The sequence below is a fragment of the Novipirellula artificiosorum genome (assembly GCF_007860135.1).
In the GTDB taxonomy this organism is placed as follows: Bacteria; Planctomycetota; Planctomycetia; order Pirellulales; family Pirellulaceae; genus Novipirellula_A; species Novipirellula_A artificiosorum.
Genome location: NZ_SJPV01000006.1, coordinates 406646 through 506126 on the forward strand (window position 1 = coordinate 406646; position 99481 = coordinate 506126).

General features: G+C 56.1%; 63 protein-coding genes, 1 tRNA gene and 1 other RNA gene. 38 read left to right on the forward strand and 27 right to left on the reverse strand.

The window, feature by feature from the left end; translation table 11 throughout:
• Positions 1-47: 47 nt before the first annotated feature.
• Positions 48-1559, forward strand: coding sequence for an alpha-L-fucosidase (locus Poly41_RS18440; protein WP_146528179.1), 1512 nt, complete (start codon positions 48-50; stop codon positions 1557-1559).
• Between the two features lie 220 nt (positions 1560-1779).
• On the opposite strand, the gene Poly41_RS18445 is transcribed toward Poly41_RS18440, so the two are convergent.
• On the reverse strand, positions 1780-3465 hold the full coding sequence (locus Poly41_RS18445; RefSeq protein ID WP_146528180.1) for a WD40 repeat domain-containing protein: 1686 nt from the start codon (positions 3463-3465) through the stop codon (positions 1780-1782).
• A gap of 13 nt (positions 3466-3478) precedes the next feature.
• Positions 3479-3922: a hypothetical protein gene (locus tag Poly41_RS18450; RefSeq protein ID WP_146528181.1), complete on the reverse strand. Its 444-nt coding sequence runs from the start codon at positions 3920-3922 to the stop codon at positions 3479-3481.
• A 334-nt stretch (positions 3923-4256) separates the two neighbouring features.
• On the opposite strand from Poly41_RS18450, the gene Poly41_RS18455 reads away from it, so the two are divergent.
• The 4 genes from Poly41_RS18455 to Poly41_RS18470 all read left to right on the forward strand — a co-directional run bounded on the left by Poly41_RS18455 (position 4257) and on the right by Poly41_RS18470 (position 10259).
• Positions 4257-5831, forward strand: a complete 1575-nt coding sequence (locus tag Poly41_RS18455) for an arylsulfatase (protein ID WP_231615764.1) — start codon at positions 4257-4259, stop codon at positions 5829-5831.
• A gap of 612 nt (positions 5832-6443) precedes the next feature.
• The gene (locus Poly41_RS18460) at positions 6444-8306 is read left to right on the forward strand and encodes a Xaa-Pro dipeptidyl-peptidase (protein ID WP_146528182.1); all 1863 of its coding nucleotides are present in this window, start codon (positions 6444-6446) and stop codon (positions 8304-8306) included.
• 204 nt (positions 8307-8510) lie between these two features.
• A complete protein-coding gene (locus Poly41_RS18465; RefSeq protein ID WP_146528183.1) occupies positions 8511-9335 on the forward strand; it encodes a serine/threonine-protein kinase in 825 nt (274 codons plus the stop codon).
• 93 nt (positions 9336-9428) lie between these two features.
• On the forward strand, positions 9429-10259 hold the full coding sequence (locus Poly41_RS18470) for a PP2C family protein-serine/threonine phosphatase (RefSeq protein ID WP_146528184.1): 831 nt from the start codon (positions 9429-9431) through the stop codon (positions 10257-10259).
• Positions 10260-10836: 577 nt separating this feature from the next.
• On the opposite strand, the gene Poly41_RS18475 is transcribed toward Poly41_RS18470, so the two are convergent.
• The 4 genes from Poly41_RS18475 to Poly41_RS18490 form a co-directional block, all read right to left on the reverse strand.
• On the reverse strand, positions 10837-11079 hold the full coding sequence (locus Poly41_RS18475) for a hypothetical protein (protein WP_146528185.1): 243 nt from the start codon (positions 11077-11079) through the stop codon (positions 10837-10839).
• A 29-nt stretch (positions 11080-11108) separates the two neighbouring features.
• Positions 11109-11681 carry an RNA polymerase sigma factor gene (locus tag Poly41_RS18480; RefSeq protein WP_146528186.1) on the reverse strand — a complete coding sequence of 191 codons (573 nt, stop codon included), beginning with the start codon at positions 11679-11681 and terminating at the stop codon, positions 11109-11111.
• Positions 11682-11862: 181 nt separating this feature from the next.
• The gene (locus tag Poly41_RS18485) at positions 11863-12951 is read right to left on the reverse strand and encodes a protein arginine kinase (RefSeq protein ID WP_146528187.1); all 1089 of its coding nucleotides are present in this window, start codon (positions 12949-12951) and stop codon (positions 11863-11865) included.
• Entirely contained in the window at positions 12948-13535 is a 588-nt protein-coding gene (locus Poly41_RS18490) for a UvrB/UvrC motif-containing protein (RefSeq protein ID WP_231615765.1), read from the reverse strand. Before Poly41_RS18490 ends, Poly41_RS18485 begins: the two co-directional genes overlap by 4 nt.
• Positions 13536-13698: 163 nt before the next feature.
• Here Poly41_RS18490 and trpE point away from each other — a divergent pair, with 163 nt between their 5' ends.
• From trpE to Poly41_RS18520, 6 genes are all read left to right on the forward strand, one after another.
• Positions 13699-15201: an anthranilate synthase component I gene (gene trpE, locus Poly41_RS18495; RefSeq protein WP_146528188.1), complete on the forward strand. Its 1503-nt coding sequence runs from the start codon at positions 13699-13701 to the stop codon at positions 15199-15201.
• Between the two features lie 132 nt (positions 15202-15333).
• An RNA gene (rnpB, locus tag Poly41_RS18500) (RNase P RNA component class A) lies at positions 15334-15791 on the forward strand.
• A gap of 114 nt (positions 15792-15905) precedes the next feature.
• Entirely contained in the window at positions 15906-17183 is a 1278-nt protein-coding gene (locus Poly41_RS18505; RefSeq protein ID WP_146528189.1) for a glutamate-5-semialdehyde dehydrogenase, read from the forward strand.
• Between the two features lie 29 nt (positions 17184-17212).
• Positions 17213-18343 (forward strand): flagellar motor switch protein FliM, encoded by a 1131-nt coding sequence (gene fliM / locus Poly41_RS18510; protein WP_146528190.1) that lies wholly within the window; start codon positions 17213-17215, stop codon positions 18341-18343.
• Positions 18344-18366: 23 nt separating this feature from the next.
• Complete coding sequence (locus Poly41_RS18515; RefSeq protein ID WP_146528191.1) at positions 18367-19335, forward strand: phosphatidate cytidylyltransferase; 969 nt, start codon at positions 18367-18369, stop codon at positions 19333-19335.
• A gap of 12 nt (positions 19336-19347) precedes the next feature.
• Positions 19348-20031 (forward strand): lysophospholipid acyltransferase family protein, encoded by a 684-nt coding sequence (locus Poly41_RS18520; protein WP_146528192.1) that lies wholly within the window; start codon positions 19348-19350, stop codon positions 20029-20031.
• 5 nt (positions 20032-20036) lie between these two features.
• Here the strand turns inward: Poly41_RS18520 and Poly41_RS18525 are convergent, their stop codons facing one another.
• The gene (locus Poly41_RS18525) at positions 20037-22919 is read right to left on the reverse strand and encodes an ATP-binding protein (protein WP_231615766.1); all 2883 of its coding nucleotides are present in this window, start codon (positions 22917-22919) and stop codon (positions 20037-20039) included.
• An 83-nt stretch (positions 22920-23002) separates the two neighbouring features.
• Positions 23003-29938: a cadherin domain-containing protein gene (locus Poly41_RS18530; RefSeq protein WP_146528193.1), complete on the reverse strand. Its 6936-nt coding sequence runs from the start codon at positions 29936-29938 to the stop codon at positions 23003-23005.
• 262 nt (positions 29939-30200) lie between these two features.
• Here Poly41_RS18530 and Poly41_RS18535 point away from each other — a divergent pair, with 262 nt between their 5' ends.
• Genes Poly41_RS18535 through Poly41_RS18555 form a run of 5 tightly spaced genes read left to right on the forward strand, consistent with a single transcriptional unit; the run spans position 30201 to position 38576 of the window.
• Entirely contained in the window at positions 30201-32120 is a 1920-nt protein-coding gene (locus Poly41_RS18535) for a TolC family protein (protein ID WP_197231424.1), read from the forward strand.
• Positions 32117-34054, forward strand: coding sequence for a preprotein translocase subunit SecA (locus Poly41_RS18540; RefSeq protein ID WP_146528195.1), 1938 nt, complete (start codon positions 32117-32119; stop codon positions 34052-34054). The genes Poly41_RS18535 and Poly41_RS18540 overlap by 4 nt, the downstream gene beginning before the upstream one ends.
• Before the next feature lie 36 nt (positions 34055-34090).
• Positions 34091-34942: an efflux RND transporter periplasmic adaptor subunit gene (locus tag Poly41_RS18545; protein WP_231615767.1), complete on the forward strand. Its 852-nt coding sequence runs from the start codon at positions 34091-34093 to the stop codon at positions 34940-34942.
• An 8-nt stretch (positions 34943-34950) separates the two neighbouring features.
• Entirely contained in the window at positions 34951-36408 is a 1458-nt protein-coding gene (locus tag Poly41_RS18550; RefSeq protein ID WP_146528196.1) for an efflux RND transporter periplasmic adaptor subunit, read from the forward strand.
• Positions 36409-36410: 2 nt separating this feature from the next.
• The gene (locus Poly41_RS18555) at positions 36411-38576 is read left to right on the forward strand and encodes an efflux RND transporter periplasmic adaptor subunit (RefSeq protein WP_197231425.1); all 2166 of its coding nucleotides are present in this window, start codon (positions 36411-36413) and stop codon (positions 38574-38576) included.
• A gap of 110 nt (positions 38577-38686) precedes the next feature.
• Here the strand turns inward: Poly41_RS18555 and Poly41_RS18560 are convergent, their stop codons facing one another.
• The 3 genes from Poly41_RS18560 to Poly41_RS18570 all read right to left on the reverse strand — a co-directional run bounded on the left by Poly41_RS18560 (position 38687) and on the right by Poly41_RS18570 (position 43461).
• Positions 38687-40039 (reverse strand): Gfo/Idh/MocA family protein, encoded by a 1353-nt coding sequence (locus Poly41_RS18560; RefSeq protein WP_146528198.1) that lies wholly within the window; start codon positions 40037-40039, stop codon positions 38687-38689.
• Between the two features lie 168 nt (positions 40040-40207).
• Positions 40208-42283, reverse strand: a complete 2076-nt coding sequence (locus tag Poly41_RS18565; RefSeq protein ID WP_197231426.1) for a putative bifunctional diguanylate cyclase/phosphodiesterase — start codon at positions 42281-42283, stop codon at positions 40208-40210.
• Positions 42280-43461 carry a sensor histidine kinase gene (locus Poly41_RS18570; protein WP_146528200.1) on the reverse strand — a complete coding sequence of 394 codons (1182 nt, stop codon included), beginning with the start codon at positions 43459-43461 and terminating at the stop codon, positions 42280-42282. The genes Poly41_RS18565 and Poly41_RS18570 overlap by 4 nt, the downstream gene beginning before the upstream one ends.
• Positions 43462-44117: 656 nt before the next feature.
• On the opposite strand from Poly41_RS18570, the gene Poly41_RS18575 reads away from it, so the two are divergent.
• Complete coding sequence (locus Poly41_RS18575) at positions 44118-45467, forward strand: TolC family protein (RefSeq protein WP_197231427.1); 1350 nt, start codon at positions 44118-44120, stop codon at positions 45465-45467.
• A gap of 57 nt (positions 45468-45524) precedes the next feature.
• Here the strand turns inward: Poly41_RS18575 and Poly41_RS18580 are convergent, their stop codons facing one another.
• A complete protein-coding gene (locus Poly41_RS18580; RefSeq protein ID WP_146528202.1) occupies positions 45525-46847 on the reverse strand; it encodes a 3-keto-disaccharide hydrolase in 1323 nt (440 codons plus the stop codon).
• Positions 46848-47094: 247 nt separating this feature from the next.
• A complete protein-coding gene (gene trpD, locus Poly41_RS18585) occupies positions 47095-48102 on the reverse strand; it encodes an anthranilate phosphoribosyltransferase (RefSeq protein ID WP_146528203.1) in 1008 nt (335 codons plus the stop codon).
• Positions 48103-48239: 137 nt separating this feature from the next.
• On the opposite strand from trpD, the gene Poly41_RS18590 reads away from it, so the two are divergent.
• Positions 48240-49181 (forward strand): nucleoside hydrolase, encoded by a 942-nt coding sequence (locus tag Poly41_RS18590; RefSeq protein WP_146528204.1) that lies wholly within the window; start codon positions 48240-48242, stop codon positions 49179-49181.
• Positions 49182-49196: 15 nt separating this feature from the next.
• On the opposite strand, the gene Poly41_RS18595 is transcribed toward Poly41_RS18590, so the two are convergent.
• Together Poly41_RS18595 and Poly41_RS18600 are read right to left on the reverse strand one after the other, a co-directional pair.
• The gene (locus tag Poly41_RS18595) at positions 49197-50201 is read right to left on the reverse strand and encodes an NAD-dependent epimerase/dehydratase family protein (RefSeq protein ID WP_146528205.1); all 1005 of its coding nucleotides are present in this window, start codon (positions 50199-50201) and stop codon (positions 49197-49199) included.
• A gap of 35 nt (positions 50202-50236) precedes the next feature.
• On the reverse strand, positions 50237-51112 hold the full coding sequence (locus Poly41_RS18600) for a hypothetical protein (protein WP_146528206.1): 876 nt from the start codon (positions 51110-51112) through the stop codon (positions 50237-50239).
• Between the two features lie 281 nt (positions 51113-51393).
• On the opposite strand from Poly41_RS18600, the gene Poly41_RS18605 reads away from it, so the two are divergent.
• The 5 genes from Poly41_RS18605 to Poly41_RS18625 all read left to right on the forward strand — a co-directional run bounded on the left by Poly41_RS18605 (position 51394) and on the right by Poly41_RS18625 (position 56986).
• Positions 51394-52113, forward strand: a complete 720-nt coding sequence (locus Poly41_RS18605) for a PTS sugar transporter subunit IIA (RefSeq protein ID WP_146528207.1) — start codon at positions 51394-51396, stop codon at positions 52111-52113.
• Between the two features lie 53 nt (positions 52114-52166).
• Positions 52167-52997 carry a hypothetical protein gene (locus Poly41_RS18610; protein ID WP_146528208.1) on the forward strand — a complete coding sequence of 277 codons (831 nt, stop codon included), beginning with the start codon at positions 52167-52169 and terminating at the stop codon, positions 52995-52997.
• A gap of 306 nt (positions 52998-53303) precedes the next feature.
• Positions 53304-53768: a hypothetical protein gene (locus tag Poly41_RS34190; protein ID WP_197231428.1), complete on the forward strand. Its 465-nt coding sequence runs from the start codon at positions 53304-53306 to the stop codon at positions 53766-53768.
• Between the two features lie 444 nt (positions 53769-54212).
• Positions 54213-56363 carry a glycoside hydrolase family 5 protein gene (locus tag Poly41_RS18620; protein WP_146528210.1) on the forward strand — a complete coding sequence of 717 codons (2151 nt, stop codon included), beginning with the start codon at positions 54213-54215 and terminating at the stop codon, positions 56361-56363.
• Between the two features lie 239 nt (positions 56364-56602).
• Complete coding sequence (locus Poly41_RS18625) at positions 56603-56986, forward strand: hypothetical protein (RefSeq protein WP_146528211.1); 384 nt, start codon at positions 56603-56605, stop codon at positions 56984-56986.
• Here Poly41_RS18625 and Poly41_RS18630 read toward each other — a convergent pair.
• Positions 56983-58452, reverse strand: a complete 1470-nt coding sequence (locus Poly41_RS18630) for a hypothetical protein (protein ID WP_146528212.1) — start codon at positions 58450-58452, stop codon at positions 56983-56985. The two genes, Poly41_RS18625 and Poly41_RS18630, sit on opposite strands and share 4 nt — an antisense overlap.
• A gap of 383 nt (positions 58453-58835) precedes the next feature.
• Between Poly41_RS18630 and Poly41_RS18635 the strand changes: the two genes are divergently transcribed.
• From Poly41_RS18635 to Poly41_RS18650, 4 genes are all read left to right on the forward strand, one after another.
• Positions 58836-61697, forward strand: a complete 2862-nt coding sequence (locus Poly41_RS18635) for a coiled-coil domain-containing protein (protein ID WP_231615768.1) — start codon at positions 58836-58838, stop codon at positions 61695-61697.
• Between the two features lie 97 nt (positions 61698-61794).
• Complete coding sequence (locus Poly41_RS18640; protein ID WP_146528213.1) at positions 61795-62718, forward strand: hypothetical protein; 924 nt, start codon at positions 61795-61797, stop codon at positions 62716-62718.
• Between the two features lie 408 nt (positions 62719-63126).
• Positions 63127-63387 (forward strand): DUF4339 domain-containing protein, encoded by a 261-nt coding sequence (locus Poly41_RS18645; RefSeq protein WP_197231429.1) that lies wholly within the window; start codon positions 63127-63129, stop codon positions 63385-63387.
• Positions 63388-63468: 81 nt separating this feature from the next.
• Positions 63469-65196 carry a DUF4129 domain-containing protein gene (locus Poly41_RS18650; RefSeq protein ID WP_146528214.1) on the forward strand — a complete coding sequence of 576 codons (1728 nt, stop codon included), beginning with the start codon at positions 63469-63471 and terminating at the stop codon, positions 65194-65196.
• Between the two features lie 98 nt (positions 65197-65294).
• Here Poly41_RS18650 and Poly41_RS18655 read toward each other — a convergent pair whose 3' ends face one another.
• The 3 genes from Poly41_RS18655 to Poly41_RS18665 form a co-directional block, all read right to left on the reverse strand.
• The gene (locus Poly41_RS18655; RefSeq protein ID WP_261344904.1) at positions 65295-66065 is read right to left on the reverse strand and encodes a metallophosphoesterase; all 771 of its coding nucleotides are present in this window, start codon (positions 66063-66065) and stop codon (positions 65295-65297) included.
• Positions 66062-67702 carry a glucose-6-phosphate isomerase gene (gene pgi / locus Poly41_RS18660; RefSeq protein WP_146528216.1) on the reverse strand — a complete coding sequence of 547 codons (1641 nt, stop codon included), beginning with the start codon at positions 67700-67702 and terminating at the stop codon, positions 66062-66064. The genes Poly41_RS18655 and pgi overlap by 4 nt, the downstream gene beginning before the upstream one ends.
• Before the next feature lie 110 nt (positions 67703-67812).
• Positions 67813-68940: an EAL domain-containing protein gene (locus tag Poly41_RS18665; protein WP_146528217.1), complete on the reverse strand. Its 1128-nt coding sequence runs from the start codon at positions 68938-68940 to the stop codon at positions 67813-67815.
• A gap of 289 nt (positions 68941-69229) precedes the next feature.
• Between Poly41_RS18665 and Poly41_RS18670 the strand changes: the two genes are divergently transcribed.
• Entirely contained in the window at positions 69230-70555 is a 1326-nt protein-coding gene (locus Poly41_RS18670) for an ATP-binding protein (RefSeq protein ID WP_146528218.1), read from the forward strand.
• A gap of 89 nt (positions 70556-70644) precedes the next feature.
• Positions 70645-74001: a protein kinase domain-containing protein gene (locus Poly41_RS18675; protein ID WP_146528219.1), complete on the forward strand. Its 3357-nt coding sequence runs from the start codon at positions 70645-70647 to the stop codon at positions 73999-74001.
• A 19-nt stretch (positions 74002-74020) separates the two neighbouring features.
• On the opposite strand, the gene Poly41_RS18680 is transcribed toward Poly41_RS18675, so the two are convergent.
• The 4 genes from Poly41_RS18680 to Poly41_RS18695 all read right to left on the reverse strand — a co-directional run bounded on the left by Poly41_RS18680 (position 74021) and on the right by Poly41_RS18695 (position 78940).
• The gene (locus Poly41_RS18680; protein ID WP_146528220.1) at positions 74021-75202 is read right to left on the reverse strand and encodes a GspE/PulE family protein; all 1182 of its coding nucleotides are present in this window, start codon (positions 75200-75202) and stop codon (positions 74021-74023) included.
• 1051 nt (positions 75203-76253) lie between these two features.
• Complete coding sequence (gene mqnC, locus Poly41_RS18685) at positions 76254-77420, reverse strand: cyclic dehypoxanthinyl futalosine synthase (RefSeq protein ID WP_146528221.1); 1167 nt, start codon at positions 77418-77420, stop codon at positions 76254-76256.
• Between the two features lie 10 nt (positions 77421-77430).
• On the reverse strand, positions 77431-78243 hold the full coding sequence (locus tag Poly41_RS18690) for a menaquinone biosynthetic enzyme MqnA/MqnD family protein (protein WP_146528222.1): 813 nt from the start codon (positions 78241-78243) through the stop codon (positions 77431-77433).
• A gap of 7 nt (positions 78244-78250) precedes the next feature.
• Positions 78251-78940, reverse strand: coding sequence for an RluA family pseudouridine synthase (locus tag Poly41_RS18695; RefSeq protein WP_146528223.1), 690 nt, complete (start codon positions 78938-78940; stop codon positions 78251-78253).
• Between the two features lie 405 nt (positions 78941-79345).
• Here Poly41_RS18695 and Poly41_RS18700 point away from each other — a divergent pair, with 405 nt between their 5' ends.
• Positions 79346-80782, forward strand: coding sequence for a DUF6513 domain-containing protein (locus tag Poly41_RS18700; protein ID WP_146528224.1), 1437 nt, complete (start codon positions 79346-79348; stop codon positions 80780-80782).
• Here Poly41_RS18700 and Poly41_RS18705 read toward each other — a convergent pair.
• Positions 80779-81606 (reverse strand): DUF4184 family protein, encoded by an 828-nt coding sequence (locus tag Poly41_RS18705; protein ID WP_146528225.1) that lies wholly within the window; start codon positions 81604-81606, stop codon positions 80779-80781. The genes Poly41_RS18700 and Poly41_RS18705 overlap by 4 nt on opposite strands.
• Before the next feature lie 227 nt (positions 81607-81833).
• Between Poly41_RS18705 and Poly41_RS18710 the strand changes: the two genes are divergently transcribed.
• The 5 genes from Poly41_RS18710 (at position 81834) to Poly41_RS18735 (ending at position 86103) form a co-directional block, all read left to right on the forward strand.
• The gene (locus tag Poly41_RS18710) at positions 81834-83318 is read left to right on the forward strand and encodes an anthranilate synthase component I family protein (protein ID WP_146528226.1); all 1485 of its coding nucleotides are present in this window, start codon (positions 81834-81836) and stop codon (positions 83316-83318) included.
• Between the two features lie 77 nt (positions 83319-83395).
• Positions 83396-83468 (forward strand) — tRNA-Lys (locus tag Poly41_RS18715).
• A gap of 97 nt (positions 83469-83565) precedes the next feature.
• Entirely contained in the window at positions 83566-83775 is a 210-nt protein-coding gene (locus Poly41_RS18720; protein ID WP_146528227.1) for a hypothetical protein, read from the forward strand.
• Positions 83776-84541: 766 nt separating this feature from the next.
• Positions 84542-84745, forward strand: coding sequence for a hypothetical protein (locus Poly41_RS18730; RefSeq protein ID WP_146528229.1), 204 nt, complete (start codon positions 84542-84544; stop codon positions 84743-84745).
• A 152-nt stretch (positions 84746-84897) separates the two neighbouring features.
• A complete protein-coding gene (locus tag Poly41_RS18735) occupies positions 84898-86103 on the forward strand; it encodes a DUF1559 family PulG-like putative transporter (RefSeq protein ID WP_146528230.1) in 1206 nt (401 codons plus the stop codon).
• Between the two features lie 179 nt (positions 86104-86282).
• Here the strand turns inward: Poly41_RS18735 and Poly41_RS18740 are convergent, their stop codons facing one another.
• Complete coding sequence (locus Poly41_RS18740; RefSeq protein ID WP_146528231.1) at positions 86283-87599, reverse strand: HEAT repeat domain-containing protein; 1317 nt, start codon at positions 87597-87599, stop codon at positions 86283-86285.
• Between the two features lie 190 nt (positions 87600-87789).
• Positions 87790-89265 carry a hypothetical protein gene (locus tag Poly41_RS18745; protein WP_146528232.1) on the reverse strand — a complete coding sequence of 492 codons (1476 nt, stop codon included), beginning with the start codon at positions 89263-89265 and terminating at the stop codon, positions 87790-87792.
• 216 nt (positions 89266-89481) lie between these two features.
• Between Poly41_RS18745 and Poly41_RS18750 the strand changes: the two genes are divergently transcribed.
• Together Poly41_RS18750 and Poly41_RS18755 are read left to right on the forward strand one after the other, a co-directional pair.
• On the forward strand, positions 89482-90555 hold the full coding sequence (locus tag Poly41_RS18750) for a WD40 repeat domain-containing protein (protein WP_146528233.1): 1074 nt from the start codon (positions 89482-89484) through the stop codon (positions 90553-90555).
• A gap of 109 nt (positions 90556-90664) precedes the next feature.
• A complete protein-coding gene (locus tag Poly41_RS18755) occupies positions 90665-96406 on the forward strand; it encodes an SdrD B-like domain-containing protein (protein WP_390621451.1) in 5742 nt (1913 codons plus the stop codon).
• Here Poly41_RS18755 and Poly41_RS18760 read toward each other — a convergent pair whose 3' ends face one another.
• Positions 96407-97297: a serine/threonine-protein kinase gene (locus Poly41_RS18760; RefSeq protein WP_146528235.1), complete on the reverse strand. Its 891-nt coding sequence runs from the start codon at positions 97295-97297 to the stop codon at positions 96407-96409.
• Positions 97298-97595: 298 nt separating this feature from the next.
• Here Poly41_RS18760 and Poly41_RS18765 point away from each other — a divergent pair, with 298 nt between their 5' ends.
• On the forward strand, positions 97596-99062 hold the full coding sequence (locus Poly41_RS18765; RefSeq protein ID WP_146528236.1) for a Gfo/Idh/MocA family protein: 1467 nt from the start codon (positions 97596-97598) through the stop codon (positions 99060-99062).
• Positions 99063-99481: the final 419 nt, after the last annotated feature.

Consider the following 99481-nt stretch of genomic DNA (forward strand, 5'->3'; position numbering starts at 1 on the left):
CGGTCTACTTTCCCTAACCATCCTTTTTCCCTCCCAGGCTGTTTTCAATGCAACGCACAATCACTGCGACACTGGTCGCGCTGACCCTTTCCTTACTCACCCACTCAGCTGAGGCTGAAACATTCGCTCCGACATGGGACTCGCTTTCGAAACATCAAGCGGCGCCCGAGTGGTTTCAGGACGCGAAGGTGGGAATCTACTTTCACTGGGGGGTCTACACCGTTCCGGCCTACCAATCGGAATGGTATCCCTTTTTTATGCACCGACCCGGCGATGTTTTCGACCATCACGTGAAGACCTACGGGCACCCGAGCAAGTTTGGCTATCACGATTTCGTCCCCCTGTTCACGGCCGAACATTTTGACCCCGAGGATTGGGCCGAATTGTTCCGACGAGCGGGGGCCAAATTTGCCGGCCCCGTTGCCGAGCATCATGATGGCTTTGCAATGTGGGACAGCGAAGCGACACCTTGGAATGCCAAAGATCGAGGCCCCAAGCGGGACGTCACCGGCGAATTGTTTCGTTCGCTTCGTACTCGCGACATGAAGACCATTGCAACGTTTCATCATGCTCGAAATTTGCAGCGTTACCCCGTTATGCCAGAACCCAAAGAGGGCGTAGATCGGCACTTTGGTTCGAAGAGCCATTATTTGAATGTGGAGGGCTACCCAACGTCATCCGAGGATCCTGAACTGCGGCGTTTGTATGGCAACATGCCAGAGGCCGAATGGCTTGACGAGATTTGGTTCGCAAAACTGAAAGAGGTGATCGACCAATACAATCCAGACATCATTTGGTTTGATAGCTGGTTGAACGAGATTCCGGAGCCCTATCGCCAAAAATTCGCGGCTTATTATTTGAACCATGCGGAGAAAGAAGGTCGCGAAGTCGTGATCGTTCGCAAACAGGATGACTTACCGCTCAGCTTCACGGTGAACGATCATGAAAAATCGCGCGAACCCAAAGCACTTCCTGAAACATGGATGACCGATGACACCATCAGCAAAGGGAGTTGGTGCTACACCAACAACCTCACCATCAAGGGAGCGCCGCAAGTGGTCCATTCGATGATCGATACGGTTTCGAAGAATGGGATCATGCTGCTGAACGTTTCCCCCAAATCGGACGGCTCGATTCCAGACGACCAACGAGCGGTCTTGGCGGAACTCGGAGACTGGCTCCGCGCCAATGGCGAGGCGATCTATGCGACGCGAATCTGGCAAACCTATGGCGAGGGACCAACGCAAGAACCGGAGGGTGGTTTTAAGAGTCACGCCAAGTTCACGAACCTGCAATACAGCGAAAAGGATGTACGCTACACCCAATCAAAGGATGGCAAAAACGTCTACGCAATGATCCTGGGGTGGCCTGGTGCGGGGAAAACCGTCACGCTGAAATCATTTGGCAAGTTGAATCCAGGTGCCAGCACAGAGGTCGACGTGGTTTCCCTCGTTGAGGGTGGCGACTCGCTGCAGTGGTCACGCGATGACGACGGTTTGCACGTGGTGATGCCGGCCGCCGCTCCCAACGAAATCGCGATTGCGATCAAAATCCAATAACCTTTTTACACGAAGCACTCCGGCAATGCCTCTTTCGCACGCGTTGCCTTGCCGCTTGGCCAAGCGGCAAGGTTCATCGATTGCGTAAAAAACAGACTGCGCACGTTGGAGTCGTAGGCTTTAGCCGATTCAGCAAGGATCCAGCACGCAATCGGCTAAAGCCTACCACTCCAACGAATCATCCGGGCTAGTGGGTCGTCGGCCCGAACCCAGCCATGGGTTACTGGCCTCGTGAAGACGAAATACGTTCGTGCCTTACGGTTGTGTCAACGAACACCTGTTGGCCTTCGTTGACCAGAAAGTATCGCTTCACAATCGTTCCGGTGGTCATCTCCCATTCGATGATCGCCTGTCCCCGTCGCTGTCGCACAAACAACTGGCGGTCATCACGACCCAGCCAAACGGAATCGGCGTTTGGGTTGATATCCTTCGGCATCGTTCCGACGACCGAAATTTGCTCGCCGGAGACCAAATCCCAGAGGATCGCGTCGTGCCCAGGAGTGACCGTCAACAGCGTATTTGGCTGCGTCCCGAAGATCGCCAGGGTCGTCGGCAACAGGGGGCCGTTGGCCGTGGACGCCAGCATCCAATGCAGGGGTTGCCCACTCTTCAAATCCCATAGGATCGCGCCATCATCGTGTACCGTTACGAATCGTTTTGGACCGTCCCAGTAGAGAGGCATTGGGTCGTTTGGGCCAAACTTGGCCGGCAGAGATGCGTTGACATAAGAACCAACGATTGATGCCGAATCAAAATCCCAGACGGCCAAACCGTTTCGGTACGTGGCGATAAAGCGACCGTCGTCGGGAACCATCCAAAGATCAATCGGCGGCTCACCCTCGGGCGAGAGAAGTTCGCAAAGTGTTTCGCCCGATTCCAAATCAAACAGCACTGCCGTTTTCAGATCGCCCGCGTGAGCGACGAAGCGGGAACCCGATAATGAGAAATCGAGCAAAACACGCTCGTCACCGAAGCGACGTTGCAGACGTCCGTTGGTGGTGCTGATCACCACGATGCCGTCGGGGCCTTTTGAATTGTAGCTGACTCGGCACACCAAAAATCGTCCATTGGCACTAAACAGCGCCTCCTGGGAGCCATTGTAAGCCCCCAGGTCAGCCAAGAGTTCCCCGCGTTCGGTGTTCCACAACGTTCGCCGATAGCCATACACGAACAGACTCTGACTGTCGGGACTGAATACCACGGTTGGCTGATGGATCCCTGCGTGGTTGAGCTCGCCAATTGGAACCGTTCTCTCCGTTTTCAAGTCAAGCAAAAATACGTGGTAGGGATACCCGATCACGAGGTAGCGATCATTCGGGCTGAGCGTCAGGAATTCAATGTCCCAATTGCCACGCTCCTCGGGACTGATTTCGACGGTTTTCATACGAGTTTGTGTCTTGGTATTCCAAACGACGATCATTTCATCCGCAGTGTTTTGCAGGTCACTGGCCGCGTACGCAACGATCCGTTTGGATCCGTCGTGGGTGACCGTGGATGCTGTGGCGCCGGGTAGATTTGCATACGCCAAGTCGCCCACCAAATCGGCCTTAACCGATTGAATGATTCGTTCCCTTGTTTTGGGCCACCGTTGGCGACCCAAACCATTGCGACGCCGGTTTCGAATATTCGAAACGGGGACCGGATAGTCTGCAATTCGAATTTCACCACTGCCGCTGGGACTGGGGATGAGATGCTTGTCGGTAGGGATGCCAATCGTCTTAATCTTCTTCCGCGTGTCTGCATCCCATAAAGTGGCATAACCCTCGAGATACCGCGATTGAATGTTGGAGCGAGCCAGGATCCGCTTGCCATCGGGCGAATACTCGACCGTGGTTTGGCCCACCTTTCGATCCCCCCTTTTTACATCAAGTTCCCAGTAAGCGAGGTCACCTTGAACGTTTGCCATGACAAAGCCACTGTCACCTCCGAACAGAACCCGACTGCCATCCGGATTCTTCGTGGGTGATGAACCGCTGGCCGTCTGGAGTAAAGAATCCTTCGGTCCCGTTGTAGAGGCCTACCGGATGAGCGAGTACGAGAGGGTTTCCGTCGGAACGCACGCTGCGCAGGAAAAGAAGGCTTTTCGCGTTGGTTTTGATGGTAAAATCATAGCGTTGTCTGCTGGCGTTGATCGTTTCGAGGACTTGGTTCAACGGCCTATCGCTGTAAGGCATTGGCATGCTGGAATCCCAAACGGTTGCACCCGATACAGCATCCCAAACGGAGAACTGGTCTTCGTGCTGCTCGTGCCGAATCACACAGACGAGCCGACCGTCACGGCTAAACTCGGCGTCGACGCGAGGTGTCCCTTTTAAGAACTGCAATCGGTGCAGCACTTTTCCAGTCGACGGTTCTTGCAACATGAGTTCCACACCGTTACGACCCGGAAGCCGTTGACCGATGAGAAGTTATGAACCATCGGGGCTCAGCTTAAGAACGTCATTCCTGTGCGATCCCCAGGGCCTGAGGTCACTCAACCTTCGTCTTTTGGATCCATCCCGCGCGTCCCACAAAAAAGCCTCGCCATCGACGGATTGCGTCAACACAAACCGCCCACTGAATCCGGTTATACTGGCGTTCCCGCATCGTCCTCGATTCAGAGAGGGATGCAACGACAACCGAACCACCCGCCGACACCACACCGTATCGCCGAACCGATAGAACCGAGGGGAATTGATGTACATACCAGGCAAGCTCATGTTGGCAATGCCGCGAGCATCCGTTTTTTTTCATTGGGCACTGTGGAGGGCACTGCGGAAATCGATGCCATGGGGGATCGTGGCAGGTTGTCTTTTGGGTGGTTTCGTGGTGACGGGAGTTGCGGCAGAGAAACCCAACATCGTCTTCATCCTTGCCGATGATCTCGGCTACGGCGAACTGGGCTGCTACGGACAACAGAAGATCAAGACCCCAAACGTCGATCGACTTGCCGCCGAGGGAATACGGTTTACACAGCACTACACGGGCGCCCCTGTCTGCGCACCGGCACGCTGTACGCTGATGACGGGGCAAAATCTTGCCCACGCTGAAATCCGCGGAAACAAGGATTCAGGCAATGGTCGTATGTTCCCAGGACAATGGCCGATCACGGATGAGATTGTCACGATCGCCGAATCGCTGCAGCAGGCCGATTACGCGACGGGCGCTTTTGGCAAATGGGGGCTCGGCCCCTCGAACACATCGGGTTCCCCGATCAAACAAGGTTTCGATCGCTATTTTGGTTACAATTGCCAACGCAATGCCCACAGCTATTTCCCCCTGTTTCTCGACTCCAATGAACGTGAGCAGCAAATCAATCGTGGAATCGTTTACGGACACCAACAGAAAACGGACGGAGAGGTCGTTGCCGACGACTATCGGCTCGAAAGCTACGCGCCCGATGTAATCCTCGCTGAGGCTTTAACGTTTATCGACAAGAATCGGCAGAAGCCCTTTTTTCTGTACCTTCCCTTTGTCGAACCCCATGTTTCGATGCAGCCGCCGCAGGAATGGATTGATCGCTATCCGAGTGAATGGGATGACGAAAAGGGGCCCTATCGTGGGCAGAACGGCTACCTACCTCACCCGCGACCCCGCGCGGCCTACGCCGCGATGATCTCCGATCTGGATCAGCACGTCGGGTCGGTTCTCGAGAAGCTTGAGGAACACGGATTGACCGACAACACCCTCGTCGTTTTCACTTCCGACAACGGGACGACCCATGGAAGTCGGGATCCTCGGTTTCATGTCGGTGGCGTCGACGCAGAGTTTTTCAACTCCACCGCTGGACTTCGAGGTTGGAAAGGGAGCGTCTATGAAGGTGGGATCCGCGTGCCCTGCGTCGTGAAGTGGCCGAACCATGTCACTCCGGGCTCCGTCACCGACGTTGCGTCGTACTTCCCCGACTGGTTTCCAACATTGTGCAACCTTGCCGGTGCTCCGCTGCCCCGTCAGCAACATTTAGACGGTATGGATCTTGCTCCCGTCCTTGTCGGTAAGGAGCCGCCAAAGCGTGAGGAACTGATGATCTGGGACTTCCACAACTACGGTGGACTTGTCGCGATCCGCGATGGCAAGTGGAAGGCCGTCCGTCGCAACCTGCTTAAGGACCCCACGCCTTGGGAACTCTACGATATCGGACAGGATCGGGAGGAGTCCCGTGACCTCGCAGCCGACCATCCGGAGGTCATCAAGCGACTTGAAACGGCATACGTCAAGACAAGAACCGTTGAGCCCGATTTCTCGGTCCCGTTCTACGACAAGCTAACGACACCGTCGAATGCAACGGATTGATCGAGTATTCCGTCGCACCTTGTTTTTCGGGTAGGTAGTAGTGGATCCCGATTCGAGCATCGACAGACAAACACGAAAATCGACAATCGGCGCGTTGACGGCGGGCTGCGAATCGCGGAGCTCATGGAAAGCGTGTTACCGGACTCAGCGTAGAACTCGGACCCAGCGCACAACCCGAAAAATCTTGCCTAGCAGCTTCGCACGCTCCGTACGTCGTTGTGACTCCTGAACGGCCTGGAACTTTTTTGAATCGAGGTCCTCGTTGTTGAAGCCACACGAAAGGCAATAGCCACTTCCTCGGGATAATGCTTGCCCACATCGATTGCATTTTGCATTTGAATCTTGGCTCATGGTCACCTTTCTCTACCGTGTCGTCCGCCTAGGTCGGTTTCCGACGGGTTGGGGTTTGGGTTGCAAACGAATGAAGCGTTCGCAGGGTCAGGTCCATTTCCTGCAATCAGGGGGCGCCATTTCTGCGGCAACCCGTTGCCCTTTTGTCGATGCAAGGATCTTAGACGGTCAGCCTCCGCATTTCCGCAGGTTTGTCGTGACTCGCGCCTCGGTTTTGCCTATCATAGGGCCCCGCCATCCATTCTCAAGAAAAGAGGCACGATGTTTCACCTCCGATTCGATTCTTTGCTGGTAGTAACCCTCCTCGTTTTAGCGCACGCTTTTACGGGTGCCACAGGTTCACGCGCCGCGGAGCCTGCCGTGCCGGTGTTTAAAGATGGAGAAGCTCAGGTTGTCAAAGCATTTGAAGACGCCGATTATTGGATTCGCCATGATTTGTGGGTGGAAACGGAGTTCGATTCCGATGGGGATGGCAAGCGGGATCGCATGCATGTCAGCGTGACCCGTCCTCGTCAAACCGAGAGTGAAGGGCTGAAGCTACCGGTGGTTTATGTTTCGAGCCCCTACTTTGCCGGGACGGGTTCGAAGGGGCTGCAGTATTTCTGGAATCCGAGGCACGAACTTGGGGCGACGCCACCAGAACGTGAGCACTTTCCGGCGATCGAACGAACCGGTCTGCGACCGATCATCTCGAAGTCACACGAGAAGGACTGGGTGCCACGCGGATACATCGTTGTGCACTCCTCCTCCCCCGGGACAGGGCTCTCGCAAGGCTGTCCGACCGTGGGTGGGGACAACGAATCGCTTGCCCCCAAAGCGGTCATCGATTGGCTCTGTGGTCGAGCCCACGGGTTCACGACGCCCGATGGAGATCAGGAAGTCGTCGCTGATTGGTGCACCGGAAAGGTCGGCATGACGGGGACCTCCTACAATGGAACGATCCCCTTGGCTGCAGCAACGACTGGAGTCGAAGGTTTGGAAGCAATCATTCCAGTCGCTCCCAATACATCGTACTATCACTACTATCGGTCGAACGGTTTGATCCGACATCCGTTTGGCTTCCTGGGCGAAGACATCGATTACCTTTACGACTATATCCATAGCGGCAATCCAGATCGCTGTGACTACTGCGATGACACCGTTCGCGACAAGGAGATGGCCGAGGGGTTCGATCGAGAGCATGGGGATTACAACGACTTTTGGGCGGGGCGTGATTATCTCAACGATTTGGAGCCCCTGACCGCAGCGGTCTTGATGGCTCACGCGTTCAACGACTGGAATGTCGTTCCCGAGCACAGCGTCCGCATCTATCAAGCTCTCAAGGCCAAGGGCGTTCCCACACAAGTCTTCTTTCACCAGGGCGGACACGGGGGACCGCCACCGATGAAGATGATGAATCGTTGGTTTACGCGCTATTTGCACGGCATCGAGAACGACGTCGAGAAGGATCCGAAAGCTTGGATTGTTCGCGAGGATGCGGAACAGACCAAGCCCACGCCCTACGACGACTACCCAAATCCCGCTGCGGAACCGGTACAGTTTTACCTGACTGCGGGCGCTCCCGAGCAAGGGCGTCTGACGACCGCCGCGACGGCCAACCAGGGAACCGAATCGCTGGTCGATAACTTTTCGTTCAGTGGCGCGTCACTGGCTCAGGCGGAATGGACCGACCATCGATTGATCTACGTGACGCCACCGTTGACCAAGCCGGTTCACCTGTCAGGGACGCCTTCGATCTCGATCAAGCTCGCCAGCAACAAGGCGGCCGCTAACTTGTCGGTTTGGCTCGTCTCGTTGCCGTGGACCGACACCAAGAAAACGAAGATCACCGACAATGTGATCACGCGAGGTTGGGCTGACCCGCAGAACTATCGTTCACTCACGGAAAGTGAACCACTTGTGCCTGGACAGTTCTATGAGATGGCCTTTGACCTTCAACCCGACGATCAAGTCCTCCCCGCAGGACAACAAATTGGCCTCATGATTTTTTCGAGTGATCGAGACTTCACGCTACGGCCAACACCGGGAACGGAACTTACCGTCGACCTCGACGCAACCTCCCTCTCGCTGCCAATCGTGGGTGGCCAGCAGGCGTTCGCATCCGCGCTGTTAAAAGAAGAGTAGTGGTTGGTTTTTCCGATCAGGCAAAGGTGCGTGCGTGCATCCCAAAGAATAGGCTCCCTATGTACCGACCCGCAACGCGATTTGAGGAATTCTTGGTCACTCGAGGATTCACAAGAAGCAATTGCGAGTGATAATTGTGCGGGGGAGTCGCGGAAGGCTTCCGAGTTTCGACGGTTCGCTTTTTTCCATTGTTCGCGTTTTCCTATGCAGACCAAATCCAAGCCAGCAATACGGGTCGGTTCGCGGCTTGGTAAGTATCGAATCGAAAAACGACTGGGGGTCGGGGGTTTCGCAACCGTTTACTCCGCGTTTGATACGTTGCTGGGGATCAAGGTGGCCTTGAAGGTACCTTCGCCCGAATTGGTTTCCGAACAATTGCTTGAGGAGTTTCGCCGAGAGGCGAAGTTGACGATCCAGCTAGACCATCCCAACATCCTGGCGATCCGTGACGCGACGTTCGTCGATGATCATTTCGTGATCATCTCACCGTTGGCCGAACGGACGTTGCACGATCGGCTGCAGAAACGGATGGGCTTTGAGTTGGCGTTCGACATCCTGGCCCAATTACTCGACGGCGTGGCCTACGCCCACGACCAAGGCGTGATCCACTGTGACATCAAGCCCGAGAACGTTTTGATGTTTGATGACAACCAGATCCGATTGGCGGATTTCGGGATCGCCAAGGCGAGTCAAAGGACGATCAATGGGTCGGGCACCGGAACGATCGGCTACATGGCCCCGGAACAGGCAATGGGCAAGCCATCGGCTCGAAGCGACGTTTTTTCGATCGGTTTGCTCGCTTACCGGCTGTTTTCTGGGAAATGGCCCGAATATCCGTTTGAATGGCCCTTAGCCGGTGCAATCCAACTGCGCCGCCGGGCGCATAGCGACCTAATCGCTGTGATCCGAAAATCCCTCAACATCAACCCTCGAGGACGCTACCGCAATGCCGGACAAATGTATGCGGCCGTCGAACAAACTCGGCTGAAAGCGACCCGGTATGCTCGCCGACACCGGACAACAGGCTAGAATTAACTACCGACCCGGTGCGGTATTGTGACGCACTTACGGATTGCCCATTTGACGCTTCGACGGACGGGAACTTTACCCGTAATTCCTAACATGTTGACCACGATTTCCGGAACCGCGACCCCCGCAGCTGGACAGGACTTTTTCGTCGAAAGCGATATGCATGAGCCGAAATCGTTGTCGTTAACATCCGGCCAGGTTGTCGCGTTTGCGCGTCGCTGTCCCGGTAAAGTGGAACCGAATGACGATAGTGCGGTCGTCCTCCAAACCGCCTCCGGTGCGTTGGTGATGGCGGTTGCGGACGGCGTGGGTGGATGTCCCTTGGGCTACAAGGCGTCGGCAATTGCGGTTCACAGTATTGCCGAGTTTGTTTTGGCAGCCGACCCCGAATGCGATTTGCGGCCTGCGATTTTGGATGGCATCGAACGGGCCAATCGAGACATTTTGGATCTCGGTGTGGGGGCAGCGACCACTTTGTCCGTTGTCGAAATTGCGGATTCCAAAGCTCGGGCTTACACCGTGGGCGACTCGATGGCAATGATCATCGGCCAGCGGGGGACGTTGAAATGGAAATCGACTTCGCATTCGCCCGTTGGCTATGCGGTGGAATCAGGGATGCTCGACGAAGAAGCGGCGATGACGCATGACGAACGCCATGTCGTGTCCAACTTAGTCGGATCCAATACGATGCACATTGGAGTGGGCCCGACGCGTCCGTTGGCGGCCCGCGATCGCGTGATCTTGGCCAGCGATGGGCTGTTCGACAACTTGCACGTCGGCGAAGTGATCGGTTTGATCAAGAATGGCAAGCCGATGGATCGGATGAAGACGCTCGCGCAGTTGACCGACGAACGGATGGCAGGTCAGTACGCGGAACTACCAGGCAAGCCCGACGATTTGACGGTGCTGCTCTATAGCAGGTGAGTTGTCTTAGCGGGACAGCACCGCTTTGAACTCCACCCACCGGACCGCGAGAGCGGTCGAAGACGGTAGCCGGGGGTGAGAGCGAAGCGAACACCCCCGGAAACGAGATCATGGCCACGCGATTTCGACCGCGGAGCGGTCGCAGATTCCCGCATCTGCGATCCTTCCAGGATCGGTGTGTCGTGTTGAACCGCTGTCCGTGGGTGCGCGATCGCGACCCACGGCTACCCTCTTTGATCCCATGCGGGATCACCCCCGGATGCCATTTGGACCGAACCGGACCACGCGAGAGTGGTCACAGAAGGTAGCCCGCCGTTTGAACTCCACCCACCGGACCGCGAGAGCGGTCGAAGACAGTAGCCGGGGGTGAGAGCGAAGCGAACACCCCCGGAAACGAGATCATGGCCACGCGTTTTCGACCGCGGAGCGGTCGCAGATTCCCGCATCTGCGATCCTTCCAGGATCGGTGTGTCGTGTTGAACCGCTGTCCGTGGGTGCGCGATCGCGACCCACGGCTACCTTCTTTGATCCCATGCGGGATCACCCCCGGATGCGATATGGACCACGCCAAAGTGGTTCAGGCTTTAAAAAAGCGTGACGATGTGCCGCCGGGGCCGATGGGGACGGAGATGCGTTTGGCACATTTGGGGCAATTGCCGACGTAGGCAGTCAATTCTGCGTTGCGGTAGATCCGACCATAGGTCTTGCAGCAGAGGAATTGGATCCCCAAGAAGGGGCGACACCGATAGCTTGTCTTGGCCGAGGATAAATCCGCTTGATCACGCGGATCGCTGAAGGCATCGAACTGAGACGTCGACATCGGCAAATCTGGCTTCTGACGCAAAATGACTAAGAGGGAGACTCCTCGGACCGCTGGATCGCTTCGAGAGCGAGCTTCAATTGAGCTCGTGCTCGACTGATCCGGCTGCGAACCGTTCCGATCGAAATATCGAGAATTTCGGAGATCGTTTCATACGACCGTTCTTCCATTTCTCGCAAGACCAAGATGGAGCGGTGTTCGTCCGTCAGTTTTCCCATTGCGGAGCGAACCATCGCGATTCGTTCCTGTTGCAGCATCGGTTCATCCACTGCATCGGCGGACTCATCCGAGATTTCTATTCCGCTTTGCTCGCGAAATTGGTCGAGCGAAACCCGAGCCCGCTTCCGTCGCCGGCGCGTGAGTGCACTGTTGAACGCGATCCGGTAGAGCCAAGTAAAGAATTGACTATTTTGATGAAAGGTGTCCAGCTTGATGAACGCCCGTATAAATGCCTCCTGGACGACCTCCTCGGCTTCATCTGGCGAACCGGTGACCTGGACCATCGAGGCATACAAGCGGTCTTGGTTGATTTCCACCAACCGCGTAAACGCCGCCCGATCCCCATGGAGAGCTCGGTCAATCAGTTCAGGCTCTTCGCCCACGCCGCCCACTTTCGTGTTGTAGTGCCTTGGTTTGCAGTTTGGATCGAAAACGTCCCTCGGTCTACCGTTTGCGGTTGGACCCGCAGCTGGACGATCCGAAACGACCCAGCGACCGAAAACCTAGTCTAGCATCCTTTGCCGACCGAAAACGGCCTCTCCACCGGATGCTACGACACGAAAACTAGTTCAGTTCGCCGTCGCCCAATTCACCGTGTAGGTGCCGCTGCAGGTAGGACGCCCTTTGGACGTTCCGGTCGGAGGACCCTAAGACGCGTCCATGCAACTTCTGCAAGTGCGCGGGTTGAGTATGAATAAACAACTTATTGATGGTGGCAACTTGCACATCATCGATCAGCCCCAGATTGACCCCCATTCTTACCTTGGACAGGTAGTGCATCGTCTCTTCGCTGCTGATCTTCTTGGCCGTGTGCAAAATCCCCAAGGCTCGGCTTACGTCATCGTGCAGATCCTGTTGGTTCTGCTCGACCAAGAACGCTCGCGCCTTGCGTTCGTACTGGATGATCTGCGGCACCACTTCATCCCCGACCAGCGACAACAATGCCTGTTCGCTATGGCCGAGCGTGACCTGGTTGCTAACCTGATAGAAGTCACCCGAATACTGCGATCCCTCGCCGTAGAGCCCTCGCACGGTGACGTTGATCCGCTGCATGCTTCGAAAAACCTTGTCGATTTGCCGAGTGATCACCAAGGCTGGAAGGTGTAACATCACGCTGACCCTTAATCCCGTACCGACGTTGGTTGGACAAGCGGTCAGGTAGCCATACTTCTCATGAAACGCGTAGAGAATCGCGCCTTCAAGCCGGTCGTCAAGGGAATCGATCGTGGCCCATGCGGCTTGCAGATCCAATCCGCTTTGCATCACCTGGATCCTCAAGTGATCCTCTTCGTTGACCATCACGCTGTACTGCTCGCCTGGATCGACCGCGACCGCTCGCGATCCGTCTGCATCCGCGATCTCGCGCGAGATCAGTTGGCGCTCGACCAAGAATTGCCGGTCGACCTCTGACAGCTCTTCGATATCGATGTAGCGAATGTCCTTCCAATCCTCCATCGCTTCCATCCGTGCACGAACCGTACGTTCGATGCTGTCCCGGTCTTCGTCGCTGCATCGCCGGATGAAGGGGAAATCGGCCAAGTTGCGGGCCAAGCGAATTCGGCTGCTGATGACAATGTCCGATTCGGGGCCCGTTCCGCGCAACCACTCACCCGAGCTTTTGGCTAACGAGCTAAAATCCGTTTGTTGCTTCACGACCGATCCTCACCTTCTGGCCGATCGGCCTGTTTGCTGCGATTGTGTTGATCGGATGTGTCTTCGCTTTTCGCTTCCGGTTGACTCAGTTCCTTTTCCATCCGCTTCAATTCGTCACGGATCTCACTGGCACGCTCATAATCCTCAAGCTCGACGGCTTCTTCCATTTCACGACGCAGTTGGATCATCCTTGCCTGCGAGTCGGCCGAGGCTGCCAAACGCCGGGGGCGCTTTCCGACATGCTCAGTGGCGTCGTGAATGTTCGTCAGCAGAGGCACCAGATCCTCCTCAAAGAAGCTGTAATCGTAGGGGCAGCCAAGACGTCCGGTGTTGCGAAACTCGAAGAAGCTGATGCCACACACGGGGCACTCTTTTTGATCCAGCTCCGCTAATTCTTGCTTGGTTTGGCCAAGCTGTAATTGTTTCGCCAGCGCACCAGCGACCGAAGCGACCGGGCTGCTCGCTTCTTTTTGCAGGAAATTCCTCGCATGTTCTTCACACAGGTGCATGACCTTGGGCCCTGCGGGCTCGGTCAGCTCGGTGATATGAAAGGTCGCGGGTTTTTCACAATACTGGCATTTCATCGTGTCATTCCTAGCTGCCGCGACTGCCGCTAAAGTGTTGTTTTCGCAAATGTTTGACGCCAAGTGGATTCTATCGCCGCCCCAAGCGGTGTCAACGTAACGTGACGGCACTCAGCAGCGGCCGTGTGGTGCTTTTCTCATTCAAACCTGACGATTCCCTGCGATGATTACCCCCAGTCCGACGGAATTCAACGCTCTTGCGCTCGCTCACGACTTCGTTCCGGTCTATCGACGGTTGCTCAGCGATTCGTTGACGCCGGTGACCGCTTTTCGGTTGCTCGACGACGGCGGACCAGCCTGCTTGTTCGAAAGTGTGATTGGCGGTGAAAAGGTCGGTCGCTACAGCTTCCTGGCCGTCCAGCCAATCAAACGCTTCGCTGCGCGCGGCAACGCGGTGACCGTTTCCAGCACGAATCCCAAGGACGCGGATACGTTTCTCGCCGACGATCCACTCGAATCGTTTCGCAGTCATGTGCACTACCGCGTCGCACAGATCCCAGGCTTGCCACCTTTCGTTGGCGGTGCGATTGGCTACGCCGGCTACGACGTGGTTCGCTATGTGGAGAACCTACCCAACAGCCCCCTGGACGATCGGCAATTGCCCGACCTCGATTTCTCATTTTACCATACCTTGTGTGTTTTCGACCATGTCGAAAAAACGATCACGGTGGTGTCGCTTGCCGATTGTCGCGGTGTGGAAAGCATCGCGCATTCGGAGCAGGCTTTCCAAACGGCGGCCGAAACGATCGATTCGACCATCGCTCGGCTGTCACGCCCGGTTTCGCACCGTACCGACGAATTGACTTCTACGGCTGCCGCGGAACCACTGGTGGTCGAATCGAATTTCACCCGAGCGTCATTTGGCGAAGCGGTTTTGCAATGTGTCGAGTACATCCGTGCTGGCGATATCTTTCAAGTCGTCCCGAGTCAAAGGATGAGCGTCAAGACCGACGTTGATCCGTTTGAGATTTACCGTTCGCTCAGGGTGGTGAATCCGAGTCCGTTCATGTTCTTCGTCCGCACGCCCGATTGTGTGCTTGTGGGGTGCTCGCCGGAAATCATGTGCCGCGTCGCGGATCGAGTCGTGACCGTCCGTCCGCTGGCGGGAACGCGTCGTCGTGGCAAAACGGAAAAGGAAGACAAATTGCTCGAGAAAGAACTGTTGGCCGACCCCAAGGAACGAGCCGAGCATGTGATGCTTGTCGATTTGGGCCGAAATGACGTGGGTCGTGTGGCGAAGTTCGGCACCGTGGAATTGACTGAGGTCATGATCGTCGAACGCTACAGCCACGTGATGCACATTAGCAGCGAAGTTCAAGGGACCCTGCGTGAAGGACTCGATGCCTTCGATGCGTTGAAGGCATGTTTGCCGGCCGGGACCGTCTCGGGGGCACCCAAAGTTCGAGCGATGGAAATTATCGATGCGATCGAGCCCCACCGCCGTGGTCCCTACGGTGGGGCCGTCGGCTACGTGGACTATCGCGGCAACATGGACACCTGCATTGCGCTGCGGACCATGGTGGTCAAAGAGGGGGTTGTTTATGTCCAAGCCGGCTGTGGCGTGGTGGCCGACAGCGATCCTGACGCGGAATTTGACGAAACGATCAACAAGGCCAAGGCACTCATCTCGGCGATTGAAATGACGGTCGAGCGGGTGGCCAAGTAGCGGGTGGCCAAGTGAAGTCGGGTTACCGAGTCTTGCCCGGAGCAGACAGGCATTCTTTCGACTTTCTCGTTGGCGGTGCGACTCTCGAACCTTGTCGTTTTGCCTGCTGTCGATCATGCTCGATGGGTGTCGTGAGTGGGCAAGACGATCGCTGGCGGCGTTCCTTTCCAAGGGGCGACCGCTGGAGGAAAGTCCGGGCTCCGCAGGATAGGATGGTCGATAACGTCGACCGGCCGCGAGGCTAGGGAAAGTGCAACAGAAAGCAGACCGCCGAACGGTTCGACCGCGATCGGTCTTTTCGATCGATCGCAGCGAATGCGTGGTAAGGGTGAAACGGTGCGGTAAGAGCGCACCAGCGGTCGAGGTGACTCGATCGGCTCGGTAAACCCCATCCGGAGCTAGACCAAACAGAGTGCAGCGGAGGACGGGGCCTTTGGCCGCGAACCTCCGCGCCGTGCGATCCGTACGGCCATCGACATTCGGGTAGGTCGCGATGGAGGCGGCGAGCAATCGCCGTGCACAGACAAATGGTCGTCGGCCGGAGCGTCACGTTCCGGTTACAGAACCCGGCTTACTACCCCACTCACGGCACTTTTCTAATTGGGGGGCATAGAATCACCGTTGACCCCTCCGCTTCGTTTGCGGACAATCCGCCGTGCCAAGAAATTCACCAAGACGAAATCTGCCCCCAATCTCCGCAAACTATGCCTGTTACCGAAGCTTCTGCTGAAATCGCACGCTATTGCCGCCAAACCGCGGAAGCGGCCAAGCTTGCGTCGTATCGCTTGTCGTCGCTTGATGCCGAGGTCAAGAACCGCTGGCTGCGGCAATCTGCCACCGAATTGGTCGCGTCGCTGGACACGATCATTGCCGCGAACCAGCAGGATCTGGACGCAGCACCCGGGTATGGGCTCAGCGATGCCGCGATCGATCGGCTGAAATTGGATGCGGGTCGGGTTCAGTCCATTGCGACGGCACTCGAAGAAATTGCCATGCTTCCCGATCCGGTCGGCGAGGTCATCGACGGTCACACGCGGCCGGGTGGGCTGCAGATCCTAAAGCGTCGTGTGCCTCTCGGCGTCGTCTTTTTTATCTATGAGAGCCGGCCCAACGTGACCGCTGACGCAGCCGGGATCTGCGTAAAGAGTGGTAATGCGGTCATTCTACGGGGCGGCAAAGAAGCCATTCATAGCAGCCAAGCGATTGTGGACGTGCTCTCACGCTGTGCCGCGGATTGTGGGTTGCCGGAAAATGCGGTCCAGCTGGTTTCCACCACCGATCGAGTCGCAGTTGGTGAATTCTTGAAGTTGGGGGAACTGATCGATGTGACGATCCCACGCGGTGGAGAAGGTTTGATTCGTCGCGTTGCGGCCGAAGCCACGATGCCCGTGATCAAGCACTACGACGGGAATTGTCATGTTTATGTCGATGAACATGCCGACATCGAAATGGCGGTCGACATTATCGAGAATGCTAAATGCCAGCGGATGGGAGTCTGCAACGCTTGCGAATCCTTGTTGATTCATCAAGCGATTGCAAAAAACGCACTTCCGAAGATCGCGAAACGGCTGACCGAGCGAGGGATTGAGATTCGAGCGGACGAGCGAGCTCGGAAATGGATCGAGGGTGCCGTCGCGGCGACCGACGAGGACTGGTCGACCGAGTATTTGGGACCGAAGATCAGTGTCGCCGTGGTCGATTCACTCGACCAGGCAGCAGAGCACATCAACCGCTACGGTTCGCATCATACCGATGCGATTGTGACCGAGCAGTTGAAGGCATCGGAGACGTTCACGAGCTTAGTCGACAGCTCCGCTGTGATGGTGAACGCCAGCACTCGATTCAACGACGGGGGCGTCTTTGGACTCGGTGCCGAGATCGGTATTTCGACCGACAAATTTCACGCTCGTGGCCCGTGCGGTCTTCGCGAGTTGACCACCTACAAGTACATCGTCCGTGGAAACGGGCACTGCAGGAGCTAGTCAAGGATGCATAACCAAGGACGACGGACATGTCGGATGAATCGCTAAGTCAAAACCAAGTCGAAAGTCTGCTCAAGGCCATGGAATCGGTCGATGCGCCCGGGACGGCACCCGCTGGCGCTCGCACGGTCAATTCGCCCCGTAGCAAGGCCACGGCGGGGCAGAGCAAACCGTCGTACAACAAGATGTCGGGGGTGTTGCCGGCTGGGGTGCGTGTGACGGCGTATGATTTCAAACGTCCCGAACGCGTTGGCAAAGACCAAATGCGAGCGATGCATTCGCTGCACGAGACGCTGGCGCGAAACTTTGGCGCGGCGATGTCAGGATTGCTGCGAACGATGATTGAGGTCAAATTGCTCAGTGTCGATCAATTGACCTACAGCGAATTTGTGTTCAGCCTCGATAACCCGAGCTGTTTCAGTGTCTTGAAGCCGCAACCCCTCGAAGGCCATTGGATCCTCGACGTGGCGCCGACGTTGTCGTATGCGGTGATTGACCGCATGCTCGGCGGTGACCCCAAACCGGGCGATACGATTCGACGTCCGTTGACGGAGATCGAAACGCGCTTGGTTCGAAGAATCGTCGATTTATTTTTGACTCAACTCTCTCATTCCTGGGAAAACATCGTTGCCTTGGACTTGGAAGTCGACCGGATGGAGAGCAACCCACAATTGGTTCAAATCGTTCCGCCCAACGAGGTCGTTATTTTGGTCGGTTTCGAAGTGCTGCTGGGTAAGAATCGCGGCATGATGAATCTCTGTATTCCGTTCAATACCATCGAAGGGTTCAATTCCCAATTATCACGCAACGGATGGGTGGGGTACGGTAAAGGCAAGCCAACGGAGAAAACTCGCAGACGAATCTCCAACAACATCGATGCGGCGCCGGTCGATGTGGTGGTCACGTTGGCACGGTCAAGGATACGAACCGGAGACTTGTTAGAGTTGTCGGTCGGGGATGTCATTACGACCGAAAAGGAGGTCAATGCTCCGTTGGAGTTGTCGATCCAAAACATTCCGAAATTCAACGCCAAAGCGGGTGCTTTCAAAGGAAAGAAAGCCGTTCGCATCGAATCCATGCTGCAGCCGAAACATCCGGTCACCGACGACGATGAGAGCAACCCGAATCGAGTGGATGGCGTTGCGGATGCAGGAGAGTAACCTGAAGAAAGCGAACCACGACCATGCTGCTCAGTCCTGAAGTCCGCACGGCATTGCTTTGCGTGTTTGCGGCATTGTCGCTTTTCAGCTTGGCTGCGTTCGTGGTGCAGCGGATGAAACCGGAGCACGATCTCTCGGAGCTTCAAAGCCGAATCAGGACTTGGTGGGCGATCGTTGGGTTTTTCTCGCTCATGTTGTACTGGTCGGCGACGGCGACGATTGTGTTTTTTGCCTTCGTCAGCTTCTTGGCTTTGAAAGAGTTCTTGTCCATGACGCCGACACGACGGGCGGATCGACGTGTATTGTTCTATGCGTATCTGGCGATCCTTGGCCAGTACTATTTTGCTGCGGTCGAATGGTATGGCATGTTTATCATGTTCATTCCCGTGTTGATGTTCGTCTGGTTACCCACACGGATGCTATGGCTCGGGCAGACCGACGGGTTCCTGAAAGCCGCGGGAACCTTGCATTGGGCATTAATGATCACGGTGTTCAGCCTCTCACATGCAGCCTTTCTGTTGGTTCTGCATCCCGGTTCGTCACCCCGAGTGATCCCGCAGTTTCCGTCGTCAGCGGGGGAGGCCTATCCTGGTGCTGGGCTGCTCGTTTTTCTGGTGTTGGTGACGGAGCTCAATGATCTTTGCCAAGGCTGGTGGGGAAGGTCCTTTGGCAAACGCAAGATCGCACCGACGATCAGCTCCGGCAAGACCGACGCTGGGCTGATCGGTGGTGTTGCATCGACGTTTTTGATCGCTTGGTTGTTGGGACCGCGATTGACGATGATGGACGGCCCGCGTTCCGTGATGGCGGGATTGATTATCGCGGTGGCGGGAATTGCCGGTCATCTTTGTTTGTCTGCACTGAAACGCGACTTGAAGATCAAAGATTTTGGTGCCACGTTACCCGGTCACGGTGGCGTGCTCGATCGGGTCGATTCCTTGGTCTTTACCGCGCCGCTGTTTTTTCACTTTGTCTACTACACCTATGGCTGATCCCATCCACGAATGAACCACTTCTTGCGCCCGTTGTTTTTCGCCGTCGTCGTGCGACCGCTGATGATGATCGTGTTGGGGACGAATATCCGGCGACAAGAAGGATTGCCTCGCACAGGACCCGCGTTGATTGTGGCAAATCACAACAGCCACTTGGATGTGTTTGCCTTGATGAATATCTTGGGGCTGAAACAGCTCGCGTCGGTGCGGCCGGTTGCAGCAGCCGACTACTTCATGACGCGGCCCCTTCGTCGCTGGTTTGCGACGCGAATTGTCGGCATCATCCCGATCGATCGCACCAACACCAAACGGGATCCCAGTGGCAGACACCCGCTGGAGCCGATCTCGGAAGTGCTACGAGACGAAGGCATCGTGCTGCTGTTCCCCGAGGGGACCCGAGGAGAGCCGGAGCAACTCGAAGCGTTCCAATCGGGTGTCGCTCACTTGGCTCGCCGGCACCCAGATGTCCCGATCGTTCCGGTGTTCATGCACGGGCTTGGCAAGGCGCTGCCCAAGGGCGAAGCGATCTTGGTACCCTTTTTCTGTGATGTCTTCGTTGGCGAGCCGCTTGACGCTGGATTGCCAAAAAAGGAATTCATGCAGCAGCTTGGTGAGCGATTCGCCGAATTATCGGCCGAGTCACGGCCCGGCTACGAGCCGGAGAACCCTCGGACCGGTCCGGTTCCGCTGAAATGACTTTTTCAGTCGCAGGCTGGGTCCAGTTCTGGAACAACGATCCGGCTTCGTACGGATTCAATCTCTTGTAACGCAGCTTGGCATGGATCGGCCCCTTCGTTGCGGGCCGCTTCGACGAGCGAGGCAGCAGGTGAGGTGAACTCGCGGTAACCCACCGTTCCTCCTGCTCCTTTTAGCCAATGAGCGACTTCAGCAAGATCAGCGAAAGCATGCTCTTGCAGCAGTGATCGCATTTCAATGATCCGTGTGTCGAGTTTGATCACGAAATCGATGATGATCTCTCGGAAATCCCGATCTTCAACGGGTAGGGTTGAGTGAATCGCCCCCAACCCACGCGGGGCTGCATCAACGACTTGGTTCTCGAGAGCCTGCGTCACAGTGGGTTTGGGCTGCCCCGACGTGTCGGTTGCGGGGATGACAACCCTTGCATGCAGTTCACGGATCTGGGCAAGTAAACGGTCGGCTTGCTCACATTCCGACCGCTTTGCTGCCTGTTCGAGGGCACTGGCCGGCTCCGTGAACACGCCCAGCCCAACGGTTCCTCCAGCGCCTTTGAGCCAATGGGCTTCGCAACGAACCGTTTCGAAATCCTTGGATCCGATGGCCTGTTCGATCGCAGCAAGTCGGCTGTCAAGTCGCCCGACGAAGTCTGATGTGATCGCTCGAAAATCGGCGTCGTCCATGGGCAAGGTAGGGTGAATGGGGGTGGTTCCCCCATCCATTCGCGTAGCCGGTGGTGCAATTAGGGCAGGCGACAACTTTGCGTTCGATGGATGTTCCTCGAGATGGACCGAGTCGATGCAAGGATCGGCTTCACCAAGATGCGACGTCACGCAGACCAACAATTTGTCGATGTCGACCGGTTTGGTAAGGAAATCATCACAACCGGCAGCCAAGCATTTTTCGCGATCGCCTTTCATCGCATTGCCCGTCAAGGCGATGATGGGAGTCGTTAAACCCGCTTCACGCAATCGACGGGTCGCCGAGTAACCGTCCAACACCGGCATTTGCATGTCCATGAAAATCAGCGAATAGTCGCTTTCGCTGATCTTCTCGATCGCTTCCAGTCCGTTTCCGGCTGTTGAAACAATCGCTCCCGCGCGGGACAGGACCAGTTCGATGAGCCGCCGGTTGGCTTCGCCATCGTCGACGACCAAAATCGGCTGATGGGGTACCTGCGTCAGCCCCGAGTGATTCTCGGTCGCTTTTTGTTTTGCTTTTCGCTCGATCTCAACGGGAGAGATCATCTCGGTGGATGCATCGACCGAGAGGGGGATCCAAATGGAGAACGTACTTCCGATGCCCTCCTCGCTGGTGACCGTCAATTCCCCGCCCATTGCTTCGGTCAACCGACGGCTGATGGACAACCCCAATCCCGTGCCGCCGAATTTCCGCGTCGTGGTGCTGTCCGCTTGGACGAAGGACTCAAAAATTTTGCTCTGCTGTTCTTCGGTCATCCCAATTCCGGAGTCGATGACATCAATCTTGATTGCGTTTTGTCCTTCGGTGGTGTGAACCATCTCCGTGACGATCTTGACTTCGCCCGTATCCGTGAACTTGATCGCATTTCCTACCAGGTTGGTGATGACTTGTCGAAGTCGGGTTGGGTCTGTTTTCAAGGACCGTGGGAGGTCCGTCAGGAATTGCGTGTTGAGTTCGATCTGTTTTTCCTTGGCTCTTTCTCGAAGGACATCCGCAACACCCGTGATGATCGGATCCAAGGGGGCGTCGATCGATTCCACCTGCAATCGGCCTGCTTCGATTTTGGAGATGTCCAAGATGTCGTTGATCAGCTCCAACAAATGGGCTCCGCTGGTGTGAATCATATTCAAATGACTAATCGCTTCATCGCTGTTGGTCACCAATCCGCGGCGCAACACATCGGTAAAACCGAGTACCGCATTGAGTGGCGTGCGGATTTCATGGCTCATATTTGCCAAGAACGAGCTTTTGGCCTCATTGGCGCTTTTGGCTTCATCACGGGCCTTGGCCAATTCAAACTTGTTTTCTTCGATCAAGGTGATGTCGTCGAAGGTCACGAACGATCCCTGTTTCCCGATGGTGGTGCAGTTCATGCTGAACGTCAAACGCCGTCCGGTTTGGTCGTATTGGATGTTTCGATCTAATACCGTGTCGCCCGTTCGTCGTGATTCGTTCCAGGGCCGTTCCTCGGGCGCGTCCGCGGGAAAAATCCAATCAAAACTGTCAATGGACTTGCCCAGGATATCGGACTCCTGCATTTCCAGGTATTGAGCGAGTCTTCGGTTTGCAAAGATGACTCGCCCTCGGGCATCGAGCAAGAACAGTCCTACGGAGAAGGTGTTCAGCGTCTCGGCAACATGCGTTGGAACCGCTCCCGTAGGATCCAGACTGTCGAGCGACTTGCGGAGGAAGAATGAGAACTGAAGCAAGCATGCGGGAATCAAGACGATCAACAACCACGCAGGCGCCCAGTAATTGAGTCCTAGCGTACCACCGGTCGATTCGAACACGACTTGCATTTCACCCCATTGTTTGCCGAAGCGGAAGACAGGCACTTGCATGTGAGTCATGCGATCATCGGAGGAAACGTTCCATAGGACGCGGTGCGGTCCCGCGGATACCAACAATTGGCCATCCACCGACACCAGCCCGATGGATTGCACTTGGTCGTCGCGGTGCAGGATCGACTCGAGCGTCACCTTCAAGCTTTCCACTTGGCCAGTGGATGCCATCGCGGTACCGCTGATGGCCAATGACTCGCAGAGCTTGTTCCGCCCCCGCAAGATTTCCTCTTGCTCGTTTGGAAAGAAGCCCAAGCCACTCGCCATCAGCAGCGTGCCGGTCATGATACCAACGAGTCCGAATGACAATCGAACTCGGATCGGGATACGTTTGAAAATGTTCATGCTTGGGCGGGATGCTGGAGTGGCGGGATGCTGGAGGATTGGAATTCACGCTTTGGCGTGCGAACCGTTTGTTTTGCTGCTCGCTAGGATGGGTCATTCACTGGTTGCGAATCCATTTCGGTGATTTGCTCATTGACTTCCTTAGCCCGGCGATCCATCAATTCTTCGAGTGTTTCGTCGTCGCCGGCTTGTGATCGACCTTGCATGATCAGCAGCGGGTCGACCGCTCGCCATGCCGGCATGTGTGCGATCAACCCGGAGACGCAGAATAATCCGTTACGAATCGCCAAAGCGACGAATCCGACCGTGACACCGGATGCGGCTGCACCGGCTGTGCGGATGACGATCAAGTCACCTTGGACCATCGATTCAAGTTGCTGTTGTCGACCGTCAAGTTGATCCCACATTGCACCGGGTCGCGTTAGCAGTGCGTAGTCAACGGTCGACACGGGGACGTACACGCCGTTACTGATTTGCATGAGCAGGGCATCGGCGCCATCCGCCCGGTCCGATTGGCGGTAGGTTTGGTCGCTGATGGATCGGCTCGCATCAATGCTGAGCTCCATCTCTCCTTCCGTCATCAGAACGGCGACTTTGTCGTCGTCATCGTCGGTGGCAGTACCCAGGAACTCAGCAAGTGTTTGCTGGTTGGATTGGCTCGCGCTCGCTCCGCCTGTGCTCGATGATGTGGGTGTCGGCCGGGCGGTCACCGAACGGTCGTTGCCATCATTGTCCGCGGCTGAGTCGTTCGTTGTGTTTTCCGAAGACGCTTCGGAGGTGTCCTTCGATTCGGTAGCGTCGTCATTTTGAGCTGAATCGCCCTCCGATTCCGATGTCGCGTCCTGCGTTTGAGATGTCGAGGTGGGAGGCAGGGCAGGAATCGGCAGCACCGTGATCGTAACGATGCCAATGTTGCTATTCGATTCACCGTCAAAGGCATTCCACAAGAAAATGACTTCACCAACAAATCCATTGACTGCGGTGTAGGTGAAGGAACCGTCCGGAGACAAGGAAAGCGTGCCGTCTGAGGGCGCCGCGACCAGCATTGCTGTCAGAGTGTCTCCGTCAATGTCGTTCGCGATCTGCGAGAACGGACTTGCCGCAAACGTCAAGACTTGGCCAGCGATCACACTGGTTTGCAAGTTTGCTAAAGTTGGGGCATGGTTCTCCGAAATGACCTCGATCAAAACCGTTTCGGTCGCGGCGGTGTTCGTGCCGTCGCTGACGGATAAGGTCAGTGTGAATGAGGTGTCGTTTTCATAATCAATCGCGGCGGCATTGGCGACGGTGATCTGTCCGCTGCCAGAATCGATGGCGAAGGCACCGCCGGTGTTTCCGGCGGTAATCGTCCAGGCCGAGAATGTTGTCGCGGCGTCATCATCCGACGCCGTCACGGTTCCGACCACCGTGGTGTTGCCAGCGGTTTCACTAACCAAAAACGTCTGTGACGGATCGATCACGGGGGTGTTGTCGTTCTCGGCTTGGACGTTAACCAGGACGGTTTCGGTCGCCGCGGTGTTCGTGCCGTCGCTGACGGTGAGGGTCAGCGTGAACGTGGTGTCGTTTTCATAATCGATCGCCGCGGCATTGGCGACCGTGATCTGTCCGCTGCTGGAATCGATGGCGAAGGCACCGCCGGTGTTGCCAGCGGTAATCGTCCAGGCCGAGAACGTTGTCCCCGTGTCATCATCGGACGCCGTTACCGTTCCGACGACCGTGGTGTTGCCTGCCGTTTCGCTAACCGAAAACGTTTGCGACGGATCGATCACGGGGGTGTTGTCGTTCTCGGCTTGGACGTTAACCAGGACGGTTTCGGTCGCCGCGGTGTTCGTGCCGTCGCTGACGGTGAGGGTCAGCGTGAACGTGGTGTCGTTTTCATAATCGATCGCCGCGGCATTGGCGACCGTGATCTGCCCGCTGCTGGAATCGATGGCGAAGGCACCGCCGGTGTTTCCAGCGGTAATTGCCCAGGCCGAGAATGTTGTCGCCGCGTCATCATCCGACGCCGTCACGGTTCCGACGACCGTGGTGTTGCCTGCCGTTTCGCTAACCGAAAACGTTTGCGACGGATCGATCACAGGGGTGTTGTCGTTCTCGGCTTGGACGTTAACCAAGACGGTTTCGGTCGCGGAGGTATTCGCGCCGTCGCTGACGGTGAGGGTCAGCGTGAACGTGGTGTCGTTTTCATAATCGATCGCCGCGGCATTGGCGACCGTGATCTGTCCGCTGCTGGAATCGATGGCGAAGGCACCGCCAGTGTTTCCAGCGGTAATCGCCCAGGCCGAGAACGTTGTCCCCGCGTCATCATCGGACGCCGTCACGGTTCCGACGACCGTGGTGTTGCCTGCCGTTTCGCTAACCGAAAACGTTTGCGACGGATCGATCACAGGGGTGTTGTCGTTCTCGGCTTGGACGTTAACCAGGACGGTTTCGGTCGCCGAGGTGTTCCCGCCATCGCTGACGGTGAGCGTCAATGTGAACGTGGTGTCGTTTTCATAATCAATCGCGGCGGCGTTGGCGACCGTGATCTGTCCGCTGCTGGAATCGATGGCGAAGGCACCGCCGGTGTTTCCAGCGGTAATCGTCCAGGCCGAGAATGTTGTCGCGGCGTCATCATCGGACGCCGTTACCGTTCCGACGACCGTGGTGTTGCCGGCGTTTTCGCTAACCGAAAACGTTTGCGACGGATCGATCACGGGGGTGTTGTCATTCTCGGCTTGGACGTTGACCAAGACGGTTTCGGTCGCCGCGATATTCGCACCGTCGGTGACGGTCAAGGTCAGCGTGAACGTGGTGTCGTTTTCATAATCGATCGCCGCGGCGTTGGCGACCGTGATCTGTCCGCTGCCGGAATCGATGGCGAAGGCGCCGCCGGTGTTGCCAGCGGTAATCGTCCAGGCCGAGAATGTTGTCAAGGCGTCATCATCGGACGCCGTCACCGTTCCGACGACCGTGGTGTTGCCGGCGGTTTCGCTAACTGAGAACGTCTGCGACGGATCGATCACGGGGGTGTTGTCGTTCAGATCGTTGACGTTGATCGTCAACGCTTCGTCAAAAGCATTGCCAGCGGAGTCGGTCACGCGGACGGTGACGGAATAGGAACTCTTGGATTCGTAGTCCAAGAAACCATCCATCAGCACGAGTTGATCGCCTGACCCACCGATCGAAAACTTGGTCTGGTCTGCACCACTGACGATGGACCAAGTGAAGGTGTCGCCAGCGTCCGCGTCCGTTGCCAACAGCGTTCCTACACTCACGCCAAGTGTCGTGTCGGTATTTTCGTCTGGCGTCGTAGCCGCGAGCGCAATGTCGGTTGGAGTTGCATTCACTACTGTATAGAAGAGCTGCAATTCGGGCGGAGCCACTCCTTCGCGGCTGGAGTACGTGTAGCTTTCCGTACCGGTCTCGGAGCAGCCAACGATCAAGCCGTTGTTTGTCGTCGTGCCATCGTACCAATCCTGAACCAAGGCTGTGATATCCCAGCCATGTTGTCCGGTGCCGGTGGCGTTGAAGGTCGCGACGGCGGTTGAGTTATAGGTTCCCCCATTCCACGCCACACCGCTGGCACGGTCATTCCAACTCGGGAACCCGCTGGTACCGTTCTGGCCGCCTTCCACCCAAGACTCCGTGACCTCGTAAACGCTGACGTCAAAGGCGGATGCGCCTGCAGTGGCCTGCATCGTCAAGGTCGCACCGGTGATCGTTGCACCGACGGGAATGCTGCTCAAATCAAACCGAAGCAGCGCACGGCTGTCACCAATGTCGCCACCCGATTTGTCAACAATTAGCGTCGTCGAGGTACCGTAATTGAATCCGCTGTTGTCTTTATTAAGGTAAGTGTCAGCGACTGGATTGAGGGTGATGGACGGGGCCTCGAATATGTCATTGATGTCAATCGTGTAGGACTCGAAGTCCTCCGGATCACCAGGGATAGTCGCGTCATCGATATTGACCGTGACGTCCAAGTAGGGATTGGTTTCAAAATCGAGACTCACGCCCGATTGAAGTCGCAGCTCATTGCCGACGATCTCGAACATCCCTACGTCGACCCCCGTCAATGACAGCGTTCCGGTTCCCAACGCGTCGTCGGTGACTGAGATCGTTGCGACGGTTGTGTAAGAACTCGTGTCAGCGTCCTCATCCAATTGCGTCACCACCGGCGTGATGGCGACGGTTGGCGCCTCATTCACATCGCTCACGTCAACCGTGATCGTTTCGTTGTACGAGTTGTTGGCTGAGTCGGCGACTTGTACGCTGACGGTGTACGTGGACTTGGTTTCAAAGTCCAAAACGCCATCATCAAGCGTCAATTCGCCCGTCGCTGCGTTCAGCGTGAACAACGCACCGTCGCCACCAGCCAGCTTTGACCAAGTAAACGTCTCGCCTGAATCGGGATCGGTCGCCGACAGATTGCCGAATGAATGTCCGCCGGAAGTATCGGTGTTTTCATCAACCGACAACGAGTTGGGCGTGACATCGGTCGGCGCTGAGTTCGTTGGGAGTGAATAACTGATTACGAGTTGTGGCCCATTCGCTCCGCCTTCGGCGCTGGTAAATCGAAGTTCCGGGACAGGTGTTCCACCAAGTCCAGCACCCAAGTGTCCATCCAGAGCAATGCCGTAGTTCTGCGAGGGTGTATCAACCCACGTCTGAACGAGCGATTCTAAATCGGTGATTTCACGCCAGTCGTTGACCACTTCCGTTCCTGAACCAGAAAAGCCGTCTGGGTCGGCTTCGTCCCAGCCAGTACCAACCTCTGAGCTGAGCTGGCCGCCGGGTGTCGTCCAGCTGTTGGTTCCGTCGCGTGAGACCCATGTTGCCTGACCGACCGTCCAGTCTTCCAGCACCTGATGCGCCCTGACTTCGACACCGGAGGAAAACGTCGCTTTGTGATCCCAGTCCTCGAGATAGACTCGCAACGTTGCCGAGTCGATGGTCGCTCCAACTGGAATGCTGGAGAGATCGAATTGCATGATGGGAAGGTGATCATAACCGTTAGGCCCGGTGCTTGGATCGCTGCCCAGCACCAGGGTGGCTTGGCTGTCGTGGTTTGTACTCTGATTGACGTTGTCTAGCCAGGTATCGGCGGTTGCCGTTAGGGTGACGAGACCAGCTTCATACGCTCCGATATCGGGAGAATCGAAACGGGCGACGCCTCGTTGGTCCGTCGATGGCGCACCACTGGATGTCCCCGCGTTGTACGCTGGGCTCGTCGTGGTAATGGCATGCGTTTTGGCGAAGCCACCATTATTGGCCAGCGGGGCGAGCATCGCATCGATCGGTGAACCCAGCGTGCCGACTTGGTTCCCATTGACTCCATCAACCATATCGGATTGGCCGGTTCCGTCACCGATCAAGTTGTTGCCGCTGTCGATGAATTGGCCGTCCGCATCGTTGTTGGCGGAAGTGGCCGTGTTCTGGGCGATGATGGTGTTCTTTAGGTCGACTTGGTTCCCCGGTCCGAATGTGCGGATTCCCCCACCGGTATCGGCTTCATTGTCGGTGACGGTACCGTTGATGATTGCAACGTCGTCTCGGGTATAGAGTCCGCCACCGGAGGACTGAGCTGTATTGCCGCTGATCGTGACGTTGGTCATCGTCAGGAAACCAGCAGCAACATAGTTGTTGTAAATTCCGCCGCCGGAATCCGCGCCATTGTCGCTGATCGTGACACGTTCAATCGTAGCCTTGTTGGCGTTGTACAACCCGCCGCCGTTAATCGTTGATCCAACCCCACCGTTTTGCTCGATGACGACATCGGTTAGCGTGATCGTACCATCATTGTAGATACCGGCCCCGTTGGAGCCACCGTTATCGGTCACGATGACGTTTTGTAAAGTCAATTCAGCATCGCTGGTGGCAACACGAATGCCACCACCGTCTCCGCTGATTACACCGGCGGTCACCGTCAGATTCGTCATCGTCAAATGCGCACTGTGAACATCGAAGACCCGGTCATTGTACTGACCATCGATCGTTGTCAAATCGGCTCCGGCACCCTGGATCGTCACGTCGACACTGATATCCAAGTCACCAAGATTGCCACCATCTTCGCTTGCGCCCGTGCGCGTCAGTTCGTACGCACCTGCCGAAAGCACGATCGTGTCGCCCGCGGTGGCACTCAAGATCGCTTCTCTTAGCGACGTCAGCCCATCGCCTGCGTTGACAAGATCGGAAACGGTATCCACCGTGATGGTGCTTAGCTTGCCACGCCAATTTGCTTGGGCGGTTTCGCTGATCGCTGCCTGGGACTCAATCGCTCCCGTCGAGAATTCGAGTTCCCAGTCCCCGCCAAACGCGGCATGCCCGGTGTCATCGTCGCTCGCTGCTACATCGGCTCCCGACAGCGTCGCGAGGGACTCGATTAGCATCCGGCCATCCTCGGTCGCGGCCAAATCGCAACCATAAAGCAAGAGGTCGCTTTCGCTCTGCAGCGATGTTTGCCATGACGCGATCTGCCCGGCGTATCCATCGAGGTTCGATGCGCTAATCCATGTGCTCCCCAGTTTGATTGCACCGTCCTCGGCATGAGAAACCAGGTGCAACGATGAGATTCCCGTTCGGCTTTCGAGGATCTCGGTGATCTGGTCAATGCCGTCGCGTTGCTGATCCAGCACAAAAACGTCAAGGTCCCGGTCGGAGTCTCGGAAATCATCGAGCAGTTTTTGAAGATCGGAGATCGCTGAATCGACGATCACCAGTTCGCTGGCTTGGTGAATGGTTGCCTGCGCCGCCGACTCTGGGGCTGCTGCCGAGGGGTCCTGCGTCGCGACCGGTTGCAGTTCAGCGACCATCACGGCCGAATCGTCGGCATTCGTGGCCGCAACCACATCGATGGGAGCAGCGCTGAACAAAATCCGCGGCTCCAGTTCCGTTAACGCGGCGGAGCGTTCCCATTGCCCCGGTCCATGGCGGCGTTGGGCAGCACGACCGATCTTGGTCGCCGTTTCGTCGAGCGCCAACAGCGTGTGCTGCCAGAAATCGCTGATCAGGTTGCCGAAAGCCATAGACCGTGACATAGAAATGGTATTGGGAAAGAAGGCGCAGAATCATCCATGTGAACCCTAGCCGATGAATCGTCACCGAGCCGAAAGGGAAGGATGCGCAAGCTAGGTATTTTAGGTCGCGTGTTTTTTTTGGGGGGCACTGCGCAGGTTGTATCGAGTAAATGTTCACGTGTGATCAAGGATTTCCAAGAATGATTCTGTACATCCTGTCTCGGTTATGCCGATTGTCACTGTTAGGCGTGTCCCCGTTGCGGAACCGCGTAACCACGGATGCATGATTCAGGAACAAGTGCAACACTCTGGCAGGATCACGACCGAGACCCCCACACCGAGGCGTACCCGCGGTACGCGAGGCAGTGCTGCGCGGTCCTTGCGAAGACGCTTTGCAATTGCCGGAATCCTCTGTGGCGTCAGCGTCTTTTCGTTGTCCGCCACAAGCTCGACGGCTTTGGCTCAAGATGGATTGATCGAATCCGTCAGCGATTCACGCTTGAATGCGATCCATGCGAACACCCACAACCATTTTTGGACGTCACTTGACCAATACCGAGCTCGTGCTTGGCAGCTTCCCGACGACCGATTGAGGGATTCGGCGGAAGTGACCCTCGCTGTACCGCTCGAGCCGATGTGGTGGGAAATGCCACTTGCCGGGTCGCTGGGACTCGCCGATCAAACGCAGCCGGTCGACATTGATTGGCTCATTTCCTTAGCCATTTCGAACTCACCCCATGTTCAGGCGGTGCTGACCGAGCCTGAGATTCGGCGGACGGAAATCGTCATCGCCGATGCCGAGTTCGATCCCTTAGCCTTTGTTGAATCCAAGTTCGCCGACACGAATGACCCGGTGGGCAGTGCGTTGACCACCGGTGACAACTCAACGCGGTACGTTGATGAGACGCTCAGCGGCGTGGGGGGCATTCACAGCAAGATGCGTGCGGGGGGGCAGTTTGAATTGTCGCAACGGGCAGGATACCAAGCGAACAACTCGACCTTCTTGATCCCCAATCCTCAGGGGACCACGCGGTTAGAATTCAGTTTTACGCAGCCGTTGATGAAAGATCGCGGAAAGGCATTCAACCAAACACGGATGATGTTGGCACGGCTCGATGTGCAACAAGCCTCGAGCGAAGTGCGTCAGAGCTTGGAACGACACCTCGTTGACGTTGCCGATGCCTATTGGAGCTTGTACCAAGCACGCGCCGAATGGCTGCAACGGAACCAGCTGCTTTCGTCCGCACAGCAGCTCCATGATGTGCTGCGTTCACGCCAGGGGATCGATTCGCACCAACGTCAGGTGTTGAGGGCGAATGTGGCGGTTGCCAGTCGACGGTCTGATTTGGTGCGTGCCGAAACGCGGATCCGCAATGCTCAGTCGCGGTTGAGGATGTTGACAGCCAGCCCAATGCTGATGCATGCCCATCTGCAGGAACTCGCTCCCCAGGACCACCCGTTCGTGTTGCCGTTAGAATTATCGGTTCGACAATCGGTGATCACGGCGCTAGAACAACGCGCGGACATCAACGAAGCGATTCGCCGTGTTCAAGCGATGTCGCTCCGCGTGGGTGCCGCGAAGAACCAGGTCCTGCCGAGGCTCGACTTGATCCTCAGCAGCTATGTCGCCGGACTCGATGGAAACCGCAGTTCCCTGCAGGCGTTTGAAAACCAGTTCAATGGCGGGCAACCAAGCTATGCGGCGGGTTTCTTGTTTGAGTTGCCGATTGCCAATCGGGCCAGCCGAGCCAGGTTGACTCGCAACCGTCTCGAAATGACCCGCGCGATGTACGAATTCCAGCAGGCGACCGAGGTCGCGTTTACGGAAGTCGAAATTGCAGCACGAGAGACCAGTACGGCCTATCAGGAGATGTTGGTCAAGAAACAATCGATTGACGTTCAAACGCAAGAAGTGGAGTACCTGCAACAACGATGGGAGTTATTGCCGGACCCCGAGGAATCCAGTGTGGTCTTGATTGACGATCTGTTGGATGCCCAGCAGCGGCTTGCGGATGAAGAGAGATCCTACGTGGATGCGCAAGTTGCCTATGCCATGTCGTGGGTACAGCTTCGCAGGGCCATGGGGATCCTGCTGCGGGTCGACGAATTGCCGACGCACGAAATCGACATTCCTTGTGGCATCTGGCAACCATCCGAAGAGTCGGACGTCGTGATCGAGGCAGCGGAGATGGCGTTACCATGAGTTCTCGAGTCTTTCCTCGCGGCGAACGTGCCAAGCAGGCTCGGTGCATCAGCGGTCGGCTCCATCGCCCAGATTGGATTCCGTCGCAGTTGCAAAGGACGAGGCAGCTTTCCGAAGCGCTTCGAGATTCGAGCGATGCGGAACTTGCCGAACAAACCGATCGCTTGAGACGAAGCGTCACAGCGACAAGCGAGGATGAACTGATTCCCCTCGCAGCTGCCTCCGTCGTCGAGGCGGTCCGTCGTGTCATGAACCTCGACCTTTTTGATGTTCAACTGCACGCAGGGCTCATCGTCGCCTGCGATGCCGTAGCCGAAATGCAGACGGGCGAAGGAAAGACGCTCTCGGGCATCTTTCCCACCTACTACAAGGCCATTCGGGGACGAGGCGTCCATGTGGTCATGCCGAACGAGTATCTCGCCAGCCGTGACTATGAATATTTGACTCCTGTTTTCCACCGACTGGCGACCACCACGGGGTTAATCGGCGACGATCGGTCACGCTCCGAGAACCGACAAGCCTATCGGGCGGATGTGACCTACGGTCCGGCACATACATTCGGCTTCGATTTCCTTCGTGACCAGGTTCTTGCCGATCGCTCGTCTCGCCGGCTTGGCGATCGCGTCTTTGAGATGCTTGAGCGTCCCTCGGAAAGCGAATTGCCTGTGCAGCGGGGACTCTATGCTGCGATCATCGATGAAGTGGATCATGTGTTGATTGACGACGCGGTTTCGCCTTTGCTGCTTAGTGCGCATCAGGGCGATCGTGCAGTCGATGCATCGATTCATCTTCGCGCGATCGACGTGGCGAAGGCCATGAATCCAATAGCGGACTTTTACGTCGATCGGACAACGCGTCAGGTCCATCTTTCCGATGCCGGCTACCATTCCGCCTACCGACATACGGAGATGGCCATCCATCCGAGGCTGGTACGTCCGTGGCATGAGTATGTCGTGCTGGCATTGCGCACAGCGCATCTGTACCACCGTGACGTCGAATACGTGGTTCATCAGGGAAAAGTGAAGATTGTCGATTCAGCAACCGGGCGTATTTTCGAAGACCGGTCATGGTCCGATGGGTTGCATCAAGCCGTCGAAGCGGCTGAGGGGCTTCCCATCACACCCGAGCGATACGCGGTGGCCCGGATCACGCGGCAACGCTTTTTTCGAGAATACGAGTGTCTCGCGGGGATGACGGGAACCGTGGATGGCTGTCAACATGAGTTTGCGACGGTTTACGGAGTACCGGTGATGACAGTACCGCTGCGAGTGAGTAGCCAGCGTCAACGGTTGGCGGACGCCGTTACCCCAACGTCCGATGCGAAGTGGCAGCAGATCGCCGAGGAAACCGAGCGTCTGTCCAAAGCGGGGCGACCGGTGTTGATTGGGACCTCGACCATTAGCGAGAGCCATGAAATTGCGGAGCATCTGAGTCAGCGTGGTTTGTCGTTTCATTTACTCAATGGCGTCCAAGATGCAGATGAGGCGTCGATCGTAGCACTCGCGGGTCGCTCAGGTGCGATAACGGTTGCGACCAACTTAGCTGGCCGAGGTACCGACATTACCCTGGACTCCGAAGCGGAACAGGCGGGAGGGTTGCATGTCATTGTCAGCCAACGCAACCCCTTGTCGCGAGTGGAACGGCAACTGATCGGTCGCTGCGCGCGATGCGGGGATCCAGGATCCGCGCGGGTCTACCTTTCGGCTGAAGATCAACTGATCTGCGACCACGCGCCGTGGATCCGTCGGGCGATTGTTCGCGCCACCCGATTGTGTCGCACACCGTCCCCAAAAATCGAACGCTACCTCCGTCGCATTCAGGCGGATCGCCAGCGACACTTCGAAAACCAACGCTGGAAACTGCTTCAGTCGGACCAAGACCGTGAATTGATGCTTCGGCGTGGACAAGCCGCAATCGCTTGCGACCAACTCTAACTGATGAAGATGGTTTCATTGAAACAGAGCCTTACCATGATTTGTTCGAATCACCGCCTGACGGGCGCCGTCTTCGCATTGGTTACGATGGCCTCACTGGCTGGTCCCTTGATGGCCCAGCAACAGCTTGAAGGTTTTACGGAGCCGTATCGACGCATTGCCGTTCCTGCCAGCGAGATTGGGGTGATTTCTGAGATCGCCGTGGTCGAAGGCGACGAGGTGCTTCAGTCGCAACTGCTCGCTCGTCTCAATGACACGGTCCTGGTGGCTTCCTTGGAAGTCGCTCGTGCCTCAAAAGATGCGATGGGGACTCGACGCGGTGCGGAAGCGGAAGTCCGAGTTCGCGAAAAGCAACTTGCAAGCTACAGGGAGCTTCAAGAAAACGGAAACGCTTCGAGAAGGGAACTCGATCGCAGTGAGACGGAATACCAACAGGCGATCGCCCGTTTGCAAGCGATCGACGAAGAGTTGGAAGTGCGCCGGCTCGAGTATGAACGAGTGAAGGCACAGGTCCAGCGTCGTCGGATCGAATCGCCGATCAGTGGGGTCGTCGTGGAAGTCGCTAAAGAAGCGGGCGAGTTTGTTTCACCAACCGATCCCATTGTGTTACAAGTCGTTCAGCTGGATCAGTTGAAGGCAATTTTCTCGGTCCCTCTTTCGTTGATCCGCTACGTTCGCGAGGGAGCTGAGGTCACGCTACAGACAGGACGCGAGAACCGAGACACGCAAGGGATTGTGGAGTTTGTTTCCCCTGTTGCGGATGCCGAGAGTGGTTCGGTTCGAGTGAAGATTCGAATTCCAAACTTGCAGCGATCGATCCAAAGCGGTATTGCGGTCCGCTGGTTCCTCGACGCGCCCACCGTACGCATCAGCCAACGAACGGACTAAGCAACACGATGCGAAAACCACAAGGGTTTGATGAGGAGCGTCCGTCCCGGCTTGCGGCTGCGCCTCGTCGGACCGACACCGTGGATCTGGCTGCATCGATGGATGCAAAGCTGCGCGTGCTTTCGATCGTGATCGAGCTTCAATCGCATCTCGACGGCGCGTCGACGCTCGCCGACGCAGGACAACAGACCGCATTGGCCATCCGCGAGGCGGTCTCGGCATCCAACGTTTTGATTGCTTGGCGCCGCTTCGATGCCGTGGGCGTTCCCGCTCCGCTGCAATTGATCGGCCAATCCTCACCGCCTGGGGATCAAGATGCTGCGTTGGGTTTGCAAACTGTCTTGTCGGCGCTCGAGGAGGTTGCCTTGCGCGGCGACCCGCTTTGTTGGCCCTCGACCGATCCGGCGGCAAGGCATTGCTTGTTGGCCGTCAACCAATACGCCAAATCCATTGGGCTTTCGCAACTGGTCGGCGTTTGCTTGCGCCAGGGCGACAACCAAGTCCGCGGCGTCGTGTTGGTCGTCGATCCCAATGCTACCGAGTTAGCGTTCGCACAGACGTTGTTGCAAATCGTGCAAATTCCGCTCGCAAGTAAATTGGTTGCGATCCAACGCTCGACGCCGAAACCGTGGGAACGCTGGTTCCGCGGCTTGATGCGCTGGACGGAATCGTCGCGACGCAACGTGATCGCGGTGGTGGTCGTCGCCGTCGCCTTCTTGATGTGTGTTCCCGTTTCCTATCATGTGCGTTGTGATTGCGAGCTGCAGCCGACGCACCGCCGATACATCGCCTCTCCGTTCGATGCGCCTTTGGAAAAAGCACATGTCCGCCCCGGTGACCTCGTTGACCAGGGACAGTTGTTGGCGTCCATCGATTCACGCGAACTTGACCTTCAAATCGCGAGTGTCGAGGCGAAATGGAACCAATCCGAGCAGTTACGACACCAGAAGGTTGTGGCTCACGATTTTGCAGAGAGTCGAATCGCTGAACTGGAATCCAAACGGTTGAAGTTGGAAGCGGAACTGCTGCAATATCACCACGACCATTTGCGAGTGGTCAGCCCGATTGCAGGGGTGGTCGTGAGCGGCGACCATCAGCGATCCGAAGGCGTACCCTTGAAAAAGGGCGATGTGCTTTTTGAGATTGCACCACTCGGCGAAATGATTGCCGAGGTTTCGGTGGACGAGCAGGAGTTCAAAAATGTCACGGAATCGATGAGCGTCCGTATCGTCTTGTTTGCGATGCCCAATCGAACCCTCCAAGGCGACGTGGATCGAGTCCATCCGCAAGCGGAATTGAAAGGGCACCAAAATGTTTTCGTCGCCGAAACCGAGCTGATGGATCCTGATAATCTGCTTCGTCCAGGAATGCGTGGCTACGCCTGGGTCGATAGTGGTCGTCGCGCGTTGGGATGGATTTTGTTTCATCGCGCTTATGCTTCGGCTCGTGCGGCATTGGGGTGGTAACCGTGATCGACCGCGACCCCAGCACCCTTGATTTTTCGAACGCTACCCTACGGCTGGCGGATGACATCCGCGTCTGGCCCGTCCATGAACGCGGCAACCTCGTCTACCGAATCGAGATTCCCTCGCTTCATCGCTTCTTTCGAGTGGGATACAGCGAGTACGTCTTGATCTCGCTGCTTGACGGCAATACCACACTGCCTCAAGCATTGGGGCTGACGGCAGCGAAGCTTGGCCGTCAGACGCCGACCACCGCACAGTCGCAAGCAATTGTGCAATGGTTATTGCAGAATGAGCTTGCGGTGCTGGCGGATCAACCGAATCCATCTCGTCATGCAGCAAAAGCAAGCCCCAATGCGACCGCCTCCCGCTTTGGGTTCGGATCGCTGAACCCGTTTTGGATGAAGGTTCCCCTCTGTCGATCCGATCGATGGGTTCGAATCCTCGCTCCGTGGACGCAAGGCCTGTTTTCATTCCCATCGGTCATCCTATGGTTGTGCTTGGTGGTGGCGGGGTCATTCACGCTGCTTGTGAATTGGGATCGATTCACGCAGGATGCGGTGGAGATCTTCTCGCCGCTCAACGGATTGGCGTTGTTGCTGATAGGGATTGGGTTGAAGCTGATCCATGAATTGGCCCATGCACTGGCTTGCCATCGACAAGGTGCGGCGACGAGCGAATTTGGCGTTGTGTTCGTCCTATTTGCGCCACTCGCCTATGTCGATGTCACGACGTGCTGGCGAATCAATTCACGAGGTTCACGAATCATCGTGGCGTCGGCTGGCATGTATGTCGAGATTGCGATCGGGGCGCTCGCTGCCGTTATGTGGGGCCTTACCCACTCGGACCTGGCGGCATTCTTGCTGCATCGGTTGGTGCTCGCGGCAACAGTGTCGACGGTGTTGTTCAATGCAAACCCATTGATGCGTTTCGATGGCTACTACATTCTTTGCGATCTTGTCGATATCCCCAATCTTTATGCGGAATCGTCGTTGGCCGTCCGCCGCTTGCTCAGCCGACTTGCCTATGGCCACGCGTCGGATGGGTCCGGATTGACGGGATGGCGACGTCCGCTGGTTCTGCTTTACGGTTTAGCTGCTTTGGGGTGGCGGCTGCTGATCTGCGTTTCGCTGATGATTGCTGCTTCGGCGATGTTTGCAGGGGCGGGGGTCGCCCTGGCGGCGGTGGGCGTCTATCTCTGGTTTGCACAACCTGCCAAGCGTTTTCTAACCGCTGCGATTACGTTGCATCAAACGGACAAACCCATGTTTTGGCGAGCCAGCATCGTCGGGTCAACACTGCTCGCCATTGGTATTGCGACCGTCGGTTTCGTTCCCATTCCCACTGCGACCCGCGCACACGCGGTGGCCCAATACTTGCCCGAAACGGTCGTGCGAAGTCGAGCGGATGGTTTCATTGCAAACGTTCATGTTTCCAACCTCCAATCGGTCCGAGCCGGAGATCTGATGCTTGAACTGGTCAACCCAGAGATTCGGACTGAGCTTCTGCAATTGGAGCTTGAACGACAGCAGGTCGAGATCCGGTTGTCTCAAGCGACGGACCGGAAAGAGGAGAACACGAGAAGAGCCTTGCTTGAAGATCGTCGCGTGATTTCGCAACGGTTGGAGCAGATGCAAGAAAAATACGATGGCCTGCGTCTCGTCGCGGCGCGAAGTGGCAGGATCCTTTCGCGAGATTTGCGAGAAAGCGTGGGGACCTATGTTCGCGAAGGCGACGAATTGCTCGTCTTGGCTCGTGCCGACGAAAAGGAAGTGGTTGCGATGGTCGGACAAACGCAAATGGAACAGGCTCGGCCGACGATCGGCAGCACCTTAAGTGTTCATCTGGCCGACCGCAGCAAGCAGCCCGGGTTCCTGGACCAAGTCGATCCACGAGCGACGGACCGATTGATCTATCCATCGCTATCCGCTACCGAATCAGGCCCCTTGGCGGTCCGCGGGCAATCCGAAGATGCATCCGAAAACGATCTGCCCGTTCGGCTGTTGGAACCGCACTTCACCGCCAGAGTCACGCTACCGAAACGTTCCGCAGAGAGCATCCCGGCGGGAATGCGAGTTCAAGTCGACTTAGAGTATTGTACCGATACCCTCGCCATGCGACTCGCCAACCAAGTGCGTCGTCTGTGGTATCGCGTCCACGAAACACGCTAAAGCATTTTGCTTTTTGATGTGGCTGGGGCTTCCAGCCCCAGTAGGGATCTCACTGCGGCTGGAAGCCGCAGCCACGAAACGTACCGTCCACGGCATTCGGCAAAAAGGCTCTAGCTGAAACGATACTTACCAGGCATTGCGACCGGAGGAATTTGTAACTTGCCGAGGGTGTATTGCACTGGCCCTAAGTGCGTTTCCGATTTCATTGCCGTGTCCCAGTCAACAGCTTGACCGCTATAGCACGCTTCGCGACCGATGATGCCGGTCATCGTCGACTCGGCGACCGCTTGTGCTTCGTTGATGGGATTGCCTTCGCGGATGCTTTGGATCAGGTCCGCATGTTCCAACTGATAGGCATTCGGGCTTCGCTCGCTGCGGTTCCAATCGTCGCCGGTGTTTGGACCAATCCAATTCTTGCAATTGCTTTTTCCCTTGCTGCCAACGACCTGTTCTTCAACCATGTTCTTGCAGCCATTGATTTGTCGGCTTTGGCTGAACATCGAGACGCCATTGGGATACTCAAACTCGACCGCAAAGTGATCAAAAATGTGCCCATGCTCGTCTCCGGTTCGAACCTGCCGTCCCCCCAACCCCGACACCGCTCGGATCGGATGCGAACCAAGGACCCAGTTCATGATATCCAGATTGTGAACGTGTTGTTCGACAATGTGGTCACCCGACAGCCATGTGAAATAGTTCCAGTTACGAAGCTGCCATTCCATGTCGCTCCAACCCTGCTGGCGATTGATGACCCAGATTTGGCCACCGTTCCAATAGCACTTCCCGTAAACGATGTCGCCGATCGCACCTTCGTGAATCCTGGCGATCGTGTCACGGTAACTGCGGTCATGCCGACGCTGCGTTCCCGCGGCGATACCGAGTCCCTTTTCCTTTGCCAATTCGCCGGCTGCCATCACCATGCGGACACCGGGGGCATCGACTGCCGCTGGCTTTTCCATAAACACATGCTTGCCCGCTTCGATTGCTGCTTGCAAATGGAGGGGACGGAAATGGGGGGGCGTTGCCAGAATGACGTAATTGACATCTGCAACGGCAAGAAGTTGCTTGTACGCATCGAAGCCCGTGAAGCAGTGATCGGGTGCGATCTCAAAGCCAAGCTTGCCCATTTGAGTTTGGCATCGCTCGAGCCGGTCGCCAAACATATCTGCCAGGGCAACCACACGGATTCGTTTGTTCGCGGCTTTCGCGCCGTCGGCGACGTCTTCGGTGTGATACCCCTTATCGGGATAGATCACCTTCGCAGCGGCACCCACCGCGTCAATCACCGCACCGGTGCCGCGGCCACCGCAACCGATCAACCCAATCTTGATTTCGTCGTCGCCACCTGCGGCATGGACCTGTGGCACATCCGACAGCGCTGCGGCTGTCGCGAGACCCAGCGACGTGTTTCGAATAAAGGTTCGGCGGGAGGATGCCGATGGCATGCGATTGGGGTCGTTCATCGTTCGACGTGCTCTGGGGATGGAGGCGAGGGGCAGGATTTCCGGGTGAGATCGTAGCAGAGGGGCCAGAACTCACCCGCAACAACCCTCCGATCATAGTGCCTTTGTGCCGCATGTCTATCCGGGAATCCCCCGCCTCGTTCGGAATGCGACATTCGCAACCGTCTGCTAGATTGATGCGTTCTCAAGCTGCCGTTCGTAGCGTTCAAACCCAAAAGCGGGGTTGCAGCTAGGAGTTGGCTTGACTTCGAGAAGAAGATCCTCAAGCTCGTCGATCGATTTGGGTTTGCTATACAGATACCCCTGACCACAATCGCAATCTAACTCGCGAAGTTGTTGCAGTTGACGCGGGGTTTCGATGCCCTCGGCAATCACTTTGGTGTCCAGGTTATGGGCCAGCGTGATGATGGCATGAACGATCGATTCGTAGTCATCACCGGGTTGCATCGTCGCGACAAAGGATCGATCAATCTTGAGAACATCGATAGGAAAGCGGTGCAGACAACTGAGCGACGAGTGCCCGGTACCAAAATCGTCCATATGGATTTGGACACCAAGATTACTGATCCGGGTCAATCGCTCGGTAATGTCCTCGGGTGTCTCCATGATAAGCGATTCCGTGATCTCGAGGTTCAGCAGTTCGGCGGGAACCTCGTAGGTCTGAAGCACGTCGCCAAGCAGTTCGACAAAATCGTGATCTGCAATTTGGCGTTTGGAAACATTCACGCTCACCGAGATGGGCTTGACGCCTCGTCGCATCCCGCTGATTCGATGAATGGTTCGACAGGCTTCTTCAAGGATCCAACGTCCGATGGGAACGATCAGCCCCGTTTCTTCGGCGACCGGAATGAAATCGGCCGGACTGATCAATCCTTGGGTCGCATGGTCCCATCGCACCAACGACTCCAAGCCCACGATGTCACCGGTCACCATGTCGAAGATCGGTTGAAAATCAAGTCTCAAGCCGCCGTCTTTCAATACGGTACGCAAGGACTCTTCAAGGGCTAAGCGACGCGACATCGATTCATGCATAGCGTGGTCAAAAACGGCCAAGCAGTGCTTACCACTGAACTTGGCTCGATACATCGCCAAGTCGGCATTCCGCATCAGCTCTTCCGGAGTCGGTGCGGCTTCGCCGCAAAACGCAATGCCCAAGCTGGTTCCCAGCGTCAACTCATGTTCGCTGACGGTATAGGGTAAACACAATTTGTAGCGGATCTGTTCGGCAAATTCGATTGCAGCGTCTTGGTCTTTGTTGCCCACTAGAAAGATGACAAACTCGTCGCCACCGAGCCGAGCGACAAGGTTACTTGGTGAGTTAGGCGGCCGAGGGGAGGCTCCACGATGAACCGGGACGCGATCAAGTTCCGCAACGCAGTTTTGAAGTCGCTCAGCGACCTGAATCAACAGCTGATCGCCAACCGCATGCCCGAGGCTGTCATTGATGACTTTGAAGTTATCGAGATCCAAGAAGATCAACGCATCAGAAGCATTTGCCGATACCTGTGGGTTCTCAAAACGGTGCGACAGTACCCGCTTGAGGCAGGTCCGATTGGGCAGCTTTGTTAACGAGTCGTGGCTAGCAGCATGTTGCAGTTCGGTCTCGGCGGTCATGCGGTGTCGAACTTCGGTCTGCAATTGCTCATTTGCTTGGCGAAGGCGTTCCAATTGCAGCTCGCTCTGGGAAATGGCCCGCCGCTTATGCGTCATCGCCATCGCCAATTGGAAGACTTCTTCGTTGGAGAAGGGCTTCTTTAGCAGGAGAAGGTTGTCAACGAATCCGAGCCGTTTGAGCACGGTGGACCAGGAGTAGTCGGAAAAGGCTGGGCACAGAACGACTTGCAACAGCGGATCGATCTCCCACAGCCGTTGAATGGTTTCAAGGCCGTCCATTCCAGGTGGCATCCTCATGTCCACGAATGCCATTTCAAACGGGTCCTTGGCGGCCACGGCAGCGCTCGCCATGCCGATCGCCTGATCACCTTGCAAGGCGTGGCTCAGTTCGAATTGTCCATCGATCGTTGAGACGATGTTGGTGCGGCGTTGAACCAAGTCGTCGCCAAACCCAGGATTGAATTCGGCATTGGATTGGCCACCGATATCGCCAAACAACGCATCTTCGATCTCTTCAAGATCGGTTTTGGGCGGAGCGGAAGTTAAGATGGTTCGATAGGCATCGTGTACCGATTGTTGATCGTCAACGAGCAAGACCTTGCAGGCGGCGGCGGAATCGAGTGTTCTCATGAGGGTACCCATTCCTCCTTGACCACTCGCGGAAGCGATAGAGTAAATCGGGCGCCCTCGCCAACGCCTCCGCTGCTGACTCGAAGCGAACCGTTCATTTCCTCAGCGGCAATCGCGCAGAAATGCAGTCCTTGTCCGTGGCCGTCCGGCTTCGTTGTAAACCCACTTGAAAAGACTCGAGAGAGATCTTCACTTGCAATGCCGCAACCTTGATCAATCACGTCAATCGAAAGGTAGGATTCCACCGGCGTCGAGACCTCGATGCGGATTTGACGGCGTGAGGGATCCAAATCCTTGACCGCGTCTCGAGCGTTCGCGATCAGGTTTACAAGCACTTGCATGACCTTGCTTTGGTCGAGGACGATTGCGGGTGCCTGCTCGCAAACCGTCAGCGCCATCACACTCTCGCGATCGAGCGACGCGCGCAGCATTTCAACGGCGTCTTTGACCAATCGGGATACCGATACCGGTTCCGGTGTCACGACGTGCTGCCCGATCCGCTGCTGAGACTCCAAAAGCTCGTTAATATGCTGAAGACCACTTGTCATGGATTGAAGATGAGTCAGCCGTTCGCCGTGCTCTTGTTCGAGCGTATCCGACAGGGTGGTGAGGAAGCGCGGTAGCTGTTTTCCACGAGCATCGTGCAGCAGGAAGGTGTCGATATCGGATGCGTGGTGATCAAGAAGTTCGGCTGCCCGACGCAGCGACGTCACCTTCGAGGTTTCGACACGTTGTCTCATCGTCGCGTGTAAGACATTGACGTTGGTAATGACGTTGCCGATGTTGTGAATCACACTGGTCGCCGCATCGGCCATGCCAGCTTCTCGTGACATGACCGCCAAACGGTGCTGCGTCGAGTGCAGCTTTGACGCCATCTTGACCAGCTGATTGTCGAGCCGCTCGAAGTCATTCGCGCAGGGGGCTTGGGGACGATTTTCCGTTTCCTCCTCCCCGTTGCACAGCCGATCCATGTTTTCTCGTAGCTGCGACAGCGGGCGCAGCAGCCATCGGGTAAGAATCGAGTACAACGAAACAACCCCAACGATCGCCATCAGGGCATTCCACGCAATCGTAACAACCGAGAGCTGGCTCCTTAGAGCTTGAAACCCAAGCGCAGCGGCAACCATGCCGGTAAAGACTGCGATCAGTGCGAATAAGATCTTTCGATGAAGATTCATGACTAGTTGCCCCGCAATCCAGACGCTTCCCGCTTGGTGTGTTGGATGCGATTCTTCCTTTCGTTCGTCGGTGTCCCAAGAAACACTACGCCCAAAAATTGCGAGCACGTTATTGAATGTGTAGTTCGTGATGCTTGACCATGCTTAGGCGTGGTCGGTTTCCCTACAACCGTCAAAACCGTACCACCCAGCCAGACAGAATCCCGGTTAGGTACCCCAGATGGAACGAAACTCCCACAAGACGGCGAACTCGTAGGAATTCCCGGGCGACTCGCGTGGGGTCTGGTTTTTCATGTTGTGCGTTCTGTACCTCGTTCACCGCTGGGGTTGTTCTGCGTTTGCCAAGTCTGCCGATGGACAGGGATAAGCGGCTTGGAACGTATGTGAACGGCGTAGCACGCTCGTTTCGCGGCGTTCCTTGATCAAAACCAAGGTACCGATTTTTCCAACGGCAAACTCCTATGAACGCAAACCATCGCTTGAGCCACCGACGGTGTCACTCGTGGGTGATGAAGCTGCGAGGGATCATGCGGCCACTTCCTAGTGCCCTTCCCATCGCAAAAGCATGCAAAAGCGCACCGATCGCGGCGCGAAGGGCGACCCGTGTTGGCCGCTCGATCCTTGGCGTCGGCTTTGCACTCGGTATGGTGAACGCAGTGCCCGCCCAAATACCGTCTCCGGTCATCGTGGACCAACCTGCGATGGTGGAATCCGACTCTGCCTACTACTTGCCGCCACACGACCAGACGTTCGTGCAATCGTATGGGCCCGTGTTTCAGCAAGATAGCCAAGATGAGTCCGGGCTCAATTCGGCAGTCAGCAACGGTGGACTCACACTGCAGATGCTTCAGGCTCAAGCGGTTGTCGGCAACCCGTCGATTCAACGTGTCGAGGCTTTGGTGCAAGCGGCGCGGGGCCGCGCACTGCAGGTTGGCTTGAAAGCGAACCCGAATGTCGGTATCGATTTTCAGCAGCTTGGCAGTGATGGCCAGGCGGAACAATACGGCGTCTTTGTGGAGCAGGAGTTCATTCGACGCGAAAAACGCAGTCTAAGCCGGTCGGTCGTTCTGCAAGAAGTACGGCGATTGCAGCAGCAGTGGATGACGCAGCGGCAGCGCGTCATGACCGATGTGGAAATCGCGTTCATGCGCGTGCTTCGAGCCCAGCGGCAAATCGATGTGACGACCGATCTCGTGGAATTGAGCGAGAAGGCACTGAATGTTGCAAAACAACTGTTCGAAGCTAAGGAAGTCAGCCGTAGCGACGTGTTACAAGCTGAATTAGAAGTGCAGGCAGCGAACATTTTGCTGGTCAATGCAAAGAACCGGCACACGGCGGCATGGCGAACGCTTTCTGCGGTGGCGAACCAACCGTTGATGGTTGCGCAACCGATTGCTGGGGACTTGATGGCGGAAACCGAGGAGTTGGACTTTGATGCTTCGCTTGCGAGGCTGTATTCCAGCAGTCCAGAAATTCGATCGGCCCAGACAGAAATTGAACGCGCCCGCACGAACGTTTGCCGGCAAAAGGTTGAACCGCTTCCGAACCTCACCGTAGCGGGGTTGATCAACTGGCGGGACAACGGCGCCAGTGGCGATCCCGATGGCGGTTTGGTTGTGTCCATTCCCTTGCCGGTTCACGATCGCAATCAGGGCGCGATCTGTGAAGCGCAGCAGCAATGGATTGCCGCCCAGCGTGCCTTGGAACAACTCCGTTGGCAACTGCAACAGCGGTTGGTTCCCGTTTTCGAACGCTACCGAAATGCAAAAGAGCAGTCGGAACGCTACAAGAACCAAATCTTGCCGAAAGCGGCCGAAACACTGACGCTGACTCGCGAAACCTATGAGTTGGGCGAGGTTAACTTTATCAACCTGTTGACCGCCCAGCGGACCTACGCCCAAACGCAACTGGCCTACATCGAATCGCTCGAATCGCTGCGAATTGCCGAAGCGGAGATCAACGGGATGTTGTTGCTGGGCAGTCTCGAAGCCAACCCCGGATCCTGACACCTCGCAATCACGCGGAGGTGATGCGAGGTGGTGGGGGCTGCGATGGATCGATCCTTACTTCATTGGGCTCGGCAGTTGCTTGATCGAAACCTTCCGAAACTCGACAGGATCATTGTGTCCGGCGAATCCAAAGTAACCGCTCGCGCGGTCTTTTCCAGGGTGAGCTCGATCGGCCATGAAGTCCGTGACCTCCGAGAGATCGGTGTCCAAAATCACGTTCCCATTCAATTCCACCTTGATTCGACTTCCATCCACCGTGACTTCTTGGAAATTCCACTCTCCGGTTTCTCGCAAGTAGCCTCGATGAGCTGCTGCCATTCCGTAAGCCGAACCGTGATACTGTCGCGCGTCGAGCTTGGCAAACTTGGGGTGCTCCGAATCGAGCACTTGCAACTCGCACATGCCGTTGTAGGCTGTGTCACCTACGCCAGGCGATCGCAGTGCCAAACCGTTGTTGCCACCGGGAGGCAAGCGAAACTCAACTCTGGCGACAAAGTTGCTATACTCTTTGTCGAACAGCAGTAGGCCGCCGCGGCCGGGTTTGCAGCGGATCGCCCCCTCGACGACCTCATAATCATCCAGTGGACCTTTCCATCCGCTTAAATCGCTGCCATTGAAAATCGATTCGAATCCCTCGCTGCGATGCTGGCTCAAGTAGTCGTTCGCTTCTTCTGCCGAATACTCGCGAACGAATAGATTGCGCCAGCGAATCTCGCCCCCATGCGTTTGCAGTTCAATGGGGCCGGTCGCGAACAGAGGCGATTGGCGGTCCCAATAGTTCTCCATGATCGCGTGATCGACCACCATCTTGTCGTTCAACCAAACGCTTGTTCTGGCTCCCACCTGAATGATGCGGAACGAATTCCATTCTCCAAACGGCTTGTCCGCCAACACCGAGGGGTCTTTGCCGGGCGCCCCAGCGCTATTGTTCCAAAGCCCACCACTGCCTTTGTCTGCGCCGAGCTTTCGGGCGGACTCGTTCGTGGAATCCCAAATTTGGACTTGCGGGGTTCCCTTCAAGTAGATGCCGCTGTCGGCCAACTGAACGGTCTTGTATTCGATCAACAGTTCGTAGTCACCGAAGTCCTCGCTGGTGACGAGATAGGGCCCGGCGCCATCGTTGACCAATTCTCCGTTCTCCACGGTCCAATGGACCGTGGCCTGATCCGTCCAGTCGGTGATCTTGGACGTGGCATCCGACTCAGACATCTTCGCCAATTCGATCGGGCTAAAGTGCGGGCGTCCTTGCCAGCCGTCGAGCGTCTTCCCGTCGAAAAGGGGGCGAAACCCTTCGGGCGGGGCTTCGGCAGATGCGGGCATACAGGTCAGGCAAGCCATCAGACTTGTGAAGAGGATTGCATGGAAGTCGTGTTTCATCAGGTAGGCCTCAAAGGGGGGGGAAATCGCTCAGCTTTGGATGCCTATGTTAGCAGCAATCGGAGACGGAGGTTCAGGCCGTGGCGATCCGATTTGGAGAACCTACCCGAAAAGGGGGCTGACCCTCTGTTGGTCTGAGCGTATCGGTAGCGAATCCATTGGAAAACAACAAGTTTTTTAGCAATCGAAACGGCGGTCGACAAAGGGTCAGAGCCCTTTTCGGATAGGTCCTGAATCTTTTTAGCGTCTATTCTCTCAACGACGCCAATTTCTGATTGGCTGCACCTGAATCGATTGTGTGGGCTGCGATTTCGCATCCCGCTTTCAATTGGGTTGCCTTCCCCACCAAGACGAGGGCAGCGGCGGTTCCCGCGATCACCGTGTCTCGACAGGGCCCGGGTTCGCCTTCCAGGATGCGTCGGATGATTCCCGCACTCTCGGTCGGATCAGCGGCCGCCAAGGCATCACGCCCGGCAGGCAACAGCCCAAAATCCGCAGGAGTCCACTGATGTCGCTGCACTCCCAGCGGGCCCACATCGATCACGTTGGTTGGCCCTTGGAGTGAAACTTCGTCCTGGCCATCGAGAGCGTGAACGATAAACGAACGTGTCGTCCCAATTTGGCTGATCGCGTCGGCAACCATCGATTGGGTTTCGCTACTTGGGGTGCCCAATAATTGGTGAGTCGCGCCAGCGGGATTGCAGAGGGGACCGAGTAGGTTGAACAAAGTCTTCACACCGAGTCTTCGGCGGACGCCGACGACATGCTTCATCGCGGGATGCAGTTTCGCGGCGAAACAGAAACAAATGCCATTTTCTTCGAGCCGCTTGGCGACCGATGCTGCATCCGATTCGATCGGGACGCCGAGCACTTCAAGCACATCGGCTGAGCCGGTAAGGCTGGTCGCTTTCCGATTGCCATGTTTTGCGACCGCCACGCCCGCAGCAGCTGCCACAATGGCCACCGCCGTACTGATGTTGAATGTTCCGCTGCTGCTGCCACCGGTGCCACAGGTATCGAGCAGCACTTCATGAGAATGAGGGATTTGGGTCATATGACGGCGTAAGGCCCGAGCGGCCCCCACCAATTCGCTGACCGATTCGCCTTTCGCTTTCAATGCCAATAGCAACGCCGCAACCTCGTCCTCTTCCGCTTCCCCATCGAGCATCGAATCGATCAACTCGCTCGTTTGTTCTTCGGAAAGGTCTGTTCCCGAGGTGGCCTGGGCGATCGCAGTAACAAATCGTGATGACATGGGGGATTCTCAGGGCGATTTTGGTAATTCGGGACGTCCGTCTCGTGGACAAAATTCAAATGGAATCGACTAAATTGTAGTTCTCACAGGCTACTGCGGCCTCGTCATTGAAAAGTATTGCCATTACACTTAAGCCTATGACACGCAAGATCATTATCGATTGTGACCCAGGTATTGACGATGCTGCGGCGCTATGCATCGCGCTGTTCGACCCTCGGGTGGAAGTGTTGGCGATTACGGCGACAGCGGGTACGGTCGACTCGGATCAAGCGACTTGCAACGTAACGTCCATTTTGCAGCATCTTGACCCGTCGCGATACCCACGCATCGGCAAAGCGTCTGTTCCGGATGACGCAGCCGTGATTGACGACCGCCATCTGAACGGCCCTGACGGTCTTGGGGGGTGTCACTTCCAAGATTCGGCTCGCCAACACTTGCTGCCGAGCGGAAAGGTCATCGCGGAGCTGTTGAGACAACATCCGGGACAAGTCACGATCGTCTGTTTGGGTCCGCTGACGAATTTATCAAAGCTGTTCCAGCGCGACCCCGGCGTGGTGCCCTTGATCGATAAGATTGTGATCAGCGGTGGATCGGTTTCGCATCCTGGTAATGTGACCGCAGCTGCAGAGTTCAACATGTACTTCGACGCGTTGGCATCGCGCGACGTGCTGGCGTCGGCGACGACCAAGAGCATGGTACCGTTGGATGTGACCGATGCGCTGCGATTTGGCGTGGACCTGCTTGAGAGATTACCGTCCAAGAACACGCGTGCCGGTGATCTGTTGCATCGAATCTTTTCGTATGCCTTCCGAGCGGCTCATCAGCAGCTTGGCCGAGAATTGATACCGCTCCGCGACGCGGCCACCTTGATGGCGGTGATCGAACCCGACTTGTTTACTTGGCGAAATATGGCGGGGCGAGTCGAAACGAAAGGCGAGTTGACTCGAGGGGTGACCGTTTTTGATCAACGAATGCGACGCGAATGGCCATTGAATATGGAAGTCGCCGTTGGCGTCGATGAGGAGGCCGTCAAAGAGATGGTCCTACGCGGTCTGAAATACGCCGGCCAAGAAACCTAATCCAGGGCTGGCGCCCTAACCGGCGGAATGCTCACCGAAACGTTTGGCGAGTGACTTCAGTCCTTCGTCCATCGAAAGGCGTACGCGGTATCCCAGTCGCTGTTTTGCAGCCGTGATATCAAAATAGTGGTCTTTGGCCAATTGTGCCGCGACAAATCGAGTCATCGGCGGTTCACTCGTTCGGCCTGTGATCCGATATAGGCCCTCCAAGCATGCGCCAATCCGGTAGGCCGATGCATAGCGGATCCTGCGGTCCGGGCAAGGCACTCCGGCCAGCTCGCAAAGTTGGCTAATCCAATCCCAGCACGATACCGGTTCGTCTTGGGCGATAAAGTAGGCCCGTCCACCCGCCGTTTGCGGTGCCGATTGCAAGGCGTCGATGGCATCGAGGTGCGCGGCCGCGGCGTTGATCACGTGAACCGTATCGACGACGTTCGTCCCCTCCCCAACGATTCTCAGCCGCCCCCGCTTGGCACGATCGATGATCCGCGGAAGGAGGTGGGGATCGTCGTTCCCCCAAATCAAATGCGGACGAAGCGCAGCGGTGTGCAGTTGGCCCGGAACATGCGAATTGAGGATCGCTTGTTCCGCCAGAGCTTTGCTGTGTGGATAGTGACAGAGCCAGGTTTTGGGGTATTCCACTTGTTCATCCACCCCGCGTTGATCCTTACCATCGAAGGTCACGCTCGGGCTGCTGGTGAACACCAAGCTGCGAATTTCGGCGGACCGGCAAGCATCGATCACATGCTCGGTTGCCAAGGTGTTGATGGAATAAAAATGCTGCCAAGGCCCCCACACGCCTGCAACCGCAGCCGTGTGCACGACCGCGTCGATGTTGCGGATCTTCGCTAAGCAAAACGAACGATCCCGTAAATCACCCTGATGATGCTGCATGCCCAGTCGAAGGAGGTCGGGATACGTTTGCCGTGAAATGCCAACAACCTCGTCGCCGCGAGCGATCAATTGACGCACGATTTCACGACCGAGGAATCCGCCACAGCCGGTAACAAGGACGCGCATGACAAAGGACAAAAAAGTGGGAGGATGGCAGAGGTCTATTCGGCTATCGTCGGCATTTTGTCAATTTTGATCAAGACGACCAATTGCTGTTCCGTTTGGCTGGCCGAGTCGCCGGACATCATTTGCTTTCCGAGCCCGATCGCGGGTTGCGTCGCCGTCACGACAAACATGTCGCCTTCGCCGCCGACCCATTCGATATCCAGGGCGTCAAACGACCAAGTGTCGCGACGCGAATCAATGCGGATTGCGGAATCACTCGGGACCCACTTTTGGCGAGCTTGGCCATGTTGAATCTCGGGACGACATTTCAGTTCGATTTGCCCTGAGATCGACGTTTTTGATGGAGTGATCGCCAACAAACTATGTGGGTCCTCGAGGGTCTTACCGATTGTTTTTCCATCCAACTTCACTAACGTGACTTGGCTTCCCGAGATCGGATGGCGAAGAGGCAATTCATGTCGCTTGCCAAAACGCATCGGGATGCGCTTTGATCCACTGGACAAATCGGTAGCGACATCGGCTTCACTCAGAAAGACATCCACCACGTCGGCCGGACGCGACAAATGCGACAATCGAGACTGAAACTGTTCTTTGCGAATGACCTTTCCGACCCGCAATCCGTTGGCTAACAAATCACGGCGCCGTCCCGGATCAATCACCATCTCGTCGACCCATTGCCAGAGGGATGCGACTTCGTCGGGACCAAGTCGGTTGGACTCAATCGGATGAAATCCCACGTTCAGTACGATCGCCCGGGAGCTTTCGGTGGCGGCGAACAGGGTGTCGGGGTTCGGCTGCGTCTCGTCGCTACGGCTCGATCGATCGGTCCAAGAGGCGCAGCCCGCAGCGATCAGGGCCACGACGGCGGTAAGCATCAGCGAAGCTCGCGTCATGCGACCGATTCGATCCAAGGGATAGACTCCTTATCAGGTGCCGCGGTGCCGTAGCGCCGCCTCGATTTTCAGTGATTGCACCACAGAGTCGTTGGCGCGAGTGCACCTTACGAAGCCTTGCGATCGAACGTCAAGAGAATGTGTTGACCAAAACGTCAGAAACATCCGCTCGTGGCTGCTCCCTGCCAAGAAGGTTGTTTCGAGCTTTTTGCGACTTTCTTCTGCAGGGGTCGTTGCTTCGGCCCAGGGTGCCCGGTCACAATGCAGCTTTTCGCTTCAAGAACGTAGACGGCTGACCGATGGAAGACCTTGATGTTGCCCGAATTGCTGAATACTTGCATGTGACGCCGAATCAGGTGATCAAGATGGCCGATCGGGGGCGGCTGCCGGCTAGAAAGGTTGGCGGGACCTGGCATTTCAGCGAAGCCGAAATCCATCATTGGCTCGAGGAACGGATTGGAGCGAGTGATTCCTTGCAACTGGACAAGGTCCAGCAGGTGCTCGATCGCGTCTCGCCGGCCGCTGTCGATCGACCGATCGCTCAGTTATGCGAGGTGGATACGATCGCCGTTCCTTTGAACGCCCGGACTCGAGGCTCGGTGATCCGTTCGATGTCGGAATTGGCGACCAAATCGGGCCTGATGTGGGACGCGGCTGCGATGGGAGAGGCGGTGAACGCACGTGAACAGATGCACCCAACGGCGCTCGATTGTGGCGTCGCCCTGCTTCACCCCCGCCGACCTCAAACCTCGATCTTGGCCGATTCCGTGATCGCGTTGGGGATCTGTCCGGCGGCGATACCCTTTGCGGATCGCGGCCAATTGACGGACGTTTTCTTTCTGATTTGCTCTTTCGATGACGCCATTCACCTTCGTATCCTGGCCAAGTTGAGCCGCATGGTGGTCGAGCCTTCGTTCCTTGCCGCGCTTCGCCAGTGCCAAACCGCTGGTGAGGCTTGGGGCTGTTTGCAGGACTGTGAACAGCGGGTGGATGAGGCGATTGCGTCACACGGCTCCTAAGCAGAAAACGTTACGCTGGCGTCGGATGCTTCGTCTCGTTTCAAGGAGGATCGATGAAAGTCACGACAACTACCGCCGCCGATTCCTGTCGTACCTTGCTGTGGATTGGTAGCCGAAGGCCCCCCGAATTCCGTGCTGCCTACGCTCACTGCGAATCAGCGTCGGCCCAGATCGCACATCGGAAGTCGGTTGACGAGGCGACTCGCAAGGCGGCGACCGATGTGGACCGAATCGTCTTGGCGCGGACCGATCGTGCTGCATTTGATTGGAAGGCCGCCTTGTCGCTTCGTAGCCTCTTCCCGAATGCGAAAATTCTCTGTTTGTTGGGTCGACTTTGCGAAGGTGTTTGTCATACCGAACGATTTGCGATTGGCGAATGTAAACGGGATGCCGAGCTGCCGATTCTAAGTTGGCACCACTGGAAACCGTTCTTGCCGAGTTGGATTGGCACGACGGGGCCATCCTCAGAGGCCATGCCTCCAAAAGCCACGATCGCCGTCGTCGCGGCAACGTTATCGATCGCGGAACCGATGATGGAGTTGATGGAGGGCCACTCCGATCGATCCGATGGCAACGCAGTGGTATGGATGCGGAAGCCGACGCCGCATTTTGTGCGTCATGTCGATTGGACCCTCTGGGACGATTCGTACGCGTCGCCAACGTCGGTTGCAAACTGGAAAAGTCGAACCGAACAAATGAGTTTATCGTTCGGCGCGAAACATGCGTGGTTGGTCAATAGCCCGCGTCCCCACCAAGTTGCCGCCGCACGGCTAGCTGGCATTGAAACGGTCATTGGCAAGCCGTTTCAAATTGCTGCCTTGATAGAATGGCTCCGCCGCAGCGGATGTGAACCGAGTGTGGCTGATTGGAAACGGGTCGCCTAGCTCTTTGTCAAAACGAAGGATTTGGGTTGCCGATAGTGAATGTTGCTAAAGAGCCATGACCCGAATGATTGAGCTGTAACAAAGCGCTCGTTTAGGGGGGCCAAAAAAAATCCTCGGCCGCGAAGGGTTCGCGACCGAGGACTTTGTCTTTTCTTCTCGTGATCCGCTTTGTACGGTTACAAACGCGTCACACGATAGCTTGAATCTGCTTCGAAACGGAGCCGATTACCATTCGCAACCACAAGTGGGTTCTGCAACTTCGCAACCGCAAGTCGGTTCTGGCATGCAGCATTCGTCACAGGAAGCGTGACGCTTGAACAACTTGCCGAAGAAGCCTTTGACTTTGTCGCCGCACGAAGGACGGTCACAGCAAACGGGTTCGCAACCGCAGGTGGGCTCGATCATTTCGCAACCACAGGTGGGTTCGATGATTTCGCAACCGCAAGTTGGCTCAGGTGCACAGCATGCGTCGCATGCATTGTGACGATGGAACAATTTGCTCAGCAGTCCACATTTCGGAGCCGAGAAGCCGCTGTCGCAGCAAGGCTCGGCACCACAAGTGGGTTCGAAGCAAGGTGCTGGAGCTTCGCAGCCACAGGTGGGCTCGACGTCACAACACGAATCGCATCCGCGATTACACAATTTGTCAAACAGGCCAAACGCGCTGGCGTTGACCGAGCTGCTAGCGACGAAAGCGACAGCGAGCAGAGCAGGAATGAATACACGACGCATCGTGGTATCTCCAAGGATTTAGGTTTCAGGAAGGTCTAGCGTGCGCATTGAGCCGCAACACGTCCGAGCGGCCGGTAAGGGACCAACAAATCGGAGTTCAGTCGCCCCAATCGGACCACGTTGACACGGGAGGTGTTTGCGGTCGATCGGCGTATGGCGGCGCTTGCACTGCACCACACATTGGTGCTTACACATGTCTCTATCGTCGAGCCTAGGTTGCTAGCCTAGGACATCTGGAGAAGTTTCTTGTTGAAACCAACAAATGGGGTTGAAACAGACCGTTGTTGCGGATTGTTTCGAAAAGAACGGCTGGCACGCTGCGCTTGCACCGACCGAGCGGTCTGGACTTGGACGACGAACCCCCGTTGTCGCATCAACTCGAACTTGGAACGTGGCCCATCTGACCTGCTGTTGAAGCCGTGACGTGATAGAATGATCGCGTCCCATCACCCGCTTTCCCACCTTTTCCCCCTCCTGCCCACGATGACATTCCCACGCTTACTTCTGCTGCTACCGTTGTGGTTCCCTTTCACCGTCGCCTCGGCTCAAGACAAAGTCCCCTTTGTGCTCGATTGGGCAACCCATTCCCGATCGGCGATCGATCTGAGCCGCTTTCTCGATGCCCCGGCTGGTCGAGCTGGGTTTGTTCGTCCCAAGGGCGAGCATTTCGTCGATGGCGAAGGGACGCGGATTCGATTGTGGGGGGTGAATTTGGGTGGGCCTTCCTGTTTTCCAAGCCACGAGGATGCAGAAAAATTGGCAGAGAGCTTGGCTCGGCTTGGCATCAACTGCGTGCGATTTCATGGACTCGATTCGAATTGGGGCATCAGTTCGATCGACCGTAGTGGGGGTGACACGTCGCGGTTGGACGAAACGAGTCTCGAACGATTTGACTACCTGTTCGATCAGCTTCGTCGCCGCGGTATCTATGGCAATATCAACTTGAACGTCTTTCGCACTTACGGTGATGAAGACGGTTTGCCTGACCCTCAGGATCTCGGTCTGGCGAAGTGGGCAACTCATTTCTATCCGCGGATCATCGAGCTCGAAGAAAAATACGCTGTCGATCTGCTGACTCATGTGAACCGGTACACGGGCAAGTCGTACGCGAATGATCCCGCCGTCTTGGTGGTTGAAATCGTCAACGAGAACTCTCTGGTCGAAGGCTGGCTCAATGGAAAGCTTGTCGGTCACGATGACAACAGTGGTGATACGTGGAGTCCGCTGCCGACGGAATACGCCAAGGAATTGAACCGGCAATTCAACGCATGGCTGATTGAGAATCGCTCAGCCGAACAAAGGGAGAGATTTCGAAGCGATGCCGATTTGGCTGCCAATGCACCGCTGGTTCTGCTCGCACCGTCACAGTTTTCGTCGGCGACCGCAGAGCGATTTGCAACCGACCAAGAGTTTGTCGTCGACACGGAACGATCCTTTTTGCGCCGAATGAAAACGCTTATCAAGGATGAAGTTGGTTTGAAATCGATGCTGATTGGCGATGCGGATCACAACGACTCGGTGAATGGGTTTCCTCATATGATCAATAATGCTCTCTTTGACTACGCCGATGGTCATGGCTATTGGCAACATCCATCGATTGGGAAGATCACTCGGACGAAGAACGACCCGATGGTCAACGATCCAAGTGATTCCACGATGGTCCAATTTGCTCGGGCGCCAATCGTTGGAAAACCCTTTGTTATCAGCGAAACCAATCACCCGTACCCGCATCGCTATGCCGTCGAAGGGATTCCTCTGTTGACAGCCTACGCGATGCTACAAGATTGGGATGGCGTCTTCTTCCATGAGTTCGGTCGAGCGGTGTACGATAACCCTGATGCTATCGGCCGAAACGGTTGGTTCAATCTGAGCACGGATCCCATCAAGGTAGCGGAGTTGATGTGCTCAGCATTGATGTGGCATCGTGGCGATGTTCAGTCAGCCAAACAGTTGATCGTCCGCCAGCACACGGTTGATGAAATCATGGCAAATTCTCGGATGCCAAGCTGGGAACACCGGCCGTTTTTTGATGATGCGTTTGCCAAGACCTTGCCGTTGGTTCACCGGACGCGTTGGCGACTGGTCGAAAAGCCGGTCAAAGCGGAATACCCCCCGTCACCCGGGATCAACGACATCGTGTCGGATACCGAGCAACTTCGTTGGCAAGGTGCGGACAAGAATCGTGGGCGGGTGACAATCGATACGCCAAAAGTTCAGGCGACGATTGGATTTCAACGTGATGCCGAGCATCGGAGTTACCCTGGCATCCGTCATCTGTCGGTGGACGTCAAGAACGACTTTGCCACGGTGATCTTGACGAGCCTCGACGATCAACCGATCGCATCGAGCAAGAAGTTGCTGCTGTTTGTTGGCGATCGGTCGGCAAATGAAGACTTAACCTGGGAAGATGATTTTCAAACGGTTGCCAATTGGGGGAACGGTCCCGTGGCAATCCGGCCCCTGCAAGGCAAGATCAGTTTATGGGGCTTGCAGTCAGGAGGACCACTGACCACCACGGTCCTCGGGTCGCTCGGCCAACCTACCGACGAAACCTGGACCACTTACGCCAAGGACGGAGGATGGCATGTTTTGCTTGGCAATCCTGTCGGTTCGATGGCTATCCTCGAACGTTAAAGCACGCTCACGAAAGAGTGGTTCCCCGATGAAGATTCCTGGTTCTTTAGCACGATCGCCATTGCTGACTTGCATCGCGACGATGCTCTCGCTGCTGCGAGACTCGGAGTTGGTTCAAGGCGGGAACTAAAAAGCGTCAATCTGCTCCAAAGATAGCCGGCGGTTGAGTGCCGGACAGACCGCGATTCGGTGAATCGTTTCGTGCTGTTTCTTGGAAAGCGATAGAGAGATTGTATTTGATGTTTTTGTCCCAGACGCCTCCGGTGGAAGCAACCGATTTTCCCGTTTCGATCGACACCGCGAAATTGAAGGATTGTATTGCAGCGTTGCATGGGTGCATCGCCTCATGCCATGCGTGTGCGTATGAGATGGCGGGCAATCCAAAATTGGCAATGAGCATTGCCAATGATTGTCCAAAATGCTGCATTGACTGCGCCGACATGTGCGAAATGTTTGTTCGCGCCCTGTCCAGAAAGAGCCCCTATTGGCAACCCTATCGCACGTGGTGCCAAGTGATTTGCGAGTGGTGTGCCGATCAATGTGGCGAGCACTACGAAGAGTGTTGCATCGAATGCGCTGAACACTGTATCAAGTGTGTCGCAGCACTGAACGAATTGGTCTAAGGGACGAACGTCACGGCATCGATTCGATTCTTGATCGACATTTGCATTTGGGTCAACTCTTGTTCAAGCTGCTGGTTGCTCTTGAACAGGCTGATTAACGTCGTGCGAATCTGTTGGAGTTCTTCGGCAAGCTCGTCGTGATATGCCTTGATCGCCACGGTTTCCACCTGGCTGTGTGCGAGGTCTTGTTCCAGTTTCAGCTTGACGGTCTGATTCGTTGTCAGCATCGACTCGGTCGCAGCAATCGCTTCCTCGAGAACTTGTTTTTCGAACTCGACCTGCTCCTTTCGAATCGCCAACTGAGCCAATCGAAGGCGAATTTCGCGAATCCCGAATCGATAATCATTCAGGGGGCGAAGGTAGTAAGTCTTGATCAACTTCGCGACGCCTTCATCAAACAATTGGCTAGCCGCTTCTTCTTTGACCACAACACGGTCGCCAACGTTAAACGAAACCTCGTTGTCTTCGGATCGCTGCAGCCGGCTGTCGACCGCTCGTCCACCGGCATCAAAAAATCCTCCGTCGAGCGCCCCAAACTTATCGGGACTGTCGACTTCAATTTTGTGCTTCTTCGTAAATTCGATCATGGTCCAGCGACTTAGCGGTGGGTCATCTTGGATCGCTTGGCCACCGTCACGCAGATACTTGGTCAGCGTCGCCGGTTTGATACGGTTACCGAAAAGCTGTTTCAACGCGGTTTCGTCCATGCGGCCATACACGTTCTCATCGTTCGGCAAACTGCCTTCGGCAGTGAACATCAAATGACCGTCGAGAGGTAGCAATTCATACAGAGACCAGCGGACCGCTTGTCGGCTGGAAATCGCTTGCGCCTGAGCAGGTTGCAAGGGCATTGTGGGCACCAGCGTGGCTTGTTCCGGAGTACTGCTGTCGACTCGAAACTCACCGAGGTAAAATGTCGGTACCGAAAGTTGGGACTCCGGCAGTAGTTGTTCCGCGAACGCGTAAACGACCAATCCGTCGGGGACCAGAGGCAACGCCGCAGCCGGTTCACCGTCCGCGGCTGCACCGTCGGCGGTCGCGTCTGCAGCCAGCGCGTCGGGTGGGACGACTTCACGAGCCTTGCTGAGCACGACCTGCTGAGGATTCGGTGTCTGCATTTCCAGCGACCGCCAAACTCGCCCGGCTTCCACGCCGACTTGGGCCAATTGTTGGCTCAAAGCGACCAAGCCTTCGCCCGATTGGGAATCACTTGAATCGCCGTATTTGATTGCTTTCTGTTCAAGCACGGCCGCTTCGGCACGCGCTTCCAGCTTTTCCTTGACATCGTGCCAAGCCGATCGGCTCTTGAGAACTCCGGCGGTCGGAAAAATGAAGGTCACACCGAGCAGCATCGTAAAAATGGCTGCGACGATTTGGAACCACCGCCAATCGCGAGCGGCTTTCCACACGACCACGAAGAAACCAATCACCAAGACGATCAGCAGTCCCAGAATGACGAATTTCATGATCGCTCAGGAGAAGTGATGGACAACGGGAGAAAAAGGATGGTTTTGCAGCAAACTACATCATTGGATCTTAAGTTGGGTAAGATATGACGTCAAGCTTTTCTCGCTCTTCTGGCCGTTAAAGCCTTGTTTTTGGCCAGCCTCCCCCCCGACGCTCCGGCTGGGTTGGTGCCCCAGACTCTTGTCGCTCGGCGTTCAGCGTGCCGTCAAAGTCGTTCTGACCGGACTGACACGCACGACCTCGGCTGTTGAAAACGCCACAACCGGTTGAACCGGTCAAGCTGGCCCCCGTGGTGATCCGAATCGACTAACGATGTTATCGGCTGTGCGCCATGTGCCGATTTTTCTCACTGACCCTGTTTTCTCAATCATAGCGACTGACCGTGAGCAAATTCGTTCCACCCCCGTTGCCGTTCGTGATCGCCATTACCGTTGTCACGCTGATTGCGGCCGTTGGCTGCCATCGCAACTATTATCGCCGACAAGCGGATTGTGAGGCGAACGCGCTGTTGGATGAAAAGGCGAGCCATTTGTCGCGTCCACCGAACCAGCAGTTGCGGATCGATGTGGACCGTCGCAGCCGAATGTTCAATCCGTTCGACCTTGATTTCCAGCCGATGCCTCTCGACGATCCTTCGTCGTATGAGTACATGCAATGCGTCGATGGTCGCCGTGGCTATCCCCTGTGGGAAGCGGCGGGGCTGACCAACACGGCGGAAAGTCCCGATTGGTGGCAATTTCTGCCGCTTGACGACGATGGCGTGTTGGTGCTGAATTCGGAAAACGCCGTTCGCATCGCGCTGTTGCATTCACCTGCATATCAAAGCGTCTTGGAAGACCTTTATCTTGCCGCGCTCGATGTGAGCAACGAACGGTTTGTCTTCGACACACAGTTTTTTGGGGGGGCCCAGACTTTTCTGACCGCTTCGGGGCGTCGTCGTGCTGGTGGTCAGAGCAGCACGCGATATGAAGTGGGGCCGTACAGCAACGGCCGACGAGCCTTGTCGATGCAACGCCGATTCGCAACCGGGGCGGACCTGGTTGTCGGGGTCGCCAACAGCATCGTTTGGGAATTGAGCGGGCCGAATAGCCAAAGTGCAACAACGCTTTTTGACTTTGCTCTGCTTCAACCGTTGCTACGCAACGCGGGACGTGATGTCGTTATGGAGAATCTAACGCAGTCCGAGCGTGAGCTCCTGGCCAGCGTTCGAGCGTTCGAACGATTCCGTCGTGAATTCTTCCTGACCGTCACGATCGGCTCGGGGGGAGGGGGAGCCGGTGGCTACCTGGGGCTGCTGCAAACCCAACTGGAAATTCGCAACCTGGAACAGAACATCGCCAGACAAACGGAAAACCTGTTGATCCTCGAGGACACGCTCGTCGAAGAACTGACGAAGTTGCCAGAGCAGAACGCCGGACCGGCCAGCATCATCAACGATCGGATTCAAGTCGCACAGGCCAAATCCAGTTTGCTGCAATCACAAACCAGCTTGGTCAATGCACAAGCTAACTACGAGCGAACGGTTGATTCGTTCTTGCGAACCCTGGGACTTCCGCCCTACATCTGCACTCGATTGGAAGACCCGATGTTACAGCGGTTCGAGTTGATCGATGCCGATCTGATTGGGCGTCGTGAACAATTGTCCGCAGTCCGAATGCGAGTGGGTGAGTTCAATGTCGCCATTTTGGAGCAGGCCGAATTCGAGGTCGACGAGGTATCGGGATTGCCAGAATCGCGATTGGAGTGGACCGACAACGTGGCCGAGACGCTCGCGACGCTGCGTCAAGAATTGGAGCCGCTTGAAACGTTCACGAAAACCTTGATCGAAGAGGACTTGCCACGGGTGAGTCAAGACATCGAGTTCTTCCAGGAAACGCTTGCAGAACGAACGAGTCAAAACGAACAGCTTCGAGAATCGTATGAAGAACAAAAGGATCAGATCTGTTCGTTGCTTGACACTTCCAACATCAGCGATTCGCTCTTCGATATTGAAATCAGCAAGTTGAGTGATGATCTTCGCGCTGAATATGATGTGCTGGTGGGTCAGTTGGAATCGTACCAGACGCGTGTCAAGGAGCTCGAGAAGTCCCTCGATCGCTATGTTCAAGAGGGGCCCCGAGACGATGATCCCGCGGCTGTTGCCCGTGCACTGCGGGATGAGGTTATCCTGGCGTCGCAGGATTTGCTGAGCGAGTTGGCCGACGATGTCTTGGCCTTGCAACTGATTCAAGCCCGTGCGAGAACGGAAAGCGTCCTGCTTCCCGACGTGGATATCGAACCGACCGCGGCGGTTCAAATCGCTCGTGTGAACCGTCGGGATTGGGCGAATGCCCGAGCCGATTTGGTCGACGTGTGGCGGCAAATCGAAGTCCGAGCCGATGATTTGGAAAGCTCGCTGGACGTCGTCTTTAATGGAGACATCGGAAACGTTGGCAACAATCCGTTGGACCTACGGTCGTCGACGGGCCGGTTGCGAGTGGGGTTGCAATGGGATGCACCGATCACTCGGTTGCGGGAACGCAACTCCTACCGAGCGGCGTTGATCAGCTACGAACGTGCCAAGCGGGCGATGTACGGTTTTGAGGACGATGTGTGGCAAACGTTGCGAACGGAAATTCGGCAGCTTCAAGCGAATCGCTTGACTTTCGAACTCGGACGTCAGGCGGTTGTGATCGCTGCGTCGCAGGTGGAACTGAACGCCGACCGTCGCGCTTTGAACGAAGCACGAAGCCAAGGGAATGGGCCGACGGCCGCGCGTGACGCGATTACGGCACTCGATGCACTGCTTCGAGCACAGAACACGCTGTTGGGTATCTTTGTCAACTACGAAGTCGTTCGTCGTAACTTGGACCTCGATCTCGGGACGATGGAGCTGACGCCGGAAGGATTGTGGATTGATCCCGTTAAGATCGATCCCGACTACCTGCTCTCGCTCCCAGGCACAACGGATTCGGGCATGATCGGTGGCTGTAACCATTGCTGCCTGCCCCGTCGGCCACTGCCACGCGAACCCTACTTCGGCTTGTCGCCGATCGATGATTCGGGTCAGCAGGGAATGATCGACTCGGCGATACCAGACGATGACGACTTCCTACCCGCCCCGGTCTTGCAAGGGTCCGACGTCAATCTGCCCGCGTTCGAACTCCTCGAACCCGAATTCCTCGAGCCCGAGCTCCCCGAGCCCGTGATCGAAATGCCCGAACTTCCCGCTGCCGTGATCGAAGTGCCCGAGTTGTCGCTGTAGGGGGTGATTCGCGTCTCCCCCTAGCCGAATCCGACGAAAGCGAAAATACTCTTGTCGTCAATGTTCCCTCGTCCAACTTTATCACGGATCTGCTCAGATGCACAACGAACCTCCTACCCCCATCACGTTCGAAGAGGCGATGAAGACCGGCTTCGACGAAACGCCGATGGAAAGCCGTATCAAGGTCTATGGGGTTCGGTACGTGTTTGTCGTGGACGACGATGACAACGAGTTTTACGTAACCCGGCTGGGGTGGCGATTGCTGGAAAACCTGCAATCGGAGAACTGGTATAAGGATAAGGCTTACGCCAAGCGGGGTGAGCGGCTTGTGGAAGGCAGCGGCGTGGTCTATCGCGTCCCGACAACCAATTCCAGAGGCATTGATCAAAATCTTGTGGTCAAGTTTTCTCGTTTCGCCGAAGAAGTGCCGCTTCAAGTTGCCAAGACCTTCCCGGATAAAATGCCGGCGGAGGTGGTTCAGGGGGCGATGTTCAACGACCCGTTTCAAGAGTTTGGGCTGTTGGTCGACCTGCGCAATGGGCACTTTGGTCGTAAGACGCTGAAGATCATGACCAAGCATCCGATTTGTATTTTCAGCCCCGCAAGAAAATGTGCGCCTTGGCGACTTGGACGTGAGCGAGGGCGGTTCGATCGCTATCGAAGCGGTATGGCCGCCAACAACGATTCAAAGTATTCGAAAATGGATTTGGATTTTGAGCGGCAATACGTGTATCTCTTCGCTTGGGTCAAGGGAACCAATGCCGATGTCTGCGCGCAACAGGGATTGATCACGGCGCAGGAGGCCGGCGAGATCACGATGCGAGCTGCGGACGAAATGCGAGATAAGGGCTTTCGCGTGCTCGACAACAAACCAAGCCATGTGATTCTGCGACAGCGGTCCAATGGCGAATTGCTCAGACGAAACGGTGAGCTTGTTTATGCGCTCGTCGATTTCGAACTGCTGCTCCGAACCGAGGAGTACAAGGAATTTTTGCGCAACCGTGATAAGGCCAATGCCTGATCGCCCGGCCGGCCAGAGTCGTCTGCCTCGGGTACGGTGCTCCCTCGAGTGACATGCTCCCTGCTCCCTCAGGTACCGCGATCGGGTTGGCGAAAAGGGGCTGGACCTTGAGCCACAACGGCGCGAGGAGCGTACATTTTGACGCACCCCCTGTGGTGGGGTTTCGCTCTGCTTGCTCTTGCGTTTAAGTTCAAATTGTCGGTATCAACCCTTTAATGGTGATGATGGCCGCGTTAGAATGTGGTGTGGGTCATGGGCTCGCCAAAACCAAAACGAGGGCGTTTTTGGCTCCGTGAAAGACGTGCAGAAGGCACGCTGGGGCCCCATCACAATCATCCCGATCCTTGATTGCACGATTGCGGTGGCACACGTTCGATACGATTCGCAAATGATGAAGTGAGGTTAGCCATGGGAGCAGGTTGGTACTATATGGCAAGCGGATGGATTCGGAAAACACGTCGAATCGGCCCGATCTCGGAAGCCGACCTGTTGGTTCGCATCGATGAAGGGAAAATCTCTCCAGAAACATTGCTGCAAAGCAGTAAGACGAAGAGTAAGTGGGTGCCGATGAAGGCGATTGGTCCCGCGATCAAACGTTGGAACAAGACCCATCCCGACGACGTTGTCATTAAAGAGAGGAAGCCCAAGCCAGAAGAGCATCGAGAGTAGACCCCAATTGAAACCAAGCTCGCTCACAAAACGGTTGCTGATTACGCCGCAATAGCCGTTGCGCCTGTGCTGATCTTCTTGATGCTCAGCAGTTTGGGCAATTTCTTGATGCTGGTTCTTTACCGGGGCAACTTTGCGGTACGCGGGTCGTGGACGCTATTGATGTTCACGATGGGCACCGTCGCGGTCGCTCGCGTCGCCATTGAAAACGATCGCAAGTATGCTTTGGGTTATCAAGTGGCACTTGGGTTGGCCAGTTTGGTGGCGATGCTGCGTTTCTTTGGTTCGCCCATTTTCAGCACCTTCATGTTGGCACTGATCGGTTACTTGGCCGACCGAATTGTCTACGACTGCACGCTGATCGATGAATCGCTCGATGCGAGCGGCCAAGGCCTGATCGACACGGGGCGGCATTTTGTTCGCAGTCAGCTGGAAGCGAGCCAGCAGCGCAGTGTGGAGGGTGAACCGGCTCCAAGCGATCCGGCGCCAAAGTCGGTGCGACGAAGGAAGACGCATCAACCGGGACGGACCGTCATGTACCTTGCTCTCGGTGCGCTGCCGTTGTTTGGATTGGGCCAATTCTTTATCAGTAGCAATCCGGACAGTTCGAGCCGTGCAATGTGGTTGCTGGCGATCTACCTGTTTTCAAGTTTTTCGCTGCTGGTCACGACGAGTTTCTTGGGGCTTCGTCGTTACTTGCGTCAACGCCACACCGAAATGCCTGCGGACGTCTCGGTCGGATGGATGGTGGGGGGATTGGGGTTGATCGCGCTCATCCTCATCGTTTCCTATCTCGCACCCAAGCCGGGGCAGACCCTTGCCTCGTTCAAGCCGCCCGGCTTTTTGAAGTCAGCCGAGGATTTGACTCCAAGCCAGTTTGGTTGGGGGGATGAGGCAACGAAGAAGAAGAGTCCCGGTGCCGCGACAACCGGCAACGATAAGAACGCGGGTGAGAAAGAGGTGCAGGAGCTATCGAGCCAACAGGGAGCACCGCCGGGTGATTCAGGAGACGGGAAGGCCGAGCAGGGGCCTGCAGGGAAACAAAAGGGTGGCAAACAGCCCGCCGAAGGCAGTTCGTCCTCAGCTGACGGGAAAAAGCAGCAAGGTGAGCAGGGTGACCAAGGGGATCCGTCGGATCGCAAAGATGCCGAGAGCCCGAACGCGGAACCGCCGCAAGGCGATTCGACGGTAACCGAAACGCAGCCCAGGGATGCATCGGAGCAGACAGCCCAGCAGCAAGAGACTGCGAAGAATGAAAACGGAGAAGGGAATCGATCCGCAGCGGACAATGAAAAGCCATCGTCAAGCGTGTTGAAGCCGATCGCCAACGTGATTTCGATGATCGGTTCGATCCTACGCTGGCTCATCATGGTCGTATTGATGGGAGTGATTGGAGTGTTTTTGTGGATCCACCGCGAAGCGATTCTTGATTGGTGGAATCGACTTTGGAACCGAAACCGTGACCAGGACTCGGTGGAGTCAGCGCAGCCCTTGGAGCTCGAGGCATTGGACTCTCAGCGTCCGTTCTCCTCGTTCCGAAACCCCGTCGGCAAAGAAAAGGATCCTCGCCAGGTGGTGATTGTTACCTTTCAAGCCTTCGAAGCTTGGGCCCGCGAGCAAGGAGCCAGTCGCCGCAAAGACGAAACGCCGACTGAGTTTTTGAAGCGAATGGCGACGACACTCCCGGATGTCTCGTCCGCAGCGAACCAAGTGGTCGATGCGTACAACCGCGTCGTCTATGGTGATGGTGCCGCCACGTCGTCCGACGTTTCTGCTGCCGCGGTGGTTTGGCACAATATGGCCCGTTAAACAATCTGGCCCGTTAAACAATCTGGCCCGTTAAACAATCTGGCCCGTTAAACAATCTGGCCCGTTAAACAATCTGGCCCGTTAAACAATCTGGCCCGTTAACGCGACGATCGGTTACCCCCATTTTCGCAGTCGAACTCAATTTCGATGGGATGAAACGGAACGTGGCGTATTGCTGCGCCGCCGCTATAGAACTGCATCTGATGATGTTCGTATCCAAGCACCATTCGATGGGTGTGTCCAAACACGACGCGGCGGATCCCGTTGTCGAAGTTGAGATCATGCAGATCGAGAAACCGCGCTAACTTGTTCACCGCCATCCGATTGCGATGGGCAATCGCCGCGGCGACCTTGTGCCCCCGCGCGGCGACGATCGCATCATAAGGGGCAAATCGCCACAATGGCGCGCGTTTCTTGTCAGCCCATTTTTGGCGGTAGTTCTCAAAACGTGCGATTGTCCCACGGCCTTCGATTTGATCGCCGTGAAGCATCACGGTGTCATCGATACGCAAAACGTCGCCCATCAAAACGAAGTTGGATTGATCGTCCACTTGACGACGGACCTCATCCAAGAAGGCAGGGCTGGCATCATGATTGCCGCACAGGAAAACGAATTGATGATTGGGAAACCGGTTGTGCCACGATCGCAAATAGCCACTTGCGAAACGGACGGCTTCCAACTCGTCGCGAAAACGGCTCCAGCGAAAATCAAACAGGTCGCCTCCCCACACCACCACATCCGATCGCTCGATCATCGACGCGATCAAGTACTCGTGTTCTTCCGCCGTGCTCCGCGAACTCATTAAATGTAGGTCCGAGATGAAAACCACTCGTTTCGGCAGCGGTTTGCTGGGCCAGTCGTGGATCACGACGACTTCAACTCGCGATAACGCTGGATCAATTGATTGGTCGAGCTGTCGTGATTGAGGGGCGAGTCGGTTGATTGCAGTTCCGGAATGATTTGCTGGGCAAGGACTTTGCCCAACTCCACGCCCCATTGATCAAACGAGTCGATTTGCCAAATCACTCCTTGCACGAAGACACTGTGTTCATAGAGCGCGATCAATTTCCCAAGTACCGCCGGAGTCAAGCGATCGATCAAAAGAGTGTTCGAAGGTCGATTGCCTTCGAAAACACGATGAGGGATTAACTCCGCTTCGGTCCCTTCGTCCTTGACCTGTTGTTGCGTCTTGCCCATGGCGAGTGCCTCGCCTTGTGCAATCACGTTGGCGACTAAGTAATCTTGATGGCTACCCCGTGGATTCAGTGAGTTGACGAATGCGATGAAGTCGCACGGAATCAAATGGGTCCCTTGATGAATCAGTTGATAGAACGAGTGCTGGCCGTTCGTTCCTGGTTCGCCCCAGAAGATTGGACTCGTATCGTAATCCACACGCGTTCCGGCCAAGGTCGTGGATTTGCCATTGCTTTCCATTGTCAACTGCTGCAGATAGGCTGGGAAACGTTTCAGGTACTGATCGTAAGGCAGCACTGCAACCGTTGAAGCCCCAAAAAAGTTGGCATACCAAACCGTCAATAGCCCCATGATCACCGGTAAGTTCTGATCGAAGGGTGCGGTCCGGAAGTGTTGGTCCATTTCATGGAAACCATCGAGCAGTTCGCGAAAGTGCTTGGGCCCAATGGCAAGCATCGTTGACAACCCGATTGCCGCATCCATGGAATAGCGGCCACCGACCCAGTCCCAGAAGACAAACATGTTGTCGGTGTCGATCCCAAACTCCTTGACTTTTTCGGCATTGGTGGAAACCGCAACGAAGTGCTTCGCCACCGCGGATTCATCGTCCCCGAGTCCGCTCAGCAACCACGACCGTGCCGATCGGGCATTGGTCATCGTTTCCAGCGTCGTGAACGTCTTGGAGGAGACAATGAAGAGTGTTTCTGCTGGATCAAGGTCACGCGTCGCTTCGAAAAAATCGGTTCCGTCGACATTCGAAACATAACGCAGCGTTAGGTTGCGGTTGCTATAGTGCCGCAGCGCCTCGTAGGCCATGACAGGACCAAGATCCGATCCGCCGATCCCAATGTTGACGACGTTGCGAATTGGCTTTCCGGTATGGCCTTTCCAGCGACCGTCGGTGACTCGGCTACAAAACCCAGACATCTTGTCGAGGACTTCGTGCACACCCGGAACAATGTTCTCACCTTCGAACTCGATTTTCGCTTCGCGAGGAGCCCGCAGCGCCGTGTGTAGCACCGCACGCCGCTCGGTGACATTGATTTTTTCACCTTTAAACATCGCCTCGATGTGCTGTTTCAATTGGGCGGATTCCGCCAGCCGGGTCAGTTGTTGAACCGTTTCGGCATTGATGCGATTTTTTGAGTAGTCGAGAGTCAGTCCAATCGCGTCGACCGTGAAGGTCTTGGCCCGATCGGCATCCTCCGCAAACCATTGCCGAAGGTGCTTGTCTTTGATCTGCTCAAAATGATCCGAAAGCGATTTCCAGGCGTCGGTCGATGTCAAACCGTTAGCATTCGTGGCGGTCATTGCGTCTGTTTCCCTCGTAGATTCAAAATCGAAGCGTTTGCCGCGAATCTATCGAAAACGAGGGGTTTCGAACAGCGGGGAATAGAAAGCCCAGCCAAACTCGAGCGAAATCAAGCAGGAGCGGGACGGCCGTAGTAGTAGCCTTGACCAAGATGGAAACCGAGTTCGGTGCAGGTCTCCGATTCTGCTTCGGTTTCGACTCCTTCGGCTAATGCCATGATGTCGAGGTCGCAAACCATGTTGACCAGATTCGACAGCATCTTTCGTCGACAACTGTCCGCGGTATCAATATCGCGAATCAAAGAGATATCGAATTTGACGATATGGGGTCGTGCTTCAATCAATTCCGCCAGTCTCGCCTGACCTGAACCGAAGTCATCGTAGGCCAGTTTGATGTCTTGCTCATCGAGTGCCGCAACCAGGTCCTTCATCACGGCGCGATCGGTAACGGTCGATTCGTGGATTTCCAACACGATGTTGGCGTTGCCCGCCATTTCGCGAGTTTGAACCAACGATTCAATCAGTCCTGCGCAGTCATCCATTTCTTTGGGATGCGTGTTGACGAACAATTGTGGACCTTCGGGGAAATCTCGTCCGACACGAATTCCTTCCCAGCGCAACAGTCGACTCAGTTCGACCTCCAGACTCAGTTGTTCGGCAGCATGAAACATCGCTCCCACCGATTCGAGACCAAAGACACTGCCTCGACCAAGGATTTCGTGACCGATGATTTCGTGGGTACCGGTCGTGAGGTCGACAATCGTTTGAAAATGTGGCTTCACGAGCCGTTCTGCCATCAAGCGGTCGAACTGCACCAGTGCGAGAGCTTGGTCACAAATGTTCTCGGCATAGGTCCCATTGGTCGCGCCGGTTGCGGATTGGCGGTAGACTCGAAAAGGTGCTTCGGCGAAGTGGATCAATTCCTCTTCGCCAATTTTGACCGGCTGTTTCGGCACGACACGTTTGCCGTTGATGTAGGTGCCGTTGGTGCTACCCAAGTCTGTCAACCACAAGCCGCCCTCCTTGACGCTCAGCGATGCATGTTGGCCGCTGACGGTGCGAAATTGAAGCCGCAAAGATACGCCTGGCTTGCGCCCGATCACGTAGGGCTCGTCGTCAATTGGCAAGTGGATAATGGTTTCACCGGGTTGCGTCGGACCCGACAAAAACCAAACGTCCTCCACCAGCGCAGTGCTGCGCCGCAGTCGTTCTAACGTTAAGTTGTCGATCGTAGGCATGCAAATCACATTCATTCAACAATGACATCACCGGGGGGTCTTTCTGCCGATCAGGGCGACCGCCGTCAAAAATGTAGGTTGCAATTCTTGAGGGAGTTGACAAAACGCCAGTTTTTTCTTCATGAATTCTACTTTTCTCAGACGGGTTGTCGCCTGCCTCGAATTGCAAGCTAGGTTTGAACGCGGCAATGCAACCGAACCTCGGGGATGCCGACGCAGGTGTGACGATTATTCGGCTCACCCCGACGACTTGATCGCTCGTCCCACGCATACAACCCAACCAAACGTTATGGCTGTACTTACAAACGACACACAATCTTTCGAACCCAGCATGCTTGGTGGGCTGCTATCGGACGATACGTTCTGGCCGGCACAACCGCGCGACATGCACGAAACGGGATTAAGCGGATCCTATGTCGATGGATTGCTTGTCAAAATTCTTCTGGTAACGGGAACCGTCAGTGGCCGAAATTGCTCGGAAAAGATTGGTTTGCCGTTTCGTGTGGTGGAGCCTTTGCTCGATTCGCTTCGCACGCGGAAGTTGGTGACGCATGTTCGACCTGCTCCGTTCAATGATTACTACTATTCCTTGACCGACGCAGGTCAAAAGCAGGCACAGAACCAGATGCAGCATTGCAGCTATACCGGTGCTGCTCCCGTCCCGCTCGCGGACTACGTGCTCAGCGTTGAAGCTCAAGCCGCAGGGATCGATCCGATTGATCGCGATCAGCTTCGCGCCGCGCTGCAGTCGATCTCGTACCAAAACGAACTGTTGGACCTGCTCGGTCCCGCCGTCAATAGCAACACGGGGATGTTCCTCTTCGGGCCTCCCGGCAACGGCAAAACGACGATCGCCCGTTGCTTGACGCAGTGCCTCGGTCAAGAAATTTGGATTCCCAATGCAATTTTGGATGATGGCAATTTGATTAAGTTGCAGGATGATGCGTTTCACCGTCCGGCGCCTGTGCCCGAGGTGGGAGGTGACATTCTAAGGGGCCAAGAATGGGATCATCGCTGGATACGGATCCGTCGGCCGACGGTGGTTGTGGGTGGCGAGCTCGTGATGGGCAATCTTGAAGTTCGCCACGATCCTCGATCGAATATCTGCGAAGCACCGTTGCAAATGAAAAGCAATTGTGGTTGCTTGCTGATTGATGACTTTGGTCGACAGCGGATTGCACCCGAGGAGCTTTTGAATCGTTGGATCGTGCCGCTCGAGAATAAATGTGACTACTTGACGCTTCCAACAGGCAAGAAGATTCAGATTCCGTTTGAACAGTTGATCATTTTTTCGACCAACATTGATCCCAACTCGCTGGTTGATGAAGCATTCCTTCGCCGAGTCCCTTACAAAATCTTTGTCTCGGATCCTTCGCCGGAAGAGTACCGAAAGCTGATTCAAGCGGTCATCAAGCAACTCGGGTTCCCCGATACACCGCAAGCGGCGGATCATTTATTTAAGTACTACGAGGACAGCGGTCGCAAGATGCGACGTTGTCATCCGCGAGATTTACTGACTCAGGTCGCCAATTTCTGCAAATACCGAAACATCCCGCTGACACTGCAGCCCGATTATTTGGATCAAGCTTGCAAGAGCTATTTCAGCCAATTGTAGATTTGACGAGCCACTTCCAGTCGCAACGAGAGATTCTCGCTTCCGAAGAAACGATCCCCCAACAATCTTGTTCGAAAGCCGCTGTTTAGATGAAAGCGCCCAATTCACGAAAAATCTGCGCGGGATACGAACCGATCCTTGGATACCGGTTGGAAAAGCTGGTTGGGCGAGGTGGGTTCGGCGAGGTCTGGCGCGCCGATGCACCAGGCGGTATTAAAAAGGCGGTCAAGTTCGTTTTCGGAGCGCATGATCAACAACGTGCGGCACGCGAGCTGAAGTCATTGGAGCGGATTAAGGGCGTCAGCCATCCCTTCTTGTTGACGCTCGAACGATTTGGTGTGGTCGACGAGCAATTGGTGATCGTCACCGAATTGGCGGACGGGTCACTCGAGGATGTCTTTCGCGAACATCGCGAGCGCGGTTCGTGTGGGATTCCACGCGACAAACTGTTGTCGTATTTGCACGATGCTGCGGATGCTCTCGATTACCTGCACCAGGAATATCAGCTGCAGCATTTGGATATCAAACCCGGCAACTTGTTGATCGTCGGTGGCCATGTGAAGGTTGCGGATTTTGGATTGTTGAAGGATCTTCGCGATGCTGAGTGCAGCATGGTGGGAGGTTTAACACCGGTCTATGCTCCGCCGGAGGTGTTCGATGGCCGACCCAGTTTGCATAGCGACCAATACAGCTTGGCCGTCATGTATCAGGAATTGTTAACGGGAACACGTCCTTTCAGCGGCCGGACGATTGCCCAGTTGGCAACACAGCATGTCCACAACGCACCGGACTTGGAACCTCTGCCACCCAGTGATCGTCCTGCTGCGGCGCGAGCTCTGGAAAAGACGCCGGATCGTCGATTCACAAACTGTCGTGCCTTCATCGAAGCACTGATGAATCCTCGGGGCCGTGTCACATCGCCCCAGTGCACCGATACTGAGCTGTCCAACTCCGATACTGATACCGACTGCGAGGGACGCCTTGCAGGTGGTCGCGATGCGATCGAAGACCTGCCGGCGCTCCGAGATGGACGGGTCAGCCGAGACAGTCGATCGGTTGCGAAGGTCTTGTTGGTGGCCTTGGGGGGGGCCGGCGCGGATGTCTTGCACGAGATTCGAAGTCGGATACGAAGCATGCATTCCGCATGTCCCATCCAATTGCACTCGGTATTGATTGACACCGACGCGGCAACGATTCGGGCCGCCCAGATTGGAAATAGCTGCGATAGCATGCCGGCTTGCGAGGCGATTTCGATCCCGCTTCGCTCACCGCGCGAATACCGAGAATCCTTAACCACGGAGCGTCTGCGGACGATTTCTCGGCGCTGGATCTATAACGTTCCACGGTCGCTGGAGACCGAAGGCATGAGGCCACTGGGGCGCTTGGCCTTGGTGGATCATGGCGAGAGAGTCACGGAATCGTTGCGACGAGTGGTTGCGGAGCTTGCGAGCGACGAGGCAACGACTTCCCCCAAAATCTTTGTTGTCGGATCGCTGTGTGGTGGGACGGGTAGCGGCATTTACTTGGACGTCGTCCATTTGCTTCGCCATTTTCTCGATAGTCACTCGATGGAACAATCGACCATTCATTCGATGTTGGCGATGAAAGGGCTCAAGCATGATCCAGCCCTCTCTCTGGCTCATCACGATACCCATTCTGCGCTGATCGAAATGGCCTATTTTCTGCAACCGGGCAATGGGTACCCCGGCGACGCCGGAGCCGGTTGGCCCAGCGTTCCTGCGGCGCGGACCCCGCTGAAACATGCCTATTTGGTCGCCAGCAACGAATCCGATCCTGGTGCCCCAACTCCGGTGCAGGTGATTGGCGACTACATTTGGACCGACACCACCGGTGCTGGGAGCCTGTTAGAGGAGGCTCGCGCGGCAGCCCTCGATGAGTCCGCTCCGACGATCGCGACACCTTTGGTACGTTCGGTCGGCATCATTCCCCTCGGCGTTTTTCGTCGTCCCGAAGAAGAAATTTTGACGCCCGCAACGGTTCGCCACCTGCTGCTTCGCTGGCTTGGTCATCCCGCGCAGGCGAAGCAGAACGCCTCGGTGTTGGCAACTCGCTTGTTTCGTCGAAGTGGCTTCAATTCCGATTCCTTCGTGGTTCAATTCTCGAGGGCATTTGGGGAAACGAAGGTTGTGTGTCAGCAACAACTCCAGCGCCGTTTCGCGATGCGGCATCACGAAGCCAAGCCATGCGAGCAGGATCGTGAATGCATCGACGAATGCGATGGGATCGAAGTCGCCAACCTGATTTCTCAGTGGGCGGTGGAAATCGCGAGTCGTAAGGATGCGATTCACGAGATCCAGGGGGTGATGGATCGACTCGCTCGGGAAATGGTCACTCGATTTACGCATGGCAGCACGGACGTCGCGACGGCGATCGAGGCGCTGCGATTGTTTCAGCAGCAAGTTCAGGCTGATCGAGATCGATTGCGTGGGCAGGCTGAAATGCTCGACGATTGCGCTCATATTGAAGGTGTGGACTCGGACGATCACAAAGCCGATGGTCGTAGCCATCCCCTTCAAACGACACCCGTTATCGATTTGGGGATGCGATTGATCGACCACATGGTTTATCGCATGGCGGCGGAGCAAGTGGATTCGTTTATCAGCGAACTCGACGCTTTGCTCTCTCGATTGGAAGAGACCGCAACCACGTTGGCAATCGTCATCTCAAGATTGAGCGATGGAGGCGATGCGACAACGAACCCATGGGATGAAATGCCGACGGAAGTTTCTTCGCAGTTCTCCAAGATTGTCTCGGATTTACACAACACGTCTGTTTCGTCGTCGATTCTTCGCCCATTGTCGGTGGGAGGTGTTCCGCTCGACCCGAATCAGCTTCAGCGACGGCTCACCGAAGCGGCTTCACCCTTGGTGGGTAGCGCATTGGCAACCGCAAGCTCCGCGAGTGTATTGCCATCGTTGTCGGTCGACCTGGCCACTCAATCGATGAGCGAGGTGACAGCGATGTTGGCACGTCAACATGGGGACCCCGCAGAGACAGACGCCAAGACGGTGCCATCGAACATGAGTTTGGAAGCCGGGCGTTTGGTCGGTAGCAAAGAGGGCTCGGATCAACCGGTGACTTCGATGGCGACGGCGCTACAGATGGCTCGACCCTCGCTGCTCGACTATGGTGGCGTCCAGCGTCTGATTCTGGCGGTTGGCACGCATTCGGAACAAGTACGCCTTGAAGCCGAACTTCGTCAGTTTCACTCGGGTGCGTTGACGGTCACCCTCATTCCCGGCACCACAGCAAAACTGATTCACGAGGCTCAGCAAATCAACTTGAACGATGTCATTGCCAGGTTGGCGACCTTAAATGCTGCAAATAGCCAGGTGAGTTCGCGATTGATGGCCCGGTCCGATATCGAGTGGAGAACCTCCGAACGCCGCCCCGTCGGCGTGGCATTGGCCGGGTCAGCCTGCTAGCGCATTTTTGAAAGTCTACTCAGGACCTGAGCGGAGCGCTTCCCAACACACGGTAGACCTCTGCTTCATCGGTCCATCCCGCTTCGACGCACCTCAGCGCCTCGGATCGGAGATCCGATTTGGCAGCGGCAGCTGCATCGCAACGCATCTGAGAAAGCGTTTGAGCGGACTCAAGTGTTGCGGAGAGCGATTCGCCAACCGGATCGGTTCCGTCGAACATGACGCATTGAGCGATGGCGACCCGACCGCGATAACCGGTTCCCGAACAGGCGTCGCAGTCATTCGGTTTGCTGCTTCCGGCTTGGCATGTGCTGCAGATCCGACGAAGCAATCGCTGGGCCAATATCGCTCGGACTCCGCTGCGGACCACATGAGGGGGGACGCCGAATTGAACCAAGCGACGCAGCGACGCGGCGACATCGGTTGCGTGCAGCGACGAAAAAACCAAATGTCCCGTTAAGGAAGCTTGCATCGCGGCTTCGGCCGTCTCGGGATCCCGGATCTCACTGACCAGCAGCACCTCGCTGTCTTGACGCACGGCACTGCGCAGCGCCGATGCCAACGTCATCCCACCGCTCACATCCAATTCACTCTGGCTGATCGAATCGATTACCGACTCCACGGGGTCTTCGATCGTTAGCACACTGCGGCGAGGTTCTGCGGCGGCGATACATCGCAACATGGCATACAACGTCGTCGTCTTGCCGCTTCCGGCAGGCCCGGACAAGAGGATGGCTCCGTCGGTCTGGTTTGCCAGATCACGCAGCGTTGCGGTCACGATGGAAGATAACCCGAGTGATTCAAGCGTGTCGTATCGGTCATCCTTTCGCAACAACCGGAGCACCGCACGCGGACCATGTACCGTTGGGAAGATGCCCAATCGAAGCGAAGCGTCATCGTCGGACGTGATCGGTGTCTTCCACTTCATTCGCCCTTCCATCGGTTGGCTGCTGCGATAGGTTGGTAGCCCTGCGAGCACCATTAAGCGTGAAACCGGGTCGCTTTGACCTCCGCCTTTGATCCAATCGGTGACGGACAACACGCCATCGATACGAACAAGAACTTCCCAGCCCTCACCGCGGGGATGCAAGTGAACATCCGACGCACCGCGTGCGAGGGCCAACGGAATCAACGAGTCGACGACGTCAATGGCGTAGTGGGGATCGGCCGGATTCAGTTTCGAAAAGATGCCGTTTGCCATATCGGGTTGCTCTGTTCTCCCTAGGAGGTCGTGCAGTTTAGCGTCCCCCATTCAGAGAGGATTGCTATCGAAACAAGTAACGCTGATGGATTCTGGATCCCCTACCCCTCGCTTAGGCTCGACCTCACCCAAGGGGCTCGTTGTACCGCGCATCTCGGGTGGTGTCCAATACATCTGCGGGGTAGGTGACGAGATTTCGCTCTGGTCTTTCGACAAACCGCTGCGAATGATTGTTGCCTTGCGGTTCGCGCTGGTGCTGCGAACATGGGCAAGCCTGTTGCACGGAGGTGCGGTTCATGGGCGGGGTGGCTCTCGGACTCCTCGGTCAAAAAACCGGCTCATCCGACCGAAGCGCGCGGAACCCAGACTCAAGGTTTTTTGGAGGTATTGCTCCGGTGTCCAATGATCTCTTAGAAAAGAGTCCCCGACGGTCGGTCGTCCGCCGGGAAACGATAGCACCCTTGGCGCACCGTCGACCGGGATATCCCTTGTCAAGTTGCACCTCTGCAGAGCTCGACTCCGTTTCTACCGGCAACTGCACGATTCTACCGGCAACTGCACGATAACAAGTGAAAATAGCTCCTGCCAGCAATGATGGGACACCGGAGAGATGCCTCGAAAACCTCCTGCGCACGCTTCCGCCGGATGAGCCAAAAAACCTAGGTGCGCAAGAGCCTCAGCAAGCTTACACCTTCGCAAAAATCGGACAAGCGACGCAGTCCCCCCATCTCCGAGAAGGAAAGTATTCGTTGGCTCGAAGGATCTTCCCCCGAGCGTCCGCGTCAACGTGGTGCTGTGCGAAGACGGTGTTCGAATGCCATGCTGTCATCGCACCCCGTTTCCTTGAGCGCGAGAACCTACGTCCTTCGTAAAAATGCTCGAGCCTGGTGAGGGGCAGCATCCGAAAACCCTCTCCCGGCGTTTAGACGCCGACCTCTCCCAAAGGAGAGGGAACGGTACGGTAACTCCTCGATAAAGAACGACTGATATACCTGCACGACATCATTTCCTAGCGGGGCATCCAGCAAGTGCCAACCGAAAGCGAAAGGTTTTAAGTCAGCTGCACGAGCTTGTTGGGCTTTGAGCTCGACACGATCGCTGCACGATTCGCATCGATGGCCTTTTGCTCTTGCTCGCGCGATACGAACTCGTACCGCACGTTTCTTTGCCGTGGTTCGAATCCCGACTCGACAATCGCTTCGCGAATTTGATCGAGCGTCAAGAAATGGACCGTTCCCGCTTCGGCGACGACGTTCTCTTCAAGCATCAAACTGCCCATGTCGTTCGCGCCGAATTGCAAGGCCAATTGACCGATTTTCAATCCTTGAGTCACCCAGCTGCTTTGAAGATTGGGAACGTTGTCAAGGAACAGCCGGGACACGGCCAACGTCTTCAAGTACTCAAACGATCCGACGGGTGGAATGTGTGACAGATCGGTGTTTTCGGGTTGGAACGTCCATCCGATGAAGGCGGTAAAGCCACCCGTTTCATCTTGGAGGGCACGCACGCGTGAGAGGTGCTCGACACGCTCGGCTAAGGATTCGACGTGGCCGAACATCATCGTCGCACTGCTGACCCCACCAAGCTGGTGCCAAACCCGCATCACATCGAGCCAATCGTCCGTCATCACTTTACCGCGAGTGATCTCGCGGCGCACGCGATCGACCAAAATTTCCGCGCCACCACCGGGAATACTGCCCAACCCTGCGGCTTTCAAACGTTCGAGCACTTGCTTGAGCGACAGCTGGTTGATTTTCGTGAAGTGATAGAATTCAGGCGGACTAAAGCCATGGACATTCAGCTCGGGGAAAGCTGATTTGATGTCCCGCAGCATTTCCTCGTACCAATCCAATTTGAACTTGGGATGCAGGCCGCCCTGCAGCAAGATTTGGTTGCCACCCAAATCAACGGTCTCTTGGATCTTCTCGAGCAACTCGGCGCGAGGCAGCACATAGCCTTCATCGCTTTTGGGGCCGCGATAGAAAGCGCAGAAATCGCAGACCGCAGTGCAGATGTTGGTGTAATTGATGTTTCGATCGATGTTGTACGTTCGATAGGGCTCGGGATGCATTCGTCGCGACACGGCATCGGCGGCCGATCCAATTGCAGCCAGGTCATGGCTTTCGAGCAGACGGACCGCATCATCGGTTGTCAATCGATCGCCGTCCACGGCTTTGTCCAGAATGTCACGGATCGGTGCTGTCGCTTTCGCAATCATGGTTCGAAGCTTAGGGTTTCGTTGACGGAGGGGCGTGATGCGGAATCAAGTCAAGTGACCGGGCTCGGCGGTCAAATTCGGCCAGGCCATTTTTCTCACCTGGGCCAAGAGTGTAATGAAGATTCTCGGCGAAGTAACGGTGTAGATCTTCCTTGGTCAATCCATGCGAGGCCGCCTCTCGCTCCGCGATCTGTTCAAGCGATGCGATTCCCTGGTCACGCGATGCTTGCAGAATCTGGGACAATTCCGCAACCTCGGCCTCGCTTGCGTCGATGCCGCTGCGAGCGATCCACAACGCAAACACAAAAGGCAATTCGCAGTGACGGCACCAACGGTCACCAAGGTCCCAAATCTCACGGTAGTACCGAGGAGGGGGATGCATCGCACGGTCGCCGATCATCAGCACGGCGTCGGCGTCGACTCGCTCGGGCGACTGGTCGATCCGCAGAGGCACAATTTCAGGTCGCCGTTGATACATCTCCCAGAGCAGCACTTGCACCAATGCGGCACTCGTGCGGCTTCCTTCATCGAGCGCAAGTCGCCGGATCTCTTGGGCAGGGACTCGACTCAACAATCGCACACTCCACACCGGTCCACGACATGCGATCACCGCATTCGAGACAATTTGGTAGCTTGGGTCGCCGAGGTATTCGATGGATGGGATCAAGGCGACATCGAGTTTCCCTTGATGTAAATCGTCCGCCAATCGGCTTGGCAAGTTAAACGACAACGTAGCACGGTGTCCCAAACGCTCACGGAGACCGTGGACCAGGGGTTTGGTGTTCAGGTAGGAAACAGCGCCGATGCGGAGTGGAGGTTGCATAGCAGGGCTAACCGAGAAATGTTGGAATTTCTAACGGGCATTCAACCGTAATTCGTGCCCCGTTCCTTGGATCGTGGAACGAGATGGCTTCTGCGTGCAGCAGAATTCTATCGGCTGGGAGAGATTCGTGCACCGCAGGATTGACGTGGCCACCATAGGTAAGATCACCCAAGATCGGGTGGCCGCGTTTTGCCGCTTGAACTCTCAATTGGTGCATCCGCCCGGTCACGGGGGTCAACCGCAGCAGCGAGCAGTCATGGTCCGGAAAATCGCGGACCCACTGCATGTGAGTTTCTGCACGCTTTGCGTCCAGGTCCATCGCCTCGCATCTCTCCGCCCTCGCTTCATTCGGAATTTTTCTGAGATAATCGACCCAGACCTGTTCGCTTGGGTCCGGTCGTCCCGAAACAACGGCAAGGTATTTCTTTTGCACCTTTCGAGTGACAAACTGGTCGCTTAGAAGTCTCGCGACACGTTTGCGAATCGCGACCAGCAAGATGCCACTGACACCTCGATCAAGCCGATGAACCATCGCCACATAATCGCTGCGGCCAGCCAATTGCTCTCGCAATCGACGCTCGACACTATCGATGTGCTTGGGTGCCTGCGTCAAAACGCCCGCCGGCTTCTCAATCGCTACCATCGACTCACCGTCCCAAACAATGCGGAGCGGTTCGGGGGACTGCGGACGGTTCATGAGCACGCTGCTACACTAAACACAATACCGAGGGACACAAAAGGGACTCGACACATTGGGCAATCATGCGGGACAGGCAATCAAGCAGGACGCGTTGGCAACGGCAATCACGCGCACAAAAAAACGAGAGATCCCGGCCACGACAATGAAGACAACGAATCCTTCGTGTTCTTCATTGATCGACGAATCTCTCGTTACGTCAATTTGTAAGCCGTTCGACGCGTACGTCAAGACATCAATACGGACAAAGTCATTCGCAAGTCAACGTGGACGTGGGCGTGAACTGCAAAGACAAGATGCAGCAAACGCCCATGGCACGAAGACGTGGATGTCGTCAAACGCTTCATTCACCACCGTTGTCCAACCACCTTCGCGAGTCGTGACATCACCGAACGCCTCATCAACATGCAAAAAACGATCCAACCCAAATCGGAACATCACTACCATTTCGTCACCGGGAAACTGGCTGAGCATTTGGTTCGCGAGACCGCCCAAGCGTTGTCGAAAGAACACGGTTTTAAGTACAGCATTGGAGTCATGCCGATTACGGTTGCTGCGTTGATGACGCCGCGCTGGTTGCTCCGCCACCTCGACCCGCCGACCGAAACCACGCATGTGATTGTTCCGGGCTACCTTGATTGTGGAAGCGATGCGTTGGAAGAAAAAGTGCAAATTTGCGTGGTTTGTGGGCCAAAAGATTGTCGCGACCTTGCGGAAGTCTTCGGCGGTCAACGTCTTGAACCGGCGCTGACGGACTACGACATTCAAATCATTGCCGAAATCAACCATGCTCCGCGAATGTCACGACAAGACGTTGTGTCGCGAGCAATCCGATTGAAAGCCGACGGTGCCGATGTGATCGATTTCGGTTGTGATCCTTCGAATCGTTGTCTCGCAATTGGTGACTACATCGCGGGAATTGCCGACGAAGGAATCCGTGTCTCGGTGGACACTTCCGATGCTTGGGAAGCCAGCGAAGCGGCGCGACGAGGTGCCTCGTTAGTGTTGTCGGTGAATGAATCGAATCGAGAGCATGCCGTCGATTGGGGAGTCGAGGTGGTCGTGATTCCGGATCAACCCAGTGACAAAAAAAGTTTTGAAAAAACCATTGATTTTTTGTCGAAACAGGGTGTGCCAATGCGTTTGGACCCGATTTTAGAACCGATTGGAAGCGGCTTTGCCGCCAGCTTGCTGCGTTATGCCGAAACGCGTCGTGACTATCCTGAGTACGAAATGATGATGGGGATTGGTAATCTGACGGAGTTAACGGAAGTGGACTCCGCAGGTGTCAATCTTTTACTGTTGGGAATCTGTCAAGAACTTGCGATCCGCAGTGTGTTGACAACCCAAGTCATCAATTGGGCACGTTCGGCGGTGCGTGAGTGCGATGTGGCTCGGCGAATGGTCTATTTCAGCATCAACAACGGCGTGCCTCCGAAGCACCTGCTGCGTGAATTGGTGATGCTGCGTGATGCGAAATTGCGGCCATTCTCCCTTGCGGCAATTGAATCCATCGCGACTTCCTTGAAGGACAACCATTACCGTGTTCTTGCTGACGACCACCGGCTGCATTTGTTGTCTGCCGGAGTGCATCTGTCCGGTGAGGATCCTTTTGCCGTTTTTGAACAGTTGTTGGCACGATCGGAGTCCGACAATGTTGATGCAAGTCACGCGTTTTATCTCGGCTATGAGATGGCCAAGGCCACGATTGCCTTGCAATTGGGCAAGCAATACGACCAAGATCAGGCTCTCGATTGGGGAATCTTGACGAAGCCCGAAGATCTGCACCGGATTAAGCGTTCGAGTCACCATCGAGATCGACGCGGAACCGAACCACGCTAACTGCGTTCCCCTGCTGCGATCAACGATGCTTGTGTTCGATCTCTTTGACGCCGTCGAGCCGACCAAACCATATGCATGGCAAAACAGTAGAGCAGCGTGATCAGCATCACCACGGCGCCACCGATGCGGATGCTCTCGCGGACGACTCGCAGTAAGGTTGCATGTGGCATGCTGTCGTAAATCCAACAAAAATGAACCGCCATTCCGACGAGAATGACGGCGATCACCGACCAAGCGACTCTCCGTGGAAATTGGAAGTGTTCACGTTGCCGAGTATCCGGTGTTTGAGCGAAAACCCACAACACGAAACCGAGTAACATCGGCGGCAACAACAACAGCGAACTGGCGTGCTGAACGACCGAGTACCAAGCGATCGGAAAGTTCCCAACTTGAAATGCGATGCTGTTAAGCCATGGGAATTGCATCACTCCCCATCGACCATAGTGGGTAAACGAATCCCACAGCACGTGCGTCGCCGAGCCCAAGGCGATGCAAACAAGGACGCTGATGATGGCGGTCAGCGAAAAGTTGATTGGGCGATTCACCCATGGCCATAAACGCTCCGAGAACGAACGGGGAAGTAAATCCGACAGCGGCTGCTTGAACAACGATTGATACAAGTAGTAAAGCACCACTCCGATCGGTGTGCAGTGCGTCAAGATTCCGACGAGGGAATGCGTCGCCGTGTAACTAAGCAGGTGAGGGTAGAAGACCGGAATGTCAGGCACGACACAGCCAATCGCCAGCGCCGAAAACGGCAAACGCCAACGGCACAACCAAGCGATCGGAAGCGCAGCAGCAACGTGGGTGGCTGTAAAAGGCATAAGGTCCAGAGCAGCGGATTCAAGGCGGTTGTCCAGAATCCTGCCGTTGCCGGGATCCTGGTGTCAAAGGACGGAGCGTCCTATTCTCTGCATTGACGGCATTTTGATCAAATCAGACTGGCTTATCGAGCCCAAATGCGAGAATTCCTGGTCTGTGCTCGCTTGCTGGCCCGCAAAATACGAAGAAAACAAGTTTCAAGTCACCATCGCGAACCCTTTCCAGCGTCATGTCTTCAGCAAACCACTCGTTTCCGATCGTTCGGCGATTAGCCGCCGATTTTTCGATTCGGATGGTTTTTCCGTTTTTTGCCCGACGACCGGGTTGTCTCTGGTTCGATTCCAATCCTAGCGAAGCGGCGATGGGATGCTCGGATCCGCCATCCACTCGATACTCCTTTTTGATGTCCGATCCGCTACGAACGCTCGTTGCCTATCCTGGCGACCCGGACCCGTGGCCAACGTTGCAGGGTTGGGTTCGATCCTTGCCATTGCATCGATCGATCGATCTGCCGCCGATGCAAGGAGGCATTGCGGGGCTGATTGGCTATGAAGCCGCAACTTGGTTAGAAGCCGTTGGCGCTTCGTCCCATAACGATTTTCCGACTCCCGCGATTTCATTGGGTCTCTACGATTGGGTCATTGCGACCGACCATGATCGGGGTGTTTCTTGGTTGATCAGCCAAGGTTTCGCAGAGGATCCAACGCAAACCGATGACGATTCCCTGCGATCCAAGCGAGCCGTGGAACGATCGGACGAGGTGATGGCAATGCTCGAAGACGCGATGGCGATGCTCGAAAATGCGATGGACCGGCCGGATCGTCCACGGCCTTCGAACTCGCCCACCGTCGCACCTTCACTGCAGAGTAACTTCAGCAGCGAGCAGTTCCGAAGTGCTGTTGCGGAAATCGTCGAACGAATTCGAGCAGGCGATTTCTTCCAGGTCAATTTGGCCCAGCGGTTGGTGCAGCGAGCGTCGATATCATCGCAAGCACTTTTTCAGCGTTTGCGTGACTCCAATCCAGCCCCCTACAGCGTCTACTACCAGGGTGCGGGATTTGAAGTACTGAGTAGTTCGCCTGAGCTCTTCATCAAGCTGAATCAGGGTTGCGTCGAGACGCGGCCGATCAAAGGGACCGTGCGACGGACAGGCGATCTTGCCACCGACCTGGCACTTGGCGATTCGTTGCTGCAAAGCGAGAAGGATCGGGCTGAGAATATCATGATCGTCGATCTGATGAGAAACGATCTGTCACGCGTCTGTACCGACGAGAGTGTTCGCGTTCGCAAACTCTGCCAATTGGAACGCTACAAGTTTGTGCAGCACTTGGTCTCGATTGTCGAAGGTCGATTGCGAAGCGATCAGAACGTTGTCGATCTGTTGAAGGCCTGTTTTCCGGGCGGCAGCATCACGGGGGCACCCAAAATCGAGGCGATGCGTAAGATTGCCCAACTCGAGCCTCACTGCCGCGGGCCGTATTGTGGATCGATGGGATACATCAGCTGTAGTGGCGATGCGGAATTCAACATCCTGATCCGCACCATCACCGCCACGCAGGATCATTGGCTCATTCCTGTGGGTGGGGGAATCACGGCACGCAGTCATCCGGAGGCCGAAGAGGCTGAAACGTGGGCCAAAGCAGAAGGGATTTTGCGGGCTTTGCCGCGGCAAGCCCGCAGGAAAGACGACGAACAAGCCCGTCGCTTCGAATGACCATTGCCACGAATCACGAACTTGTTAGAATTCACCCCCGAAGAAAGCGTGAAGCGTCTCTCGCGGCGTCCACGATCGCCCCTATAGCTCAGTTGGTAGAGCAACTGACTCTTAATCAGTTTGTCCGAGGTTCGAGCCCTCGTGGGGGTACTATTTCTAGCGACTTATGGCAACGTAGGAATCCGCTCAATTGCGAAGGTCGACTGCCGAGTGAAAAGTCGAATTCCAAGTGAAACCGCGAAGAACGATGGACGTTGACCTTGTGCCTGCTTGCCTTTGTTTCTCCGTCGTTCTGACGTACATTCTGCAGCTTTGGACCGGTATCGCAATTGCCGGTTGGCCCACCGAAAAGTCACTCGTCTACCGCAGCAAAAAGCCTGGTCCTTATTGGTTCATCATGGCTTTCCAAACGCTCGTTTTGATCGGCGTCCCCGTGCTGCTCGCCTTTGCTGACTGACGCCGCTTTCTCAAACACCGGCACGTCCGTGAGAAAGGCTCTTGCGGTTTCGGGGTGTCACTGAATTCGCTGCCCTTCGAAGCGGAAGGGGTTAGAGGCTCTTCGTACACCGATTGCGGACCGACTTTTTGGCTCAATCACGCTGCTGCCACCCCCACATCCTGGCCTGACCAATCGGAGGGGGTTTGGAGACCGATGGAAAGTATCAACGATTCGAAAATGGTCGTAGGGAGCAAGTCAATTGGGAGCCAAGAAACCCTCTCCCTCGCTGCGCTCGACCTCTCCCAAAAGGAGAGGTAAACCACCCCTCCCGCAAGGAGGTCGTCCGGTTTTTAAGTTGTGATTAACACAGTGTTTCGGTATCCAACCACCCCTGCCCGCGCAGCGGGAGGGGTCGAGCGCAGCGAGGGGGAGGGCCCCGAACGCGCGCTCGACTTTTCGATACGTCTTAACATCGATTCATCGGGCCACATTCCCATCGGGCCACATTCCCATCGGGCCACATTCCCATCGGGCCACATTCCCATCGGGCCACATTCCCATCGGGCCACGCCACAGGGAGCGTGAGGTCCGAAAACGCTTATCGTTCAAGTACTTAAAACGGCACGACTTCTTGATTCGGGGTGGCGCTCCGTGAGAAGGACCCAAAAAAACCGGTGTTTTTTCAGGGCATTGCGATATTTTGCCAACAATGGGGCGTTCGATGCCTGTAAACTTGGCGGTATTCACTCGTTTTTTTAAATTTAAGCCACGGAAAGAGAGTTCAATGTCAACGAAATTATTTCATGCCGTCCTTGGGGCCGCTTGTCTGTGTTGTTTCGTCGCCGTGATGGTGGGTTGTTCATCAAGCAATGAGCCGACCGCTCCTGAAGCAGGGGTCCTCGAAGGTTACCTCGATGAGAATCCCGAAATTGCAGCGCGAGTCAATGAGGGCGATGAAGGTACGGATAGTTATGAAACGGATGAATGAGCTTCCGTTCCGTTGCTGTCTCTCGGTGTTCCTGCTTCCTTTTCAAAAGGATTCAACGAAGAACGATTCGACGATGAACCCCATAAGCGAGACCTTTCCAAACACTCACTCTCTTCTTTTTTCCTTTTCCTTTTTGTGAGGTCGATCAAGTCATGTTCCGAAAACGCAATCAAGCATTCACACTCGTGGAGCTCTTGGTAGTCATTGCCATCATTGGGGTCTTAGTTGGCCTGCTGTTGCCGGCCGTTCAGGCGGCGCGCGAAGCTGCGAGGCGAATGAGCTGCAGCAACAACGTCAAACAAATGGGTTTGGGGTTCCACAACTATCAATCGGCCTTCAAGCAATTACCCAAAAAGCGCGGCGGGACTTATCTCGTCGGCACCAACGCGGAATCTCGGCTCGCAGGCCCGGCGCCTGGCAAAGGCAATAACTTGCACAACCTGAGTGCACTTGTTGGGCTGATGCCTTTTGTGGAACAGCAAGCGTTGTGGGAGCAGATCAGTAATCCGTATGCGGTTCAAATTCCAACCGCGGGTCTGTTCTTCCAACCGATGGGGCCCAACCCCGAGATGAGTTTGGCGCAACAGGGTTTGAATCAATATGACCCTTGGCTCTCCAATATCCCGACCCTCCGCTGCCCGAGTGACCCCGGTGTGGGTTTTCCCGCTCAGGGACGAACCAACTATGGAGTCTGTCTTGGGGATGCCATCCAGTTTCAGAACAACGGCGGGCGAAACCAAAACGGATCGATCAACAATACTCGGATGGGCCGTATGCGTCAGACACTTCGGGGGATGTTTGTCACTCGCGAGGACATGAAGTTTCGTGACGTGCTTGACGGGCTCTCCAATACGATCATGGCTGGCGAGTTCAGTACCGATTTGGGCGATCGTGATATCAGCACCCGAGCGGCTTGGGCACAGGGACAGTTGCAAAACAACTCAAGTATGTGTAAGCCGTTTATTGATCCCCTGCGGCCGCGATACTGGGACACCTCAGCAAACCTTGCCGGAACCAACGAGCAACAGCGTGGATTCAAGTGGGCGTGTGGGCATGCCATTCACTCTGGATTCATGACGATTCTGCCTCCGAATCGCGAGGTTTGTAGCAACCAGGATAACACTTGGTTCGAAGGGGTCTATTGCGCCAGCAGTCGACACCCAGGGGGTGCTCACGTGCTGATGGGAGATGGCGCGGTTAAGTTCATCACGGAGTCGATCGAAGCGGGCAACAGCGAGTCCGGTTCCGTGGTTTGGAACGGCACGGGGAACAGGACACCCGGCTCACCAAGTCCTTACGGATTGTGGGGATCCTTGGGGACGCGAGCCAGCAAAGAGACCCTTTCGGCCGATTTCTAGGCTTCGAATCAAGGCGTCACCAGCAAGGCGCAGGGAACCTTCGAGGCGTTGGGTCACAGACTCGCTCGGCAGGTTTCCTGGCCAGTGTCCATTCGACACAGCGCCCGTGTCCATTCGACACAGCGCCCGTGTCCATTCGACACAGCGGGGCATCGGCGCGATGAACCGTTTGCCTTTGGCTATCGATACTTCAACACCTTGCGGATGCGGGCGTTGACGATGGGATCACGTTCCGTTTCGAGGCACGTCCGGAGCGCTTTGTTGAGTTCCGCATCGTTCATCGGGGCAATGACCGACACCGTTCTTAGTCGGACTTCGCGATTGTCATCGTTGAGCAGCATGACCAGCCAGGGACGTGGGTTGTCGATCCGTGACCGGGCAATCGAGTCGACCAGGGCGAGTCGCGAAACCGAATCGGCGGCAGCAACTTGGGTGGCTATCTCGATCTGTCGCGTGGAGAAACCTCGCTGGGTCAATTCACGCTTTGCCTTCTCGCGAAGCGGCAACTGTTCATGTCCGAGCCACTTGATCACCGACGGTGTGTCGTACGTTTCGAGTGGTGATTCGGTCAAATAGCTGGTGGGGACGACGGTTGGCGTTCGTCGCGAAACACCGGTTGAGTTTGTTTCTCGAGCGACGGTTTCGTGAATGTCGTTGAGCACGATGGCTTCGGTCGGATCCACCGGTTGCAATCGTGTGGCGGAGGATCGGTAGACCGACGGCGTTGTCTCGGTCGCTTGCGATCGTTCCTGCGGTTGGGGTGTAGGTGGTGGACGCGTTCCTGAGGAAATGATCTGTGGCTCCGCAATCGGCCAATCGGTCCAAGCGTCGAGGGCGTCGGCTTCCGAGACCGGCAACGGTTTGGATCGGACAGCGAGCCGGACGGGGGTTCGTGAGTCGAGCGGCTGATCGTCCAAAATGCTCGGACCGGCGCCTTCGGTGAGGGACATGCGAGAGAGCGTGTCGGTAGCCAAATGGTACAATTGGCGTGATGCTTCGTCCGATTCTTGGACGGATTCCATGATCGTTTGCTGGACCAGACTCGATGCCCATCCCGTGCGATCCTCGGGAAGGCTCAGTGAGACCTTCTGCATTGCCTCGATCATGGTTTGGTGATGCTCACGGGCGTCTTGCCACGGCAAAGAGGTCCAGCGATTTTGGGATTCCCGAAGCAGCTCGTAAGCCGTCCTGGCGACCTCGTTTTGTTCATCCATCAAACCGCTGACCAGTGGTTCGACCGATGGCAACCCGAGTTCAGCGATTTGAACCAGCCGTTGTTGTTTTTCGGGCGTTTGAAGCTGGCTGAACCCGCTCATCAAGCGATTGACGATCCACGTGCGACTGTAGTGGCCGGCCGCTACGGTGACCGCAAACAGAACGGAAACGATGACGAAAAATTTTGCAGCTGTCTTGAACGATGTCTTACCGGTCGCGTGGTTTCCATCGATATGCAGCGCAAACGGGTTGGGAAGTTCGCTGGAGTCGCCTGAGAACATGTCGGAATCGCCAAGAAACGAGAGGGAGTGCGGCCTCGGATTGTCGCGATTCCATTAGCCGGGAAGCAAGATCATTTGAGCGCGAAAACGAGGGTTGCAGCGGTATTTTTACAGCGGGCGTGCGCTCCAAAAACGCCCCGAGTTCAATGGAATTGCACGAGCGACCCTGTCGGTTGCCGATTCCGAAACCTTATGGCTTGGCGAACTTGGCCGCTTCGGTTTCGATCGCGCGCTCGTAGGCTCGGAGGTCGTCGCTTGTTTGTTGGGCAATCCGTTTGGGGACGTCGACGCCGTCGAGGCAATCGCCGATGATGACGCCGAGCCCCGGCAGACTCTGCTCGGTCACGGTCGATTGCGTCCAAACGATTTGACTGTGCTGGTCGATCAACAACAGCGTGCCCGGTGTGAGACCGAGTTGCTGGATCAGCTTGTTTCGGGTGTCGAAAACCATAGGCAAGCGAATCGCATTGCCCAGAGAGGCCTTGGCATCATCGGGGAGGGACCGAATCGAATCGTCGACGATTGCGACCACTCGCACCCGTTGGCGGATCGGGCCGGGAATTTGCATTTCCCACTGTTGTAGCAGTGCAGCTGCGGCAAGCGAAGTGGGGTCGCCGGTCAGGCAGATCATTGCGGTGATGCATTCAGAGTCGAGCGATCGGAGCAGCGGAGGTCCGAATGCAAAACGAAACGGCTTTCCGTTCTCTTCAAGGGGCCATCGATCGAGTGCACGACCCAATAGCGGTGTCGTGGCGTCAGGTGGCAAGGGCAGGAAACGGCTGACAAATTTGGGTTTGGAGGGAAGCGAATCGGCTTGGGGATTGGTGACGGGTGCGTCGAAAGTCGCATCGGTCAGCTCCAAGGCTAGCTCCATCGTTTGCGCGGGCTGATCGGCTTGGGCGGGGACGATCAGCGGCGGAAGATCGACTTGACGCACCAAACCTTGCCGAATATCGATCCAAAAGACGAAGCTGGAGGAATCGGCTTGCACCCGGATGGCTTGGCACGTTTGCTGCTGAATCGGTTTTTGTTCGCCAAATTCAAACTGGTGTTCGGGACGAAACAGATCGTTCATCGGCGGGTCAGCGAAAAGCCATTCCAATTGGGGTGGCGGACCGGCGAGACCCGCTGCAATCTTTTCGACCAAGATCGGGTCGGCCAACAACGTACGCAGGTCAGGTCGGCGTCCCACAGCGGGCTTGCGAAGTACCTGCGAATCAAAGTTGCTTGTCAAAGGGTCAACGATCCAAGCGGACAACCCATCACGATCGGACCAAAGCCGGGCGTCGTACGCACGCATATAGACGAGGTCATGGTTGAACCAAACGCTGAGCGGAGCGATCTCACTTTTCGAAACGCCCTGCTCGGTAAAGGTCAGTCGGACTTGGGCCGAATCGCGGTAGGAACCCGCGGCATGGTAACGAGAAAAGATGGTCTTGAGGTAGTCTCTGGGGGTGATGGCGGTATTTCCGACCAACCGGACAGGGCCAACCGATTCAGCGGGGGCGTATGTCGCGAGTGGCGAGCGTTGGTCACTCGAGTCACAGCCGGCCGCGAAAACCAACCCCAGGATGACGTGGGTCAGCACACGGGCGGTCCGCATCGCATGGCAACGCATGGATTTCGCTTCGGCAGCAACGGATGGACAAGCATTAAGGTTCTGCATGATGCCGCAGAGCCTAACGAAATGAAGCGTCCCGTCACAATTGCAACCAGGGTTTTGCAAGCAATTCGATGTGGGCGAAGGGAAAGCGACTTTTCCGATTGTTCGGGTCATGACGATTTTCTCGATTGCCGATCTTAGACCAATGCGAGTCTGCGCGCAGCAGCCGAAAGGGTTGCGCTCGCTAAGCAGATCTACTGTTCGATCGGGGGGGAAAGGATGAAACGACGGCTTTCACGACGCCAGCTTCTGGGGGTGATTTCAGCCAGTGCCGCAGCGATGGGGGTGTGCTCAGACGTTGCGCTGCTTGCTCAACCACCCAGGGTGGTTACGGCGCTTGCGCATGAAACCGTTTCGAGCCGCGCCATTCGGCTTGAGCCGCTTGCAGATCGGACGGCACATGTGGTGGTCACCGCCGTTGCTTCGGATCCCCGCGGCCAGTGGTTGGCGGTCGCTGGGGATGACCATGTGATCCGGATTCTCGAGGTCGCAACGCTGAGGGTGACACAAACGCTGCAAGGGCACCGCGACTTGGTCCGAACGCTTGCGTTTGACTCGACGGGGAACTCACTCGTTTCCGCTGGCAACGATGGCCAATTGATCGTTTGGGACCGGGCTCGTGCCTTCGAAATGGTCCAACGCATGCAAGACACGCCCGCATTGGCGTGTGTTCGTTTTGCACCAGGAAAAAACGAGATGGCTGCGGTTGGGTTTGACCGCAAAGTTTACATTCTGGGTCGTCCGATCGAGCGAACGCCTCAGTTTTCATGCGATTGCAATGATCTTCGTGCCGTTGCTTACCGCGACGATTCCCAAATGATCGCTGTCGGCGGGCGCAGCGGTGATCTGCACCTGTTCGATCCCGACACGGGCAATCTGATTGCTGACAAACATCTGCATGAGGGCCGGATTCGAGATCTTGTTTTTCATCACGATGCGAATCGGTGCGTGACGGTTGGCGAAGACGGCAAAGTCGTGGTGTACGACACAGAGAAACAAGAGATCGTTCAGCAGTTGGCCGTCACGACCGGCCGTTTGTTCACGGTCGCGGTGATCGACAGCCAGCATGTCGCCGTCGCGGGAAGCGACAACACGATTCGTATCGTCAATACCGATGATGGAACCGTGCGGCACGCCTTGCAGGGACATGTCGGATCGATTTCGACGCTAACCGCCAGTGGCGGAATGCTGTTTTCCGGAGGATTCGATGCAACGCTTCGCCGCTGGAGCATCAGTGAAATGAACCGTTCGCAGCAGCGAATTGCAGAAGGCGATCTTCGGATCGACCGCTAACCGAGAACGAAACAACCAAGTGCACACGGAGGTGCATCGGGTGATTTGGAAATTTGGACGCAAGCGAAAAAAAACAGTGTCGCGTACGAAAAATAAAAAACGACGGGTGATGGTTCACGAACGGCTTGAGATGCGTCGTTTGCTCGCCGCCGATCCGATCCACGTCGGTGTGGTTTACATCGAAACCGACTATTTGGAATCGGATCAAGATGTCGGCAGCGACTCGCGAGGCGATCGCTTTATCCTATCGTTCACGGGCGGCGCTGCAGGCACGGAGTTGTCAGAAGTTCGGATTCGCACCGATAAAGACGGCGACGGCATTTCGGTTGGCGATCCCATCTACGACACGGAGGTTGGAGGTCGTGGCAAGAACGGAGCCCATGATTTTCAAATCGTCCGAGCAGAGTCGACCGACGGCCACCCGATCGGTGCAACCGCTTCGGTCGAAGATGGGGGCCAGGAATTGGTCCTGCGGTTATCGGGTTTTCGTAGCGGCGACCGTATCGAGTTCACGATCGATGTAGACGAAGTGCTGCGCAATGTTGCCGATCTGGACCTGTTCAATAGTCGCCTCGACGTGATCACGTCGGGGCAGGAGTTCCAGGATTCCATTCTCGAAGCAACATTCAATGCGCCGCATTATGAAACCAGTCATGCCGATGCGATCTTCCTGAACGACTATGGCGACCCCGCGACGGCTCAGGGTCTGAATCTTCCGCCCGACGAGGGTCCGGGAACCGATAGCTTACCCAACCGGACTGCGGCGGCCGTTGGAACGACGAACCAGGTTCCCAAGCCGATTTCGATTTCAGGTCAAGTCTGGCTCGACAACAACCTCAACCAAAACCGCGACGCCAACGAACAACCGCTCTCAGGTGTCGAGATTGCACTTTGGAAATTTGATAGCAGCACGAACCGCTATGCGGATACGGGCAATCGAGCGACAACCGATAGCGACGGAGAGTACCTTTTCGCAAAAACTCTCGGTCTGTCACCGGGACGCTATCGTGTCGTCGAAACTCAGCCGGACGGTTTGTACAGCGTCGCGGCGATCCCAGGGACGGTTGCGGGTGTGGCGAGCGGAAGTGCGGAGTCGTTGGATATCCTGCGTGACATCAGCATTCCGCTGGGTGACACCGCCGCCATTCGTTACGATTTTGCCGAAGCCCAGCCTGCATCGTTGTCGGGATTCGTTTACCGAGACGACAACAACAACGGGATTCGCGAATCCGGCGAAGCTGGGATCGATGGTGTGCGCGTTCAATTGGTTCCGATCAGCACCCTTGCGCCGCAATCCACCGTCACCATGACGACGACCGCCAATGGAGCCTACCAGTTTACGGGCTTGGCGCCCGGATCCTACGAGGTGATCGAACTCGACCAGCCTGCCCATTTGAATGATGGCACCGATGCGGCTGGGACGGTTAATGGACAAGTCGTTGGCGTTGCAGAAAATCCCGGTGACGCGATCCGCAGCATCTCGCTCCGCGGCGCAGACGTCGGCATCGAGTACAACTTTGGCGAAACGGCGTTCGGTTCGATTTCCGGGACTGTCTTCTTGGTCGCACCGGGCCAATATTGCAACGGACAAGTCGATGCACCTGGGAATAAGCCGTTGGCTGATGTTCACGTGGTGCTGCAGGACGAATTCGGAACAATGATCTCGCAAACTCGTACCGGCGCCGATGGGGCCTATGAGTTCAGCGAAATGCCGATCGGAAAGTACCGGATTGTCGAGTTCACCCCCAGCGGGCTGTTGGATGGGCAATCCCATGTTGGAACGATCGATGGGGGCCGGTCCGGCACCTCGGTAGATGGTGGGTTGATTCAAGAGATCTCGATGACGGCTGCGGGCGTGGGGGTCGAATACAACTTCTGCGAAATCGCACCGGCGACGATTAGCGGGTTCGTCTACCATGACCGATCGGACGACGGGAATCGGGACAGCGGTGAAGAAGCGATTCCCGTGGCAAGCGTTTCTCTTGTTGACGAAACCGGAACCGTTGTGGCGACGACGCAAACCGACGCCAACGGTCGGTATGAATTCTTGGGCATCCTGCCCGGAACTTACCGAATCGTGGAAACTCAACCGGATGATTTCTACGACGGCAAAGACACGCTCGGAACGATTCGCGGCAAAACGACCGGTCGCGTCGGCAGTGATGGTGATTCCTTGGTCGACGTCGAATTGAAACAAGGCGACATCGGAATCGAATACAACTTTGGCGAATTAATGGGGGCTTCGTTAGCGGGACGCGTCCACGTCGACATGGACAATGACTGTACCTACGATGCGGGTGAACCGACGTTAGCGGGTGTCACGATTCAACTACTGGACGTTGATGGAAACCAAGTCGCACAAACAACGACCTCGGCCGATGGGACCTACCTCTTCTCCAACATCAAACCAGGCGAGTACTCGGTAATCGAAGGGACTGTGCAGGGATATTTCGAAGGAACCTCCCGGGCCGGTTCGGCTGGCGGCGTGGCTGATCCTCCCAACCGGATCGGCAAGATCAACTTGGCGAGTGCCGAAGTCGCCTTGAACTATGATTTTTGTGAAAAGCCACCCGCAGAAATCCGTGGCGTTGTTTTTGCCGATGCCGACGGTGATTGCCAGCGTGATAGTGGCGAAGTCGGAATCGGACAGGTTGTGGTCGAATTGTACGACAGTAGCGGCACTCGAATCGCCACCACCACAACGGACGCCAATGGCAACTACGCGTTCACTTTTTTGCCTGCTGGGGCGTACACGGTTCGCGAAATCCAGCCGAGCGGATGGTTGCAGGGGGGGCAAACCGCGGGCAGCCATGGTGGCGACGCATCGCTTACCGATAGCATCTCGAAGATCCCAATCGGCTGGGGAGATCGGTTGACGCAGTACAACTTCTGCGAAGTTGAGCCTGGCTCGATCGCGGGCGTCGTCTATGTGGATGCCGATGCCGATTGTGTGCGTGATCCTGGTGAAATGCCGTTGGCGGGGGTTGTGATCGAATTGAAAGATTCGACGGGCAAGGTGGTTGCGAAAACGACCACCGATGCACAAGGACGCTACACGTTCGAAGGGCTAGCGCCGGGCAAGTACGAGATCACCGAGACGCAGCCCGATGGCTACTTCCAAGGCGGTCAAACGGTTGGAACCGGAGGCGGCGAAGTGCTCGGCCAAGATCGTCTGGGGACAACACTTCTCGCCGGAGCCCAGCTCTCGGAATACAATTTTTGCGAAATTCCGCCGGCGTCGATTAGCGGGATCGTTTTCGTCGATCATGACGGTGATTGTGATCGTGATGCCGCAGAACCGCCGATCGCCGGAGTGACCATTCAACTTCGCAATGGGAAAGGCGAAACCGTCGCCACGACGCAAACGGATGCATTCGGGCGATACGAATTCAGCGGACTTGCGCCAGGCAACTATCAGATTGTCGAGCAGCAACCGACCGGCTACTACCAAGGCGGTCAAACGGTTGGAACCGGTGGCGGCGAAGTGCTCGGTGACGACTGGTTGGCCATGACGCTGAAACCAGGGCACCACGAAACCGATTATAACTTCTGTGAATTGCCACCTGGCTCGATCAGCGGTTTTGTTCACGTCGACAAAGACTCCGATTGTGTTGTCGATCCCGGTGAGCCGCCACTGTCGAACGTGACGATCGAATTGCGCGACGACCAAGGCAAGCTGGTCGGAAAGACGACCACGGACGCAAACGGTTTTTACAAGTTTGGGAACCTGCCGCCCGGGACCTATCATCTCATCGAACAACAACCCGAAGGCTACTTCCAAGGGTCGCAGAGCGTCGGCAGCGGCGGTGGTGAGGTGATCGAGCAAGATCACATGTCTTTGGTTTTGGATGCGGGTCACGACTTGGTCGATTACAATTTTTGTGAACGAGAACCGTCGCGGATCGCGGGTTCGGTTTGGAGCGAAACCGATCTCGATTCGACCTTCAACGCGGGCGACGTTAAGATTTCGGGCGTAACGATCGAGTTGCTTGCCCAAGATGGGACGGTGATTGCGACAACGCAAACGGATCTTCGTGGTCACTACGAGTTTGTCGATCTTGCGCCAGGCGTTTACTCGGTCCGCGAAACGCAGCCTTCGAGTTTGTTCCACGGCAGCCAGTTGCCAGGGTCGGCTGGCGGCACCGTCGGCGGTGACGACTTGATTATCGGCATTCTGCTATCGGGTGGGACGGACGCCGTGGACTATGATTTTCCTGAGATCCCACCGGCATCGATTTCGGGCTATGTTTTTCAAGATGGTGGCGCGATTGCGATCGATGAAGCGCCGGCTGCGGAACGGCTTCGTGAATATCGTGACGGATTGCTAACGCACGACGACGTGTTGATTGGCAACGTGACGTTGGAACTTCGTAATGTGCTTGGGCAACCCTTTTCAGCGGAGCGAGCGTTACCCGGCTCCTACTCGGGTGACGTCATTCGTGTGACAACGAATGAAATGGGCTATTACGAATTCACGGGATTGCGACCAGGGACCTACCACGTTTATCAGGTTCAACCCGACGACTACATCGATGGGCTTGATACGCCTGGAACGACGGGTGGGATCGCGGTCAACAAAGCCGACGTTGTGGATGAGGAAGGAAGCATCATCATTCAAACGCTCGCGCTCAATGATGCGACGGACCCGAAGGATGACGCGATCTTGAACATCTCGCTTAGCGCAGGTGGAATGAGCCAAGACAATAACTTCAGCGAGATCATTGTCACGGACGTCCAAATACCGCAATGGATCGAATCGCCTACGGAAGACATCCGGGCGGTTGCGCCGATTGAAACGTTCCAACAATTTGATCGAATCGTTTCCTTTGCCAATTTTGAGTCTTTCCGCCGGCCGTGGGTTTCGGACGATGAATGGGCGGTTTCCTGGCACCTCAGCGTCATCAATGGAGGGTTCCCACGCGGTGGAAACGATAGTCAATCGAACATCCAAGCCGTCAGCGCGACCACCCTGCAGGACAACTGGCGTGAGGGCGAACACAGCAAGGGTCGTTGGCTGATCGTCAATTCGGACGGCGAATTGATGGAAATCGCGGATCCGATGACCCTCGGCGAAGAAGACGCTGTCGCGTTGTCGGGAGACTTTGATGGCGACGGTGCGGATGAAGCGGTGCTGTTCGTCGCGGGTAACTGGTTTGTCGACATCAACGGAAATGGTCGCTGGGACCGGGGCGACATGTGGATCAAACTCGGTACCAGGTTGGATCGACCCGTTGTCGGCGATTGGGATGGTGATGGGAAAGACGACATCGGAATCTTCGGACGCCAATGGCATCGAGACCCTCAGCGGATCAAGAGGGACCCAGGATTGCCGGATCCGGAAAACACGCGTCGCCGCCAATTATCAGCGGACGAATTAGCACGGCATCACGAAGATCGCGGCGAAGATCGTCAGCGATTGTTGAGACGCGGCAGCACCGGTGCGCTTCGTGCGGATGCGGTGGACCATGTGTTCCAATATGGCGAACAAGTGGACACGCCCATGACAGGCGACTGGAACGGAGATGGAATCGACCAAATTGCGGTTTATCGCGGAGGCAAGTGGATGCTCGACAGCGATGGCGATGGCCGCTTGACGCGTCGAGATGAACGCGCCGATTTTGGTCGCCCAACCGACCAGCCGATCGTCGGTGATTTCAATGGCGACGGGATTGATGAGATTGCGGTGATTCGTGGAGATCAGTGGATCATCGATTCCGATGGCGATCGAAAAATCACCAGTAACGACAAGCGGATCGATGTGCCCCGAGGCAGTGACAACAGCCAACCGGTCGTCGGTGATTGGGATGGTGACGGCAAAGACGAGCCGGGGTACTACGACGAAGCGGCGTAGCTACGCGGCGCGGCGTTGGCTGATACGCGAGGGATTGTCCGAACGACCCAGCTGCATCACCGAACGGTCGCTGAGCGGATAACGGATCCGGGAGACGGCGTTCTGCATTGCGATCGCATCGCGGAAACGCCGATTGGGTACGGGGTCGATTGCTTTTCGAATCATCGCGACAAAGTCACTCGAAAGTCCTTTTCGTAGCTTTTGGTAGCCAGGCAGCGGGGCTTCGAAGGGATAATCGGGCAACTCCCCGGACAACAATCGATAGATCACTAGTCCCAATGAAAAGACGTCACTTCGGAACCCGGGGTGACCCATCGCTTGCTCGGGGGCCATAAAGCCGAGCGTCCCGGACGCGGACACTGGGTGCGCCGAGGTTTGGATCCGCGCCAACCCGAAATCGGTCAATTGGATGGTTTGCTTCGGAAACAAGATGAAATTCTCGGGCTTGATGTCGCGATGTAGCACCCGTTGTTGGTGGGCGAACGCGACCGCATCAATCATCTGCAATGCATAGTCGACGGCCGTGGCGCGAGCGATGCGGCGTGTCAGCCGGTCGGCCAAGGTCTCGTCGCCCATCGGGAACACCATCACAAAATGGCCATCGATGAACCTCGCATCTTTCAGCTTCAAGATTCCGGGATGGTCCAACTTGGCCATGATCCGCACTTCACGCTGCAAATCATCGATGGTTTGCGAGTTGGCCAGATGCCGGCTGTCAGGGATTTTTAGTGCCACACGCCGATCTTCGATGGTATCGTAAGCGGAATAGACGGTCGCAAAACCTCCCTCGCCTAACCGGCTGGCGATTCGATACTTGTCCAAACGTGCTCCCACGCGTAGCTGCTTCGGAGCATCCGCTTCTTCGCTATAAATTCTCAAAGATACAGCCACTGGCGACCTGTTGGTGAACATGGAAGGGGGACGATGCGTAAAGGGGTGATCGTCTGGAGTGCCGCGTTTGTTACAATATTAGTGGTCCTTCGCGGGAAAGGAGTGGTGCGAGCGCCACGCTCATTCCGTATAATCGGCATGCTTTGACGCCAAGACCCTTGGCGTTAGGGCCACCGGTGGCCCAGGTCATTGTGCCGACAGGTTCCCTGTGGAGCCTGGTTCCCAGCCGTTCGAGGTGCTGAACAAACGCATCTTCGTCATTCCCACCCCCTCTCCTTGTTCCATTGAGGCATCTGCTATGTCCCGTTCCAAATTCGCGGTGAATCGCCGTCAAGTTCTCGCCGCTGGCCTCGCCACGGGTTTGACCACCGCCGTTGCCCCGCGCGGGCTATGGGCCGCTAACGCCAACAGCGAAATCAACGTCGGCTTTATCAGTTGTGGTGGGCGTGCCATGCAATTGATCAGCAAATTCACACAAGTCGAAGGCGTCAACATCGCTGGCCTTTGCGATCCCGATGAAAAACGCTTGGACGCGGCCAAAGAACAGTTCCCGAAAGCTACGGGATGGACCGACTTACGAGATCTGATCAACAGTGACTCGATCGATGTCGTGGTGGTCGCGACCTGCAATCATTGGCACTGTTTGGCCGCGATCATGGCCATGGAAGCGGGCAAAGACGTTTATGTCGAAAAGCCATTGTCGCACAGCCAATGGGAAGGAGTCCAAACGGTCGCAGCCTCACGCAAATACGATCGGATTTGTCAGATCGGAACCCAGCAACGGTCCGATCCGATGCAGGCGGAGATCAAGGATTTTCTTCACAAACAAAAAGCGATTGGCGAGATCACGTCCGCGCGAGTCAATCGGTACGGCATTCGTCCGTCGATTGGCAAACGCAGCACGCCATTGGAAATCGAAAAGAACGTTGCCTACGATCTGTGGCTCGGCCCTGCTCAAGATGAACCGATCTACCGTGAAAAGCTGCATTACGACTGGCATTGGGACTTTAACACCGGCAGCGGCGAAATGGGCAACTGGGGCGTCCACGTCCTGGATGACCTTCGCAACAACGTTTTTCAAGATTCCGTGGCACTGCCAAAGCGGATCTTTGGTGGTGGCGGGCGGGTCGGATTGAACGATGCGGGCAACACGCCGAACGTTCATTTTACCTACTTTGATACCGGATCGATCCCCGTCGTCATCGGTTTGTCGGGCTTGCCTTCCGAAAAGGGCGGCAAAAGCAGCCCCAAGCATCCAGGTCCTGGCAGCGGATACATCGCCTATTGCGAAGGTGGACGTTTGGAAGGCCAACGAGGTGGTGCGTCCGCCTATGACAACGATGGCAAAAAGATCAAGGTCTTCAAAGGGGATTCGGGCGAAGGCAAACTCGCGGAGTCCCACCAAGCCAACTTCATTCGCGCGGTTCGCGAACATGACCGGTCGATCCAGAATGCTGAAATCAAGATCGGCAACGATTCGACCGGCTGGTGTAACTTGGCCAACATCGCTTACCGATCGGGTTCGCCTTTGACTGCTGCCGATGCCAACGGGCTGAAGCAACCTCAGTGGCAATCGTTGTTGGGAGAGATGCGGGCTCATTTGGCTGCCAACGACATCAAAATGGTGGATGGCGAGATCAAGCTCAGCCCGATGTTGGAGCTGGATCCCGAAACGGAACGTTTTGTCGGTGAGCATGCCGAAGCTGGCAACGCACTGCTGAAACGCCAGTACCGTTCGGGTTACGAAGTGCCGCAAATCGTTTGATTTTTGCACGAGCCGCGTCACGTCCAAGGCGACGAAACTCTCGAACACCGGTGGAAACACCGGTGGGCTCTGCGACGCCCTTTCGGGGTCGCTGTCTGGACGCGGCGGCGTTTCCCCGGGTCCGCTTGCAGCGACCCGGGGCTGCCATCTTTGATGCCGTTGGCATCATCAATAAAATCGACGTCCCCAGCGGAAGGGGGCGAGCGAAGCGAGGGGGGCAGCAACCGAAGACCCTCTTCCAGCGTTCAAACGCCGACCTCTCGCAAAGGGCTCGTTGTACCACATAAGTTAGACGCTTGAAAAATTTTTTGCACCTGGCCCAAAAGCGTTCCATGCGTTGGACAGGTCGTAGGATCTCTGGATTCCAACCCAAAGCGTTTGCGTCCCAGGATCGTTCTTTGGTCGATCGATGAAGCCGC

Bases quoted from the DNA above. Each gene is read 5' to 3' on its own strand.
- Poly41_RS18610 (WP_146528208.1), top strand. From the start codon at position 52,167: ATGAAAGTCACGACAACTACCGCCGCCGATTCCTGTCGTACCTTGCTG.
- Poly41_RS18460 (WP_146528182.1), top strand. From the start codon at position 6,444: ATGTTTCACCTCCGATTCGATTCTTTGCTGGTAGTAACCCTCCTCGTT.
- Poly41_RS18645 (WP_197231429.1), top strand. From the start codon at position 63,127: ATGGGAGCAGGTTGGTACTATATGGCAAGCGGATGGATTCGGAAAACA.
- Poly41_RS18565 (WP_197231426.1), bottom strand. From the start codon at position 42,283: ATGAGAACACTCGATTCCGCCGCCGCCTGCAAGGTCTTGCTCGTTGAC.
- Poly41_RS18710 (WP_146528226.1), top strand. From the start codon at position 81,834: ATGTCTTCAGCAAACCACTCGTTTCCGATCGTTCGGCGATTAGCCGCC.
- Poly41_RS18765 (WP_146528236.1), top strand. From the start codon at position 97,596: ATGTCCCGTTCCAAATTCGCGGTGAATCGCCGTCAAGTTCTCGCCGCT.
- trpE (WP_146528188.1), top strand. From the start codon at position 13,699: ATGATTACCCCCAGTCCGACGGAATTCAACGCTCTTGCGCTCGCTCAC.
- Poly41_RS18520 (WP_146528192.1), top strand. From the start codon at position 19,348: ATGAACCACTTCTTGCGCCCGTTGTTTTTCGCCGTCGTCGTGCGACCG.
- Poly41_RS18535 (WP_197231424.1), top strand. From the start codon at position 30,201: ATGATTCAGGAACAAGTGCAACACTCTGGCAGGATCACGACCGAGACC.
- Poly41_RS18670 (WP_146528218.1), top strand. From the start codon at position 69,230: ATGGCTGTACTTACAAACGACACACAATCTTTCGAACCCAGCATGCTT.
- Poly41_RS18640 (WP_146528213.1), top strand. From the start codon at position 61,795: ATGCACAACGAACCTCCTACCCCCATCACGTTCGAAGAGGCGATGAAG.
- trpD (WP_146528203.1), bottom strand. From the start codon at position 48,102: ATGTCATCACGATTTGTTACTGCGATCGCCCAGGCCACCTCGGGAACA.
- pgi (WP_146528216.1), bottom strand. From the start codon at position 67,702: ATGACCGCCACGAATGCTAACGGTTTGACATCGACCGACGCCTGGAAA.
- Poly41_RS18720 (WP_146528227.1), top strand. From the start codon at position 83,566: ATGGACGTTGACCTTGTGCCTGCTTGCCTTTGTTTCTCCGTCGTTCTG.
- Poly41_RS18550 (WP_146528196.1), top strand. From the start codon at position 34,951: ATGCGAAAACCACAAGGGTTTGATGAGGAGCGTCCGTCCCGGCTTGCG.
- mqnC (WP_146528221.1), bottom strand. From the start codon at position 77,420: ATGATTGCGAAAGCGACAGCACCGATCCGTGACATTCTGGACAAAGCC.
- fliM (WP_146528190.1), top strand. From the start codon at position 17,213: ATGTCGGATGAATCGCTAAGTCAAAACCAAGTCGAAAGTCTGCTCAAG.
- Poly41_RS18675 (WP_146528219.1), top strand. From the start codon at position 70,645: ATGAAAGCGCCCAATTCACGAAAAATCTGCGCGGGATACGAACCGATC.
- Poly41_RS18680 (WP_146528220.1), bottom strand. From the start codon at position 75,202: ATGGCAAACGGCATCTTTTCGAAACTGAATCCGGCCGATCCCCACTAC.
- Poly41_RS18440 (WP_146528179.1), top strand. From the start codon at position 48: ATGCAACGCACAATCACTGCGACACTGGTCGCGCTGACCCTTTCCTTA.
- Poly41_RS18625 (WP_146528211.1), top strand. From the start codon at position 56,603: ATGTTTTTGTCCCAGACGCCTCCGGTGGAAGCAACCGATTTTCCCGTT.
- Poly41_RS18530 (WP_146528193.1), bottom strand. From the start codon at position 29,938: ATGTCACGGTCTATGGCTTTCGGCAACCTGATCAGCGATTTCTGGCAG.
- Poly41_RS18700 (WP_146528224.1), top strand. From the start codon at position 79,346: ATGCAAAAAACGATCCAACCCAAATCGGAACATCACTACCATTTCGTC.
- Poly41_RS18595 (WP_146528205.1), bottom strand. From the start codon at position 50,201: ATGCGCGTCCTTGTTACCGGCTGTGGCGGATTCCTCGGTCGTGAAATC.
- Poly41_RS18650 (WP_146528214.1), top strand. From the start codon at position 63,469: ATGCTCAGCAGTTTGGGCAATTTCTTGATGCTGGTTCTTTACCGGGGC.
- Poly41_RS18735 (WP_146528230.1), top strand. From the start codon at position 84,898: ATGTTCCGAAAACGCAATCAAGCATTCACACTCGTGGAGCTCTTGGTA.
- Poly41_RS18445 (WP_146528180.1), bottom strand. From the start codon at position 3,465: ATGGCAAACGTTCAAGGTGACCTCGCTTACTGGGAACTTGATGTAAAA.
- Poly41_RS18690 (WP_146528222.1), bottom strand. From the start codon at position 78,243: ATGCAACCTCCACTCCGCATCGGCGCTGTTTCCTACCTGAACACCAAA.
- Poly41_RS18455 (WP_231615764.1), top strand. From the start codon at position 4,257: ATGTTGGCAATGCCGCGAGCATCCGTTTTTTTTCATTGGGCACTGTGG.
- Poly41_RS18695 (WP_146528223.1), bottom strand. From the start codon at position 78,940: ATGAACCGTCCGCAGTCCCCCGAACCGCTCCGCATTGTTTGGGACGGT.
- Poly41_RS18620 (WP_146528210.1), top strand. From the start codon at position 54,213: ATGACATTCCCACGCTTACTTCTGCTGCTACCGTTGTGGTTCCCTTTC.
- Poly41_RS18605 (WP_146528207.1), top strand. From the start codon at position 51,394: ATGGAAGACCTTGATGTTGCCCGAATTGCTGAATACTTGCATGTGACG.
- Poly41_RS18490 (WP_231615765.1), bottom strand. From the start codon at position 13,535: ATGAAATGCCAGTATTGTGAAAAACCCGCGACCTTTCATATCACCGAG.
- Poly41_RS18705 (WP_146528225.1), bottom strand. From the start codon at position 81,606: ATGCCTTTTACAGCCACCCACGTTGCTGCTGCGCTTCCGATCGCTTGG.
- Poly41_RS18665 (WP_146528217.1), bottom strand. From the start codon at position 68,940: ATGCCTACGATCGACAACTTAACGTTAGAACGACTGCGGCGCAGCACT.
- Poly41_RS18590 (WP_146528204.1), top strand. From the start codon at position 48,240: ATGACACGCAAGATCATTATCGATTGTGACCCAGGTATTGACGATGCT.
- Poly41_RS18465 (WP_146528183.1), top strand. From the start codon at position 8,511: ATGCAGACCAAATCCAAGCCAGCAATACGGGTCGGTTCGCGGCTTGGT.
- Poly41_RS18580 (WP_146528202.1), bottom strand. From the start codon at position 46,847: ATGAAACACGACTTCCATGCAATCCTCTTCACAAGTCTGATGGCTTGC.
- Poly41_RS18505 (WP_146528189.1), top strand. From the start codon at position 15,906: ATGCCTGTTACCGAAGCTTCTGCTGAAATCGCACGCTATTGCCGCCAA.
- Poly41_RS18525 (WP_231615766.1), bottom strand. From the start codon at position 22,919: ATGAACATTTTCAAACGTATCCCGATCCGAGTTCGATTGTCATTCGGA.
- Poly41_RS18560 (WP_146528198.1), bottom strand. From the start codon at position 40,039: ATGAACGACCCCAATCGCATGCCATCGGCATCCTCCCGCCGAACCTTT.
- Poly41_RS18740 (WP_146528231.1), bottom strand. From the start codon at position 87,599: ATGTTCTCAGGCGACTCCAGCGAACTTCCCAACCCGTTTGCGCTGCAT.
- Poly41_RS18750 (WP_146528233.1), top strand. From the start codon at position 89,482: ATGAAACGACGGCTTTCACGACGCCAGCTTCTGGGGGTGATTTCAGCC.
- Poly41_RS18450 (WP_146528181.1), bottom strand. From the start codon at position 3,922: ATGTTGCAAGAACCGTCGACTGGAAAAGTGCTGCACCGATTGCAGTTC.
- Poly41_RS18630 (WP_146528212.1), bottom strand. From the start codon at position 58,452: ATGAAATTCGTCATTCTGGGACTGCTGATCGTCTTGGTGATTGGTTTC.
- Poly41_RS18570 (WP_146528200.1), bottom strand. From the start codon at position 43,461: ATGAATCTTCATCGAAAGATCTTATTCGCACTGATCGCAGTCTTTACC.
- Poly41_RS18475 (WP_146528185.1), bottom strand. From the start codon at position 11,079: ATGTCGACGTCTCAGTTCGATGCCTTCAGCGATCCGCGTGATCAAGCG.
- Poly41_RS18730 (WP_146528229.1), top strand. From the start codon at position 84,542: ATGTCAACGAAATTATTTCATGCCGTCCTTGGGGCCGCTTGTCTGTGT.
- Poly41_RS18545 (WP_231615767.1), top strand. From the start codon at position 34,091: ATGATTTGTTCGAATCACCGCCTGACGGGCGCCGTCTTCGCATTGGTT.
- Poly41_RS18755 (WP_390621451.1), top strand. From the start codon at position 90,665: ATGGTTCACGAACGGCTTGAGATGCGTCGTTTGCTCGCCGCCGATCCG.
- Poly41_RS18515 (WP_146528191.1), top strand. From the start codon at position 18,367: ATGCTGCTCAGTCCTGAAGTCCGCACGGCATTGCTTTGCGTGTTTGCG.
- Poly41_RS18470 (WP_146528184.1), top strand. From the start codon at position 9,429: ATGTTGACCACGATTTCCGGAACCGCGACCCCCGCAGCTGGACAGGAC.
- Poly41_RS18540 (WP_146528195.1), top strand. From the start codon at position 32,117: ATGAGTTCTCGAGTCTTTCCTCGCGGCGAACGTGCCAAGCAGGCTCGG.
- Poly41_RS18745 (WP_146528232.1), bottom strand. From the start codon at position 89,265: ATGCAGAACCTTAATGCTTGTCCATCCGTTGCTGCCGAAGCGAAATCC.